Origin of the sequence: Streptomyces maremycinicus (assembly GCF_001184025.1) — a bacterium.
Taxonomy (GTDB): domain Bacteria; phylum Actinomycetota; class Actinomycetes; order Streptomycetales; family Streptomycetaceae; genus Streptomyces; species Streptomyces maremycinicus.
This window is the reverse complement of sequence record NZ_BBYG01000017.1, coordinates 114,334-229,276: the sequence shown is the minus strand read 5'-3', so window position 1 is coordinate 229,276 and position 114,943 is coordinate 114,334. Positions and strand designations below refer to the sequence as shown.

Genomic DNA, 114,943 nt, shown 5'->3' with positions numbered 1-114,943 from the left:
CCCTGGTCGGTGAGTACGTGCGGGAAGGGGCCAGTGATCAGCTACCCATCGATCACGCGCGGGTGAACGTGCGAACCAGCCACGCGCGCGTGTACCCCGGAAAACGTCGTGGACCGGGAGATTGGTTCCACCAGGTGGCACAGCACACATCGCGGACGGACCGGAACAGGCCGACAGTGGGTTCATGTGTGCCCTTCGACCGGCTCCCCGCGGCGCGCGCGGAACGCGAGGACGCCGCCCGGCGCGGATACCGGGCCCGGTCCTCGTGCTCCTGGGCTGCCTGCCCGGGTTCGCCGCCGTGGCCGCCCTGGGGCTGTGCGCGGGCGGCGTCGACCACGCCGCCTCGGCCGGCTCGGGCGCCCGCCCGCCCGCCGCCCGGCCCGCCGCCGTCCACCCGGCGGTCCGGCCGCCCGTCGTGCCCCGTGCCGTCTGGCTGGACGACCTGGCCCGGCACGCGCAGCCGCCCCCGCGCTACGACGACAAGGTCGTCGCCGTCTTCGTGCACCACACCGACTCGCCCAACGGCTACGCCTGCGCCGACGCGCCCCGCATCATCCGCTACCTGTACGCGGGGCAGACCGGCGCCCGGGACTGGGACGACATCGGCTACAACTTCCTCGTCGACCGCTGCGGCACGATCTACGAGGGCCGCGCGGGCGGCGTCGACCGGCCCGTCACCGGCGCCCACACCCAGGGCTTCAACCACCGCACGGCCGGTATCGCCGCCCTGGGCACCTTCACCGCCGGGGTACCGGTGCCCCAGGCGATGGTCGACGCGATCGCCGCCCTGACCGCCTGGAAGCTCGGGCTGTCCGACATCGACCCGCGCACGGAGGTCCGGCTCACCTCCAGCAACAGCCGAAGCCGGTACGCCGCCGGCGCCACCGCCACCCTTCCCGCGCTGGCCGGCCACAAGGACGGCTACATGACCAGCTGCCCCGGCGCCGCCCTCGCCGCGCGGCTGCCGGAGATCCGGGAGCGGGCGGCCCGGCTCCAGGGCAGAACGGCGTCCCGGGCCGCCGGAAGTCTCACAGGAACGCCTTAGCCGGCGTTCAGGGTTCTCCCATTACCGCGTCCTACGGTCATGCACAACACAAGCCGACGGGAGGCGGGGATCATGAACAGCAGTCGCTACCGGTCCACGGGGAGCACGGGGAGCACGGGGAGCACGGGAGCCGCGGGCAACGCCGGGAACACCGGAGGCGCGGGCGCCACGGGCTCGGTGGGCGGCGCCGAGCGGAACCCGGCCTGGACGAAGGCGCTCCGCAGCCCCTGGACCGTGCTCTGCGCCGTCGCCGCGGTCGTCCTGGGCCCGGCCGCGGCCACCGCCTCCGCGCTGGAGCGGGCCAACGAGGCGCCGATGCACCACGCGGCGCGGGTCGACCGGTCGCAGGCCTACATCCCGGCGGACAGCACCCGCCGCAGGCTTACGGTCTGACCACCGGCCGGGTCACTCCACCGGCCGGTGTCACTCCTTGAAGCGCTGCCACAGCCGGGGATACCGCTCGGCCAGCGCCCCCTCGTTCTCGAAAGCGACCGGCGTGCCCTCCGGTTCGGCGGGCGCGGGCGGAATGCCCAGGTCCGGGGCGACGGTCCCGGTGAGCTGCTCGTAGGCCTCGTCGGCCGCGTAGCCGAGTTCCTCGCCGTCCCCGTCGATCTCCTCGTCGAAGTCGTCCAGCAGATCGGCGAGCGAGTCCGGGTCGTTGTGCAGGGCGCCCTCGAAGACCTCGCGGCCCTGTCCGATCAGCCAGCACCGGAAGAAGTCGAAGGCGTCGTCGCTGGCCCCGTCCAGCAGCAGCCAGGCCGCGCCCCACAGGTCCCAGCGGTAGGCGCGGTTGTAGCGGGACTCGAAGTGCCGGGCGAAGTCGAGCACCGAGTCCGGGTCCAGCCGGACCAGCCGCTCCACGAGCAGGTCGGCCTGCTCCTCGGGATCGCCATCGGCGGCCTCGCGGGAGGCGTCCACCAGCTCCCAGAACTCCGTCTCGTCCATCACGCGTCCAGCATCGTGCCTCGCAGGGCCCCACGCACCCGGAGTGCCGGGGATTCCGGCGGGATCCTCACCCTTCCCGACGCCCGTAGAGCTCCGTCAGCCGTACCGCCGCCGCGGCGAACCGCTCCCGCAGCGTGACGGGGGAGAGCACCTCGGCCTCCGGTCCCAGCGCCGCGAGCTGCGTGTGCGCCACGTCCTCCGACTCGACCCGCAGGGTGACGGTCACCCAGCCCGCCCCGTCCGGCTCCGGGACATCCGCCAGCGCGTCCCGGGCGGCCACCGGGTCCACGGCGTACGGCAGGTCGCGCACCCCCGCCTCCGAGAGCCGCAGTACCACCTCGGCGCGCAGGATCGACCGCGCGAACCGCTCGGCCTGCGCGCCCCAGAAGGCGGGCAGATCGAAGTCCTCGTCCCTGACGAAACGATCCTTCATCGCCTCGGCCCCGACGAACCGGTCGATCCGGTAGGTCCGGAACGCCCCCGCTCCGGCCCCAGGCTCCGCTCCAGCCCCCGGTCCGGCCCCGGCCCCCGCCTCCGTCCCGGCCCCCGCCTCCGTCCCGCCGACCCGGGCGCACAGATACCAGACCCCCGCCTTGAGCACGAGCCCGTACGGCTCCAGCTCCCGTGTCACCTCGCGCTCCCCGCGCCGGTAGCGCGCGCTCAGGCGCCGGTCGTCCCACACCGCGTCCGCGATCACCGGCAGCAGGGCCGGCGCCGCGGGCTCGCGGAACCAGGCGGGCGCGTCCAGATGGAACCGCTGCGCCGCCGTACGCGGGGCGTCCCGCAGGGAGGGCAGCAGGGCCGCCGACACCTTCAGCCGCGCGGCCGAGGCGATGTCCTCGAGGCCCATCTCCCGCAGCGCCCCCGGCACCCCGCTCAGGAACAGCGCCTCGGCCTCACCGCGTCCCAGCCCCGTCAGCCGCGTCCGGTAGCCGCCGACGAGCCGGTAGCCCCCCGCCCGTCCCCGTTCCGCGTACACCGGCACGCCTGCCTCGGACAGCGCCTGCGCGTCCCGCGTGACGGTCCGCTCAGACACCTCCAGTTCCCGTGCCAGCTCGGACGCGGTCATGGTGGGCCGGGACTGGAGAAGGAGCACCATCTTGATGAGCCGGGCAGCGCGCATGCGCACATCTTGCCGGTCCTCGGCCGCGCTCCGGCGCCCGGTCGTCCAGCCGTGCGACGGTGAAGGGGTGCGACGGTGAAGGGGTGCGACGGTGAAGGGGTGCGACGGCGAAAGGGCGCGACGGTGAAGGGGCCCGGCGGCTTATGCCGCGCCGGGCCCCTTCACCGATCGAGAGCGCCGGGCCTACAGCCCGTACCGCTCGCGCGCTTCCTTCACCGCCGTCGCCTTGACCTCACCGCGGCGGGCGAGCTGGGCGAGGGCCGCGACGACGATGGACTGGGCGTCGACGCCGAAGTGGCGGCGGGCCGCCTCACGGGTGTCGGAGAGGCCGAAGCCGTCCGCGCCGAGCGAGGACCAGTCCTGCTCGACCCACTGCGCGATCTGGTCCGGGACCTGGCGCATGTAGTCGGTGACGGCGAGGACCGGGCCCTCGGCGCCCTGGAGGGCCTGACGGACGTACGGCAGGCGCTCCTCGCCGCGCAGCAGGGCCGCGTCGGCCTCCAGCGCGTCGCGGCGCAGCTCGGTCCAGGAGGTCGCGGACCACACGTCGGAGGCCACACCCCACTCCTCGGCGAGCATGCGCTGCGCCTTCAGGACCCAGTGGATCGCCGTGCCGGAGCCCAGCAGCTGGATGCGCGGGGCGTTGGCCGCCGCCACGTCCACGCCGGCCGACTCCGCCGTGTTGAAGCGGTACAGGCCCTTGAGGATGCCCTGGTCCACACCGGGCGCGGACGGCTTGGCCGGCTGCGGCATCGGCTCGTTGTAGACGGTCAGGTAGTAGAAGACGTTCGGGTCCTCGCCCGGGGCCGCCTCGCCGTACATCCGGCGCAGACCGTCCTTGACGATCGTCGCGATCTCGTAGGCGAACGCCGGGTCGTAGCTGAGGGCGGCAGGGTTGGTCGCGGCGATGACCGGGGAGTGGCCGTCGGCGTGCTGGAGGCCCTCGCCCGTCAGGGTCGTCCGGCCGGCCGTGGCGCCGACGAGGAAGCCGCGGCCGAGCTGGTCGCCGAGCTGCCACATCTGGTCGGCCGTGCGCTGCCAGCCGAACATCGAGTAGAAGATGTAGAACGGGATCATCGCCTCACCGTGCGTGGAGTACGCGGTGGACGCGGCGATGAAGTCGGCCATCGAACCGGCCTCGGTGATCCCCTCGTTGAGGATCTGGCCGTTCTTGGCCTCCTTGTAGTACATCAGCTGGTCGCGGTCGACCGGCTCGTACGTCTGGCCCTTGGGGGAGTAGATCCCGAGCGACGGGAACAGGCTCTCCATGCCGAAGGTGCGCGCCTCGTCGGGGACGATCGGCACCCAGCGCTTGCCCGTCTCCTTGTCGCGGACCAGGTCCTTGACCAGCCGGACGAACGCCATGGTGGTCGCGACGTTCTGCGTGCCGGAGCCCTTGTCGAAGGAGGCGAACGCCTTGTCGGCGGGGGCCGGCAGCGGCGCGAGCGCGTGCGTACGGCGGGCCGGGGCCGGGCCGCCGAGGGCCGCGCGGCGCTCCTGGAGGTAGCGGACCTCGGGGGAGTCGGCGCCGGGGTGGCCGTAGGGGACCACGCCGTCGACGAACTGCGCGTCCGAGATCGGCAGCTCCAGCAGGTCGCGCATCGTCTTGAACTCGTCCACCGAGAGCTTCTTCATCTGGTGGTTGGCGTTCTTCGACGCGAAGCCCTCGCCGAGGGTGTGGCCCTTGACCGTCTGGGCCAGGATGACCGTCGGGGCGCCCTTGAACTCCACGGCCGCCTTGTACGCCGCGAACACCTTGCGCGCCTCGTGGCCACCGCGGGAGAGGTGGAAACACTCGAGGATCTTGTCGTCGCTCAGCAGCTTCGCCAGCTCGGCGAGCGCCGGGTCCTTGCCGAAGAAGTCCTCGCGGATGTAGGCGGCGCCGCGCGTCTGGTACGTCTGCACCTGGGCGTCCGGTACCTCGCGCAGCCGGCGGACCAGCGCGCCCGTGGTGTCGAGCCGGAACAGCTCGTCCCAGGCGGAACCCCACAGCGACTTGATGACGTTCCAGCCCGCGCCGCGGAACTGGGCCTCCAGCTCCTGCACGATCTTGAAGTTCGCGCGGACCGGGCCGTCGAGGCGCTGGAGGTTGCAGTTGATGACGAAGGTCAGGTTGTCGAGACCCTCGCGGGAGGCGAGTGCGAGTGCCGCCGTCGACTCCGGCTCGTCCATCTCGCCGTCACCGAGGAACGCCCACACGTGGGACGCGGAGACGTCCTTGATGCCGCGGTTGGTGAGATAGCGGTTGAAGCGCGCCTGGTAGATGGCGGAGAGCGGGCCGAGGCCCATCGACACCGTCGGGAACTCCCACAGCCAGGGCAGGCGGCGCGGGTGCGGGTACGACGGGAGGCCGTTGCCGCCGGCCTCCTGACGGAAGTTGTCGAGGTGCTGCTCGGTCAGCCGCCCGTCGAGGAAGGCGCGGGCGTAGATGCCGGGGGAGGCGTGGCCCTGGATGTAGAGCTGGTCGCCCGAGCCGTCGGCCTCCTTGCCCTTGAAGAAGTGGTTGAAGCCGGTCTCGTAGAGCCAGGCCGCGGAGGCGAAGGTGGCGATGTGGCCGCCGACGCCGTGTTTGCTGCCCCGGGTCACCATCGCGGCCGCGTTCCAGCGGTTCCACGCGGTGATCTTCCGCTCCATCTCCTCGTCACCGGGCGCGGACGGCTCGGCGGCGGTGGGGATGGTGTTGACGTAGTCCGTCTCGAGCAGCTTGGGCAGCGCGATGCCGTTGCCCTCGGCACGCTCCAGCGTGCGGCGCATCAGGTATGCGGCACGGTGCGGCCCGGCCGCCTTGGCGACCGCGTCCAGGGAGGCCTGCCATTCGGCGGTCTCCTCCGGGTCACGGTCGGGGAGCTGGTCGAGCGCGCTCGGCTGGATGGCCTGGGGGTCGGTCATGTCGCCGCCTTCCTCAGTCGAAGGGGGTTCCCTGTGAGGGTGTTCCGGGGGTGCCCTTGGTCTTTGGCAGGACAGGGCGTGGGCTCGGTGCGGTGCCATGGGTGGCTCCGTCCGCGGCCCGTCGGTGACTGTAACCCCCTGATCGATGATCGATCAAAGGGTTGAAGGGCAAAACCTCTCGATTGCGAGAAAGTAGGCACGGGGTGCCTTTCGGGCGGGCACCCGGTGCCGCGTCGATTCAGGGTTTTCGCAGGTCGGAGCCCACGTATGAGCGGGTGTACGCTCCACTGAACCTGGACGGGTCCTATGCCCGGGGAGCGCACCCGAGGACATGCGCCTTCACCAGCTCGGCGATCCTCGGGTCCCGCCGCCGGAACGCCTGGACGAGCTCCTCGTGCTCCTCCGCGTACGACTGCTGCACGGTCCCCAGCCAGCGGATGGACAGCGCCGTGAACACCTCGATGCCGAGGCCCTCCCAGGTGTGCAGCAGCACGGAGTTCCCGGCCGCCCGGACCAGCTCCCGGTGGAAGCCGACGGTGTGCCGCACCTGGGCCGTGCCGTCCGCGTCGCGGTCCGCCTCGTACAGCGCGGCGACGTGCGGTTCGAGCGCCGAGCAGTCCTCCGCGAGCCGCTGTGCGGCCAGTTCCGCCGCGATCGCCTCCAGACCGGCCCGGACGGGGTAGCTCTCCTCCAGGTCCGCGGCCGTCAGGTTGCGCACCCGCACGCCCTTGTTCGGCGCGGACTCGATCAACCGCAGCGACTCCAGCTCGCGCAGCGCCTCCCGCACCGGCGTCTGGCTGACCTCCAGCTCGGTCGCGATCCGGCGCTCGACGATCCGCTCGCCCGGCTTCCAGCGCCCGCTGACGATCCCCTCCACGATGTGCTCGCGGATCTGTTCGCGCAGCGAGTGGACGACGGGCGCGGTCATGAGGGCTCCTTTGAGGAGGGGCCGCACAGGCCCCCGGGGGCGTTTGACGTTTAGACAATAAGGCCGGGGGCCTGCGGAGGAGAGGCGCACGGGGGCGCTTTCGAGCAGGTGAGACGAGACTTACACGCCCACAGCGGGGCGGCCATGTAAAGACCGGTACCGGACAGGTCCCGCCCGCGGCCGCGCCGGGGAGCCGACAGACGGAAGCCCCCGCCCGGAGAGTTCCGGACGGGGGCACGCGCTGTGGAGCCGGTGGATCAGAGGCCGAGCTCGACCTCGAACTCGCCGGCCTCCAGGATCGCCTTGACCGCGGTCAGGTAACGGGCCGCGTCGGCGCCGTCGACCAGACGGTGGTCGTAGGACAGGGTCAGGTACGTCATGTCACGGACGCCGATGACCGTGCCCTCCTCCGTCTCGATGACGGCCGGACGCTTGACCGTGGCACCGATGCCGAGGATCGCGACCTGGTTCGGCGGCACGATGATCGTGTCGAAGAGCGCGCCGCGCGAACCGGTGTTGCTGATGGTGAAGGTCGCGCCGGACAGCTCGTCCGGGGTGATCTTGTTCGCGCGGACCTTGCCCGCCAGGTCGGCCGTGGCCTTGGCGATGCCGGCGATGTTCAGGTCGCCCGCGTGCTTGATGACCGGGGTCATCAGGCCCTTCTCGGAGTCCACCGCGATACCGATGTTCTCGGTGTCGAAGTAGGTGATGGTGCCCTCGTCCACGTTGATCCGGGCGTTGACGGCCGGGTGGGCCTTCAGCGCCTGGGCCGCCGCCTTCACGAAGAACGGCATCGGGGAGAGCTTGACGCCCTCACGGGCGGCGAAGGAGTCCTTCGCCTGCGCGCGGAGCTTCATCAGCCGGGTGATGTCGACCTCGACGACCGAGGACAGCTGCGCCTGCTCGTGCAGCGCCTTGACCATGTTGTCGCCGATGACCTTGCGGATGCGGGGCATCTTCACGGTCTGGCCGCGCAGCGGAGAGGCTTCCAGCTTCGGGGCCTTCTTGGCGGTGCTCGGCGCGGCGGCGGCCGGAGCCGGAGCGGCGGCGGCCGCCTTCGCGGCCTCGGCGGCGGCGAGGACGTCCTGCTTGCGGACGCGGCCACCGACGCCGGTGCCCTTGACGGCGGCCAGGTCGACGCCGTTCTCGGCGGCGAGCTTGCGCACCAGCGGGGTCACGTAGGCGCCGTCGTCACCCGCGGGAGCGGCGGGCGCGGGGGCGGCCGGGGTGACCGGAGCCGGAGCGGCCGGCGCGGGGGCCGGGGCGGCCGGAGCCGGAGCTGCGGCGGCCGGGGCGGGCGCCGCAGCGGCGGGGGCAGGCGCGGGAGCGGCCGGAGCCGGAGCGGCCGGCGCGGGGGCCGGAGCGGCCGGAGCCGGGGCAGCGGCGGCGGGCGCCGGGGCCGGGGCGGCCGGAGCCGGGGCGGCGGCCGGAGCCGCGCCCGGGGCGCCGATGACGGCGAGCTTGGCGCCGACCTCGGCGGTCTCGTCCTCGGCCACGGTGATCTCGAGCAGCACGCCGGAGACGGGCGCCGGGATCTCGGTGTCGACCTTGTCGGTCGAGACCTCGAGCAGCGGCTCGTCCTCCGTGACCTCCTCGCCGACCTGCTTCAGCCAGCGGGTGACAGTGCCCTCGGTGACGGACTCGCCGAGCGCGGGCAGGACGACGTCCGTGCCCTCGGCGGAGCCGCCGCCGGTGGCGGCCTCGGCGGTGGGAGCGGGGGCCGGGGCCGCCTGCTCGGTGGACGGCGCGGCAGCGGCCGGCTCGGGCGCGGGCTCGGCGGCCGGAGCCGGAGCGGCGGCGCCGGTGCCGTCGTCGATGACGGCCAGCTCGGCGCCGACCTCGACCGTCTCGTCCTCGGCGACCTTGATGGAGGCCAGGATGCCGGCGGCGGGGGAGGGGATCTCGGTGTCGACCTTGTCGGTCGAGACCTCGAGCAGGGGCTCGTCGGCCTCGACGCGCTCACCCTCGGCCTTCAGCCAGCGGGTGACAGTGCCCTCGGTGACGCTCTCGCCGAGCGCCGGAAGGGTTACGGAAACCGCCATGGTTTCGGTTGCTCCTTACGAATTGCGGAAGTCTGTGTCGTCGCGGAGTCGCTTCTTCGACCGAGGGTCAGTCGTGCGAGTGCAGCGGCTTGCCCGCCAGGGCGAGGTGGGCCTCGCCGAGCGCCTCGTTCTGCGTCGGGTGAGCGTGGATGAGCTGCGCGACCTCGGCGGGCAGCGCCTCCCAGTTGTAGATCAGCTGGGCTTCGCCGACCTGCTCGCCCATGCGGTCGCCGACCATGTGGACGCCGACCACGGCACCGTCCTTCACCTGCACGAGCTTGATCTCGCCCGCGGTGTTGAGGATCTTGCTCTTGCCGTTGCCCGCGAGGTTGTACTTCAGAGCGACGACCTTGTCCGCGCCGTAGATCTCCTTGGCCTTGGCCTCGGTGATACCCACGGAGGCGACCTCGGGGTGGCAGTACGTCACCCGGGGGACGCCGTCGTAGTCGATCGGGACGACCTTCTGACCGGCCAGACGCTCCGCGACCAGCATGCCCTCGGCGAAGCCGACGTGCGCGAGCTGGAGGGTCGGGACCAGGTCACCGACGGCGGAGACGGTCGGGACGTTGGTGCGCATGTACTCGTCGACCAGGACGTAGCCGCGGTCCATGGCGATGCCCTGCTCCTCGTAGCCGAGGCCGGCGGAGACGGGCCCGCGGCCCACCGCCACCAGCAGGACCTCGGCCTCGAACTCCTTGCCGTCGGCCAGCGTGACCTTGACACCGTCGGCGGTGTACTCGGCCTTGGAGAAGAAGGTGCCCAGGTTGAACTTGATGCCGCGCTTGCGGAACGCGCGCTCGAGGAGCTTGGAGGAGTTCTCGTCCTCGACCGGGACGAGGTGCTTCAGGCCCTCGATCACCGTCACGTCGGAGCCGAAGGACTTCCACGCCGAGGCGAACTCCACGCCGATCACGCCGCCGCCGAGGATGATCGCGGACTTCGGCACGCGGTCCAGGACGAGGGCGTGGTCCGAGGAGATGATCCGGTCGCCGTCGATCTCCAGGCCCGGCAGCGACTTCGGCACGGAGCCGGTCGCGAGCAGCACGTGGCGGCCCTGGACGCGCTGTCCGTTGACGTCGACGGAGGTCGGGGACGACAGGCGGCCCTCACCCTCGATGTACGTCACCTTGCGGGAGGCGATCAGCCCCTGAAGGCCCTTGTGCAGACCCGAGATGACGCCGTCCTTGTACTTGTGGACGGCGGGGACGTCGATGCCCTCGAAGGTGGCCTTGACGCCGAACTGCTCGCTCTCGCGGGCCTGGTCGGCGATCTCGCCGGCGTGCAGCAGGGCCTTGGTGGGGATGCAACCCCGGTGCAGGCAGGTGCCGCCGACCTTGTCCTTCTCGATCAGGGCGACGTCCAGGCCCAGCTGCGCCCCGCGCAGGGCCGCGGCGTACCCGCCACTACCACCGCCGAGGATCACTAGGTCGAAAACGGTGCTGGCGTCGTTCGCCACGTCACGTCCTCCATGCATGTGCGCCGTGCGCCGGTCGTCGCTGACCGCCGGCGGCTGGTGTCCGGCCGCTCTTTCTTCGGCCCTGTGGTGGGGGCCCTGTCCTGCCGTGGCCCATCTTCGCACTTGCGGGAGGCGAACGAGACGCGGGGCCGGGGTGTGAGACACCCCACGCTCACTTGTGACATGGGGGACCGGCCCCACTCGGGGGCGGGGGAACCGCGCGACCGGCCGCGTTCGGCCCGCACCCGTCACATGACGGACGGATCCGAGTGACCAGGCGCACAGTCCCCCCTCTGCCGGAGGGACTAGCCGAGGTCGCCGGAGGCGGTCAGCTCGGCCAGCCGCACCAGCGTCCGCACCGCGGTACCGGTACCGCCCTTGGGCGTGTACCCGAAGGGGCCACCCTCGTTGAACGCCGGTCCGGCGATGTCCAGGTGCGCCCAGGTGATGCCCTCGCCCACGAACTCGCGCAGGAAGAGACCGGCCACCAGGCCGCCGCCCATCCGCTCGCCCATGTTGGCGATGTCCGCGACGCTGGAGTCCATGCCCTTGCGCAGGTGCTCCGGCAGCGGCATCGGCCACGCCGGTTCGCCGACCTCCTCGGCCGCCTCGTGCAGCGCGGAGCGGAAGGCGTCGTCGTTCGCCATGATCCCGAAGGTCCGGCTGCCCAGCGCCAGCATCATCGCGCCGGTCAGGGTCGCGACGTCGACGATCGCGTCCGGCTTCTCCGCGGAGGCCGCCCACAGGGCGTCCGCGAGGACCAGCCGGCCCTCGGCGTCCGTGTTCAGGACCTCGACGGTCTTGCCGCTGTACATGCGCAGCACGTCACCCGGGCGGGTGGCGGAGCCGGACGGCATGTTCTCGGCCAGCGCGAGCCACCCGGTGACGTTGACCTCGAGCCCGAGGCGCGCGGCGGCGACGACCGCGGCGAAGACCGCCGCCGCGCCGCTCATGTCGCACTTCATCGTCTCGTTGTGCCCGGCCGGCTTCAGCGAGATGCCGCCCGAGTCGTAGGTGATGCCCTTGCCGACGAAGGCGAGGTTCTTCTTGGCCTTGGAGGAGGTGTACGACAGCTTCACCAGGCGCGGGGCCGAGGCCGAGCCGGAGCCGACGCCCAGGATGCCGCCGTAACCGCCCTTGGCGAGCGCCTTCTCGTCGAGCACCTGCACCTTGATGCCGTGCTCCTTGGCCGCCGTCTGGGCGAGAGCGGCGAACGCCTCGGGGTCGAGGTCGTTCGGCGGCATGTTGATCAGGTCGCGGGCGCGGTTGAGCTCCTCGCCGACGGTGGCGGCACGCAGCAGCGCGGCCTTGTGGGCGGCGTCGCGCGGCTTCCCGCCGAGCAGGACGGCCTCGGCGAGCGGCGCCTTGGCGTTCTTCGCCTTGGCGTCGTCGCCCCGCTTGTACGCGTCGAAGGAGTACGCGCCGAGCACCACGCCCTCGCCGGTCGCGCCGATGTCGGCGGCGTCGGTCACCGGCAGGGCGAAGGCGGCCTTCTTGGCGCCGGTGAGGGTGCGGGCGGCCGCTCCGGCCGCCTTGCGCAGCGCCTCGGGGTCGAACCCGGCGTCCTTCTCGGGCTCCTGGCCGAGTCCCACCGCGAGCACGAGCGGCGCCTTGAAGCCGGCCGGGGCGGGCAGCTTGGTCACCTCGCCCTCGGCCCCGGAGGCACCGAGGGTGTCCAGGATGCCGGCGAGCCTGCCGTCGTAGGCCTTGTCGACGGCTTCGGCGCCTGGGGCAACGATCGGGCCTTTCGCGCCCTTGGCGACACCGATCACGATCGCGTCGGCCCGGAGGCCGGGCGCCGCGGCGGTGCTGAGAGTGAGAGCAGTCACGGTGGTGAAATCTCGCTTCCGATGTGGAGTTGCGTTGGCCGGAATGTGTGGGTCGACCGGGCCCGACAGCCGACCCTAGATCCGGGTCATGGGTGCGGTCGTATCCGGGGTGTGCCTCACCGGCGCGGCGGACCGGCGTGACGGATCCCGGAATGAGCGTACGCGTGCGTGCGCGGTCGCTCACGCACGCGCGTGTTCACCTGTCGGTGGCGTCGTAGCCACTTCCCGATCCTCGCATTCCATGAACCGGATCACACCCGTCGGGTCGGGGTGGGAGCCCGCGCGCGGGCGACATGGGCGATGATCGTCGGGTACGTGCCGCCCCGTCCAGGAGCCCATCCGGTGAGACGACCGACCCTGTTGCTGCCCCTGCTCGCCCTGTTGCTGGCGGGCTGCGCCTCCGCGCCGGACGGCGGACGGGACGAACGGCCGGACGACGGGGCGGCCACCGGGACGGCCAGCGGGACGGCGGACGCCGGGATCTGGCGGCCGGCCCCCGGCACCGGCTGGCAGTGGCAGCTGAGCGGCCGTCTGGACACCACCGTCGACGCACCGGTCTACGACATCGACGGCTTCGACCAGAGCGCGGCCACGGTCGCGCAACTGCACGAGGACGGCCGCAAGGTCATCTGCTACCTCTCCACCGGCGCCTGGGAGGACTGGCGCCCGGACGCGGCGAGTTTCCCGAAGTCGGTGATCGGCAAGGGCAACGGCTGGGAGGGCGAACGCTGGCTCGACATCCGCGCGTTGGACGTCCTGGAGCCCCTGATGGCGGCCCGCCTCGACATGTGCCGCGAGAAGGGCTTCGACGCGGTCGAGCCGGACAACATGGACGGCTACAAGAACACCACGGGCTTCCCGGTGAAGGCCGCCGACCAGCTCCGCTACAACCGCCTCATCGCCGAACTCGCCCACGACCGGGGCATGTCGGTCGGCCTGAAGAACGACCTCGACCAGATCCCCGAACTCGTCGGCGACTTCGACTTCGCGGTCAACGAACAGTGCGCCCAGTACGACGAGTGCGCGGACCTGACCCCCTTCATCGAGGCGGGCAAGGCCGTCTTCCACGTCGAGTACGAACTGCCCACGAGCGCGTTCTGCGCCGACTCCCGTCGGCTGCGCCTGAGTTCACTGCTGAAGAAGTACGAACTCGGGGTGTGGCGCGAGGCTTGCTAGGCCCGGCGACGACCTAACCGCCCAGGCAGAACACCACGAGCGCGGTGGTCGCCGCCGTCTCCGCCAGTCCGCCGAAGACATCCCCGGTGACCCCGCCGAAGCGCCGCGTGCAGTGCCGCAGCAGCAGTTCGGCGGCGCCGAGCGCGGCGAGGACGGCGAGCGCCGGCCGTACGGCGTCGTACGGCTCGAACGGGGCGCCCGGACCGGCGGACCCGATCAGGACGACGACACCGCCCTCGTACGGCCCGCACCACGCTCCCGCGACCGCCGCCGCCAGCGTGACGGCGACGGCGGTGAGCACCGCGCCGCGCACCGGCACCACCCCGGCGACCGCCGCCCCGAGCCCCTCCGGGCGCGCGGCCGGCACCCCGGCGCGTGCCGCCAGGGTCAGCGCGAGCCGTGCCGCGGCGGCCGAGACGACGGCGGCCACCGCGCCCAGCGCCCACGAGGTGTCGTAGAGCTGCGTCAGCGCGGCCACCTGGGCGAGCAGCACCAGGACGAGCGTGAGCACGCCGAACGGGCCGATGTCGGACTGCTTCATGATCCGCAGCGCGTCCTCGGCGGGCTTGCCGCTGCCGAGTCCGTCCGCGGTGTCGGCCAGCCCGTCCAGGTGCAGACCACGGGTGAGGACGGCGGGCACGGCGGCGGAGGCCACGGCGGCGAGCAGCGGGCTCGCGCCCAGGAACAGCAGCAGCAGACCGAGCCCGGCCGCGCAGCCGCCGACGGCCAGTCCGACCACGGGGGCGCCCAGCATGCCCCCGCGCGCGGCCCGCCGGTCCCAGCGGGTCACCCTGACCGGGAACACGGTGAGGGTGCCGAAGGCGAAGCGGAGGCCGTCTGCGGGCGAGGTCGTGGACACGGCGGCAGAGTAGCCCGGTCGCCCCTCCCACGAAGCGGGCGCCCCCGTGCCCCGGGACACTGGTGACATGGGTGAGTGGGTGCAGCGCAACATCGTCGAACCGGGCAAGGTGCCGCTGCTCCTCGCCCTGACCGCGTTCGTCCTCACCTTCCTGATCACCCGGGTCATCACCCGCCTGATCCGGGCGGGCAAGGGCCCCTTCGGCAACATCAGCTCCGGCGGGGTGCACATCCACCACGTGGTCCCCGGCGTCGTCCTGACCGTCGCGGGCGGCTTCGGCGCGGTGGCGAGCGGCCGGCAAGGCTTCGGGGCGGGTGCCTTCGCGGTGGTCTTCGGCATCGGTACCGGCCTGGTCCTCGACGAGTTCGCGCTGATCCTGCACCTGGACGACGTGTACTGGACGGAGGCGGGCCGCAAGAGCGTGGAGGCCGTGGTCCTGACGGCGGCGCTGGGGGGACTGCTGCTGGTGGGCTTCTCGCCGTTCGGCGTCGACGACCTGAGCCAGGACGAACTCCAGGACCGAGGGGGTGTCATCTCGACCGTGGTGTTCAACTTCGCCTGCTCGCTGGCCGTGCTGAGCAAGGGCAAGGCCAAGATGGCCGTGTTCAGCGTCTTCATCCCGCTCCTGGGCCTGGTGGGCCTGGTGCGGGCGGCCCGGCCCGGCTCGCCGTGGGCCCGCCGGTTCTACCGGCGGCGGCCCCGCGCCCGGGCGAAGGCGATCCTGCGGGCCTACCGCCACGACCGCCGCTGGGCGGGGCCGCGCCGGGTGGTGGGGGACTGGCTGGGCGGGAAGACGACCGCGGAACTCGCTCAGTCCGAGGAACGCAACTGAGGGATCCGGTCCGGGCCCGGTGCATGGGCCGTACGGCGGCTGCGGGGCTTCGTGGCGGGCCGCGTCCCGTGGCGCGTCCGCGCACCGCTGCCGCCGCCCCGTGCCCCCCGGCGCCCCCGCGTGCCCGTGCCGCCCCGCGGGCCCCTGGCGGGCCGCCCGGGCCCCCGGCGGCGCCCGCGGGCCTCCGCCACCGCGCACAGCACCAGCACCGCCGCGATGGCCGCCAGATGCTCCTTGCCCGCCAGGTTGTCCTTCAGCAGGACCTCCACCACCATCGCGACGATCACCGCCCCCGCCGTCACGTACGCCCGGTAGCGCCAGCCCAGGAACACCGCGAGCCCCACCACGGCCGCCGACGGGCCGGTGTCCACGATCCGGGCGTCGGCGGCGGGCAGCCCGAGCGGGCCGCCGGGGCCGAGGGCGACGCCCACGCGCGCGTAGAGCGTGCCCGCGAGCGTCGCCGCGTAGGCGATGACGAGGGTCCGCCACCAGCCCAGGCAGAGCTCCGCGACCCCGAACACCAGCAGGATCTGGGCGAGGGCTCCCCAGACCGGCAGGTCCAGCGCGGGCACGAACAGGGACAGCGGTGTGCGCAGCAGGGCGAGCCCGAGGGGATCGTCGGCGCGCACCGCGCCGAGGGTCTGGACCGGCCCGTACCCCCACGACCGGTTCTGCACGATCTGGGTCAGCGACGTCAGACACACCGCCCCGAGGGTCATCGGCAGCGCCCGCCACCGCCGTCCCGCCCAGCGGACGCGTACGGCCTCGTACAGCGGCCCCCATTCGGCGCGGGCCCGGCGGGCGACCGCGTTCACCGGCGGGTTTCCAGGTGCCCCCGGCGCAGCCACTTCGGCAGCCCCGGCGCCCCCAGGAACCCCTCCGCCCGCGCCGAGGCCACACCGATGCGGGGCAGGTCCGCGCTCTTCTCGAAGAGCAGGAAACGGGGTTCCCAGATGGGCCGGTACTTGGCGTTGGCGCGGTACAGCGACTCGATCTGCCACCAGCGGGAGAAGAAGCAGAGCAACGACCGCCACAGCCGCAGGACGGGGCCGGCCCCGAGGCGGGCGCCCCGCTCGAAGACCGAGCGGAACACGGCGAAGTTCAGCGAGACCTGCGTGATCCGGTCCGCCCGGTCCACCGGGTTCCTCGGGTCCGCCCGGTCCGCCGCGTTCCTCGGGTCCGTCCGGTCGTCCCGCTGTTCCCCGGCGTGCCGGAGCAGCTCGATGACCATGAACTCCATCAGGCCGTTGTCGCAGTCGCGGTCCCGCCGCATCAGGTCGAGGGACAGCCCGTGCGGTCCCCAGGGCACGAAGGACAGCAGGGCCCGCAGCTCCCCCCGTGAGTCGGTGCACTCCAGCATCACGCAGCGCCCGTCCTCCGGGTCGCCGAGCCGCCCCAGCGCCATGCTGAACCCGCGCTCGGTGGCGCCGTCGCGCCAGTCGTCGGCCCGCCGGAGCAGGACGGCCATCTCGTCGGCCGGGATGTCCTCGTGCCGCCGTACCCGCACCGTGTACCCGGCCCGCCGGATCCGGTTGCACGCCTGCCGTACGGTCCGCATGGCCCGCCCCTCCAGGGTGAACTCGGCGACCTCGACCAGGGCCTCGTCCCCGAGTTCCAGCGCGTCCAGCCCGTGCCGGGCGTACACGGTCCCGGCCTCCTCGCTCGCGCCCATCACCGCCGGGATCCACCCGTGCGCCCGCGCCTCGGCGAGCCACGGCCCGATCGCCCCCGGCCAGGCCTCCGGATCCCCGATCGGGTCCCCGGACGCCAGCGACACCCCGCCGATGACGCGGTAGGCGACGGCCGCCTTCCCGGTCGGCGACCAGCACACGCTCTTCTCCCGCCGCAGCGCGAAGTAGCCCAGCGAGTCCCGCTCACCGTGCCGGTCGAGGAGCTCCCGCAGCCGCTTCTCGTCGTCGGCGGTGAGCGGGTCGACGGCCCGCCGGGAACGGAACGCGGCATACAGGACGGCGAGGACGAGCGCCGTGCTCAGCACGTTGACGGCGACGTCGACCCAGGTGGGCGGGGCGATCCCGGGGACGCGGTACTCGTCGGCGGCCACCGAGACCAGGCGCAGCGCGCCGTAGCGCCAGCGTTCGAGGAAGGTGGACGGGGCGGCGGCCCGGTCGGTGACCGTGACCAGCAGCGCGGCCAGCAGCGAGGCGCCCAGGAGTCCGCCGGCGCCGACGGCCGCGGCGAGCCGCGGATTGGACCGGTCGCCCTTCGCGTAGAACTCCCGCCGACCGGCGAGCAACGCCGCCACGAAGGCGGCGGTCAGCGCGAGCGACACCCAGTTCTGCGGGTGGCGCCGGATCTCCGGGAACGCCATGGCCAGCGTGAACAGCCCCAGGAACGCCCCGCTCAGACCGAGGTTCAGGATCCACGCGGCCCGTTTGCGCCGCCGCATCGTGACGGCGAGGAACGCGGTGAAGACCCCCGAGGCGAAGCCGGCCGTCAGCAGATACGGCGTGAAGAGGTTCTCCTGGTTGTGCCGCCGGACGTCCTGCCCCAGGGAGACCCACACCGCACTGAGGAAGTTGACGGACGCGACGGCACGCAGGTACCAGACGGCGAAGGCGGCGGCGCCCCGGGTGTTGCCCATGAGCGGTGATCATATGGGTGCACTTCAGGGAATCCGCTCTTTTGGCGCCGCCTGTCCCTTTAAGCCGCTTCGTTACTCCGTCTCCGACTTCTCGGGCTCCGCCGACTTCTCAGGATCCCTCGGCTTCCCGGACACCTGGGCCTGCGCCGACGCGTCGGCCTCCTCGGCTTCCTCCGGCTCCCCGGCCTCCTCCGACTTCTCGGGCCTCTCGGGGAGTTCCGCCGCCAGTGCGGCGGCGGCCTGCACCAACGGGAGCGCGAGCAGGGCCCCGGCGCCCTCTCCGACCTTCACGCCCTGGTCGAGGAGCGGTTCCAGGGCCATCCGGTCGAGTGCCTTCGCCTGGCCCGGTTCGCCGCTCTTGTGCGCGGCCAGCCACCAGTCCGGCGCCCGGAACGCGACCCGCTGCCCGACGAGCGCGCAGGCGGCGGCCACCACACCGTCCAGCACCACGGGCAACTTCCGTACCGCGCACTGGAGCAGAAAACCCGTCATGGCGGCGAGGTCGGCCCCGCCCACCGTCGCGAGCAGCTGGAGCTGCTCGCCGAGCACCGGCCGTGCCCGCCTGAGCGCGTCCCGGACCGCCGCGCACTTGCGCATCCACGCCAGGTCGTCGATCGCCTCGCCGCCCCGCCCGGTCACCACGGATGCGTCGGTCCCGCACAGCGCGGCCACCAGCGCACCCGCGGCCGTCGTCCCGCCGACGCTGATGTCGCCGAGCACGACCAGGTCCGTGCCGGAGTCGGCCTCCTCGTCGGCGACGGCCACGCCCGCCCGGAAGGCGGCCTCGGCCTCCTCCGGCGTCAGCGCGTCCTCGATGTCGATCCGGCCGCTGCCGCGCCGCACCCGGTGCCGTACGACGTCCTCGGGGAACGTCTCCGGGTCGCAGTCCAGCGCCATGTCCACGACGCGCACGGGCACGCCGAGGCGGCGGGCGAGCACCGACACCGGACGGCCGCCCTCGATGACCTCGCGCACCAACTCCGAGGCGCTGCCCGCCGGTCGGGCGGAGACGCCGAGCTCGGCGATGCCGTGGTCGCCGGCGAACAGCACCACCCGCGGCCGCTCGACCGGCCGTACGGGGGACGAGCCCTGTGCCGCCGCCAGCCACTCACCCAGTTCGTCCAGGCGCCCCAGCGATCCGGGCGGCACGACCTGACGTTCCCGGCGCGCCTCCGCGTCGCGGCGCACCCCACCGTCGGGGCGCTCGATCAGATCGGTGAAGTCGTCGAGATTAAGCGAGCTCATTCGCCGAACAGTACCGGCACCGATCGAACGGTCCGGCGCCACATCGTCACCACACCCGCGTGACGTCATTGCGCCCAAGATCGGTATCCCATACGTTCCGTTTTGACGCTAATTGTCATTCGCTCTCGACGTCATCCCCGGAGCCGCTCATGCCCCCCAGGCCCGTCCACGAGCCGCGTCGAGACGACTGCCCCTGGTGCGGCTCGAAGCGCCTGCGCACCCGGCTGCGCGCACCGGACCTGCGCCACCGCAGGCCGGGCACCTTCGTCGTCGACGAGTGCCGGGACTGCGCGCACGCCTTCCAGAACCCCCGGCTGACCGCCGAGGGCCTGGCGCTGTACGGCGCCGAGGGCGCGGAACGGCCCGACCACGCGCACCTGAGGGCGACGGCCCGGGCGATGCTGCCCTTCCCCGAGCCGGAGAGCTGGCTGGACGTGGGCACCGGCGACGCGTCCTTCCCGGCGGCGGCCCGCGAACTGTTCACCTACACCGCGTTCGACGGGGTGGACCCGACCCCGAGGGTGGAGCGGGCGAGAGTGGCCGGCCTGCTCGACGAGGCCCACCTGGGCCGGCTGACCGCCCCGGAGGTGCTGTCCCGCCTGCGCGGCCGCTACGACGTGGTCAGCATGCTCCACCACCTGGAACACGCCCCGGACCCGAGGCGGGAACTCGCGGCGGCGCTGACGGCCCTGCGGCCGGGCGGCCACCTCCTCGTGCAGCTCCCGGACCCGGCCAGCGCCTCCGCGGCGGTCCTGGGCAAGTGGTGGCACTCCTACGACCAGCCCCGCCACCTGCACCTGATCCCGCTGGCCAACCTCCGGGCCGAACTCGAGGCCCAGGGCTGCGAGATCGTCGTGACGGACCGCCGGACCCCGCACACCCCGCACGACCTGGCGACGGCCGCCTCGCTCTACCTGAACAGGACCCGGCTGCGCCGGACGGCCGGGCCGCTGACCGCCCTGGCCGCCGTCTTCGACCACCTGCTGGCCCCGGCCCTGCGCCGCACCCGCTTCTCGAACGCCTACCAGATCATCGCCCGCCGGAGCAGGAACTGACCGCCGGCCACCGGCCACCGACCGCCGGCCACCGACCGCCGGCCACCGACCACCGACCGCCGGCCACCGACCACCGACCGCCGGCCACCGACCGCCGGCCACCGGCCACCGACCGCCGGCCACCGACCACCGACCGCCGGCCACCGACCGCCGGCCACCGACCACCGACCGCCGGCCACCGACCGCCGGCCACCGACCGCCGGCCACCGACCGCCCGCCACCGGGCGTCGGCCGTCAGCCGTCAGCCGTCGGTCCCCGCAGCACCAGTGCCTGACCGGCCACCACCAGGACGACCTCCTCGCACTCGGCGGCGACGGCCGCGTTCAGCCGCCCCAGCTCGTCCCGGTAACGCCGGCCCGACGCCGTGGCCGGCACGATCCCCGAGCCCACCTCGTTGGAGACCAGCACGACGGTCCGCCGAGCCGCACGCACGGCCTCCGCCAGCTCCACCACCCGTGCGCGCAGGGCCCGTTCACCGCCGTCCGCCCACTGCGCGTCGTCCCACGCCCCGACCGAGTCCATGACGTCCGTCAGCCACAGCGACAGACAGTCGATCAGCAGCGGGGCGCCGTCCCGCGTCAGCAGCGGCACGAGGTCGCAGGTCTCCACGGTCCGCCACGACCCCGGCCGCCGGTCGCGGTGCGCGGCGACCCGGGACGCCCACTCGGTGTCACCGCCCCGGGTCCCGCCGGTGGCGACGTACTGCACGTCCGGGAAGGACTCCAGCCGCCGCTCCGCCTCCACCGACTTCCCCGACCGGGCGCCGCCCAGCACCAGCGTCCGCCGTGACACGTCCGGCACGTCCTCGTACACCCCCACCACCAGCGTCGACCCGTCCGGCACCGCCCGCGCCCCGGCCGCCGCGAGCCGCCGCCGCAACTCCGCGCCCGGGGGGACGTTGTGGTCCAGGTGGACGGCGACCACGTCGGTCGTCGGCCCCACCGCGCCCACCGCCCGCAGCTTCGCCAGCGCGTCAGGGCGGCCCACCAGATCCGCCAGCACCATGTCGTACCGCTCGGCCGACCCCTCCTCCAGGCCGGCCGGCGCGCCCCCGGGCGGCAGGTACAGCAACCGCTGCCCGTCCGGACCGGCCACCGCGTACCCGGTGCCGGGCGCGTCCATCGCCACCGCCCGTACCCGATGCCCCGTCAGCAGCGTCGACTCCCGCCCGTCCGGCACCCGGCCGGGCTGCGGCAGCCCGGCCGGCACCTCCACCGGGGGGCCGTCGTGCGGATGCGTCAGCAGCACCTGCCGCACCCCGCCCAGCGATTGCCCGGCCCGCGCGGCCGCGAACGCCGCGCCCGGCGTCAGATCGAGCAGCAGGGCCCCGTCGACGAGCAGCGCGGTCGCCGCCCGGGCGTCAGCCCCGAGCGAGGTCGCGCACACGGCGCAGGAGCAGTCGGGGCGGGGCAGGCCCGCGGGGGCACCGGTACCGAGCAGAGTGACTTCCACGGAGCTGATTTTCGCGTGTCTGACCAGGTCTTGCGCATCCGACTAGGCTGCACAGCAGAAGCCGGACCAAGATCCGGCTTCTGCTCTGCACGTGGTCACAGCTGGGAGGCGTACATGGCGGCATGGACGTGGCGGTTCGAGAAGGCCGACGGGACGGAGGTCCAACCAGCGGTACAGCCCGAGGAGTTCACCACGCAGGGGGACGCCGAGTCCTGGATCGGGGAAGTGTGGAAGGACCTCCTCGAAGGCGGCGCGGACCAGGTGCGGCTCTTCGAGGACTCCGCCGAGATCTACGGCCCGATGAGCCTGCACGCGAACGAGGCGTAGCCCTTCGTCGGGGTGGTCGCCGCACGGCCACCCCGGCCACCGCTCACCCGGACGAGTGAAGAACGCCGGTCCGGCTCAGCCGCGTACCCCGCACAGATGCAGCAGTGCCGCCACCTGCCGGTAGGGGTCGGTGCGCCCGGCCCGCTCCTCGGCGGACAGCAGACTCTCGCGCTGCCGCGGGTCCTCGGGGATCTCCGTCCCGTCCGCCGCCGTGTCCGTGAAGACGCGCACGCCGTACCAGGCCTGGAGCGGCGCCCCGATCCCGGCCAGCGCGTCGGTCAGGGTCGCCAGCCGGTCCGCCCGGACGTCGAGCCCCAGCCGGTTGCGGTAGGACACGGTGTCGAAGGCGTCCAGCGCGCCCGCCCAGTCGCCGGACAGGCCCGGCCGCATGGCCAGCGCGTCCGCGTTGCGCACGAGCAGCGACAGCAGTCCGCCCGGGGCCAGCATCCGCGCGAGCCCCGCGAGCAGCGCGTCCGGCTCCTCCACGTACATGAGCACGCCGTGGCACAGGACCACGTCGAAACTGCCGGGCAGGAAGTGCACCCCGGTGTCCCGGCCGTCGCCCTCGATGATCCGCATCCGCTCCCGGATGCCCTCGGGCTCGCCGCACAGGGCGTCACGGGCCGCGGCGATCATCGTCGCGTCCCGCTCTAGCCCGGTCACCTGGTGCCCGAGCCGGGCCAGCCGCAGCGCCTGCGTGCCCTGGCCCATCCCCACGTCGAGCACGCGCAGCCGCTGCCCGACCGGGTAGCGGCCGGTTATCTGCTCGTCGAGCTGCCGGGCCACCAGCTCCTGTCGTACGACGTCGCGCAGCCCGCCCAGCCTGTTCAGCCAGGCCTCGGCCGCCCCCCCGGAGAAAGCCGCAGTGCTCAGGGCCGCGCTCCGCGCTTGATCTGCGGCTTGGGCAGCCGGAGCCGACGCATCTGGAGGGAGCGCATCAGCGCGTAGGCCACCGCGCCCCGCCGGTTCTGGTCGGGGAAGCGCTCGGCGAGCTGCTTGCGCAGCCGGAAGCTCGTGACGAACGAGTCGAGCACGATCAGCACGATCACGACCAGCCACAGCAGCAGCGCGATGGTCTGGAGCGAGCCCACCCGCACCATGCTCAGCACGAGGATGACCACGGCCATCGGCAGGAAGAACTCCGCCACGTTGAACCGGGAGTCGATGAACTCGCGCGCGAACTTGCGGACGGGGCCCTTGTCACGGACCGGCAGGTACCGCTCGTCCCCGCCGGCCAGCGCCTGGCGCTGCCTGTCCAGCTGGGCGCGGCGCTCGTCGCGCTGACGCTTGGAGGCCTCCTTGCGGGACATGGAGGTGTTGGCGACGCTGCGGCGCTGGGACTGGGCCTCACTGCGCTTGGGCGTGGGCCTGCCCTTCTTGGCCTGCGGGTCACGGGGCTGCATGGAGTCGGTCACCACGGCCTTGTCGGCGGGGGCCTTCTCTTCCTTGGCACGGCTACGGAACACAAAACCCAAGGGTAAGCGCTCGCGGGCATGGACCCCAGCCCGCAGGGGAACGATCCGGCAACACCAGTCGTCTTCAGAGGGGACAGACCGGGACAGGAACGGGGAAGAGGGGGCGCAGGGTGACCAATTGCTCACCCTGAAGGTCACCTACTCCCTACGCCGGAGCAAGGTCTTGGTCAGTCGTCCTTGGGGATGAGCGCATCCGTCCCCGAACAGTGCGTCAATGGATGCAGGGCCCGTACTGTGGGTTCTGTCGCAGAGCTGGAGCTGGACGTCAGAAGGGGGCGCGCGAAGCCCATGAGCGGTGTCATGAAGCGTATGGGGATGATCTTCCGCGCGAAGGCGAACAAGGCCCTTGACCGGGCCGAGGACCCGCGCGAAACCCTTGATTACTCGTATCAGAAGCAGCTGGAGCTCCTTCAGAAGGTCCGCCGCGGCGTCGCCGACGTGGCGACCTCGCGCAAGCGCCTGGAACTCCAGCTGAACCAGCTCCAGTCGCAGTCCTCCAAGCTGGAGGACCAGGGCCGCAAGGCGCTCGCGCTCGGCCGTGAGGACCTCGCCCGCGAGGCGCTCTCCCGCCGCGCCGCCCTCCAGCAGCAGGTCACCGACCTCGAGACGCAGCACTCCACGCTCCAGGGCGAGGAGGAGAAGCTCACCCTCGCGGCCCAGCGCCTCCAGGCCAAGGTGGACGCCTTCCGTACGAAGAAGGAGACCATCAAGGCCACCTACACCGCCGCCCAGGCCCAGACCCGCATCGGCGAGGCCTTCTCCGGCATCTCGGAGGAGATGGGCGACGTCGGCCTGGCCATCCAGCGCGCCGAGGACAAGACCGCCCAGCTCCAGGCCCGCGCGGGCGCCCTCGACGAGCTCATGGCGTCCGGTGCGCTGGACGACCCGACGGGCATCGCGAAGGACGACCTCCAGGCCGAGCTGGACCGGCTCTCCGGTGGTACGGATGTGGAGCTGGAACTTCAGCGCATGAAGGCGGAGCTCGCCGGGGGCGGCTCGGCCGGCCAGCAGGCCATCGAAGGTGGCAAGGGCCAGTCGCAGTCCCAGCAGCAGCCGCAGGACACCCCGCGCTTCGACAAGCAGTAGCCCGGCGCCGGGGACCGGAGCCGAGGAGGGCGACATGATCGTACGGATCATGGGGGAGGGCCAGTGGCACCTGGCCGACTCCCATCTCGTCGAACTGAACACGCTGGACGACGAGCTGCTCGCGGAGATGGAGAGCGGCGACGAGGACGGCTTCCACCGCACCCTCGGCGCCCTGTTGGACGCCGTCCGCCGCCTCGGCGAGCCGCTGCCGGACGACTCCCTCGAACCCTCGGAACTGATCCTGCCGGCCCCGGACGCGAGCCTGGAGCAGGTCCGCGAGATGCTCAGCGACGACGGCCTGATCCCGGGCTGAGAGCGGCGGCCTCCCGGCGCCGGTCACGGCTCGCGGTCCGTCCGGCGACGGCATCCGGCGATTCGGTGGGCGATGTGTCCGGCGATGGAGGACGAGGCCCGTGCAGGGCCGACAACGGGGTCTGGGGGCGGCAGCCCCCAGCTACGGCGAGGAAAGCGACGGCAACTAAAAAGTGACCCTCCTTTCCCGGGCCGAGTGCCGGCTCAAGGCGCACCCCCTCGCCCTGGACGCGGGCCTGGCCGCGGGCGTACTCCTCTGCATGCTGGCCGGCTCCTTCGTCGACCCGCACGGGGAGCACAGCGTCAGCTGGAGCATCCGCAGCCCGGACCCGCTGAGCCTGCTGCTGATGACCCTCTCCGCCCTCGCGCTCGTCTTCCGCCGCAGCGCCCCCATGACGGTCCTCGCCCTCACCGGCGCCGCCTCCGTGACCGAGTCCGTCACCGGCGATCCCCGGGCCCCCGTCGCCATGTCCGCCGTGATCGCCCTGTTCACCGTCGCCGCCTCCACCGACCGCGCCACCACCGTCCGCGCCGGTCTGCTCACCATGACGATCCTCACCGGCGCGGCCATGCTCGCCGGACCGCTGCCCTGGTACGCCCAGGAGAACCTCGGGATCCTCGCCTGGACCGGCATCGGCGCCACCGCCGGTGACGCGGTCCGCAGCCGCCGGGCCGTCGTCCAGGCCATCCGCGACCGTGCCGAGCGCGCGGAACGCACCCGGGAGGAGGAGGCCCGCCGCCGGGTCGCCGAGGAGCGCCTGCGCATCGCCCGTGACCTGCACGACGTCGTCGCCCACCACATCGCCCTCGTCAACGTCCAGGCCGGAGTCGCCGCGCATGTCATGGACAAGCGCCCCGACCAGGCCAAGGAGGCCCTCGCCCACGTCCGCGAGGCCAGCCGTTCCGCGCTCAACGAGCTGCGGGCCACCGTCGGCCTGTTGCGCCAGTCCGGCGACCCCGAGGCCCCCACCGAACCCGCGCCCGGCCTGGACCGGCTCGACGAGCTGGCCGGCACGTTCCGCAGCGCCGGCCTCCAGGTCGAGGTGGCCCGCACCGATCACGGGATCACGCTGCCGGCCGCCGTCGACCTGGCCGCCTACCGGGTCATCCAGGAAGCCCTCACCAACGTCCAGAAGCACGCCGGATCCGAGGCGAAGGCGGAGGTCAGCGTCGTGCGGGTCGGCCCGAACATCGAGGTCACGGTCCTCGACAACGGCCACCCGGCGGACGACGGGCCCCCGACGGCCGGTGGCGGTCACGGCCTGCTCGGCATGCGCGAGCGGGTCACCGCCCTGCGCGGCACCCTCACCACCGGTCCCCGCTACGGAGGCGGCTTCCGTGTCCATGCGATCCTGCCGGTCAAGACCCGCACGGCCACCACGGGGGAGAACGCATGACCATCCGTGTCCTGCTCGCCGACGACCAGGCGCTGCTGCGCAGCGCGTTCCGCGTGCTCGTCGACTCGGAGCCCGACATGGAGGTGGTCGGTGAGGCGTCCGACGGCGCCCAGGCGGTCCGGCTGGCCAAGGAGGAACGCGCCGACGTCGTCCTGATGGACATCCGCATGCCCGGCACGGACGGTCTCGCCGCGACCCGGCTGATCAGCGCCGACCCGTCCCTCGCCCACGTCAGGGTGGTCATCCTGACGACCTTCGAGGTCGACGACTACGTGGTGCAGTCGCTGCGGGCCGGCGCCTCCGGCTTCCTCGGCAAGGGCAGCGAGCCGGAGGAACTGCTCAGCGCCATACGGGTCGCCGCCGGCGGGGAGGCCCTGCTCTCGCCGACCGCCACCAAGGGCCTGATCGCCCGCTTCCTGGCCCAGGGCGGCGCGGTGGACGACGAGCACGACCCGGCCCGCTCCGCCCGGCTGGACGCGCTCACCGTGCGCGAGCGCGAGGTCCTGGTGCAGGTCGCCGGCGGCCACTCCAACGACGAGATCGCCGAGCGCCTCGAGGTCAGCCCGCTCACCGTGAAGACGCACGTCAACCGGGCCATGGCCAAGCTGGGCGCGCGCGACCGGGCCCAGCTCGTGGTGATCGCCTACGAGTCGGGCCTGGTACGTCCGAGGGTGGACTGAGCCCGGCCCCGCCGTACTGCGCCCGGAGTAGGCGCGGGATAAGTAAATGGACCTGGAGCGTACGGATCGCCGTACCGGCATGGCTCAGGGTGAAGAGGCCACACCCGGCACCCCTGGCACAGGCGGCACACACGTCACACGTGTCATGCCCGCCGCGCTTTCGCCACACCCCCGCCACGCCTGGCACCGCTTCTGCCGCTCACAGAGACGAGATCCGCACCCATGTCCTGGCTGTCCCGCTTCAGCCTCGCGCAACGGGCCCTGATAGGCCTGATGTCCATCGTCGCGATCGCCTTCGGCGCGATCGCGATACCGCAACTGAAACAGCAGCTCCTGCCCACCATCGAACTGCCGATGGTCTCCGTCCTCGCGCCCTACCAGGGCGCCTCCCCGGACGTCGTCGAGAAGCAGGTCATCGAGCCGATCGAGGACAACCTCGAAGGTGTCGACGGCATCACCGGCGTCACCTTCACGGCGAGCGAGGGCAACGCCGTGATCGTGGCGTCCTTCGACTACGGCAACGACACCAAGCAGCTCGTCGCCGACGTCCAGCAGGCCGTCAACCGGGCCCGCGTGCAGCTCCCCGACGCCGTGGACCCGCAGGTCGTCGCCGGTTCCACCGACGACATGCCGACCGTCGTCCTCGCGGTCGCCTCCGACCGGGACCAGCAGGCCCTCGCCGACCAGCTCGACCGGAGCGTCGTCCCGGCGCTGCGGGACATCGACGGGGTCGGCCAGGTCACCGTCACCGGCGTCCGGGACCTCCAGGTCTCCGTCACCCCGGACGACGCCGAGCTGGCGAAGGCCGGTCTGACCACGCAGTCCCTCGCCCAGGCACTCCAGGCGGGCGGCGCGACCGTCCCGGCCGGCTCCTTCGACGAGGCGGGCGGCAACCGCACGGTCCGGGTCGGCGGCGGCTACACCTCCGTCGCCCAGATCGCCGACCTGCGGATCCCGCGGCTCGCCGGTGGCAAGCCGGTCCGCCTCGGCGATGTGGCCGCTGTGCGCCAGACGGAGGCCCCGGCCGACTCCCTCACCCGCACCGACGGCAGGCCCAGCCTCGCCGTGATGGTCACCATGGACCACGACGGCAGCGCGGTCGCCATCTCCGACGCCGTCGACGCCAAGCTGGCCGATCTGCGCCAGGACCTCGGCGCGGGCGCGACGATCACCGTCGTCAGCGACAGCGGTCCGGCCGTCGCGAAGGCCATCGAGGGCCTGACCACGGAGGGCGCCCTCGGTCTGGTCTTCGCCGTGCTCGTCATCCTGGTCTTCCTGGCGTCGATCCGCTCGACGCTGGTGACCGCGGTCAGCATCCCGCTCTCCGTGGTGCTGGCGCTGATCGTCCTGTGGACGCGGGACCTCTCGCTGAACATGCTGACGCTGGGCGCGCTGACCATCGCGATCGGCCGGGTCGTCGACGACTCGATCGTCGTCCTGGAGAACATCAAGCGCCACCTCGGCTACGGCGAGGAGCGGCAGTCCGCGATCATCACGGCGGTGCGCGAGGTGGCCGGAGCGGTCACCTCCTCCACCCTCACCACGGTCGCCGTGTTCCTGCCGATCGGCCTGGTCGGCGGCATGGTGGGCGCCCTGTTCGGCGCGTTCTCGCTCACCGTGACGGCCGCCCTGCTGGCTTCCCTGCTGGTCTCGCTGACCGTCGTCCCGGTCCTGTCGTACTGGTTCCTGCGCGCTCCCAAGGGCACCCCCGAGGACGCCGAGGAAGCCCGCCGCGCGGCCGAGGAGAAGGAGGGGAAGAGCCGCCTCCAGCGCTTCTACGTCCCCGTGCTGCGCTTCGCCACCCGGCGCCGCCTCACCAGCGTGGCGATCGCGGCCGTCGTGCTGATCGCCACCTTCGCCATGGCGCCCCTGCTGAAGACCAACTTCTTCGACCAGGGCGAGCAGCAGGTCCTGACGGTCAAGCAGGAGCTGAAGCCGGGCACCAGCCTGGCCGCGACCGACGTCCAGGCGAAGAAGGTCGAACGACTGCTCGCCGGCACCGAGGGCGTGAAGGACTACCAGGTCACCGTCGGCTCCTCCGGCTTCATGGCGGCCTTCGGCGGCGGCACCGACACCAACCAGGCCTCCTACCAGGTGATGATCGAGGACTCCGCCTCGTACAAGGACGTCCAGAAGCGGGTCGAGGACGGGCTGCGCGAGCTAGACGGCATCGGTACGACCACCGTCGCCGCCGGTGACGGTTTCGGCAGCCAGGACCTGAGCGTCGTCGTGAAGGCGGCCGACGCGGGCGTGCTGCGCACGGCCACCGAGCAGGTCCGGCAGGCCGTGGCCGGCCTCGACGACGTCACCGACGTGACCAGCGACCTCTCGCAGAGCGTGCCCCGCATCTCGGTCAGGGCGAACGCCAAGGCCGCCGCGGCCGGCTTCGACGACCAGACGCTCGGCGCGGCGGTCGCCCAGGCGGTCCGCGGGACGACGGCCGCGAAGGCGGTCCTCGACGACACCGAGCGCGATGTCGTCATCACCTCGGCGAAGCCCACCACGACGCTCGCCCAGCTGAAGGCGCTGCCCCTGGGCGCGGTGAAGCTCGGTGACATCGCCACCGTGGAACTGGTCGACGGCCCGGTCTCGACGACCCGTATCGACGGCCGGCGGGCCGCCACCGTCACCGCGAAGCCGACCGGCGACAACACCGGCGCGGTGAGCGCCGACCTCACCTCGAAGCTCGACGCGCTGAAGCTCCCGGCGGGCGCCACGGCCCAGATCGGCGGGGTCTCGCAGGACCAGGACGACGCGTTCAAGAACCTCGCCCTGGCGATGCTCGCGGCGATCGCGATCGTCTTCATGCTGCTGGTGGCGACCTTCCGGTCACTGGCCCAGCCGCTGATCCTGCTGGTCTCCATCCCCTTCGCGGCGACCGGCGCGATCGGACTGCTGCTCGTCACCGGCACCCCGATGGGCGTTCCGGCGATGATCGGCATGCTGATGCTCATCGGCATCGTGGTGACCAACGCGATCGTCCTGATCGACCTCATCAACCAGTACCGCAAGCAGGGGTACGGCGTGGTCGAGGCCGTGGTCGAGGGCGGCCGGCACCGGCTGCGCCCCATCCTCATGACGGCGCTGGCGACCATCTTCGCCCTGCTCCCGATGGCCCTGGGCGTCACCGGCGAGGGCGGCTTCATCGCCCAGCCGCTGGCGGTGGTCGTGATCGGCGGTCTGATCACCTCGACCCTGCTCACCCTGCTGCTCGTCCCGACGCTGTACGCGATGCTCGAACTGCGCAAGGAGCGCCGGGCGGCGAAGCGCGCCGCGAAGCGGCAGCCGGCCCGAGCCGACAAGACCCCGGAACCGGCCGGAGTCTGACACCGCCGCGCCGAACTCCCTTCCCCCGTACGGGTTACCTATCCTGTGAGCACGCACGCACTGCACGCGCTGCTCGACGGGGGAAGGGGACCGGGGCGTTGCCACTGCACAAGGACGACCCGAAGGCGCTCGGCGGATACCGCATCGTCGACCGGATCGGTTCCGGCGGCATGGGCGTCGTCTATCTGGGCCGGTCCCGTTCGGGGCGTGAGGTCGCCGTCAAGGTGGTGCACGCCCAGTACGCGGAGAACAAGGTCTTCCGGGCCCGGTTCCGGCAGGAGATCGACGCCGTCCGCAAGGTGAGCGGTGCCTTCACCGCCCCGGTCGTGGACGCCGACGCGGAGGCCGTGCGGCCCTGGATGGCCACCCAGTACGTGCCCGGACCCGCGCTCTCCGCCCGGATCCGGGGCACCGGACCGCTGAGGGGGGCGGAGCTGCGCCGGCTGGCCCTCGGGCTGGTGGAGGCGCTGCGGGACATCCACCGGGCCGGGGTCGTGCACCGCGACCTCAAGCCCTCCAACGTGCTGATGGCCGGGGACGGTCCCCGGGTCATCGACTTCGGCATCTCCCGGGCCGCCGAGAACCAGACCCTCACCGAGACCGGCCACGCGATCGGCACCCCGCCCTTCATGTCCCCGGAGCAGTTCAAGGACGCCCGGTCGGTCGGCCCCGCCTCGGACGTCTTCTCCCTCGGTGCGCTGCTGGTGTTCGCCGCGACCGGCCGCGGCCCCTTCGACGCGGACAGCCCCTACCTGACGGCGTGGCGGGTGATGCACGAGGAACCGAAGGTGGACGCGGTCGCCGAACCGCTGCGCGCGGTACTGACCCGCTGCCTGGCCAAGGACGCCGACGACCGGCCCGGACTGGACGAGCTGGCCGGGGAGTTCGCCCGGGCGCTGCCCGAACCCGCGGCGGACGACATGGAGACGGTGACCCTGCGGCTGCCGCCGGCGCCCGCGGCGGACGAGGAAGCGGAACCCGTCGCCGCGCCCCGCACGGGCCGGCGCTCCCGGCTGCGCCGGTGGCCGGTCCTGGCCGGGGTGGCGGGCCTGCTGGCCGTGTCGCTCACCGGCTGGCTCCTGTTCGACCCGTTCGAGGGGAAGGACAAGGCGGCGGGCTCGGACGTCGCCGATTCCGGGGCGCCCGGCTGGGATCCACCGCCCGAGGGCTGGAGGCCCTGGCGGACCTCGGTGTTCGGGACCGCCGCGAGCGGTGTGAAGAACGCGCTGACCGGCGGGGACTCCAGCAGCGGCACCTCCCTGTCCTGTGCCATGGGCGACGGCGCCCTGTACTGCGGCGGCAACGGCACCCTCCCGGTCCGTGTCGACGGGGCGACGGGCCGGCTCGCCTGGCGGGCCGACTCCGTGCCCCCGGGCGTGGCGCAAAAGGCATACGACAGCGGGGTCCTGGGGGTGCGCGACGGCGTGCTGCTGGCCTCCCAGTCGGTCATGAACAGCGCGGGCGACGACCAGACCAGGACCGTCGTCGCCCTCGACTCCGCCACCGGCGAGCGGCTCTGGTCGCGCGCGCTGAACGAGACGGCCTTCGTCGACCCCGCGGTCGTGGGCGATCTGCTGATGACCGCGGACGGCTACCGCGTGACCGCCCGCGAACTGCGCGACGGAACCGCGCGCTGGACGGCCACCCTGCCCGCCGGGCCCACCTACGGCTGCCAGTTCTACGACGTCGACGGCGTCCCGTACGCCGGCTGCACCGACGCGGGTACACCGTCGCGCACGGTGTTCTACGCCGTCGACCCGGCCGACGGCTCGACCCGCAAGGTGAGCGTGCCGGACGGCGACGCCGTCCACGTCGGCGCTGTCGGCGGCGATCTGGCCTTCGTGATGTCCGTCCCGCGGGACGAACAGAATTCCGCGGAGTCGGCGTACCGCGAGGTCCTGCTGATCGACCCGGACACCGGCGCCGTACGCACCAGGAAGCTGGCGGGCGACCCGCGCGGCGAGGTGGCGCTGGTGGGCGGGGTGCTCTGCTTCGCCTCCTCCGCGGGGCAGCTGGTCGCCCACTCGCCCCAGACGGGCGAGCGGCTGTGGCAGACCTCGACGACCCTTCAGCAGCCCGGCACGCCCGTCGCCGACGGGAAGGGGCAGGCGGTGTTCGCGGCCAGCGCCTCCGGACGGGTCGCCGCCCTCGATCTCGGCACCGGCGACCTGTTGTGGGAGTCCCCCGCGCGGGCCGAGCAGGTCGTCGGGGCCGGCTATGCCGCGGCGCGGGTGTTCCGCGACGAGGGCGCCCTGGTGGTGCTCGCCCCCGACGGGACGGTCTTCACGCTGGACCCGGCCCACCCCGACCGGGAGCCGATGTCGGGGTGATCCGGGGCGGGTCCGCTACGGCAGCGCCAGCATGCGCTCCAGTGCCAGCTTCGCGAACTTCTCGGTCTCCCGGTCGACCTCGATCCGGTTGACCAGCTTGCCCTCGGCGAGGGACTCCAGGGTCCAGACCAGGTGGGGCAGGTCGATCCGGTTCATCGTCGAGCAGAAGCAGACCGTCTTGTCGAGGAAGACGATCTCCTTGCCCTCGGGCGCGAAACGGTTCGCCAGCCGGCGCACCAGGTTCAGCTCCGTGCCGATGGCCCACTTGGAGCCGGCCGGGGCCGCCTCCAGCGCCTTGATGATGTACTCGGTCGAGCCGACGTAGTCCGCAGCGGCCACGACCTCGTGCCGGCACTCGGGGTGCACGAGCACGTTCACCCCGGGGATCCGGGCGCGGACGTCCTCGACCGACTCCAGGCTGAAGCGGCCGTGCACCGAGCAGTGGCCCCGCCAGAGGATCATCTTCGCGTCGCGCAGCTGCTCGGCGGTCAGCCCGCCGTTCGGCTTGTGCGGGTTGTAGAGGACGCAGTCCTCCAGGGACAGGCCCATGTCCCGGACGGCGGTGTTGCGGCCGAGGTGCTGGTCGGGCAGGAACAGCACCTTCTCGCCCTGCGCGAAGGCCCACTCCAGGGCCCGCTGGGCGTTGGAGGAGGTGCAGATCGTGCCGCCGTGCCTGCCCGTGAACGCCTTGATGTCCGCGGACGAGTTCATGTACGAGACGGGCACGACCTGCTCGGCTATGCCGGCCTCGGTCAGCACGTCCCAGCACTCGGCGACCTGCTCGGCGGTGGCCATGTCGGCCATCGAGCAGCCGGCGGCGAGGTCGGGGAGGACGACCTTCTGGTCGTCGGACGTCAGGATGTCCGCGGACTCGGCCATGAAGTGCACACCGCAGAACACGATGTACTCGGCCTCCGGGCGGGCGGCCGCGTCCTTGGCCAGCTTGAAGGAGTCGCCCGTGACGTCGGCGAACTGGATGACCTCGTCGCGCTGGTAGTGGTGGCCGAGCACGAAGACCTTGTCACCGAGCTTCTCCTTGGCGGCCCGGGCACGTTCGACCAGGTCCGGGTCGGAGGGCGAGGGCAGGTCGCCGGGACACTCGACGCCCCGCTCGCTCTTCGGGTCGGCCTCACGGCCGAGCAGCAACAGGGCGAGCGGAGACGGCTGTACGTCGAGCTCCGTGGTCTGGGCGGTGGTCACGGCACGCACCCTTTCTACTTTTCGTCGATCTGACGTTATCTATCATAACCCGCTTCACGTCACTTTGACGATGGTCATCGCGTCGATGTGACGTGAATCCCCCGGCCCCGTCGGCGCCGGTCCGGTGGCCGCTGTTCGCCGGATCGCACGTGTGCGAGCATGAAAGGCAAGAAGAGGAAAGAAGTGGAAACACGACTCCTCGGCCCGGAATGAATCCGCGGCCCCGGCGGTTGAAGACGTCGGCAAGCAGTCTCCGTACAAACCGGGAGAGATGTAGATGTCCGTATCGGACGAGAAGACCACTGTCAGCGACGGCATCCTCCTGTCCGACGCCGCCGCGGCGAAGGTCAAGGCCCTGCTCGACCAGGAAGGCCGTGAGGACCTGGCCCTGCGCGTCGCCGTTCAGCCCGGCGGCTGCTCCGGCCTGCGCTACCAGCTCTTCTTCGACGAGCGTTCGCTCGACGGCGACGTGGTGAAGGACTTCGACGGCGTCAAGGTCGTCACCGACCGCATGAGCGCCCCGTACCTCGGCGGCGCCTCCATCGACTTCGTCGACACCATCGAGAAGCAGGGCTTCACGATCGACAACCCGAACGCGACGGGCTCCTGCGCCTGCGGTGACTCCTTCAGCTAGGTCGCCCGTTCGCCCCGCTGAACGCCACGAAGGCGGCGGTCCTCTCCGCGGGGGCCGCCGCCTTCGCGTTCGCGTCGTGTGGAGCGTCCGGCGCTACCGGGCCTGCGGGAGCCGGGCGCCCGCCTTCTCCAGCGGGATCGCGGCGCCGTCCGACCCGACGACCTTCCGGCTGCCGAGCGACGCGTCCAGGTGCACCTTCAGGTGGTACTCCTTGGCGATCAGGATGCAGACCTTGTCCTTCCAGGGCGTCTCGGTCACCGTGACCTTCACCTGGGCACCGCTCTCGGTCGCCGTGGCCGCGTAGTCGCCGCACACCCCGCCGGTGAAGCTCACGACCAGGTCGTCGCCCTCGGCGGTGTAGCCGTTCACCTGCACCTCCCGCGTCCCCGAGGACCCGGTCGGCGTCGGCGTGGGGGCGGGGGTGGGAGTGGTGGCGGACTTCAGATACGCCGGTTCGACGGCCGGCTGCGTCACCGTGTAGCCGCCCGCGACCCCGGAGGCGCGCACGTCGAACAGCCAGGACGGGACGAGCACCTGCCGCCCGCCCGAGGTGTGCGGGGCGAGCCCGAGCACCGCGTCCTCGACCGTCGCCGTCCGCGCCTGGGGCGTGGCCGTGCCCGTATCGCAGGGACTCTCCAGCCGGTCCTTCAGCGGCACCGGACCGGCGCAGCCGCCGATGCCCATCCGGTGGTCCGTGCCCGGCGCCGCGTTCAACGCGTCCAGCGCCTCCCGCGCGGTCAGCAGCGGGTACGTGTCGCCCTTGACCGGCGTCTCCAGCTGCCCGTTCCCCGCGACCACCTCGCCCCTGGCGTCGACGCTGATCCCGGTCGTCCAGCCGTAGGAGGGCAGTTCGCCGAAGACCGGCTCGGCGTTGACCACTCGCAGGCTCCCCATGACCTGGCTCGCGTCCACCTCGGCGCCGTCCTGTCCGACCGCTTCCAGGACCGGTGCCGCCGCCTTCTTCGCGGCCGCCTCGCTCACCGGGGTGCCGGTCCCGGCCGAGGGGGTCACGGCGCACTTGTCGGTGCCGGCCGTGCAGTTGTCGGTGCCCGGGGTGTACCGGGTGAACGTCCACATCCCCGGCGCCTGCCGGTTCACCCGCAGCACCGGGCCCGAGCCGTCGTTCCCCGAGCCGACCTTCCAGGCCTCCCCGTCGGCGACCGGCGTCCCCTCGGCCCCCAGCGCCTTCGCCAGCCTGGCCACCTCGTCCTTCGTGACCTCGCCCTTCGCCCAGTACACGGGCGCGGAGCCGGGACCGTCGGGAAGCGGGCCGCCGGCCTTGTAGGTCACCCCGTAGGGGTTGGGCTCGCCGGGCGCGATGCCGCTCGTACCGCCCTCGGGGGTGTCCGTGCCGGTACCCGTACCCCCGGAGTGGTCGTCCAGAAGGAGTGCCGCGGGCGTGCCGTCCCCGGACGGCGACCCGGCTCCGGCGTTCCCGCCCGAGCCGCCGGCCGCGCTGGAGGTCAGATAGGCCCCGCCTCCGCCCACCAGCAGCACGGCGGCCGCGACGGAGGCGATGAACACGGGGGAGCGGCGCCGCGGGGCGGCCGGGGGCACGTCGCCGCCCACCGACCCGACGACATGCTCGTCGCCGTCGCCGTCGCCGTCGCCGTCGGCATTCGCATCGGCCTCGGGAGCGGCGGAGCCGGGAGCGACGGGCGCCTCGCCCGGATCGATGCCCTCGGCACCGGAGACCCGTCCACCGGTCCGGTCGGGGGTACCGGCCTCGGATCCGGCGGAAGTCCCGGCCTCGGATCCGGCGGAAGTCCTGGCCTCGGATCCGGGGGAAGTCCCGGCCTCGGATCCGGGGGAAGTCCCGGCCTCGGATCCGGCGGAGGCCCCTGCCTCGGATCCGGCGGAGGCCCCCGCCCCAGATCCGGCCGAAGCCCCGGCCCCGGCGGAAGCCGCCCCGGCCCCGCCTCCGGCGGAGGTCCCGGTCTCGGATGCGGCGGAAGTTGCTGCCCCGGATCCGGCGGAAGCCCCCGCCCCGGAACCGGCGGGACCGCCGGGAAGCCCGGCCTTCGCCTCCGGGGCACCGGCCTCCGCCTCCGGGGCACCGGCCTCGGACTCCGGGGCACCGGCCTTCACGGTCGGCGCAGCCTCCGCGGCCTCAACGTCCTCCGCGGCCCGTGCGTCCTCCGCCGACACGTCCTCGGCCCGCGCCTCCCGGCCCCCGGCCCGCTCGGCCGAGGCCCTGGCCTCGGCCGTCTCCGCACCCGTCTTCTCCGGCTCGCGCGCGGCGTCGTCGTTCTCGGGTCGCTCGGTGTTCACCGCATCGCTCCTTCGGCTGCCCTGTTGGCGTACCTCACCTCCCCTTTACGGGGGACGGCGATGGGACGCGGCGGGGGAGCGCACGGTTCCCTCCCGAGCGCCGTACCGAAGAAATTTCGGGGGATCACCCCCGAGGAGCTCTCCTGGCTGCTCTAGTTGCCGTAGTCCGGCATCGCCTCCAGGAGTCGCGCCGACGTCGCCGGGACGGTCACGCCGAGGATGAGTGACGGGGAGACCGGACGGGAGGCGGTCTTCTCCGGAGCGGCCCAGTGCCGAGCCATCCGGGCGCCGTCACCCCGCAGCGACGCCAGGTCGCCGTCGAGGTCGGCCGGAGCGGGGGCATGGACCTTGAGGTTCGTCATAGCCGAACCGTATGCACGCCGGAGCCCGTGAAGAAAGATCTACTATCGGGTAGTTTCGGCTGCTTCAGTGGCGCCGGTCCACCGGGTAGCGTGAACTGTCAATCCCCCTCCCCTCAGGAGAGTCCACGCCGTGCGCATCGCAGTCACCGGCTCCATCGCCACCGACCACCTCATGACGTTCCCCGGCCGCTTCGCCGACCAGCTCGTCGCGGACCAGCTGCACACGGTCTCGCTCTCCTTCCTGGTGGACAACCTGGACGTACGCCGGGGAGGCGTGGGCGCGAACATCGCCTTCGGCATGGGACAGCTGGGAACCGCCCCGATCCTGGTCGGCGCCGCGGGCGCGGACTTCGACGAGTACCGGGCCTGGCTGGACCGGCACGGCGTCGACACCGGGTCGGTCCGCATCTCCGAGACCCTGCACACGGCCCGCTTCGTGTGCACCACCGACGCCGACCACAACCAGATCGGCTCCTTCTACACCGGTGCGATGAGCGAGGCCCGCCTCATCGAGCTGAAGACCGTCGCCGACCGCGTGGGCGGCCTGGACCTGGTCCTGATCGGCGCCGACGACCCGGAGGCGATGCTCCGCCACACGGAGGAGTGCCGCTCCCGGTCGATCCCCTTCGCGGCCGACTTCTCCCAGCAGATCGCCCGGATGAACGGCGACGAGATCCGGATACTGCTGGAGGGCGCCACGTACCTGTTCTCCAACGAGTACGAGAAGGGCCTCATCGAGTCCAAGACCGGCTGGACGGACGCCGAGATCCTCGCCAAGGTCGGCCACCGCGTCACCACCCTCGGCTCGCGCGGCGTCCGCATCGAGCGGGCCGGCGAGGACCCGATCGAGGTCGGCTGCCCGGAGGAGGAGGCCAAGGTCGAGCCGACGGGCGTCGGCGACGCCTTCCGGGCCGGCTTCCTCTCCGGCCTGGCCTGGGGCGTCTCCCACGAGCGGGCCGCGCAGATCGGCTGCATGCTGGCCACCCTCGTGATCGAGACGGTCGGCACCCAGGAGTACCGGCTGAGCCGCGTCCACTTCATGGACCGCTTCACCAAGGCCTACGGCGACGAGGCCGCCACCGAGGTCCGCAAGCACCTGGCCTGACTCAGGACAGCCGGCGGACCACGTAGGCCGAGCCACGGTCCGCCGGCTCCTCACCGACGTACTCCTGCTCCCGCATCTCGCACCACGCGGGAATGTCCAGGCGGGCCGCCTCGTCGTCGGACAGCACCCGCACCGTGCCCCCGACCGGCACCTCCCCGATGACCTTCGCCAGCTCGATGACGGGAATCGGGCACCGCTTGCCCAGCGCGTCCACCACGAGCGCGTCCCCGCGCACCTCGGCGGCGGCCGCCGGCCCGGGCGCCCCCAGCTTCTCGCGCACCCCGGCCACCGCCCCCGGCAGCACGGCGAGGAACCGTTCGACGTCCTCCTCGGCGACCCCCGGCGGCAGCGAAACCCGCACGTTTCCCTCACTCAGCACCCCCATCGCCCTCAGCACATGGCTGGGCGTCAGCGTGCTGCTGGTGCAGGACGACCCGGAGGACACGGAGAACCCCTCCCGGTCCAACTCGTGCAGCAGCGTCTCCCCGTCGACGTACAGACAGGAGAAGGTGACGATCCCCGGCAGCCGCCGCCGCGGATCACCGACGACCTCCACATCCGGCACGAGGGCCGCCACCCGCTCCCGGATCCGCGCCGTCAGCTCCCGCAGCCGTGCCGCCTCGGCCGCCGCCTCCGCCCGCACCGCCCGCAGCGAGGCCGCCGCGGCCACGATCGCCGGAAGGTTCTCGAACCCCGCCGCGCGCCCCGACTCCCGCTCGTCCACCGGCCCTCGGACGGCGAACCGCACGCCCTTGCGCACCGCGAGCACACCCACCCCGGACGGCCCGCCCCACTTGTGCGCGCTCGCCGCCAGCACCGACCAGGGTCCCGCGACCGGTCCCCAGCCGAGCGACTGCGCCGCGTCCACCAGCAGCGGCACCCCCGCCTCCCGGCACAGCTCGGCCACGGCGGCCACCGGCTGCTCGGTCCCCACCTCGTGGTTGGCCGACTGGAGACAGGCGAGCGCGGTGTCGGAGCGCAGGGCCCCGGCGTACGACTCCACGGCGACCGCGCCGGTCCGGTCCACCGGTACCCGGGTCACGGTCCCGCCCTCCGCCTCGAACGCCTCCGCCGAATGGAGTACCGAGGAGTGTTCGACCGCTGACACGATCAGGTGACGTCCGACCCGCCGGCGCCCGGCCGACACACCGGCGATCCCGGTGTGGACGGCCCGTGTGCCGGAGGAGGTGAACACCGTCTCGTCCGGCCGGCAGCCCATGGCCTCCGCCATGGCCTCGCGGGCCGCGTCGAGCAGGATCCGGGCCCGCCGACCCTCCCGGTAGAGGCGTGCGGGGTCGGCCCACCCGTCGTCGAGCGCGGCCAACAGGGCCTGCCGGGCGACGGGATGGAGGGGAGCGGCGGAAGCAGCGTCGAAGTAGCCCACACGGCAACGTTAGAACGTGGGCGGGGCGAACAGGGGCGCGGGGAACCGCGCGACCAGCCACGACGGGGCCCGCGCACGCCAAAGCACCTGAATCCCCGAGCTACTAGGCGCTTTCGGGTGACCCCTCGCGCGTATGCCACCCTCCCCGCGAACCCCCGGAGGGCGTCGGCTAGGGTTTGGTCCGCATAAACATCCAAACCCCTGCCCGACGCAGGGCGGCGACCGACCCGCGAGAAGGCAGGCCGCAGCCAACCGCGCGGGCGAGACTCTCGGGAAGGCGCTACGTGAGTCCCAACGGCTCCGACCGCTCGCCGCGGCGCCCGATGCGGCGGAAGCTGCTCCAGGCAATGACCGCGGGCCTGGTCCTGGCGACCGCCACCGGTTGCACATACAAGGACTTCCCCCGCCTTGGCATGCCCACCCCGGTCACAGAAGAGGCTCCGCGGATCCTCTCCCTGTGGCAGGGCTCCTGGGCAGCCGCGCTGGCCACCGGCGTGCTGGTGTGGGGCCTGATCCTGTGGAGTGCTTTCTTCCACCGGCGCAGCCGCACCAAGGTCGAAGTTCCTCCGCAGACCCGGTACAACATGCCCATCGAGGCGCTGTACACGGTCGTTCCGATCATCATCGTCTCGGTGCTGTTCTACTTCACGGCCCGTGACGAGTCGAAGCTGCTGAGCCTCGACAAGAAGCCCGACGTCACGGTCAACGTGGTCGGCTTCCAGTGGAGCTGGTGCTTCAACTACATCGAGAACGTCGACGGTTCCGACGGGAACGCGAAGACCGACGAGAACCTGGCCGCGATCCCGGACCGGTTCAAGGCGGACTTCCCCGACAACGCCGGCGGCGTCTACACCTGCGGTACTCCCGGTGAGCGGAACCCGCAGACCAACAACCCCGGCCCGACCCTCTGGCTCCCCGAGGGCAAGACGGTCCGCTTCGTCCTCACCTCGCGTGACGTCATCCACTCCTTCTGGGTGGTGCCGTTCCTCATGAAGCAGGACGTCATCCCGGGCCACACCAACTCCTTCCAGGTGACCCCCAACAAGGAGGGCACCTACCTGGGCAAGTGCGCCGAGCTCTGCGGCGTCGACCACTCCCGGATGCTCTTCAACGTGAAGGTCGTCTCCCAGGAGCGCTACGAGCAGCACCTCAAGGACCTCGTGAAGAAGGGGCAGACCGGTTACGTTCCCGCGGGCATCGAGCAGACGAGCCACGAGAAGAACCGGGAGACGAACAACCTGTGAGCATCCTCAACGAACCCCAGGGTGCCTCCGCAGCTGAGGACTCGTACGAGAACGAGCTGCCGGTCAGGCGCAAGCAGCCCGGCAACGTCGTGGTGAAGTGGCTGACGACCACCGACCACAAGACCATCGGTACGTTGTACCTGGTCACGTCGTTCGCGTTCTTCTGCATCGGTGGCGTCATGGCGCTCCTCATGCGCGCCGAGCTCGCCCGCCCGGGCTTGCAGATCATGTCGAACGAACAGTTCAACCAAGCGTTCACGATGCACGGCACGATCATGCTGCTGATGTTCGCGACGCCGCTGTTCGCCGGCTTCACGAACTGGATCATGCCGCTCCAGATCGGCGCGCCGGACGTCGCCTTCCCGCGGCTGAACATGTTCGCCTACTGGCTCTACCTGTTCGGCTCGCTCATCGCCGTGGCCGGCTTCCTCACCCCGCAGGGTGCGGCCGACTTCGGCTGGTTCGCCTACGCCCCGCTGTCGGACGCGGTCCGCAGCCCGGGCATCGGCGCCGACATGTGGATCATGGGTCTGGCCTTCTCCGGCTTCGGCACGATCCTCGGCTCGGTCAACTTCATCACCACGATCATCTGCATGCGCGCGCCCGGCATGACGATGTTCCGGATGCCGATCTTCACCTGGAACGTCCTGCTGACCGGTGTCCTGGTCCTGCTGGCCTTCCCGGTCCTCGCGGCCGCGCTGTTCGCCCTGGAGGCGGACCGCAAGTTCGGTGCCCATGTGTTCGACGCCGCCAACGGCGGTGCATTGCTGTGGCAGCACCTCTTCTGGTTCTTCGGCCATCCAGAGGTGTACATCATCGCCCTGCCGTTCTTCGGCATCATCTCCGAAGTGATCCCGGTGTTCTCCCGCAAGCCGATGTTCGGCTACATGGGCCTGATCGCCGCGACCATCTCGATCGCCGGTCTCTCCGTGACGGTGTGGGCGCACCACATGTACGTCACGGGTGGCGTGCTGCTGCCGTTCTTCTCCTTCATGACGTTCCTCATCGCCGTACCGACCGGCGTGAAGTTCTTCAACTGGATCGGAACGATGTGGAAGGGCTCGCTGTCCTTCGAGACACCGATGCTGTGGGCGACGGGCTTCCTCATCACCTTCACCTTCGGTGGTCTGACCGGCGTCATCCTGGCCTCGCCGCCGATGGACTTCCACGTGTCCGACTCGTACTTCGTGGTGGCGCACTTCCACTACGTCGTCTTCGGCACCGTCGTCTTCGCGATGTTCTCCGGCTTCCACTTCTGGTGGCCGAAGTTCACCGGCAAGATGCTCGACGAGCGCCTCGGCAAGATCACCTTCTGGACGCTGTTCGTCGGCTTCCACGGCACCTTCCTGGTCCAGCACTGGCTGGGTGCCGAGGGCATGCCGCGCCGGTACGCCGACTACCTGGCGGCCGACGGCTTCACCGCCCTGAACACGATCTCGACGATCAGCTCCTTCGTCCTCGGTCTGTCCGTCCTGCCGTTCTTCTACAACGTGTGGAAGACCGCCAAGTACGGCAAGCCGGTCGGCGTCGACGACCCGTGGGGCTACGGCCGCTCCCTGGAGTGGGCGACCTCCTGCCCGCCGCCGCGCCACAACTTCCTCACCCTGCCGCGGATCCGCAGTGAATCCCCGGCGTTCGACCTGCACCACCCCGAGATCGCCGCGCTCGAGCAGCTGGAGCACGCCGGCCACGGTGCCAGTGCCATCTCGGGCAGCAAGGAGGCCGGCAAGTGAAGATCCAGGGCAAGATGTTCGTCTGGCTGAGCGTCTTCGTCCTCGTCATGGCGATCGTCTATGGCGTGTGGTCGAAGGAGCCGGCCGGTACCACGGCCCTCTTCCTGGCCTTCGGCCTGTGCATCATGATCGGCTTCTACCTGGGCTTCACCGCCCGGCGGGTCGACGCGGGCGCGCAGGACAACAAGGAGGCGGATGTCGCGGACGACGCCGGCGAGCTGGGCTTCTTCAGTCCGCACAGCTGGCAGCCGCTGTCGCTGGGCATCGGCGGCGCCCTGGCCTTCCTGGGGGTCGCTGTCGGCTGGTGGCTGCTGTACTTCTCGCTGCCGCTGATCCTCATCGGTCTGTGGGGCTGGGTCTTCGAGTACTACCGCGGTGAGAACCGCACCCAGTAGCACGCGCGGGACACAGGCTGAGCCCGGACACTCCGTCAGGAGGGTCCGGGCTCACGCTTTTGCCGCAACGAAGCTCCTCCGTCCGAGTCACCCAGCGCGCCGCGGTTGACGCGGCTCCCTAGCGTGAAGCCATGAGCCACGAACCCCGCCCTCGCACCGTCGTCGGCTGCACCCTGCTGGTGATCGCCCTGGGCGCGGTCGCCAGCGCCTGCGGCTCGGACGGCAACCCGCTCTCCGCGCGCCCCTACGACGCGACGGACCAGATCTCCTTCCGCAACCTCGGTGGCGACGGGAAGAAGTCCGACCCGGCCAAGCCGCTGGAGGTCACCGCGGAGGACGACGACCGCATCACGGACGTCACCGCGGTGGACGGCACGGGCCGCTACGTGGCGGGTGAACTCGCCGCCGACGGCAGCCGCTGGCACAGCACCGAGCCGCTGGCCGCCAACGCCCACTACACGGTCCGCGTGAGCACCGAGGACGACGACGGCGCCCCCGGCCGCCGGGTGCTCACCTTCGACACCGGCAAGCCCACCTCGAAGAAGCGCCTGGGAGTCGAGTTCGGCCCCGACGCGGGCGAGTACGGCGTCGGCCAGCCCGTCACCGCCAAGCTGGACCAGCCGATCAAGGACCCCGCCCAGCGGGCCGTCGTCGAACGCGCCCTCAAGGTCGACTCCACGCCGTCCGTGCAGGGCGGCTGGCACTGGGTGGACGACAAGGAACTCCACTACCGGCCCCAGGAGTACTGGCCCGCCCACGCCACCCTCCGGGTGCGCAGCAACCTGGACGGCATCAAGATCAGCGACCGGCTGTGGGGCGGACCCGCCAAGGAGCTCAAGCTCACGATCGGCGACCGGGTCATCGCCGTCACGGACGCGTCGTCGCACTCCATGACGGTCTTCAAGAACAACGAGGAGATCAACCAGATCCCCGTCACCACCGGCAAGCCCGGCTTCGAGACCCGCAACGGCGTCAAGGTCGTCCTGGGCAAGGAGTACTTCGTACGGATGCGCGGCACCACCGTCGGCATCGCGGAGGGTTCCTCGGAGTCCTACGACCTGCCCGTGTACTACGCCACCCGCGTCACCTGGAGCGGCGAGTACGTCCACGCGGCTCCCTGGTCCGTGGGCTCCCAGGGGTACGCGAACGTCAGCCACGGCTGCACCGGCATGAGCACGTCCAACGCCGAGTGGTTCTTCGACAACATCCGCCAGGGCGACGTCGTCCAGGTCGTCAACAGCTACGGCGACACGATGGAGACCTTCGGCAACGGCTTCGGCGACTGGAACCTGGACTGGAAGAAGTGGACCGAGGGCAGCGCGCTGACGGGCGGCAAGCAGCAGACGGTGCGCGACACGTCGAGACTGCGGCCCGCGGCGGTGTAGGCACGGCCGGGGGCGCGGGGAACCCCACGCCCCTTCGGCGCCGTCAGGCGCTCTGCTGAAGGCTCTTGCGCCGCAGCAGGGACGCCAGGGCCGAGGCGAACTCCACGGGCTCCACAGGCAGCGTCACGGCCGCGTCGGCACGGCTCCAGGTGGCGAGCCAGGCGTCCTGGGGCCGCCCGATGAGCAGCAGCACCGGCGGGCACTGGAACACCTCGTCCTTGATCTGCCGGCACAGCCCCATGCCCCCCATGGGCGCGGCCTCGCCGTCCAGGACGACGACGTCGATGCCGCCCCGGTCCAGCTCCCGCAGCACCGCCGCAGGCGTCGCGCACTCCAGGAACTCCACCACGGGGGCGTCCGGCGCGGGCCTGCGCCCGGTCGCGAGCCGGACCTGCTCGCGGGTGTTGGAGTCGTCGCTGTAGACCAGCACCGTGGCGGTCGCCTGCATGCTTCCTCCGTGACATCAGCGTCGTACGGACAGAACCGATGCCGCGGATGCTACTCCCTTGAACACGTCGTCAACACCGCTTGGAACATCACTTCGATGGGCCATACGGGCAGTACACACGGTGCGAACACTCCGAACGGCACCCCCCGGAGTGAGGGCGGGATAAGGGACCGACATAATGTCGGTCGTGGCGACAGCAACGACAGTAGAAACCGGGCACGCGCACCCGTCGGTCAATCGGCCGAACCTCACCAGCGTCGGAACCATCATCTGGCTGAGCTCCGAGCTGATGTTCTTCGCGGCCCTCTTCGCGATGTACTTCACCCTGCGATCGGTGACGGGTCCTGATCACTGGAAGGAAATGGCCGAGGCCCTGAACTTCCCGTTCTCGGCCACCAACACCACGATCCTGGTGCTCTCCTCGCTCACCTGCCAGCTCGGCGTCTTCGCCGCCGAGCGCGGTGACGTGAAGAAGCTCAGAATGTGGTTCATCGTCACCTTCATCATGGGTGCGATCTTCATCGGCGGTCAGATCTTCGAGTACACGGAGCTGGTGAAGAAGGACGGGCTCTCGCTCTCCTCCGACCCGTACGGCTCGGTGTTCTACCTGACCACCGGCTTCCACGGCATGCACGTGACGGGCGGCCTCATCGCCTTCCTGTTCGTCCTCGGACGCACCTACGCGGCCAAGAGGTTCACCCACGAGCAGGCGACCGCGGCCATCGTCGTGTCCTATTACTGGCACTTCGTCGACGTCGTCTGGATCGGCCTCTTCGCCACGATCTACATGATCAAGTAGTCGGGCACGCTCGCTCCCGCACATCCCAAGCATCGACGCAGAAGATCCTGACACCGGGGTAATCCGTGAAAAAGCTCTCCGCACGACGACGCCATCCGCTGGCGGCGCTCGTCGTCCTACTCCTCGCGCTGGCGGCTACCGGGGGGCTGTACGCCGCGTTCGCGCCCGCGAGCAAGGCGCAGGCAGACGACACCGCCCAGTCCCTCGCCATCGACGAGGGCAAGAAGCTCTACGCCGTCGGCTGCGCAAGCTGCCACGGCACCGGCGGTCAGGGGACCTCCGACGGCCCGAGCCTGGTCGGCGTGGGTGCCGCGGCCGTCGACTTCCAGGTCGGCACCGGGCGCATGCCCGCGGCCACCTCCCAGGGCGCCCAGGTGCCCTCGAAGAAGGTCATCTACACGCAGGCCGAGATCGACCAGCTCGCCGCGTTCATCTCCTCCCTGGGCGCTGGCCCGTCCGTCCCGACCGAAGCCGACTACGGCCCGGAGGGCGCGGACATCGCCAAGGGTGGCGAGCTGTTCCGCACCAACTGCGCGCAGTGCCACAACTTCACCGGCAAGGGCGGTGCCCTCACCAAGGGCAAGTACGCCCCGACCCTCGAGGGCGTGGACCCGAAGCACATCTACGAGGCCATGCAGACCGGCCCGCAGAACATGCCTTCCTTCCCCGACACCACCCTGTCGGAGCAGAACAAGAAGGACATCATCGCGTACCTGCACGCGGTCAACAGCGACGAGACGAACAACCCCGGTGGTCTGGAGCTGGGCGGCCTCGGGCCGGTCAGTGAGGGCCTGTTCGCCTGGATCTTCGGTCTCGGTGCCCTGATCGCGGTCGCCGTCTGGGTCGCCGCTCGGACCGCAAAGGCCAAGAAGTCATGAGTAGCCAAGACATTCCAGAAGAGAACCTGCCCGCTGAGCAGGACCACGCGCACGGCAGCGCCGTGGGCGTCGCGGACGAGCAGAACCCGTTCGCGGACCCGGGGCTGCCGCCCCACGAGCACCGCGTCCAGGACATCGACGAGCGGGCCGCCAAGCGGTCCGAGCGTGCGGTCGCCTTCCTGTTCACGCTGTCGATGCTCGCGACGGTCGGCTTCATCGCCTCGTACGTGGCGATCCCCGCCGACAAGTCGGTCTTCGTGTTCCCGATCGGCCACCTCAGCGCGCTGAACTTCGCGCTGGGTCTGACGCTGGGCACGGCGCTGTTCACCATCGGCGCCGGCGCGGTCCACTGGGCCCGCACCCTGATGTCCGACGTGGAGGTCGCCGACGAGCGGCACGCGATCGCCGCGCCCCCCGAGGTCCGTGCGAAGGTCCACGCGGACTTCAAGCAGGGTGCCAAGGAGTCCGCGCTCGGCCGTCGCAAGCTGATCCGCAACACGATGTTCGGCGCGATCGCCCTGGTGCCGCTGTCCGGTGTCGTGCTGCTGCGCGACCTCGGTCCGCTGCCCGAGGACAAGCTGCGTCACACGCTGTGGTCCAAGGGCAAGCTGCTCGTCAACATGAACACGAACGAGCCGCTGCGTCCCTCGGACGTCGCCGTCGGTTCGCTCACCTTCGCCAAGCCCGAGGGCCTGGAGGAGCACGACGAGGAGTTCCAGAACGAGATCGCCAAGGCGGCCCTGATGATCGTCCGGCTCCAGCCGGACAACATCAAGGACAAGCAGGAACTCGACTGGTCCTACCAGGGCATCGTGGCGTACTCGAAGATCTGCACCCACGTCGGTTGCCCGATCTCGCTGTACGAGCAGCAGACGCACCACGTGCTGTGCCCCTGCCACCAGTCCACCTTCGACCTCTCCGACGGTGCCCGAGTGATCTTCGGTCCCGCCGGCCACGCCCTGCCGCAGCTGCGCATCGGTGTGAACGACGAGGGCTATCTCGAGGCGCTCGGCGACTTCGAAGAGCCCGTCGGTCCTGCTTTCTGGGAGCGCGGATGAGCACGAACGAGACCATCGAGAGCAACGAGTCCCGTGAACGCGGGAAGGCTCCGGCCGGCGAGCGGATCGCCGACTGGGCCGACGGCCGGCTGGGGATCTACTCCCTGGCCAAGGCCAACATGCGCAAGATCTTCCCCGACCACTGGTCGTTCATGCTGGGTGAGATCTGCCTCTACAGCTTCATCATCATCATCCTCACGGGTGTGTACCTGACGCTGTTCTTCCACCCGTCGATGAACGAGGTGGAGTACCACGGCAGCTACGTCCCGCTCCAGGGACAGCTGATGTCGGAGGCGTTCAGCTCGACCCTGCACATCTCCTTCGACGTGCGCGGCGGTCTGCTCATCCGGCAGATCCACCACTGGGCGGCGCTGATCTTCCTCGCCGGCATGTTCGTGCACATGATGCGGGTGTTCTTCACGGGCGCGTTCCGCAAGCCGCGTGAGGTCAACTGGCTGTTCGGCTTCCTGCTGTTCGTCCTGGGCATGTTCACCGGTTTCACCGGCTACTCGCTCCCGGACGACCTGCTCTCCGGCACCGGTGTCCGCTTCACCCAGGGCGCGATCCTGTCGATGCCGATCGTCGGCACGTACATCTCGATGTTCCTGTTCGGCGGGGAGTTCCCGGGCCACGACTTCGTGGCGCGGTTCTACTCCATCCACATCCTGCTGCTGCCGGGCATCATGCTCGGTCTCGTGGTCGGCCACCTGATCCTGGTCTTCTACCACAAGCACACGCAGTTCGCGGGCCCCGGCAAGAGCAACAAGAACGTCGTCGGCATGCCGCTGCTGCCGGTGTACATGGCCAAGGCCGGAGGCTTCTTCTTCCTGGTCTTCGGTGTCATCGCGGTCATCGCGGGCATCGCGCAGATCAACCCGATCTGGGCCATGGGCCCCTACCGTCCGGACCAGGTGTCCACCGGCGCCCAGCCCGACTGGTACATGGGCTTCGCCGAGGGTCTGATCCGCTTCATGCCGGGCTGGGAGATCAACCTCTGGGGTCACACGCTCGTCCTGGGCGTGTTCATCCCGCTGGTCCTCTTCGGTGTCGTCCTCGCGGCGCTGGCGATGTACCCGTTCATCGAGGCCTGGATCACCGGCGACAAGCGCGAGCACCACATCCTGGACCGTCCGCGCAACGCGCCCACCCGTACGGCCCTGGGCGTCGCCTGGGTCACGATGTACATGGTGACGCTGGTGGGCGGTGGCAACGACCTGTGGGCCACCCACTTCCACCTGTCGATCAACTCGATCACCTGGTTCGTCCGGATCTTCTTCTTCGTCGGACCGGTCATCGCGTACATCCTCACCAAGCGGATCTGCCTCGGCCTCCAGCGCCGGGACCACGACAAGGTGCTGCACGGTCGCGAGACCGGCACCATCAAGCGTCTGCCGCACGGTGAGTTCATCGAGATCCACGAGCCGCTCAGCCAGGAGCAGCTGCACACCCTCACGGCGCACGAGCAGTACCAGCCGGTCGCGATCGGCGCAGCCGTCGACGAGAACGGTGTCGAGCGCAAGGTGAAGGGCAAGGAGAAGCTCCGCGCCAAGATCAGCGGCGCGTACTTCGGTGAGGACCAGCAGATTCCGAAGCCCACCGTGGAGGAGTACAAGGAGATCACGAGCGGCCACGGCCACCACTGATCGCTGAGGCGTCGCCACGCCGCAGGAAAGGGCCCCGTCCGGTCTTCGGACGGGGCCCTTTGCCGTGCCCACGGGCTGGATAGGGTGGGGTGCACCTCGTGACGAGACGCACGACGGCTCACGAGAAGACACGACGCACACCACGACACACGCAGGAGCGGCTATGAGCGCTGTGACCCCCGCTGGAGGCGACACCGCGGCGGGCCGTTCCTGGCCCGAGGTACTGAACGGTCTGCTGTTCGGGCGCGACCAGGACGCCGACGCCACGTTCTGGGCGCTGGACCGGATCATGCGCGGCGAGGCGACCGACGCGCAGATCGCCGGGTTCGTGGTGGCACTGCGGGCCAAGGGCGAGACCGTCGCGGAGATCAACGGGCTCGTGCGGGCGATGTACGAGCACGCCAACCTGATCGAGGTGCCCGGCCCGACCGTCGACATCGTCGGCACGGGCGGCGACGGCGCGAAGACGGTCAACATCTCCACCATGTCGGCGATCGTCGTGTCCGGCGCGGGCGCCACGGTCGTCAAGCACGGCAACCGGGCCGCGTCCTCCGCGTCCGGCGCCTCGGACGTCCTGGGGAAGCTCGGCGTCAATCTGGAGCTGACCCCCCGGCGGGTCGCCGAGGTGGCCCAGGAGGCCGGCATCACCTTCTGCTTCGCGATCAAGTTCCATCCGGCGCTGCGTCATGTGGGCGCCGCGCGCGGCCAGCTGGGCATCCGCACGGTGTTCAACGTGCTCGGCCCGCTGACCAACCCCGCCCGGGTGCGGGCCCAGGCGGTCGGGGTCGCGGACCCGCGGATGGCGCCGGTCGTCGCGGGTGTCTTCGCCGAGCGCGGCAACTCGTCCCTGGTCTTCCGGGGCGACGACGGCCTCGACGAGCTGACCACGACGGCCACCTCCCATGTGTGGGTGGTCCGCGACGGCAAGGTCACCGAGGAGAGCTTCGACCCGCGGGACGTCGGCCTCGAGCTGGTCCCGGTGGAGGCCCTGCGGGGCGGCGACCCCTCGTACAACGCGGAGGTCGCCCGCCGCCTGCTGGAGGGCGAGACGGGCCCGGTGCGGGACGCCGTGCTCCTGAACTCGGCGGCGGCGCTGGTGGCCCTGGAGCCGGGCTCCGGGACCCTGGCCGAGCAGTTGCGGGCCGGCATGGACCGGGCGGCCGAGTCGATCGACTCGGGCGCGGCCAAGCGGGCGCTGGACCGCTGGGTCGCCGCCAGCAACGCGTGACACGTCGGCGCTGACGCCGTCCCGCGATCCGGACACGGGTTGCGGGGCGGCGATCACTTCGCGTACGTTCCTGTACCAGGTCATGAGTGACAGTCATGAGGCCCCGGCCGACTGTCCGGCAACCCTCCGTCCGTGGCGGGGTGCCCCGGGTGAGGACCAGGCCGTAGGCAGCGAGGTCTACGGCAAGCGCGGACCCCTCGCACTCTTTCGAGTGAGCACGCCAGGGGTCCTGGTCGTTCGAGGGAGCCTTCCGTGAGCAAGCGAATGCGATAGGGCGTCGAGCCCCGCCTCCGCGTACCCCCTTCCCCTTCCTCCGTGCTCGAGCCATGTCCGCTCGCACGGCGGTCCCCCCTTGCCTCTCACGGGAGTTCCCCATGTCTGTCTCCACCGCTGCCGCCGCCCGGACCGTTTGTGCCCCGCTGCCCGTTCTCGGCCGGGATGTCACCGTCCCGCTCGTGACGGGTGGCGAAGTCGCCTACGCGGCACTCGACTACGCGGCCAGCGCCCCCGCCCTCCAGCGTGTCTGGGACGACGTGGCGGCCTACGCCCCCTACTACGGCAGCGTCCACCGGGGCGCCGGCTACCTCTCGCAGCTGTCCACGGACCTCTTCGAGAACGCCCGCAGGACGGTCACCGAGTTCCTGGACTGCCGCCCCGACGACCAGCTGGTCTTCACCCGCTCGACGACGGACTCCCTCAACCTGCTGGCCCGGGCCCTCCCGGCCGGCTGCCAGGTCTTCGTCTTCGAGACCGAGCACCACGCCTCGCTGCTGCCCTGGCAGGACGCCCGGGTCACCTACCTCGACGCCCCGCGCACCCCGGCCCAGGCCGTCGAGACGCTGGAGCGGGCCCTCGCCGCCCGTGATCCTCACGGTCCGGCCCTGGTCTGCGTCACCGGCGCCTCGAACGTCACCGGTGAGCTGTGGCCGGTGCGCGAGTTGGCGGCCGCCGCGCACGCGCACGGTGCCCGGATCGTCCTGGACGCTGCCCAGCTGGCCCCGCACCACCCGGTCTCCGTGCGCGAACTCGACGTCGACTGGGTGGCCTTCTCCGGTCACAAGCTGTACGCGCCCTTCGGCTCCGGCGTGCTGGCCGGCCGCGCGGACTGGCTGGTGGCGGCCGACCCCTACCTCGCGGGCGGCGGCGCGAGCCGCAAGGTCACGCGGCGCGAGGACGGGGGAGTGGACGTGGAGTGGCACGAGAACGCCGCCCGCCACGAGGCCGGCTCCCCGAACGTGATCGGCGCCTACTCCATCGCCTCGGCGTGCCGGGCGCTCACCGAGGCCGGCTTCGACGCCCTGGTCGCCCGCGAGGAGCACCTGATCGCGAAGGTGCGGTCCGGTCTGGCCGAGGTGCCGCAGGTGAAGGTGCTGTCGCTGTTCGGCGACGACGCCCCGCGGGTCGGCGTGATCTCCTTCGTCGTCGAGGGCTGGAACAGCTCCCACTTCGCCGCCGCGCTCTCCGCCGAGTACGGCATCGGGGTCCGCGACGGCCTCTTCTGCGCCCACCCGCTGGTCCGCACCCTGCTGGGCGGCGACCCCCAGACCCAGGGCGAGTGCGGGGCCCCCGAGGCGGCCCCCGGCGAGAAGTCCCTCAACGCGATCCGGGTGAGCTTCGGCGCGGGGACCCCGGACGAGCACGTGGAGCGCTTCGTGAACGCGGTGCGTGAACTCGTGAGCGAGGGCGCGCGGTGGCAGTACCGCACGGAGGACGGCCGCTGCGTTCCCGCGGTCTGAGCGCGGTCCGCCGGAGGCGGGGTTCAGCCGGTCAGGAGTCCAGCCCGATCGCGAACGCCGCCTCCAGGTCGTGCTGCGAGTAGGTGCGGAACGCGACGTGCGTGTCCGTGCCCTCCACGCCGGGGATCTTGCTGATGCTGCCGGGGATGACCTCAGCCAGGTCCTCGTGCTCCTTGACCCGCACCATGGCGATCAGGTCGTACGTCCCGGTGACGGAGAAGACCTCGCTGACCGAGTCCAGCGAAGCGATCCGCTCCGCGATCTCGGGAATCCGGTCCACGCTGGTCTTGATGAGGACGATCGCGGTGATCACGGCTGGTTCTCTCCCTCGGGGGCCGGAGCTGGGGCGGCCTTCACTCTAGTCGCCCGCCGATCGCCCGCCGCCGCCCCTTCGGGCCCGCTCCGGGGGCCCCGGTTCCCGCCGAAACGGGCCCACGCGTAGACGAGCCCCAGGCCGAAGCCCACCAGGTGCGCTAGGTAGGCCACGCCCGGCCCCTGGGCGGCCCGCCCGGCCGCCACCCACTGGAGGGCCGCCCAGAAGGGCAGCACGACCCAGGCGGGGAAGCGCAGCGGCAGGAAGAACAGGAACGGCAGGAGACTGGTCACCCGCGCCCGGGGGAACAGGTACAGGAACGCGCCGAGGACCGCGGAGATCGCCCCGGAGGCGCCGACCAGGGACTGTGCCGACCCGGCGTTGGCGGCGGCGTAGCCCAGCAGGGCCAGGTAGCCGCAGCCGAGATAGAAGAGCGTGAACTCGACGCGGCCCATCCGGTCCTCGGTCATCGTCCCGAAGACGTAGAGGAAGAGCATGTTGCCCAGCAGGTGCACCCAGCTGCCGTGGACGAAGAGGGCCGTGGCCGGGGTCAGGGCGGCCCGTGGCGCGCCCTCGAAGAGCTCGCCGGGCACCACGCCCCAGCGGCGGAAGTAGGCCCGCTGCGCGGCGAGCAGCTCGTCGCCGGTGCCGTACACCGGATTGAAGCCCGAGGCGGGCCCGATCAGGAAGATCAGACAGCACACGGCGATCAGGGCGTAGGTCACCGGCGCCGGGCGGTTGCGGACCGCCCTGCCGACCGTCCCGTTCCAGTTGCCGATCATGGGAACAAAGCATGACGTAACCGGACGCACTCGTCCGGACCGCCTCGCCGCCGTGGACGGATGGGCGGCGAGTACCCGCCAGGCCGTAGGGTTACGAGCCATACACGCGGGGGAGCCTCCGGCCCGACCCCGGCAACGCGAGCACGACACCAGAAGGAAGTGGAAAGCCACGATGACGGTTCCTCTGCCGACCGCCGCGACGCGGTGGCGCTGCACGCTCTGCGGCAACCTCACGCGGTTCGACGTGACGCGCTCGTCGAAGGTCGTCGAGTACGTGCACCTCGACCTCGCCGGTGAGCCGAAGGTCGAGGAGCGCGAGGTGGTCAGTGAGACCATCGAGTCGGTGCGGTGCCGCTGGTGCAACGCCGTGGACCAGGTCGAACTCGTGGACAGGCCGGGCGCCGGTTCCTGACGATGGGAGCCCCCCGCTCGGGCGAAGCCGAGAGCGAGGGAGCCCCGCACAGTATTGGGGTGTGACGGATGGTGGAGAGCGCAGGCGGGGGGCCGGGCGACGGCGCCGCCGAGATGCTCGACCGTCCGCTGCCGGACGGCGTGCGACGCAGGGTCGTGCAGATCGTCTCCGACGGCTTCGGCGGGCTGACCGTCGGTGAACTGCCCGTCCAGTTGCGGCAGTACGCCCGGTTCGCGCCGAACCGGCGGGCGAAGTTCGCGGGCAACGCGATGGCGGCCGCGCTGGAGACCGATCCGCTCTTCCGGCAGCGCATCGCCGAGAAGTTCAGAGAGGCCCAGCCGGAACTCGCCGGCGCCCTCGACTCCGGCTCGCCGACCCCGGCCGCGGACCCCCACGAGGTGGCGGCCGCGGCCTACGTACTGCGGCCCGCCGGCTGGGTGAAGCTGGTCACCGCGGCCGGTGAGGAGGCCCAGCGGGCGGACGCCGAGCGGGCCGGCGAGGAGAGCCGGGCCGAGCTGGAGCGGCTGCGCGAGGAACTCGACCGGGCCCGTGAGCAGACCCGGGCGGGTACCGAGGGGCTGCGCGCCGAGCTGGACGCCGCGAAGAAGGAGACGGAGTCGCTCCATCGCAAGCTGAGGTCGGCCCTCAGCGACGTCAAGCGGGGCGAGGCCGCGCTGCGCAAGGTGCGCGCCGAGCTGGAGACCGTGCGCGCCGAGGGGCAGACCCAGGTGTCGGCCGCGGAGAGCGAGGCCCGGCGGCTCAAGGCGCGGCTGGGCGAGGTGGAGGCGGCGCTGGAGGCCACCCGGCGGGCGGCGCGCGAGGGCCGCAGCGTCGAGGACATGCGGGTGCGGCTGCTGCTGGACACGGTGCTCGACGCGACCCAGGGGCTGCGGCGGGAGCTGGCGTTGCCGCCGGTTTCGGTACGTCCGGCGGAGACCGTCGACGCGGTCGAACCGGGGCGTATGACCCCCAAGGACATCGCCGCCCGCGCGTTGTCGGAGAACGATCCGGCCATTCTCGACCAGTTGCTCGCGCTGCCCCAGGCGCATCTCGTCGTCGACGGCTACAACGTCACCAAGACCGGCTATCCGCAGATGCCGTTGGAGAAGCAGCGGCTCCGGCTCCTCGGGCAGCTCTCGCAGCTCGCCGCGCAGACCGGCGCCGAGGTCACCTGTGTCTTCGACGGGGCCGAACTGGCCGCTCCGGTGCTGCTCGCGCCGCCGCGCGGGGTGCGGGTGCTGTTCTCCAAGCCGGGTGTCACGGCCGACGAGCTGATCCGTCAGCTGGTGCGGGCCGAGCCGCCGGGCCGGCCGGTGATCGTCGCCTCGACCGACCGGGAGGTGGCCGACGGGATCGCCAAGGCGGGTGCCCGACCGGTGGCTTCCGCGGTACTTCTGAAGCGGCTGTCCTGAAGGTCGAAGTTGCAGGTTTAACGCCCGAATTGGCGGAATCGTCACGCAACGTAGTGTCAATCGAGCATGACTGCACGTGAGTTGATTGAAAAAACTGCGTTGCGTGATGGGTTTTTTTCTCCTGAGGATTTGAACTGATCACGGCGAGGTCACTAAGGTCAGGGCTCGCATCTCCAAACGGGTGATCACTCAAAAGAAGGAGCCCGTCTCCGTGGCGTCCCACCGTCGACCGAAGCAGCCGAGTCGCACGCGCGTGACCGTGCTGACCACCGCAGCCGCCGCTGCCGTCGTACTGAGCTCGCAGGCCGCCAACGCGGCGCCCGCCGAGAAGCTCACCAAGGACGAGGTCAAGACCAAGGTCGACAAGCTCTACGAAGAGGCGGAGCAGGCCACCGAGAAGTACAACGGGGCCCAGGAGAAGCAGGAGAAGCTCCAGAAGGAGATCTCCACCATCCAGGACAACGTGGCCCGGGGGCAGTCGGAGCTCAACGAGCTGCGCGACTCCATGGGTCTGGCGGCCGCCGCCCAGTACCGCACCGGTTCCATAGACTCCTCCGTGCAGCTGCTTCTGTCCTCGGACCCGGACGACTTCCTGGACAAGGCGTCCACCGCCGACCAGCTGAGCGCCCAGCAGGTCGAGGCGCTGAAGAAGATCCAGGAGAAGCAGCGCGAGCTCGCCCAGGAGCGCAGCGAGGCCTCCACCAAGCTCGAGGACCTCGCCTCCACCCGCACCGAACTGGGCAAGAAGAAGAAGGAAGTCCAGGCCAAGCTCGCCGAGGCGCGCAAGCTCCTCAACACGCTGACGGCCAAGGAGCAGGCGGCCCTCGCCGCCGCCGACGCCCGCGCCAGCCGCGACGCCGGCGACCGGGTGGACCTCGGCGACGCCCCGGCCGGCTCCGGCCGGGCCATGGCCGCCTTCCAGGCCGCCCAGAGCCAGCTCGGCAAGCCGTACGTCTACGGCGCCACCGGCACCGCCTCCTACGACTGCTCGGGCCTGACCTCCTGGGCCTACGCCCAGGCCGGCGTCTCCATCCCGCGCACCTCGCAGGCCCAGGCCAACGCCGGTACGCGCATCTACTCCCAGAGCGCCCTCAAGGTCGGCGACCTGGTCATCTTCTACGGCGACCAGCACCACGTCGGCTTCTACGCGGGCAACGGCCAGGTGCTGCACGCCCCGCGCTCCGGCACCGTCGTGCGCTACGAGTCGATCAACAACATGCCGTTCCAGTTCGGCGTCCGGATCTGATCCGACCCGATACCGGGACACCATGCCGCCCGAACGGGCGAATCATGGCAACGAGAAGTGACCCCACGCCCCGCCGGTGACCTGCGTCAGCGGCGGGGCGTCACTGTGCGTCGCCGCCGAGGTCTTTGGCCGACCCCCCACCACGGGGCTACTGTCTGCCGCGTTTCCCTGTCCACCGGTGGAAGGAGCGCGGCTTCCCGTGGGGTCCCATCGCCGCCTTGCACAGTCCGGGTTCGACCGGGGCGCCAACAGCGCCCTGAGCGTGCTGTCCGTCGCGGCCGCCGCGCTCGGCGCCGTGTCCGCCGTACCGGCCACGGCCGCTCCGCACGACGACACCCGCGCCGAGGTGGACCGTCTCTACGAGGAGGCCGAGAAGGCCACCGAGGCCTACAACACGGCCGACGAGCGCGCCGACACCCTGCGCGGGCAGGTCGGCACCGCGCGGGACCACATCGCCCGGCAGCAGGAGCGCATCAACGGCCTGCGCGAGCAACTCGGTGCACTGGCCGGGGCCCAGTACCGTTCCGGCGGCCTCGACCCCTCCCTGGCGCTGCTGTTCTCCGACGACCCGGAGGACTACCTCGCCAAGGCGTCCGTCCTCGACCGGATCACCGCCCACCAGGCCGGCGAGCTGAGGGAACTCCGGGGCGCCATGCGCGAACTCACCCAGGAGCGGGCCGAGGCCGCGGGCAGACTCGCCGAGCTGGAGAAGAGCCGCGCGGCCGTGGTGCGGCACAAGCGGACCGTGGAGCGCAAGCTCGCCGAGGCGCGGCGGCTGCTCAACGCGCTGCCGTCCGCCGAACGCGCGGCCTTCGACCGGGCCTCCCGCTCCGGCCGCGACACCGTGCCCGGCCTCTCGGGCGCCGTCCCCGCCTCCGGGCGCGCGGGCGCCGCCGTGGCCGCCGTGCGCTCCGCCCTCGGCAAGCCGTACGTCTGGGGCGCCAACGGACCCACCGGGTTCGACTGCTCGGGGCTCGTGCAGTGGTCGTACGCGCAGGCCGGCGTCTCGTTGCCGCGTACCTCGCAGGCCCAGGCGCACGCGGGACGGCGGGTGCCGCTCTCCCAGGCCCGGCCCGGCGACATCGTCACCTACCGCTCCGACGCCAGCCACGTCGGCATGTACGTCGGCAACGGGCAGGTCATCCACGCGCCCTATCCCGGGGCGCCGGTGCGGTACGACCCGGTCGGGATGATGCCCGTCTCCTCCGTCACCAGGCCCTGAGCGGAGCCCGCGCGGGCCGGCCGCCGTACGATCGGGAGGATGGCTGGTCGAGGGCGGGCGCGCGGACCCGGGGTCCTGTGGATCTGTCTGCTGCTCGCCTCGCTCCTCGGCGCTCTGGTCGGCTGCGGCGGACGGGCCGCGACCGACGACGCGAAGGCCGAGGTGCAGCGGGTCCTCGACCGGCGGGCCGCCGCGGTCCTCGGCCACGACCAGGGCGCCTACACGGCCACCGGCACCGCGTCCGGGTACGCGGCCGTACGGGCCGTTCCGCTGGCGGCCTGGTCGTACCGCGTGACGGCGCTGCGGCGCGGCGGGGACGGCGCCACCGCCGACGCCGAACTGAGCTACCGCGTCGAGGGTTACGACCGGGCCCCGGTGACCACGGCCCGCGTCCTGCGCCTGACCCGGGACGGGGCCGGCCGGTGGTCGGTGGCCTCGGACCGGCCCGCGACCGAGGCGGGCCAGCAGTTGTGGGACCAGGGCACGGTGCGGGTCGTCCGGGGCGCGCACAGTCTCGTGCTGGGGGTCGGGCAGTCCGACGCGCGGCTGCGGTCCTTCGCCGAGCTGGCCGACGACGCCGTCCCGGCGGTCTCGGCGGCCTGGGGCACCCAGTGGGCCGGTCACCTCGTCGTCCTGGTGCCGAAGTCGCTGGAGGGCATGGCGGGGCTGCTCGGCTCACCCGCCTCCTCCTACCGGGGGATCGCCGCGGTCACCACGGGCGAGACGGGCGGCGGGGCCCGGACGCCCGCGGACCGGATCATCGTCAACCCGGACGCGTACGGCATGCTCGGCCGGGTCGGCCGGCAGGTGGTCCTCACCCACGAGGCCACCCATGTCGCCACCCGTGCCCACACCAACGGGGCCACCCCGCTGTGGTTGTCCGAGGGGTACGCCGACTGGGTGGGCTACCGCGGCACCGGGCGGACCCCCGCCGAGGTCGCCCCGGAGCTCCAGCACGCCGTCCGGGAGGGCGCCGTCCCGGAGGCGCTGCCCACCGACGGCGACTTCGGCTTCTCCGGCGACGCCGACCGGCTGGCCCAGGCGTACGAGGGCGGCTGGCTGGCCTGCCGGATGATCGCCGAGCGGTGGGGCGAGGTGAAGCTGGACGCGTTCTACCGGGCCGTGGGGGAGCACCGGAAGCGGCCGGGGGCGGTGGAAGGCGCGCTGGAGAGCGTGCTGGGCATCTCCCTCGCGCGGTTCACGGCGGACTGGCAGGGATACCTGAAGGCCCAGCTCGGCTGAGGGCGGCCGCCCCCCCCCGCGTCAGTCACTCACCCGCGTCAGTCACTCACCCGCGTCAGCCGCCCGCCGGGGTCAGCCGCCCGCCGGGGTCAGCCGCTCGCCGGGGTCAGCTGTTCGATCGCCTCGCGCAGCCAGGTCCGTTCCGCCTCGCCCGTCGCCCGGGCGACCCGCAGCATGCCCTGCCGGAACAGATCCTCGGTCTCCTCCGCCCGCACCGGCTTGCCCTCGGCGTAGAAGAAGCTGGTGGGCGTCTCCAGGAAGTCCAGCCGGCGGCGCAGGACGGCGGCCTGCTCCCCGCGGTCGGGCAGGTGTCGCAGGAACGCCAGGACCGTGTTGAAGCGGACGTGGTCGGTGATTTCCGGCTGCCGTGGACGGCGGAGCCGTTCCAGCAGGTCCGCGCGGCCCTCGTCGGTGAGCGAGAGCACCCGGCGGGGGGCCGCGCCCACGCCCTCCTCCTGGTGCTGGTCGAGCTTGCCGGCGGTGACGAGACGGGTGATCGCCGGATAGAGCGCGCCGTCGCTGACCGGGCGGACATGGCCGGTCAGCGCCTTGATCCGCTCCTTCAGCTGATAGCCGTGCAGCGGCTCCTCGGCCAGGAAACCGAGGATCGACAGCTCGAGCATGGCCCTCCCTTGCGGACACGAGGGCATCATGGTACCTCTTATCGAGCTATCTCGTTTCGAGGTACCTCGGTAAGAGGTAGTCGTAGGTACCTCGGCAAGAGGTAACCGCCGAGAGGTTGCCCGGTGAGAGGCAGCTCGACCAGGGGCAGTTCGTTTCGAGGGGGAACCGTCGTGGCCGGCCGTCGTCATCGCACTCAGCTCGTCTCGCTCGCCCGCCCCGTCTATTTCTCGCTGCTCGCCTCCGTGGCCGCCGGGGTCATCAACACCGTCTGGGTGTCCCGCCTGGGCGGGCCCGCGGTGGCCGCCGTGGCGGTCGCCACCAACGCCGAGAACGTGCTGCTCGGGGTCGCGCTGGTCTTCGCCTCCGGGACGACGGTGCTGGTCGCGCACGCCAGAGGGGCACGGGACCCGGGGGCCCTGCGGGCGGCCGTGCGGGGCGGCTGGGCGCTGTGCGCGGCGGTCACGCCGGTCGTCGCGGCCGGGGGCTTCCTGCTGCGCGAACCGCTGGCCCGGCTGGTCCTCGGCGGGCACGGCGGCCCCGCCCTGCCCCTCGCCGTCTCCTACTTCGCGGTCTCGATGCCGGGCATCGCCGTCTTCTTCGGCCAGCAGCTCGTCGACGGCATCCTCAAGGGGGCCGGCGACACCAGGACCCCGATGCGGCTGGCCCTTCTCGCCAACGGCCTGATCCTGGTCTGCGACCCGCTGTTCATCCACCGCTACGGCGTCCGGGGCGCCGCCCTCTCCACGGTGCTGTGCCGGTGCGTGGCGCTCGGGACCGGGCTGCTGGCCCTGCGGCGCGACGCCGTGCTGCGGACGGCCGCCCGGGTGGCGCCCACGCTGCCCACCGGAGCCTCGCTGCGGCGCACCCTGACGACCGGGCTGCCGATGTCCGCCGACTTCACCCTGCGCCAGGGCGGCGCGCTCGCCCTGGTCGCCGTGGTGGCACGGCTCGGGGTGACGGCGGTGGCCGCCTACGCGATCGCCTACAAGGTCATGTACGTGGCGACCATGGCCTTCTACGCCGTCCGCCAGGCCGCCTCCATCCACACCGCGCACACCCGGGGCGAGGGCCGGGAGGAGCGCCGGGCGATCGGACGGCAGGCCGTGCTCGTGTCCGGGACCGTCGGCCTCGTGGCCGCCGTACTGCTCTGCGCGGCCGCTCCCTGGATCATGGCCGCCTTCGGCGCCGGTCCCGCCGTGGCCCGCGAGGGCGTGCTGTTCCTGCGCTGCGTCGGGCCGTACCTGCTGCTGATGGCCGGGTTCATCGCGCTGGGCGGGGTCTTCGAGGGAAGCGGGGGCGCGCCCGTGCTGCTGCGGGTGACCGTGCTCGGCACGGCCGTCCAGCTGCCGCTGGCGTACGCGCTGTCGGGGCTCGGGCTGCCGGGGGTGTGCCTGGCGCTGGCGCTCGCCATGGGCGTGCAGTGCGCGGTGGTGGGGGCGGTGCTGCGGCGGGCGTGGCCCACGGCTCAGGGGGAGACCGCGGGCTCGCTGGCGCGGGCGGCCTGACCGGCCGGGGGCGCGGGCGCGGCGGCCCCCGGCGCCGTCGAGCGCCACAGCCGTACGGCCGCGACGATCGCGGCGGCCACCAGCAGGCCGTTGCGCAGGAACAGGAGGGCGATACCGAGCGGGCTGCTCGCGACGACGTCCGCGAAGAAGACCGGGAACTCCAGCACCGTCACGAAGGACGCGCCGAGCACCAGGACCGCGGGCAGGCCCATCCGGCCGGTGCGGAAACACAGGCAGACCGCCGCGAGGCCGATCAGCCACACCAGGTACTGCGGGCTGATCACCCGGCTGGTGACGGTGAACAGCAGGACCGCCGTGAACGCCGCCTCCGCGAGCGTCTGCGGCGCGAAGCGCCGCGCCGTCAGCCGCCACAGCAGCAGCCAGCCGAACGCCACCGCCGTCAGCCCCAGCGCCACGTCGCTCACCACGCCGACGTACGGGCCGAGGAACTCCAACGAGCCGTAGCGCAGCAGCACCTGGCCCCGCCAGCCGAACTGCCGGGCCACATGGAGGGCGAGGGCGCCCAGCGACTCCACCTCGGTGCCCCGGTCGCGCTGGAAGGCGAGGAAGGCGAAGGCGCCGGGCATGGCCAGCGCGAACAGCGCGGCCAGCGCGCCGACGGTGACCGCCGCCGCGCCCCACGCCCGCTTGCGCACGGCCCCCGCCAGCAGCAGCGCGGGCCACACCTTCAGCAGCACCGCGAGACCCGTCAGCGCGCCCATCACCCGGGGCCGCCGCACGCCCGCGACCAGCGCGCCGACCGCGACCGCCGTCACCATCACGTCGTAGCGGCAGTAGACCGTGGGGCCGAGCAGCGGCACACCCGCCACCCATGTCCAGGCGCCGCGCAGCGACCGGCCGGGGCGCAGTCCCGTGTTCAGCAGCAGCACGAGGACGGTCAGGTCGGCGAGGAAGGCCAGGACGAAGAAGGCCGAGGCGTAGTCGAGGAAGGGCAGCAGACCGGGGGAGAGGATCGCGAGGGCGGCGGCGGGCGGGTACTGCCAGGTGACGTCGGCGGCCGGGAACGTGCCGGTGCTCAGCACGTCGTACCAGCCCTGGTAGGTGACGAGGACGTCGCTGGTGACGTCCGGGCCGGGGAAGAGGAACACCTTGAAGACGAAGAGCAGCAGCGCGAGCCGGGTCACGCCCCAGGTCGTCAGCAGGCAGGTCAGGGGCCGCCTCGCAGCCGTCGCGTCCATGGCCCACATGATCTCCCCGCGGGCTGTGAAGCGCGGCCGGACGCGGCTGTGAAGAACGTTTGGATAAGGTCGGCTGCGATGCACAAGACCCTGATCGTGACGAACGACTTCCCGCCCCGCCCGGGCGGCATCCAGGCGTTCCTGCACAACATGGCACTCCGTCTCGACCCCGACCGGCTCGTCGTCTACGCGTCCACCTGGAAGCGTTCCCGCGAGGGTGCCGAGGCCACGGCCGCCTTCGACGCCGAGCAGCCCTTCACCGTCGTACGGGACTCCACGACGATGCTGCTGCCGACCCCCGGGGCGACCCGCCGGGCCGTCGGGCTGCTGCGGGAGCACGGGTGCACGTCGGTGTGGTTCGGGGCGGCCGCGCCGCTCGGGCTGATGGCGCCGGCGCTGCGCAGGGCGGGCGCGGAGCGGCTGGTGGCCACCACCCACGGGCACGAGGCCGGATGGGCGCAACTGCCCGCCGCCCGGCAGCTGCTCGGCCGGATCGGCGAGAGCACGGACACGATCACCTATCTGGGTGAGTACACCCGTTCGCGGATCGCGACCGCGCTGAGCGCCGGGGCCGCCGCACGGATGGTGCAGCTGCCGCCGGGCGTCGACGAGAAGACCTTCCACCCGGGATCGGGCGGCGAGGAGGTGCGGGCGCGGCTCGGGCTGACCGACCGCCCGGTGGTGGTGTGCGTCTCGCGGCTCGTGCCGCGCAAGGGGCAGGACACGCTGATCCTCGCCATGCCGCGGATCCTGGCCGCCGAGCCGGACGCGGTGCTGCTGATCGTCGGGGGCGGGCCCTACGAGAAGGACCTGCGCCGGCTCGCCCGGGAGCACGGGGTGGCGGACGCGGTGCGCTTCACCGGGTCGGTGCCCTGGTCGGAGCTGCCCGCCCACTACGGCGCCGGGGACGTCTTCGCGATGCCGTGCCGGACGCGCCGGGGCGGACTCGACGTCGAGGGGCTCGGGATCGTCTACCTGGAGGCGTCGGCGACCGGGCTGCCCGTCGTCGCCGGGGACTCGGGCGGGGCGCCCGACGCGGTGCTCGACGGGGAGACGGGCTGGGTCGTGCGGGGCGGTTCCCCGGCCGACACGGCCGAGCGCATCGTCGCGCTGCTCGGCGACGCGGAGCTGCGCCGCCGGATGGGGGAACGGGGGCGCGCCTGGGTGGAGGAGAAGTGGCGCTGGGACCTGCTGGCGGAGAAGTTGAAGACGCTGCTCTAGCCGCCTCCCTCCGCCTCCCTCCGCCTCCTCCCGCGCCGGGCGAAGGCGGAGGGCCCGCCGACGCCGCCCGCACGACGGCGAACTGATACGGCGTCAGCCGACGGGTGGCGGGGTGACGGGCGTCAGGCGGAGTGCGTCAGGCGACGGCCGGCCGTGGATCGTCAGCCGGTCCGCGCCGGTCCGCGCCGGTCCGCGCCGGTCCGTGCCGGGCGGAGCCTGGCGGGCGGTCGGACGGGCGTCGACGGTCCGCCGCCCCCCCCCCCGAACGCGCGACGGCGCGGGGCCCCGTCGGGGGACGCCGCGCCATGACGTGTCGTCAGGAGAGCTGGATGCGGGGCTACTTGGCGTAGATCGCCTCGATCTCGCCGGCGTAGTCCTTCGCCACGACATTGCGCTTGAGCTTCAGCGACGGCGTGAGGTGGCCCGAGTCCTCCGTGAACTGGGCGGAGAGAATGCGGAACCTGCGCACCGACTCCGCCTTCGAGACCGCGGCGTTGCCGTCGTCGATCGCCGACTGGATGGCGGCCTGGAGGTCGGCGTCCTCGCGCAGCGACGCCGCGGTCGAGCCCGCCGGCTTGCCGTGGTCGGAGGCCCAGCGGCCCAGGAACTCCTCGTCGATGGTGACCAGCGCGCCCACGAACGGCCGCCCGTCGCCCACCACCATGCACTCCGCGACCAGCGCGTGCGCCCGGATCCGGTCCTCGATCACGGCCGGTGCGACGTTCTTGCCGCCGGCGGTGACGATGATCTCCTTCTTGCGCCCCGTGATCCGGAGGTAGCCGTCCTCGTCGAGGGTGCCGATGTCACCGGTGTGGAACCAGCCGTCGGCCAGCGCCTCGGCGGTCGCGCCGGGGTTGTTCCAGTACTCCTTGAAGAGATGCTCGCCGTGCAGCAGCACCTCCCCGTCGTCCGCGATCCGTACGACGGAGCCGGGCAGCGGCTGACCGACCGTGCCGATCTTCTGCCGGTCCCAGGGGTTGAACGCGGTGGCGGCGCAGGACTCCGTCAGGCCGTATCCCTCGAGGACGGTGAAGCCGATGCCGCGGAAGAAGTGACCGAGGCGCTCGCCCAGCGGCGCACCGCCGGAGATCGCGTACTCGCCCTTGCCGCCGAGGACCGCGCGCAGCTTGCCGTAGACCAGTCTGTCGAAGACCTTGTGCTTGATCTTCAGGCCGAGCGGCGGGCCCGCGGGCAGCTCCAGCGCCTTGGAGTAGGCGATCGCCGTGTCGGCCGCCTTGTCGAAGATCGCGCCCTTGCCGTCCGCCTGCGCCTTGGCGCGCGCCGAGTTGTAGACCTTCTCGAAGACCCGCGGCACGCCCAGGATGAGCGTCGGCCGGAAGGCGGCCAGTTCGTCGGTGAGGTTCTTGATGTCCGGGACGGTGCCCAGCTTGATCGGCGCCATCATCGGCGCGATCTGCACCAGCCGCCCGAAGACGTGCGCGAGCGGGAGGAAGAGCAGGACGCTGCACTCGCCCGTGCGGAACAGCGGCCGCAGCCGCTCCACGACGTTGCCGCACTCGGCGAAGAAGCTGCGGTGGGTCAGCACACAGCCCTTGGGCCGGCCGGTCGTGCCGGAGGTGTACACGATGGTCGCCGGGTCGTCGGCCTTGGCCTGTGAGCTGCGCTCCTCGACGACCTCGTCGGAGACGTCCCTGCCGAGCTGCCCGAGCTCCTCGACACCGCCGGCCTCGATCTGCCACACGTGCTTCAGCGCCGGCAGCGACTCGCGCACCGACTCCACGGCCGCCGCGTGGCCGTCCAGCTCGACGACGACGGCGGTCGCGCCCGAGTCGGAGAGGATCCACCGCACCTGCTCCGGGGAGCTGGTCTCGTACACCGGCACGGTGACCGCGCCCGCGCACCAGATGGCGAAGTCGAGCAGCGTCCACTCGTAGCGGGTGCGCGACATCAGGCCGACCCGGTCGCCGGGCTGGACGCCGGAGGCGATGAGGCCCTTGGCGGCGGCGTGCACCTCGGCCAGGAAGGCGGTGGCCGTCACGTCCTGCCAGGCGCCGTCCACCTTGCGGGCGATGACGGCGACGTCGGGATGCTGCGCGGCGTTTCTGCGGACGATGTCGGTCAGATTGCCGTCCGCAGGGACCTCGTACAAAGCCGGAAGGCTGAACTCGCGCAAGACTGCTGCTCCTCATAGGGCGCCGGCGCCACGACGTTGTGTGCTGCGACGATGCGGTCCAAGGCTCGGGACTGTGCTCGGGACCTCGGTGGATCTCGATGGTTGAAATCCTGAGCACGACTGGACTGCCCGGACGTTACCCGCCGGTATGGCCTCTTCGACAGGGGGGTCCGACGAGATGTTCGCTGCGTCACACAGATTGGTGTTTCCCGGGCGACAGTAGTCCACCGCTTTACTGACTGGCCAGTAACCGGTATTCCGATCGCCACTGTTCACATATGCCGCACACGCCTACCCTTGATCGTCATGGCCTCCACACCGCCCGGAAACCGCAGGACACGCATCCACGTGGTCAGTGACGTGCACGGCAACGCGCGCGACCTGGCCCGGGCCGGAGAGGGCGCGGACGCGCTGATCTGTCTGGGCGACCTGGTCCTGTTCCTCGACTACGCCGACCACTCCCGCGGGATCTTCCCCGACCTCTTCGGGGAGGAGAACGCCCACCGTCTCGTCGAACTGCGCACCGCCCGCCGCTTCGAGGAGGCCCGCGAGCTCGGCCGCCGGCTCTGGGCCGGGGTCGACGGCGACCGGGCCACGCTGATCGAGCAGGGGGTGCGCAAGCAGTACGCCGAACTGTTCGCGGCGTTCCCCGCCCCCACGTACGCCACCTACGGCAACGTCGACATGCCGCGGCTGTGGCCGGAGTTCGCGAGCCCCGGCACCACCGTCCTGGACGGGGAGCGGGTGGAGATCGGCGGCCGGGTCTTCGGCTTCGTCGGCGGCGGCCTGAAGACCCCCATGCGCACGCCGTACGAGATCAGCGACGAGGAGTACGCGGCGAAGATCGAGGCCGTGGGGGAGGTGGACGTGCTGTGCACCCACATCCCGCCGGAGGTGCCGGAACTCGTCTACGACACCGTGGCCCGCCGCTTCGAGCGGGGCAGCCGGGCGCTGCTGGACGCCATCCGCCGCACCCGGCCCCGCTACGCGCTCTTCGGGCACGTCCACCAGCCGCTCGCCCGCCGGATGCGGGTGGGCGCGACCGAGTGCGTGAACGTGGGGCACTTCGCGGGAAGCGGGAAGCCGTGGGCGCTGGAGTGGTGACCCGGCCGTCGCGGCGTCGTCCAGACGGTGTCCCGAGTCCGGGTGAAGGCGGCAGGTCGGACGCGCGGTAGCCTTCACGCTGCACACACGTGCGCGGCGGCTGGCGCGCGGTGTCCTTCTCTACCTGTACCGGCCCGCATCTGGAGGAGCCACGGCGATGGCGGAACACACCAGCTCGAGCATCACGATCGAGGCGGCACCGGACGAGGTCATGGCGGTGATCGCCGACTTCGCCCGCTACCCGGACTGGACCGGAGAGGTGAAGCAGGCGGAGGTCCTCGAGACGGACGGGCAGGGCCGCGCCGAGCAGGTCCGCCTCGTCATGGACGCCGGCGCCATCAAGGACGACCAGGTCCTCGGGTACACCTGGAGCGGTGCGCACGAGGTGTCCTGGACGCTGGTGAAGTCCCAGATGCTGCGCCAGCTCGACGGTTCCTACCTCCTCAAGCCGGCCGGCGCGGGCGCGACCGAGGTCACCTACCAGCTGACCGTGGACGTCAAGATCCCCATGCTCGGCATGATCAAGCGCAAGGCCGAGAAGGTCATCATCGACCGCGCGCTGGCCGGCCTCAAGAAGCGCGTCGAGTCGGGAGAAGCCGGCCCCGGAACGCCCACGAAGTAGCGACCACCCCGGGACGCCCACGAAGCAGCGACCACCCGGGGGCGCCCACGAAGCGGCGGTGCCCCCGGAACCGGGAAACCGGAAGAGCGTCGTCCTCGCGACCTGGGCGTGGCGTCGGCCCCGGGACCGGGAGTCCGCCGGACCGGAACCGGGGAGTGCGCGGCGCCGGGTGGGGAGCTTGGAGGTCGGGGGGCGGCTCGACCTCCGTTACGGTTCACCCTCATGCGCACCATCCTGATCACCGGCCCTGGCGGCAGCGGACGCACGACCGTGGCGGCCGCCACCGCACAGCGCGCGGCGGCGGAAGGCACCCGCACCCTCGTCCTCAGCGCCGACCGCAGTGACACCCTCGGCGCGGCGCTCGGCGTACCGACCGGCGCGAGCCCCGTCCCGGTCGCTCCGCGCCTCACCGCCTGGCGTCCCGACGCCACCGCCGGCTTCCGGGACGACCTCGCCGGATTCCAGGACCGTGCCTCCACCGTCCTCGACCTGCTCGGCGCCTCCCGGCTCGATCCGGAGGAGGTCACCCCTCTCCCCGGCGCCGAGGAGCTGACCCTGCTGCGCGCACTGCGCGACGCCGCCCTCGCCGACGGCGGTGACCTGCACGAACTTCTCGTCGTCGACCTGCCGCCGGTCTCCCAGGCCCTCGCCCTGCTGGCCCTCCCGGAGGAACTGCGCCGCTATCTGCGCCGTCTGCTCCCCCCGGAGCGGCAGGCCGCCCGGGCCCTGCGCCCTGTGCTCGGCCGTCTCGCCGGGGTGCCGATGCCCGCCGAGTGGCTGTACGAGACGACCGCCCGCTGGGACATGGAGCTGGCCGCCGTCGAGGCCGTCCTCGCCGACCCCGGCACCGCCGTACGCCTGGTCGCCGAGCCGGGACCGGCCGGCGCCGACGCCGTCCGTGACGTCCGTCTCGGGCTCGCCCTGCGCGCCCTGCCCGTCGAGTCGCTCGTCGCCAACCGCGTCCTGCCGGAGACGGCCGGCGACGACGGCCCGCTCGGCCGGCTCGTCACCCAGCAGCGCAAGGCCCTGGGGGAGTGGGGCGAGGAGGCCCGGCCCGTCACCCATCTCGGGCACGACCCCCGCGGCGCCGACGATCTCGCCGCCCTCGCCGTCCCCGCCGTCAACCCGGCGACCTCCCCGGTCGAGTGGCCCGTGGCCGACCGGCTCGCCCAGGACGGCGTGCTCGTCTGGCACCTCCCGCTGCCCGGCGCCATACGCGACGAGCTCGACCTCGTCCGGCGCGGCGACGAACTGGTCGTCACCGCCGGACCGTTCCGCCGGATCGTCGCGCTGCCCTCGGTGCTCCGCCGCTGCACCGTCGACGGCGCCGCGCTGCGCGACGGCGAGCTGTGCGTACGGTTCGCGCCGGATCCCGGGCTCTGGCCCCGCACCCACTGAACGACGTTCCGCCGTTCGGGTACCGTCGTAGGGACGAGCCGTCATCAGGCGTCGTCGACCAGGAGTCATCAGGAGTCCGCCATGAGCGAAGAGCGCCCCACGCCCGACGCCGCCGGGGAGCCCGCCGCCGGGACATCCGGCTTCGACGAGCAGTCCCGCGCGACCGACGCCGACGCCTGGGCCACCGCCGCCGCCGAGGACCTGGCGGCGGAGAAGGCCCGCCGCCGCGCCCAGGACGGCCCGCCCCCGGGCTCGGCCGCCGAGGAACTCCGCAAGCTCGTCGACGCCGTCGGCGACAAGCTGGCCTCGCTCCAGTCCCCGCTGCTCGGGGCGGTCGCCGGACCCGCCGCCCAGCAGGTGGTCCGCCAGGTCGTCCAGCAGGCGAAGGCCGCCGTGGAGCCCGTCATCGAACGCAACCCGGACGTCTTCGACCACCTCGCGGCCGCCGGCACCGAACTCCTCGCCGCCTACCGCTCCGCGGTCCAGACCCAGGAACAACGCTGGACGACCGGCGCGAGTGACCCCGGGAACACCCCGCGCGATCCGGGCCGCGACGGTGACGACACCGGTCCCGGCCAGCGCATCGACTTGGACTGAAGCCCTCGGGGGGCAGGGCCTCGGGTACGGTTGGCCGTAGCGGGGCTCGACCGAAACTGAGGGATTCATGGGACTCACCATCGGCGTCGACATCGGCGGCACGAAGATCGCGGCCGGTGTGGTCGACGAGGAAGGCAACATCCTCTCGACCCACCAGGTGCCGACCCCGGGCACGCCCGAGGGCATCGTGGACGCCATCGCCGCCGCCGTCGAGGGCGCACGCGTCGGACACGAGATCGTCGGCGTGGGTATCGGTGCGGCCGGTTACGTGAACCGGCAGCGGTCCACGGTCTACTTCGCGCCCAACATCGACTGGCGCCAGGAGCCGCTCAAGGACGAGGTCCAGGACCGCGTGGGCCTGCCCGTCGTGGTGGAGAACGACGCCAACGCCGCGGCATGGGGCGAGTACAAGTTCGGCGCGGGCAAGGGCCACCGCAACGTCATCTGCATCACCCTGGGCACCGGCCTCGGCGGCGGCATCATCATCGGCAACAAGCTGCGCCGCGGCCACTTCGGGGTGGCCGCGGAGTTCGGCCACATCCGCATGGTGCCGGACGGTCTGCTGTGCGGCTGCGGCTCGCAGGGCTGCTGGGAGCAGTACGCCTCCGGCCGCGCCCTGGTCCGTTACGCCAAGCAGCGCGCCAACGCGACCCCCGAGAACGCCGAGATCCTGCTGTCGCTGGGCGACGGCCACCCCGACGGTATCGAGGGCAAGCACATCTCCATGGCCGCCCGCCAGGGCGACCCGGTCGCGGTCGACTCCTACCGTGAGCTCGCCCGCTGGGCCGGCGCCGGTCTCGCCGACCTCGCCTCGCTCTTCGACCCGTCCGCCTTCATCGTCGGCGGTGGCCTCTCCGACGAGGGCGAGCTGGTGCTCGACCCGATCCGGAAGTCCTACAAGCGCTGGCTGGTCGGCGGCAACTGGCGCCCGGTGGCCGATGTCATCGCGGCCCAGCTGGGCAACAAGGCGGGCCTGGTGGGTGCGGCGGACCTGGCGAGGGAACCCGACCCGATCATGTAGTCGTACCGAGTCGTACCGAGTCGCACCAGGGCGCGGAGCGTCCACACGGGGGCCGTTCGCGGCCCCCGTTCGCTTTTCCGGACGTAGGGGACGCGGCGGCGTATCTTGATCGCTATGCCGACGACCTCGCCGCTGCCCAACTCCCGCACCGAACCCGACGGTTCGGCCGTCATCCGGGTCCTCAGCTACAACATCCGTTCCCTGCGGGACGACACCGAGGCCCTGGCCCGGGTCATCACGGCCTGCGCCCCCGACCTGACCCTCGTCCAGGAGGCCCCCCGCTTCTTCCGCTGGCGCAAGAAGCTTGCCCGCCTCGCGGCCGCCTCCGGCCAGGTGATCCTCACCGGCGGCGGCACCGCGGCCGGCCCGGCCCTCCTGTGCTCGCTGCGGGCGACGGTCGAGCGGACCGAGGACGTCCTGCTGCCGCTCACCCCCGGCGAGCACCGCCGGGGCTTCGCGACCGCCGTGGTGCGCTTCGGGGGTGCCCGGCTCGGCGTGGTCGGCTGCCACTTCGGTCTGACCGCCGCCGAGCGCTACGAACAGGCGGGCCAGCTGCTCGACCGTCTGGCCGGGATGGGCGTGGAGCACGCGGTCGCGGGCGGTGACATCAACGAGAGCCCCGGCGGCCGCACCTTCGACCGCCTGGCCACCGCCCTCCAGGACTGCCGCACCGCCGCCCCCTGGGGAGCCGAGCACAGCTTCCCGTCCACCGCGCCGAACCGCCGTATCGACGGGATCTTCGTGACGAAGGGCGTGGAGGTGCTGGGCTGCGGGGTGCCGACCGGGCTTCCCGGCGTCACCGGGAACGATGTGCGGGCGGCCACGGACCACCTTCCGGTCCTGGCCGTCCTGAGGATCCCGCCGGACAAGTCCTAGACGACGGCGCCCCGGCCCGGGTCCCCGTCCTCCTCGTCGTCCGGGCGCATCCGCATCACCAGCGTGGCGAAGCCGCCGAGGAAGCCGCCGATGCCGACGGTCGACAGCCACCACGTCATCTCCCAGCCCAGCAGGACCGCGAGCAGGAGCAGCACCGGCCCGCCGATCACGCCGAGCCAGGCGAACTTGGCCGTGGTGTCGGCGGCGGGCAGCGGCGGTGGCTCCGGCGGGACGAAGTGACCCTCGTCGTCCCCGTCGAAGTCCTCCTCCGCGGGCTCGGGCGCCGCGTAGTCGCGCGGGCCGACACCGGGCGCGAAGGCGATCGAGCTGCCCAGCGGCTTGGCCGGTTCCCTGTCCTCGCCGGGCTGCCCGGCGGGGTCCTCGGCGGAATCCTCGGCGGAGCCCTTCGCGGGTTCCTGGCCGGATTCCGCCACGGTCTCCTCGTCGTTCGTCCCGACCTCGAGCAGCGCCAGGTCCTCGACCGACTTGAACGGCTTGGCGCCCGGCGGGTCCGCCGGCTCCTCGCCGTATCCCGCGACGATCGCCGCCCACGCGGCGGCCTCGTCGAAGGGCACGCTCTGCTCCTCCGACGCGCGGCCCTCCCGGCCCGCCGGGCCGTCCCGCTCGTCCCGGTTCTCCCGGTCCTCACGGTCGGAGTCGTGCTCAGCCACCTACGGCCGTCCCTTCCTTGCCGACACTGGGCGCGATCCGGGCGATGAACGCGTAGCTCTCCTCGAAGATCCGGTCCGCATCGTGGTCCAACGTTGCCACGTGGTAGCTCTGTTCCAGCAGGATCTCGGTCACGTCCGTCGACGACACCCGGCCGAGGACCCGGGCCGAGTCGGCGGCCGGCACGACATGGTCCTGGACGCTGTGCAGAAGCAGCAGCGGCTGGGTGACCTGCGGGAGTTCGCCGTCGATCATCCGCAGGAAGGCGCGCAGGGAGTGCGCCGAGTGCAGCGGCACCCGGTCGTACCCGCTCTCCAGCACCCCCTTCTTCGCGATGTCGCTGGTGATCCCCTTCGTCGTCCTGACGAGATGGCGGGCCACCGGAAGGGCGTACGCGGACAGGCCGTGCACACGGTTCGCCGGGTTGACGACGATGACGCCCTCCACCCCCTCCCCGTGCTTCGCGGCGAGCCGCAGGGCCAGCGCGCCGCCCATGGACAGGCCGGCCACGAACACCCGGGAGCACCGGCGGCGCAGGGCCCGCAGCTCGCGGTCCACCTCCGCGTACCAGTCCGGCCAGCCGGTCAGCGCCATGTCCTCCCAGCGCGTGCCGTGTCCCGGCAGCAGCGGCAGCGAGACGGTCAGACCCTGTCCGGCCAGGTACCGCGCCCAGGGGCGCAGCGACTGCGGGGATCCGGTGAAGCCGTGACAGAGGAGCACCCCGACCTCTCCGCCCTCATGGCGGTACGGCTCGGCTCCAGGAAGGACCGGCACCTTCGGTCTCCTGTCTTCGTCTGTTCTGCGTGGGAGGGACGTGTCCTTCACCGTACGCGACCGCACTGACACCGACCAGGGTCGTCGGAGCCTTTGCGGCCACTCCGGGTTAAGGTCTGTGCGACACAAACAGGAGGCACTCGCTTGTTGTACGGCGCGATGAAGGTCGCTATCGGGGGACCGCTGAAGGTCACCTTCAGGCCCTGGGTGGAAGGCCTCGAGAACATTCCCGCCGAGGGCCCCGCGATCCTGGCGAGCAACCACCTGTCCTTCTCGGACTCGTTCTTCCTGCCCGCGGTCCTCGACCGCAAGGTGACCTTCATCGCGAAGGCCGAGTACTTCACCACACCCGGGGTGAAGGGCCGGCTGACGGCGGCCTTCTTCAAGGGTGTCGGGCAGCTCCCGGTGGACCGCTCCGGCGCCCGCGGGGCGGGCGAGGCGGCGATCCGCAGCGGCATAGAGGTGCTCGAGCAGGGTGAGCTCTTCGGTATCTACCCGGAGGGCACCCGCTCGCCCGACGGCAGGCTCTACCGCGGCAAGCCGGGCGGTCTCGCGCGCGTGGCGCTCGCCACCGGTGCGCCCGTGATCCCGGTCGCGATGATCGACACGGAGAAGATCCAGCCGCCCGGGAAGGTCCTGCCGAAGATCATGCGGCCGGGCATCCGCATCGGCAGGCCGCTGGACTTCGCCCGGTACCAGGGCATGGACCACGACCGGTTCGTGTTGCGCGCCCTGACCGACGAGGTCATGTACGAGATCATGAAGCTCTCCGGCCAGGAGTACGTCGACATCTACGCGACCGCCGCCAAGCGGCAGATCACGGAGGCGGCGAAGGCGGAGAAGGAGGCGGAGAAGGCCGCGAAGGCGGCGCTCGCGCAGGCCGAGAAGGACCAGGCGAAGAAGGACCAGGAGCAGTCGGACGGCGAGCAGCAGAACGGCGAGCAGTAGGACGGCGAGCAGGACGACAGCGGGCGGCAGTCGGCAGTCGGTAGTTTCAGCAGTTCGGCAGTCAGCGGGCCGGCGGTTCGGTGAGCCGGCGGTTCAGCGGTCGGGGCCCGGGGGCGGGGGACGGATGGCCAGGCGCGAGAGAGTCATGAAGATGTCGGTCGAGCTGCCGCTGTGGCGTGCGCTCGCCGGCTACCGGGTGCTCACCATGCTGTACGCCGTGGGCTTCTTCGCCACCGCCTACGACGGGTTCGTCCGGCCCTGGGTCGCCGTCGGCTACTACTGCGTCCTGTTCGTCTGGACCGTGGCCACCCTGCCCAAGGTCGCGAGCGCGGCGAGCTGCACCAAGCGCTTCCTCGCCGCCGACCTCACCATCGCGCTCACCGGCATCCTGCTCACCACCGTGGCCGACGCCCACGAGCGCATCCAGTCGGGCGGCCCGACGCTGCCGTCGATATGGACCGCCGGCTCCGTCCTGGCGTTCGCCATCAAGGGCGGCTGGCGCTGGGCGGCGTTCGCGTCCACGGCCGTCGCGGTCGCCAACCTGGTCGAGCGCGGCACCCCGGCCCGCGACACCATCCACAACGTGATCCTCGTCTGGGTCGCCTCCATCGCCATCGGTTACGTCGTCGAGGTCGCCCGCGCCTCCGAGCGCACCCTCGCCCGCGCGCTCGAGATCGAGGCCGCGACCCGGGAGCGGGAGCGGCTCGCCCGGGACATCCACGACGGTGTGCTCCAGGTGCTGGCCATGGTGCAGCGGCGCGGCGCGGTCCTCGGCGGTGAGGCGGCCGAACTGGGCCGCTTGGCCGGGGAACAGGAGGTCGCCCTGCGCACCCTGGTGGCCGGCGGCCTCGTCCCCGTCTCCCGGGTGTCGCAGGACGCGGCCGACGGCGCCGTCGTACGGGTGGTCGAGGAGCCGGCGGAGCAGACCGGCCCGGTCGACCTGCGCGCGCTGCTCGCCCCCTTCGCCGCCGCCCGGGTCAACCTCGCCGAGCCGGGCGCCCCGGTGCTGCTGCCCGCGCCCGCCGCGAAGGAGCTGGCCGCGGCGGTCGGGGCCGCCCTGGACAACGTCCGCCGCCACGCGGGGGAGGACGCCCGGGCGTGGATCCTGGTGGAGGACGAGCCCGACGAGGTGATCATCACCGTGCGGGACGACGGGCCGGGTATCCCCGAGGGGCGGCTCGCCCAGGCCGAGGGCGAGGGGCGGCTCGGGGTCGCCCAGTCGATCCGGGGCCGGCTGCGGGATCTCGGCGGCAGCGCCGAGCTGATCTCCACGCCCGGGCAGGGCACGGAGGTCGAACTGAAGGTGCCCAAGGAGCAGAAGGAGAAGGACGTGCGGCGGGGGAAGGCGGAACAGCGATGAGCGGTGAACGGGATCCGATCAGGGTCATGGTGGTCGACGACCACCCGATGTGGCGCGACGCCGTCGCCCGGGACCTCGCCGAGGCCGGCCTCGACGTGGTCGCCACGGCGGGCGACGGCGAGCAGGCCGTGCGGCGGGCCAAGGCCACCACGCCCGATGTGCTGGTGCTGGACCTGAATCTGCCGGCCAAGCCCGGCGTCCAGGTCTGCAAGGAGGTCGTCGCCGCCGACCCCGCCCTGCGGGTCCTGGTGCTGTCGGCGAGCGGTGAGCACGCGGACGTGCTGGAGGCGGTGAAGTCCGGCGCGACCGGCTATCTGCTGAAGTCGGCGTCCACGGAGGAACTGCTGGACGCGGTGCGCCGCACGGCCGTCGGCGATCCGGTGTTCACCCCGGGCCTGGCCGGGCTGGTCCTCGGCGAGTACCGCCGGCTCGCCTCCGACCCCGGTCCGGCCACGGGCGGCGGCGGTGAGCCGGACGCACCCCGGCTGACCGACCGGGAGACCGAGGTGCTGCGGCTGGTCGCCAAGGGCCTGAGCTACAAGCAGATCGCCGAACGCCTCGTCATCTCCCACCGCACCGTGCAGAACCATGTCCAGAACACGCTCGGCAAGCTCCAGCTCCACAACCGGGTGGAACTGGTCCGGTACGCGATAGAGCGCGGCCTCGACGACGAGTGACGTCGGCCGCTCACGGTGAGCGGCCAATTCCCCGGCGATTCAACGGAATTGAACCCGCCGGGCCATATCTGTGTGACCTGGATCACCATTACCGTGACCTTCGTCGGCCAACCGCGGCGAAGGGACACTTCCATGCGCGTCGGAGTACTGACCGGAGGCGGGGACTGCCCCGGCCTCAACGCCGTCATCCGGGCGGTCGTCCGCAAGGGCGTCCAGGAGTACGGCCATGAGTTCGTCGGGTTCCGCGACGGCTGGCGGGGCCCCCTGGAAGGAAGGTCGATCCGTCTCGACATCCCCGCCGTGCGCGGCATCCTGCCCCGCGGCGGCACGATCCTCGGCTCCTCGCGGACCAACCCCCTCAAGGAGGAGGACGGTATCCGCCGCATCAAGGACACCCTCGCCCGGCAGCGGGTCGGGGCCCTCATCACCATCGGCGGCGAGGACACCCTCGGGGTCGCCGCCCGTCTCTCCGACGAGTACCAGGTGCCCTGCGTCGGCGTCCCGAAGACCATCGACAACGACCTGTCCGCCACCGACTACACCTTCGGCTTCGACACCGCCGTCGGCATCGCGACCGAGGCCATCGACCGGCTGCACACCACCGCCGAGTCCCATATGCGCGTCCTCGTCGTCGAGGTGATGGGCCGTCACGCCGGCTGGATCGCCCTGCACTCCGGCCTGGCCGGCGGCGCCAACGTCATCCTCATCCCCGAGCAGCGCTTCGACATCGAGCAGGTCTGCGCCTGGGTGACCTCCCGCTTCCGGGCGTCGTACGCCCCGATCGTGGTCGTCGCCGAGGGCGCCATGCCCCGCGACGGTGACGTGGTGCTGAAGGACGGGTCGCTGGACTCCTTCGGACACGTCCGGCTGTCCGGCGTCGGCGAGTGGCTCGCCAAGGAGATCGAGCGGCGGACGGGGAAGGAGGCCCGTACGACGGTCCTCGGCCACGTCCAGCGCGGCGGCACACCGAGCGCCTTCGACCGCTGGCTCGCCACCCGCTTCGGCCTGCACGCCATCGACGCCGTCCACGAGGGCGACTTCGGCATGATGGTCGCCCTGCGCGGCACGGACATCGTCCGGGTACCGATCGCCGAGGCCACCGCGAGACTCAAGACGGTGGACCCGGAGCTGTACACGGAGGTCGGCGTGTTCTTCGGCTGAGGCGCCGCCGGCCGGCCGCTACCGGGCCGGCCGCGGTTCGGCGCTCACCCGGGCCACCAACTCCCTTACCACGGAAACCCCGTTCAGCGTCAGCACCGACTCCGGATGGAACTGGACACCGGCGATCGCGTTCATGGCCGCGCCGTCGGCCCGCAGCGGCCCGCGCAGCGCGTGCACCTCGCCGTTCGCGGCCCGGCTCACCTCCACCCCGTGCGCCGATAGTTCCGCGAACGCCTCGTCGTCGCACAGCGCCACGAAACTGTTGTAGAACCCGACGGTCTCCGGCCGGCCGAACAGGTCCACGGTCGTCTGCGCCCCCTGGTACGGCACCTCCTTCCGTACGATGTCCAGTCCCAGCTCCGCCGCGATCAGCTCGTGCCCGAGGCAGACCCCGAGGACGCCGTGCCGGTGCTCCCGGATCACCCGCGCGGTCAGCTCCCGCAGCATTCGCATCTTCGGGTCGCCCGGGTCGGACGGGTCACCGGGGCCGGGGCCCAGCACGACCGGCCCCTCGTGCGCGAGCACCGCGGCGGTCAGCCCCGGCTCGTCGTGACGCCGGACGCTCACCTCGAGGCCGCTCGAACGCAGCACATGCGCGAGCATCGCGGTGAAGGTGTCCTCGGCGTCGACGACGAGCGCGTGCCCGGTCAGTTCCTGCGTGCGCTCCTGCATCCGCAGCCAGAACGGCGCCAGCGAGGCCCGCCGCCCGTCCAGCGCCGCCCGCACCCGGGCGTCGTCGGCCAGCCGGGGCCGCGTGCCGTCCGTCCGCGGCCTGCCCGGCCGGACACCGAGCGCGGCCAGTACACCCGCCGCCTTCGCGTGCGTCTCCGCGACCTCGCCCGCCGGATCCGACCCGCGCACGAGCGTGGCGCCCACCGGTACCCGCAGCCGGCCGGAGGCGTCGATGTCGGCGGTACGGATGAGGATGGGGGAGTCGAGGGTCTGCGCCCCGCCCGCGTCCCGGCCCAGCAGTGCCAGCGCCCCGGCGTAGTAACCGCGCCCGACCCCGTCCTGCCCGAGGGGCTCGTACCGCTCGATGACCCGGCAGGCGTTCTGCACGGGCGAGCCGGTGACGGTCGCCGCGAACATGGTCTCCCTCAGCACCTCACGGACGTCCAGGGAAGACCTGCCGCGCAGCTCGTACTCCGTGTGCGCGAGGTGCGCCATCTCCTTCAGCCGGGGGCCGATCACCACCCCGCCCATGTCACCGACGGTGCACATCATCTTGAGTTCCTCGTCGACGACCATCGACAGCTCCTCGATCTCCTTGCCGTCGGCGAGGAAGTCCAGCAGGTGGCCGGGCGTCGGACCCTCGGCGGGATACCGGTACGTCCCGCTGATCGGGTTCATCACGACCGTGCCGCCCGACATCCGCACGTGCACCTCGGGGCTGGCGCCCACCAGCGTCCGCTCCCCGGTGTGCACGACGAACGTCCAGTAGGCGCCCCGCTCACCCTCGAGGAGCCGCCGGAAGAGGGCCAGCGCGTCGGCCCGGCCGAACCCGGGGATCCGCCCCCGGTACGTCCGCCGGATCACGAAGTTGGCACCCTCGCCCCGGCCGATCTCGTCCCGCAGCACCCGCCCGACGATCTCCGCGTACTCCTCGTCGGCCACGTCGAAGCCGCCGTCCTCCACCCGTACGTCCCGGACCGGTAGCCGGTCGAGGGCCTCGGCCAGCGGCAGGACGTGACGCTCCTCGGGGACCAGCACCGCCAGCGGGGTGCCGTCGTCGCGGACGTCGAAGCCGCGCTCGCGGATCTGCCGGAAGGGGATGAGCGCCAGGCCCTCCTCGGGCAGGTCGGCGAGCCGGTCGCGGGTGCCGACCGGGCCGAGCAGCACCTCCACCGTGTCCGTGTCATGACCGGGGGTCCGGCGGCGGAGCAGGGCGAACGGGCGGTCGTCGTGGAGCAGCCGGGTCAGGTCCATGGGGTTCCTTTTCCGTCGATGTCGATGTCGATATCGGTGAGGAACGGCCCCGGACACGCCGAAGGCCGCCCCTCGGGGCGGCCTTCGCGAAGTCTTGCGTACGCGCAGTTCAGTGGGCCGCCGGAGGAGCGGTCCACCACCAGTTCTGGATCGAAAGCGCGAACATGCGACGCACCCTACCCCACGCGCACCTGAGCGGGAGGGCGTCTCACCTGTCGAGCCGGGCGAAAACGACTCGACACGACCCCGTAATGTTGAGGGCGTGACCGTGAACGCTAAGACCAGCGCGAGCGCTGGCAACACCTGGCGAGACCTGCCCGCGGCGCAGCAGCCCGAGTACCCCGACACCGAGGCTCTGCGCGCAGTGATCGCGGACCTCGAGTCGTATCCGCCACTCGTCTTCGCGGGCGAGTGCGACCAGCTGCGCGCCCGGATGGCGGCTGTCGCCAAGGGAGAGGCGTTCCTGCTCCAGGGCGGCGACTGCGCCGAGGCCTTCGACGCCGTGTCCGCCGATCAGATCCGCAACAAGCTGAAGACGCTGCTCCAGATGGGCGCCGTGCTGACGTACGCGGCCTCGGTGCCGGTGGTCAAGGTCGGCCGGATCGCCGGCCAGTACTCCAAGCCGCGCTCCAAGGGCACCGAGACCCGCGACGGCGTGACCCTGCCGACGTACCGGGGTGACTCGGTCAACGGCTTCGAGTTCAACGAGGCCGCCCGCATCCCGGACCCCGAGCGCCTGAAGCGGATGTACAACGCGTCCGCCTCCACGCTCAACCTGGTGCGCGCCTTCACCACCGGTGGCTACGCCGACCTGCGCCAGGTGCACGCCTGGAACCAGGACTTCGTGAAGCAGTCCCCGTCCGGCCAGCGCTACGAGCAGCTCGCTCGTGAGATCGACCAGGCGCTGAACTTCATGCACGCCTGCGGGGCCGACCCGGAGGAGTTCAAGACCGTCGAGTTCTTCTCCTCGCACGAGGCGCTGCTGCTCGACTACGAGTCGGCCCTGACCAGGGTCGACTCCCGCACCGGGCGGCTGTACGACGTCTCCGCGCACATGGTCTGGATCGGTGAGCGCACCCGCCAGCTCGACCACGCGCACATCGAGTTCGCCTCGAAGATCCGCAACCCGATCGGCATCAAGCTCGGCCCGACGACCACGGCCGAGGAGGCGCTGAAGTACATCGAGCGCCTCGACCCCGACCGCGAGCCGGGCCGGCTGACCTTCATCGTCCGCATGGGCGCCGACAAGGTCCGCGACAAGCTGCCCGAGCTGGTGGAGAAGGTCAGCGCCTCGGGTGCGACCGTCGCCTGGATCACCGACCCGATGCACGGCAACACCTACGAGGCGGCCTCGGGGCACAAGACCCGCCGGTTCGACGACGTGCTCGACGAGGTCAAGGGCTTCTTCGAGGTGCACAAGGGCCTCGGCACCCATCCGGGCGGCATCCACGTGGAGCTGACCGGTGACGATGTCACCGAGTGCGTGGGCGGCGGCGACGAGATCTTCGTCGACGACCTGCACCAGCGCTACGAGACGGCCTGTGACCCCCGCCTGAACCGCAGCCAGTCCCTGGACCTGGCGTTCCTCGTGGCGGAGATGTACCGGGACCAGTGACCCTCTGGTCATGGGAGTGGGGCGCGGATCACATACGATCCGCGCCCCACTCCACTTTTGTGGCCACGGGCTGCCGGGTAAGGTTAGGTTAGCCTTATTGATCTCGGCGGGAGGTGAATCCGCGTGTTCGTATGCAGCTGCTTCGGCGTGACCGAGGCGCAGGTCCGGCAGCACGCGGACGACGGAGCCTGCACCCCCCGCCAGATAGCCTCCGCCTGCAAGGCGGGCACGGACTGCGGGTCGTGCGTCCGTCGCATCCAGGCGATCCTCGGCCGGGGGGCCTGTCCGCCCCGGGATCTCGTCGCCCAGGGCGGGTCGGTCCTCGTCGGACGCGAGGACGTCGAGGAGCGCGAAGACCTCGGGGAAGCCGCCTAGGCAGGGCCTCAGCTCTCCGGCTGCTCGATCAGCTGCGCGAGGTACAGCGCCTCACCGAGCTTCTCCACCAGGTCGAGCTGCGTGTCGAGGTAGTCGATGTGGTGCTCCTCGTCCTCGAGGATCGACTCGAAGATGTTGGCGGACGTGATGTCGCCCTTCTCGCGCATCACCTTGATCCCGCGCTTCAGCCGGTCGATCGCCTCGACCTCGACCTGACGGTCTGCCTCGAACATCTCCTTGACCGTCTGACCGACCCGCACATGGAAGAGGCGCTGGTAGTTCGGCAGCCCGTCCAGGAACAGGATCCGGTCGGTGAGCACCTCGGCGTGCTTCATCTCGTCGAACGACTCGTGCCGGGTGTACTTGGCGAGCTTCGTCCAGCCGAAGTTCTCCTGCATCTTGGCGTGCAGGAAGTACTGGTTGATCGCGGTGAGCTCACCGGTGAGCTGCTCGTTGAGGAACTCGATGACCTCGGGGTCGCCCTGCATCGCAGAGGCTCCTTCCACATGGGGAATTCGGGATGGGGAATTCGGGGTGGGAATCGGGGAGGCTGCCGCCGAATGATTGCACCGGTGTCGAAGATCGTCCAGTAAGTGCGTACTTAGTAAGTTAGTGCATGCTTAGTAGGAGTTGCCCGATTCGGGATATGCCCGGTCATGGCTGGTCATGTGCACCGTCCAGGGTCTGTCAGGATGGAGTCATGGGTCAGCCGGTGGAGCGCGAATCTGGAGAAGAAGCAGTGTCCGAGCTTCCGCCGGGGCAGCGACTTCAGCGGGGCTGGCCCGTCACGCACTACGGTCCGGTGCCCAAGTTCCGGCCCGAGCGCTGGGAGTTCAGGGTCTTCGGCGCCACCGCCGACGGTGAGAAGCGCTGCTGGAACCACGAGGAGTTCACGGCCCTCCCGTACGCGTCCGTCGTGGCCGATCTGCACTGCGTGACGAAGTTCAGCATGCTCGGCGCCGAGTGGGGCGGCATCCCGGCCCGCACCGTCCTGGAGAGCGCTCCGCCCGCCCCGAACGTCACCCATGTGATGGTGTGGGCCGAGTACGGCTTCAGCTCGAACCTGCGCCTCGCCGACTTCGCCGCCGAGCGCACGATCTTCGCCACCCACAAGGACGGCGAGCTGCTCACCGCCGAGCACGGCTTCCCGCTGCGGCTGGTCGTCCCGCACCTCTACGCCTGGAAGGGCCCCAAGTGGGTCCGCGGCGTCGAGTACATGACCGCCGACCGCCGCGGCTTCTGGGAGGAGCGCGGTTACCACAACGTCGGCGACCCCTGGAAGGAACAGCGCTACTCGTACCAGGAGGGCCCCGGCGACGGCCCGGAGCTCTGACCTGCCGGAACCCGGTTGTCCCGGTTCGGCGTCAGCCGTCCCGGAGCTTCTTCAGCCGCTCCACGTCCGCCGCGTGCCCTTCCTTGCCGCCGGGCGTCTCGATGATCAGCGGTACGCCCGCGGTGGCCGGGTGGGTCATCAGGGCCCGGAAGGGGTCCTCGCCGATGTGACCCGCGCCGATGTTCTCGTGCCGGTCCTTGTGGGCGCCGACCACGTCCTTGGAGTCATTGGCGTGGATCAGCTTCAGTCGGCCCTCGCCGACCGTGTCGACCAGCAGATCGAGGGTCTGGTGCATACCGGACGGGCCGGTCAGATCATGGCCGGCCGCGAAGATGTGGCAGGTGTCGAGACAGACGCCCAGCCTGGGATGGGCGTCCAGCGCCTCGAAGTACGGCCCGAAGTCCCAGGTCCGGGAGCAGAGCGAGGCGCCCTGGCCGGCCGTGGACTCGAGCAGCAGGAACGGGTCGTCGTCGTGGGTCAGCTCGTCCAGCAGCGGCAGCAGGTACTCGCGCACCTGCTTCAGCGCCACCGAACGGTCCCGCCCGCCCGTCGCGCTCCCGGTGTGCACGACCACGCCCAGGGCGCCGATCTCCCGCCCGCGACGCAGTGAGTGCCGCATCGACTCCACCGACCGCTCGGCCGTCGCCTCGGTGTGCGAGCCGAAGTTGATCAGGTACGGCGCGTGGACGTACGCCGGTACCGCCTGTGCCGCGCACGCCTCCCGGAACGCTTCGTCCTGCCGCGGGTTGCCGACCGGAGTGGCCCAGCCGCGCGGGTTGGCGACGAAGACCTGGACCGTCTCGGCCCGGAGATCGCGCGCGTAGGACATGCCCACGTCGTGCAGACCGCCGGCCACGGGCACATGACCGCCGACGGGGTTGCGGGAGGGGAAGGGGGCTGGAGAACTCACCCGTTCAGGGTGTCATGCCCCGCACACCGCCCCGGCACCGCCCGGTCAGCGGATGGTGATCGTGATCGTCGATCCCTTGGGCGCCGTGTCGCCGGCGTCCACGGACTGGCTCTTCACCGTGTCGCCGAACAGTCCGAGCAGCCCCCGGTCCTCCTCGACCTCGAACCCGGACTGCTCCAGGAGCGACTTGGCGTCGTCGACGCTCGCGCCGACCACGTCCGGGACCTCGACCATCTCCGGTCCCTTGGACAGCGTCAGCGTCACCGTGTCGCCCTCGGCGGCCTCGGTGCCCTCCTCCGGGCTCTGGGTGGCGACCCGGCCCTTGTCGAACTCCGAGGTGACCTGCTCGGTGGCGATCTTCACCTTCAGGCCGGCCTCCTCCAACTCCGCCCTGGCGTCGTCCACGGAATCGCCGGTGACGTCCGGGATGTCGACCGGGGCGCCCTTGCTGACCACGATCGACACCGCCGTACCCGCGCGGCGCTCGGCGCCCGCCTCCGGGTCGGTGCTGATCACGAAGCCCTTGATGACGTCCTCGCTGAACTCCTGGGTGACCAGACCCGGCTCCAGGCCGTCCGTCTTCAGCAGCTTCTCGGCCTTGTCCAGCCGGGAGCCCGACACGTCCGGGACCTTCACGATCTCCGGGCCGTCGGAGACGGTGAGGGTCACGGAGTCGTGTTTGCGGATCCGGGCGCCCGGCCCGGGGTCGGTGGCCATGACGGTGCCGCGCTTCACGGTGTCGCTGTGCCGGTGCCGCACCGTGCCGACCTCGAGGCCGGCGGCCTCCAGCCGGGTCCTGGCCTCCGCCTCCTTCTGCGTCAGCACCGCGGGGACCTTGGTGAACTGGCCGGAGTTGATGTACCAGACACCGGCTCCCACACCTAGGACCAGCAGGACGGCGGCGACCAGCGCGAGCACCCCGCGCCGGGGCCGCGCGGAACGGCGCCTGGGCGGCAGGGGCGGCTCGCTCCGGAAGCGCGAGGTGCGGTTCAGCGGGTCCTCGCCGTCGGCCGGGTCGTCGTCGACCGGCAGCGGACGGGGCACGGTGAGCGAGCGCGGGATCACGCTCGTGCGGTCCTCGGCGTTGTCGTGCCGCGCGGAGACGGCCTGCGGCGGCATCGCGTCCAGCTGCTCCGCGCTGAGCGGGGCGCGCGCCTCCCGGACCTGCCCGAGCAGCGCGACGGCGTCGTACGGCCGCAGGTCGGTGGTGCGGGCGGTGGCGGACGCCACGAGCTCGTCCAGCTCGAACGGCAGCCCGGGGACGAGGGCGGACGGCGGCGGGACGTCCTCGTGGAGGTGCTTGTAGAGCACGATCGCGGGGGAGTCGCCGTCGTGGGGTTTCTCACCGGTGAGCATCTCGTAGAGCACCACCCCGCACGCGTACACGTCGACGCGGGGGTCGGCGGCGCCGGGCTGCTCGATCTGCTCGGGGGCGAGGTAGGCGACGGTGCCGAGCACGGCTCCGGTGGTGCTGGTCACGGTGTCGACCGACCGCACCAGGCCGAAGTCCGCGACCTTGACCCGCCCGTCGTCCCCTATCAGCACGTTCTCGGGCTTCATGTCCCGGTGCACGAAACCGGCCCGGTGCGCGGCGCCGAGCGCGGCCAGCACGGGCTCCAGGATGTCCAGCGCGGCCCGCGGCTGGAGCGCCCCGCGCTCCCGCAGCACGTCACGCAGCGTGCACCCGGCGATGTACTCCATGGCGAGGTAGACGTACGACCCGTCGGCACCCTGATCGAACACCTGGACGACATTCGGGTGGGCGAGCCGGGCGACGGACTTGGCCTCCCGGATGAACCGCTCGACGAACGCCCCGTCGGCGGCGAGCGCCGGATGCATCACCTTGAGCGCGAGCACGCGGTCCAGGCGGGTGTCCACGGCCCGGTAGACCGTGGCCATCCCGCCGACCGCGATCCGCGCCTCTACGCGATACCGGCCGTCGAGCAGCTGCCCGACCAGAGGGTCCTGAAGGGTCGTGTCCACGCAGGTGAGTCTACGAGCAGCCGCTGACACCTCTCCCGGTTCCACCGGGATCGCAGCGCGACTGGAGCCGACCTGTGACGCAACCCACGGGTCCCGTGACCCCCGTGTCCGAAGACCGGACGGTAGTGGGGCGGCGCTCAGAAAGCGGGCCGCTCGGGGTCCAGTACGGCCCGGCCCTCCACGGGCGAGGACGCCTCCGCGAAGTAGCGGGGCGGGATCCGGCCGGCCAGCCGGGCCAGCCTGCCCGCCTCGACCCCGGCCCGCATGGCCGACGCCATCCGCTCGGGGTCGCGCGCCCGGGTGACCGCCGACGCCAGCATCACCCCCGCGCACCCCAGCTCCATCGCCAGCGCCACGTCCGACGCGGTGCCCGCCCCCGCGTCCAGGATCACCGGCACGCGTGCGTGCTCGACGATCAGCCGGAAGTTGTGCGGGTTGCGGATGCCCAGGCCGGAGCCGATCGGCGAGCCCAGCGGCATCACCGCCGCGCAGCCCACCTCCTCCAGCTTCCTGGCCAGCACCGGATCGTCGTTGGTGTAGGGCAGCACCGTGAACCCGTCGTCCACGAGCGTCTCCGCCGCCTCCAGCAGCTCGATCGGGTCCGGCAGCAGCGTGCGCTCGTCGGCGATGACCTCCAGTTTGACCAGATCGGTGCCCAGCGCCTCCCGCGCCAGCCGGGCCGTCAGCACGGCCTCCCCGGCGGTGAAACACCCCGCGGTGTTCGGCAGCACCTCGATGCCGAGCCGCTCCAGCACCGACAGGACGGAGCCGTGCACCGAGGGGTCCACCCGGCGCATCGCGACCGTCGTCAGCTCGGTCCCGGACGCCACCAGCGCCCGCTCCAGCACCTCCAGGCCGGTCGCGCCCCCCGTACCCATGATCAGACGGGACGAGAAGGACCTGCCGCCGAGGACGAGAAGATCGTCGGCCATGGTTCAGCCCCCCTGGACCGCGGTGAGGACTTCGACCCGGTCACCGTCGCGCAGAGCGGTGGACGGCCACTGCGCGCGCGGGACGACGGTCTCGTTGAGCGCGGCGGCCACCCCGGAGGGTGCCGGCGTCAGGGACCGCACGACGCTGTCGAGGGCCGTACCGGGCGCGAACTCCCGCCGCTCCCCGTTCACCGAGACCCTGACGCGGGCGCTCTCCTGGCGGTTCTCGTGGGCGTTCATGCGGGCTGCTCCGAGAGTGCGGCGGCGCCGAAGCGCCGGGGCGTGAAGGGACGGGCCTCGTCCGGGAGCTCCCCGGTGGCCAGCGCGTGCGCCATCGCGTCACCCGTCACCGGCGTCAGCAGCACGCCGTTGCGGTAGTGCCCGGTGGCCAGCAGCAGCCCCGCAAGCTCGGTCGGCCCGAGCAGCGGCGCGTTGTCCGGGGACCCCGGCCGCAGCCCCGCCCGCGTCTCCGTGAGCGGCAGCTCGGTGATCCCGGGGACCAGCTCATGGGCGTCGCGCAGCAACTCGTACACGCCCCCCGCCGTCACCGTGGTGTCCCAGCCCAGCTCCTCGCTGGTCGCGCCCACGACCAGCTCGCCGTTCTCCCGGGGGACCAGGTAGACCTGGCTGCCGCGCACCACGGCCCGCACCGTCCGGTTCAGGAACGGCGCGTACCGCGGCGGCACGGTCAGCCGCAGCACCTGGCCCTTCACCGGCCGTACGGGAGGCAGCACGTCCTGCGGCACGCCCGCCAGCCGCCCGCTCAGGCTGCCGCCGGCCAGCACCACCTGCCCCGCCGCCAGGGCCGTACCGTCCGGCGTGACGACCCCCGTGGCGCGCCCGCCCGCGACGGACAGCCGCTCGGCCCGTACGCGGTGGAAGACCACCCCGGCCCGTTCGCAGGCGGCGACCAGGGCCGCGGTGAGCCGCCGCGGGTCGATCTGGTGGTCGCCGTCGACCCGCAGCCCGCCCCGCACCCCGGGGGCCAGCAGCGGCTCCAGGCGCCGGCACTCGCGCCCCGACAGCCACTCCGACTCCAGCCCCGACTGCTGCTGGAGGGCGTGCAGTTCGCGCAGATGGGCGCGGTCGTCGGAGTCCAGCGCGACCGCGAGGGTGCCGCAGCGCCGGTAGCCGAGGTCGTGCCCGGTCAGCTCCGTCAGCTCGGCCGCGAACTCCGGATAGCGGCGGGCGGAGGCCAGGTTGAGGCCGAGCAGGGTCTGCTCGCCGTGGTGCAGTTCCGTGACGGCGGCCAGCATCCCGGCCGCCACCTGGGCGGCCCCGCCGCCCGGCGCCGGGTCGACCACCGCCGTGCCGAAGCCGCGCTGCGCGGCCCGCCAGGCCGTGACCAGGCCGATGATCCCGCCCCCGATGACGAGGACGTCTGACGTACGTGGAGACGACATGGGCGTCCAGCCCCTCCCTTCGCCGGCATGACCCGGATCAGGTTCGACGGTCGGAGGCCGCCAGCCTCCCTCTCAGCCCGGTGCGTCCGGACTCCCGCGTGTGCTCTAGGTTGGCCACCCTAGCCCGTGGTCCGGCGCCTCTGTAAGGGAGCCCTTCGTCATGCCCCGCTCGTTGGACGGCCTCGTCCTCGCGCCCGTCGCCGACCAGGCCCCGGGCCAGGTCGGCACCCGCACCCGCTTCACCTACCACGAGCGCGGCGGCGAGATCTGGGCGGAGTACGCGGGCGGTGACGTCGTACGAGGGCATCTGGTGGGTACCCGCGAGGGGGACCGGCTCGACTTCCGGTACGTACAGCTCAAGCACGACGGGACGACGTCCTCCGGGCACTGCGTCTCGACGGTCGTGGAGCTCGCGGACGGACGGGTGCGGCTCGAGGAGAGCTGGGCGTGGGAGTCGCAGGAGGGCAGCGGCACCAGCGTTGTGGAGCAGGTCACGACGCACGACGGCTGACTGACGTTTCGTCAGCCGCCTAAGGTGATCAGGTGAACGAGCAGAGGCAGCAAGAAGGCGGCCCGGCCGGGCGGCGCGTGGTGGTCGTCGGCGCGGGCATGGCCGGGGTGCAGACCGCCGTGGCGCTGCGGGAACAGGGCTTCGACGGCACGGTGACGCTGATCGGCGCGGAGCCCCACCAGCCCTACGACCGCCCCCCGCTGTCCAAGGCCGTCCTGCTCGGCAACGCGGAGGGCTCCGCCTTCGACGTCGACTTCGAGGGTCTCGGCATCGAGCTGGTGCTCGGCCGTGAGGTTGACGGCCTGCGCCCGGCCGACCACGAGCTGGACACCGAGGCCGGGCCCGTCCCCTACGACGTCCTCGTCCTCGCCACCGGTGCCGAACCGATCCGGCTGCCGGGCGCCGAGGGCGTGCCCGGCGTGCACCTGCTGCGCACCCTGGACGACGCCGAACGGCTGCGGCCCGTCCTCGCCCGGCAGCACGACGTCGTGGTCGTCGGCGCCGGCTGGATCGGCGCCGAGTTCGCCACCGCCGCGCGGGAGGCCGGCTGCGTGGTCACCGTCGTCGAGGCCGCCGACCGGCCGCTGGCCGGGGCCCTGCCCGCCGAGGTCGCCGTCCCGATGGCCGCCTGGTACGCCGACAGCGGCGTCGATCTGCGCACCCACGCGCGCGTGGAGCGCGTCGAGCCCGGCGCGGTCGTCCTGGACGACGGCTCGCGGCTGCCCGCGGGCGCCGTCGTGGTGGGCATCGGCGCCCGCCCCGCCACCGCCTGGCTGGCCGGTTCCGGCGTCGCGCTCGGCGCCCACCGCGAGGTCGTGGCCGACGCCCATCTGCGCACCTCCGTGCCCGACGTCCACGCCGTCGGCGACTGCGCCTCGTTCCCCTCGGGACGCTACGGCGAGCGGCTGCTCGTCCATCACTGGGACAACGCCCTCCAGGGGCCGCGCACGGTGGCGGCGAACATCGTCGGCGCCGCCACCGACGAACCCCTGGCCGTCTACGACCCCGTGCCGTACTTCTGGTCCGAGCAGTTCGGCCGCTTCGTCCAGTACGCCGGGCACCACGTCGACGCCGACCGTGTCCTGTGGCGCGGCGATCCCTCCGGACCGGCCTGGTCGGTGTGCTGGCTGCGCGAGGACCGGCTGGTCGCCCTGCTGGCCGTGGGCCGGGCACGCGACCTCGCCCAGGGCAAGCGGCTCATCCAGGCGGGCACGGCCATGGACCCGCGGCTCCTCGTGGACCCGGCGAGGCCTTTGAAGGCGGCGACTGCCGCGGCCTGAACGCCTGGTCGGACCGGCCCGGCTTCCGACTGTCAGCGGCAGATGGCAGGCTTGTTCCCGTGACCGAGATTGACGCAAAGACCGATGCTCTCGTCCCCGCCTGGCTCACCGTGCCGGACATCGCGGAGATGCTCGATGTGGACGTGATCCGCGTCCGCCAGCTGATCAAGGACGGCCAGCTCATCGCCGTGCGCCGCGGCGAGAACCGCGCGCTGCACGTCCCCGCCGCCTTCATCGACGGGGACAAGGTGGTGAAGGGCCTGGTCGGGACCCTGACCCTGCTGCGGGACGACGGCTTCAAGGACGAAGAGATGCTCGAGTGGCTGTTCACTCCCGACCCCAGCCTGCCCGGCACGCCCGCGCAGGCCCTGAGTGAGAATCGCGGCACGGAGGTGAAGCGCCGCGCCCAGGCGCTCGCCGTCTGACCGGGTACGCCGCGTACGAACCGACACGCACGGTGTACGGGGGCCGCTCGCTCCCGTACGCCACCGCCCTGGGGGGAATGCCGTATGTCCGACACCGCCCGCGCCGGCCTGGCCGACGCCCTGCTGTACCTCTGCACGGACGCCCGCACCCGCCAGGGTGACCTCCCGGAGTTCCTGGACGCGGCCCTCGCGGGCGGTGTCGACATCGTCCAGTTGCGGGACAAGGGCATCGAGGCGGCCGAGGAGCTGTCGTACCTCGAGGTGTTCGCCGACGCCTGCGCCCGGCACGGCAGGCTGCTCGCGGTCAACGACCGCGCGGACGTCGCGCACGCGGCCGCCGCCGGCGTGCTCCACCTCGGACAGGGCGACCTGCCGGTCCCCGCGGCCCGCGCGATCCTCGGCGAGGACGTCCTCATCGGCCGCTCCACGCACACGGAGGCGGAGGCCGAGGCCGCCGCCGTCCAGGAGGGTGTCGACTACTTCTGCACCGGTCCGTGCTGGCCCACCCCCACCAAGCCCGGCCGGCCCGCCCCCGGCCTCGGCCTGGTCCGGCACACGGCGGCCCTCGGCACCGACCGCCCCTGGTTCGCCATCGGCGGCATCGACCTCGGCAACCTGGACGAGGTCCTGGCGGCGGGCGCCCGCCGGGTCGTGGTCGTCCGGGCCATCACGGAGGCGGACGACCCGGGGGCCGCGGCGGCGGAGTTCGCGAAGCGGCTGCGCGAGGTGTGAGCCGGCCGGCCCCCGCCGTGCCGGCGGCCCCGGACGGTGCCTCCGGTGCTTCCGGTGCGGCCGGTCCTTCTGGTACGGCTGTCCAAGGGATGGACAGCAGGTCGACAATTCGGGCAAATTTCCCGCATCCGGTTGGGGGACCGCCCACCCCTGGCTAACCTGCGGGTATGGCCCTAGGAACCGCATCCACCAGGACGGACCGCGCGCGCACCGTGCGCGACATCCTCGCGACCGGCAAGACGACGTACTCGTTCGAGTTCTACGCGCCGAAGACGCCCAAGGGTGAGCGGAGCCTGTGGAACGCGCTGCGCAGGGTCGAGGCGGTCGCCCCCGACTTCGTCTCGGTGACCTACGGCGCCGGCGGCTCCACCCGGGCGACCACCGTCAGGGAGACCCAGCAGATCGTCGTCGACACCACCCTCACGCCGGTCGCCCACCTCACCGCCGTGGACCACTCCATCGCCGAACTGCGCAACATCATCGGCCAGTACGCGGACGCCGGGATCCGCAACATGCTGGCCGTGCGCGGCGACCCGCCCGGCGACCCCATGGGCACCTGGGTGCCGCACCCCCGGGGCCTGACGTACGCCGCCGAACTCGTCCGGCTCATCAAGGAGTCGGGCGACTTCTGCGTGGGCGTCGCCGCCTTCCCCGAGATGCACCCGCGCTCCGACGACTGGGACACGGACGTCACGCACTTCGTCGACAAGTGCCGGGCCGGCGCCGACTACGCCATCACGCAGATGTTCTTCGAGCCCGAGTCCTATCTGCGGTTGCGCGACCGGGTCGAGGCGGCCGGCTGTGTGACTCCGGTCATCCCCGAGGTCCTGCCGGTGACGAGTGTGAAGATGCTGGAGAGCCTGCCCAAGCTGAGCAACGCCCACTTCCCGGCCGCCCTGAAAGAGCGGATCCTCACAGCCAAAGACGATCCGGCCGCTGTACGCTCCATTGGCATCGACTTCGCCACGGAGTTCTGCGCGCGGCTGCTGGCCGAGGGAGTGCCCGGACTGCACTTCATCACGCTCAACAACTCCACGGCGACGCTGGAAATCTACGAGAACCTGGGCCTGCACCATCCACCGCAGGCCTAGACCGGTCGCCTCCAGATACGACACACTGCGTAGCGGCCACTGGGAGAGGGGCGTACATGGGCTGGACGGTCCTCTACATCGCGTTCGGCATTGTCGCGCTGTGGCTGCTCGGCGAGGTGCTGCTGCAATACAAGGCGCGGCTGCGCTGGCGGCTGCTGGCCTTCGTCGGCTTCCTCGGCGTCGTCCTCGGTGTCCTGATCCCGTCGGTCGTCGTCATCGCGCTGGGCGCGGCCGCCTTCGCGGTCGGCCAGACCTACGTCACGCTGTCGTTCCGGCGCGGCTTCGCGGAGGGCTGGGCCTTCCGCCGCGGCGAAGCGGACGCGGACACCGACGGTGAGGGCGGGGCCGCCACCAAGCGCCGGCGCGGCAAGGCCGAGCGCAAGGACCCGACGCTCGAGGTCTCCGATCTGGAGGCGGGCGAGGCCGCGTTCGGCGCCGACCAGCAGTACGGCAGCGACGACGTCGCCTTCGGCCGGGACCGCGACGCCTACGGCGACACCAGCGCGTTCGGCGACGACGACTACGACCGTGACGACGTCTTCACGCCCGCGGCCCGCGGCGCCGACCCCTCGGCCGCCGAGACCACGTCTGTGTACGAGCCGCAGCCGCTGCCCGACGACACCGGCTCCTACGGCATATACAGCGACACCGCGTACGCGACGGCGACCGGCCAGGGCGGCGAGCCGCAGGAGCGGCCCCAGGACCAGTACGCGACGGCCGCCCAGAGCACGGACCAGAACTACGGGTACGACACATACTCCGGGTACCACCAGCAGCAGTACGGCTACGACGCCACCGGCGAGCAGCAGTACGCCGCCTACTCCGACCCGTACATCGGCACCCAGACCTACGGCGGCGGCACCTACGACGCCGGGTACGGGCAGCAGCAGTACGGCCAACAGGGCTACGGCCAGGAGCAGTACGGCACCGGCGGCTACGGGGAGACCCCGGCCGGCGGCGTCTGGGTCCCGCAGCAGCGCAGCACCGACGACCCGCTGGGCGGCGAACTCCCGCCCGAGCAGCAGTACCCGTACCAGGGCGACGGCCAGCAGCAGGGGCATCACCAGGGCAACGGCTACGACGAGCAGTATCGCTTCTGACGGCCGCGCCTCCCCGTGAGCGCCTCCTGCCGGGGGCGCCGGGAGCCCCGGACGCTCACTGCGATCCGCGGAACTGCGGGCCCTCCACGATCAGTCCGGACACCAGCGCGCCCGACATGCCCGCGTGCGGCAGTCCACCGCCCGGGTGCGACCAGCCGCCGACCGTGAACAGCCCCTGCACGCCGGTCGAGTTGGCGGGATGCAGCAACCGCCCCCCGGCCGCGGCCAGCGCCGGTGCCGGAACCGCGCCGCCCGCCGCGCCGGTCTCCCGCGCGATGTCGGCGGGGGTGCGCACCTCGCGCCACAGCAGCCGGTCGCGCAGACCGGGAACAGCGCGCTCCGCGACGGCGACCAGCGCGTCCACGTGCTCCTCGCCGATGTCCGCGCCCGCGGGGACCACCGCACCGAGCGTGACCGCCTCATGGTCGCCGTCCGGGACCAGAGCCGGGTCGTCGGGCCGCAGAACCGTCACCGTCGGCCGCGCGGGCACCGACGGCGCCGTACCGAAGAGGCTCTCCAACTCGCCGTCGCGGTCCGGCGAGTGCACCAGCGTCCGGTGCGCCGTCCCCCGCGGCCGGGCGCCGCGCAGCGCGAGCAGCACGGTCAGCCGGCTCGGCAGGCCCTGCCGGGGGCCGACCTCGCCGTCCGCGCGGGCGGGCAGAGCGCCGAAGTTGCCGGGAGCGACCACGAAGTCCGCCTCCCGCACCTCGCCTTCGGCGAGTTCCACGCCTACCGCCCGCCCGTCCTTCTCCAGGATCCGGGTGACCTCGGCACCGAAGACGAACTCCACCCGCCGGGCCAGACACCGCTCGTAGAGCGCGCGGGCCAATTCCCGCATCCCCCCGCGCACGTACCAGGTGCCGAAGGCGTGCTCCATGTACGGCAGCACGGCCGCGCTCGCCGGGGCGACCCGCGGGTCCAGGCCGTACGCGAGCGCGTGGCCCTCGAGCAGCGCCGTGAGCCGAGGGTCACGCAGCTCCCAGGCGCCGACCTCGGCGAGGGTGGCCGCCCGGCGGGTACGCAGCAGGCGCTTGTGCGGGACCGCCGGGTACGGCTCGCGGGCGGCCAGCACCGACCAGTCGTCCCACAGGGGCTCCTCCAGCAGCGGCCTGCGGGTGCGGTCCCAGGCCTCGCGGGCCCGGACCAGGAAGTCTCCCCAGCGCTGCCCGGCCGGTGCCCCGAGCGCCTCGTCCAGCGCCGTGACGACCCCCGCGCGCGAGGCGTTCGGCAGCGCCACCTCGGTGCCGTCCGCGAAGACGTGCCGGGCGGACGGATCGACCTGGACCAGCTCGACGCAGGCTTCCAGGGGCTCCTTGCCGGTCTTGACGAAGAGGTCGCGGTAGACGGCGGGCAGGGGCAGCAGACCGGGACCGGTGTCGAAACCGAAGCCGTCCCGCTCGAAGCGGCGCACCGCTCCGCCGTACGTCCCCGTACGTTCGTACACCGTCACCCGGTGGCCCGCCACGGCCAGCCGGGCGGCCGCCGCCAGCGCGCCCGTCCCGGCGCCGATCACCGCAATCCCTGCCATACCCGCGACTTTATCGGCCGCCGCCGACACTCACGCCGTCAGGCCGGTGGCGGTGGCCACGGGAGGCGGGCGAGCCGGCGTTCCTCCCGGCGCTGCGCCCTGCGCCGCAGGAACCGGCGGATCCGTGAGACGAGGAGGAACAGCACCGTCAGACCGGTCAGCAGCAGGAGGCCCGCGACGGCCGCGGCCGCCTCCGGATGGAAGATCGCGAACGTGACGATCCCGGCGACGCCGAGATCCTCGGCCAGACTCACGAGCACGTTGCTGAACGGCTCCGGCGAGGAGTTCACCGCCATCCGGGTGCCGGCCTTGACAGCGTGGCTGGCCAGCGCCGTCGAACCGCCGAGCAGGCCGGCCGCCGCGTCGGAGAGCGAACCGCTCTGTCCGGCGAGCACCGCCCCGATCCAGGCCCCCGCCGCCGGCCGCACGACCGTGTGCACGGTGTCCCACGCGGAGTCCACGTACGGGATCTTGTCGGCGACCGCCTCGCACAGGAAGAGGACGGCGGCGACGGCCAGCACCTCGGGACGCTGGAGGGTCTCGGGGACCTCGTCGCTCAGGCCGGTCGCGCCGAACACGCCGAGCAGCAGCACCACCGCGTAGGCGTTGATGCCGCTGGCCCAGCCGCTCGTGAACACCAGGGGGAGTACGGACACGGACGCGATCGTAACCAGTCGGCCGCGCGGCGTCCTGGGGATGAGCGCGCAGAGCTGAGTACACGTACCTAGGGGGTGAGTTGAGTACGCGCGCGGATGGGGGCGGACCTGCGCGGACGAGACAGTGGTGGCACGGAAAGAGGCGCGGCTCCGGCACCGGCGACACGGGGCGCCGGAACGGAGCGGCCCTCGATCCGCTCCTTCCGCCGGCCCGTTCGGCGGGAGTGAGGCGCGGGGGGCACCCCGGGGGAACGACCGGACGGGGGAACGACGGGGGAGGGAACGGGGGACAGGGGGAACGGGGGAGCACGAGGAAGCGCCGGTTCGGGCGGCCCACGGGGGACGTGGCCACTCGGACCGGCGCTTTCGTGTGCCCGCACGCGCGCGTGGAGCGATTGCTTTCGTGTGCCGGCACGCGCGCGTGGAGCGGTCGGGGCGCACCACGCGCGCGTGCGGGCTACCGGTGACCGCTCACCCGGCCCTGGAGCAGCCGGGACAGTGCCGCGTGGACGTCGTCCAGGGACCGCTCCGGCTGGAAGGCCTGCCAGTCCAGCGCGGCCACCAGCACCATGCCCACCAGGGCGGCCGCCGTCAGCGGGACATCGATCTCGTCGCTGAACTCGCCGTTCTCCACGCCCTCGCGCAGCACCCCCTCGACGACGGCGACCGCCTCCTGCCGGACCACCATGAGGGTGGACTGCCAGGCCCGGTTGGTGCGCCACAGCTCGGCCACGTAGAGCTGGGTGAAGGACGGGTAGCGGTCGATGAAGACGAGGCCCGCGCGGACCATCGCGTCCAGGGCGTCGACCTTGCTGCCGCCCTCCCGCGCGGTGCGCTCCGCCGCCTCCCGCAGCGAGGCGGTGAGGAGGCCCACGCCGTGCCGCAGCAGCTCCTCGAAGAGGACCGACTTGCTCGCGAAGTTGTAGTAGACGGTGCCCTTGGCGACGCCGGCCCGTTCGGCGATCTCGTCCACGGTCGTCGCGGAGAAGCCCTGCTCGGCGATGAGCGTGACGGCGGCCTCGTAGAGCTTCTGCCGGGTGGCCTCGCGGCGGGTGCGGCCGCCCGGGGTGGTGCTGCTTTCCATGGTCCTGATTGTCACAGGAAGCCGACCCGCCGGGCGCCGGATCCTCACAGGCTCAGCTCCGGGTGCAGCCGGTCCAGCGTCCACACCTGGCGGCGGCGCGCCGACAGGGCGGTCAGCGCGAGGGCGCCCGCGGTGAAGGCGACGAGCACCACGCACGCGTGCCACACCGGGGTGAGGCCGCCGCCCGTGATCAGCCTTCTGAGCGCGTCGACGACGTGACTCATCGGCAGGTAGGGGTGGATCGCGTTGAAGAAGCCAGGACTGGTCTGCACGGGATAGGTGCCGCCCGCCGACGTCAGCTGGAGCATGAGCAGCGCGAGCACGAGGATCCGGCCCGCCGCCCCGAAGCGGGCGTTGAGCCACTGCACGAGGGCCGCGAAGCACGCCGCCACCAGGAACAGGAAGCCCACCGTGCCGGCCGCCCGAGCCATCTCCAGGCCGATCGCCCAGTGCAGCACGGCCATCAGGGCCATGGTCTGGAGCACGCCGATCGCGACCACCGGCAGCCAGCCCGCCAGCGCGATCCGCCACGCCGGGGCGCCCGCCGCGAGCGCGCGCCGGTTCATCGGCGCGATCAGCATGTACGCCACCATCGCGCCCACCCACAACGACAGCGGGATGAAGTACGGGGCGAAGCCGGTGCCGTAGTTGGGCGCCTTGTGCAGGTCCTGGGAGGCGAGTTGCACGGGGTCGGCCATGACGGCGGTGCGCGCGTCGCGCTGGCGCTCGTCGTAGTCGGGGATCCGCTCGGCGCCGTCGTGCAGACCGTCGGCGAGCTTTCCGGAGCCGTCGGAGAGCTTGAAGATGCCGCCGTTGAGGTCCTGGGCGCCCGTCTCGAGCTTGGTGACGCCCTCGTCGAGATCGGCCGACCCCGTCCTGGCCGTGCCGAGGCCGGTGTGCAGCGCCTTGGCGCCCTTGGCGACCTTCGCGGCGCCCGTGTTGAGCGCGTTGACCTTGGTCACGGCGTCGTCGAGGTCCTCGGAGAGGTGCGGGGCGCTGTCGGCGAGCGACTGCGCCTGCTTCTGGAGGGTGGCGAGGTTCGTGCGGAGCGTCTTCAGGTCGCCGTCCTGGTCGGCGATCAGCGTGTTGAGGTCGTCGGCGACCGTCGCCACGTCGGCGGCGGCGTCCTTGGCCTTCTTCAGGTCGGCGCAGGCCGGGTCGGGCAGCACCGCCGTCTCGCAGCGCGCCTTGTGCACGGCGGCCAGGGTGTCCGAGGCCGTGTGCGCGCCCTCGGCCGCGGTGGGCGCCAGCTTCACCAGCGTCGCGAGGTTGTCGCGGATCACCTTGGCCGAGTCGGCGACCAGCTGCGCGGTGTCCCCGATGGTCTTCTCGTTCTTCTCCACGAAGGGACCGAGGGTGTCGGCGACCCCGTTGACCTTGTCGGCGAGCGTCTGGGTGCCGTCCGCGACCTTCTGCGAACCGTCCTCCAGGTCGTCGGCGCCCTTGTCGAGCTTCTTCAGGCCCTTCGCCAGCTTGCCGCTGCCGTCCTTGGCGTCGCTCAGCCCGTCGGCGAGGTCCTTGGAGCCCTTCTCGGCCTTCCCGATGCCGCCGGTGAGGTCGTCGGCCCCGTCGGCCGCCTTCGCGGTCGCTCCGTGGATGTCGGAGAACGAGACGAAGATCTTGTCCAGGAAGGACCGCGAGGTCTTCGTGGACGCGGCCGTGCGCACCTCGCTGAAGACCGTGCGCGAGATCTGCCCGACGATGTAGTTGTTGGCGTCGTTGGTGCGCACCTGGAGGGCGCTCGTCTCGGGCGAGTCGCCCGAGCTGGAGGCGATCCGCCCGCTGAAGTCGGCCGGCATGGTCAGCGACAGGTAGTACCTGCCGTCCTCCACGCCCGCGCGTGCCTCGGCGGCACTCACCTCGTGCCAGTCGAAGACCTCGCTGTCGCGCAGGCCCTTGGTGATGTCGTCCCCGGCGCTGATCCGCTTGCCGTCGGCGGTGGCGCCCTTGTCGTCGTTCACCAGCGCCACGGGGATGCGGTCGAGGCGGCCGTACGGGTCCCAGAAGGACCACAGGTACAGCGCGCCGTACAGCAGGGGCAGCAGCAGGAGCGCGACGAGGGCGGCCCGTGGCAGCTTGCCCCGGCCGAAGCGCCGCAGCTCAAGCGCGGCCAGACTCGGCGATCGCATCCGCCTTCTCCTCTTCTCGTTCCTGCTCGTCCCCGACGGCCTCGGGCCCCTGCTGCTCCCCGGCCTCGGTCTCCCGCTGGGCTCCGGCCTCGGGCCCCTGCTGCTCCCCGGCCTGGGTCTCCCGCTGGGCTCCGGCCTCGGGCCCCTGCTGCTCCCCGGCCTCGGGCCCCCGCTCGGCTCCGGTCTCGGTCCCCTGCTCGGTCCCGTCCCCATGCTCGGCCTCGGTCGCGGCCTCGGTCCCCTGCTCGGAGCCGGCGGCCTCGGCCGCGTCGTCGGGGGAGTCGGTCGCGGTCTTCCGGTCGCGGGCCTCGGTCGGCGTCTCCCGGTCGGGCGGGGTGGTCCGCCGGCCCGTGGAGACCGCGATCGTCCCCTCGGGCGCCTCGCCGCACACCGCGAGGACGGTCGTCCCCGCCGCGGCGAGGGACCTGAGCAGCGCCCAGACCTCCTCGCGTTCGGCCTCCGTCAGCTTCAGGTCGATGTCGTCGACAGCGAGCAGCCGGGGACGTCCGATGAGCGCCAGCGCCACGGACAGCCGCAGCGCTTCCAGGCGTTCCAGATCGCGGACGGCGGTCCGTGAGCCCTTGGGCAGCGCCTCCCGGTCGAGTCCGGCGGCGGCGAGCGCGGTGTCGATCCGCAGCCCCACCTCGGCCGCCCGCGATGCGCGGGACCGCAGCAACTCCCGTACGGGGCCGCCGAACCGCCGCTCCAGCAGCGCCCGTTCGCGCAGGTGCTCCCCGACGGTCAGGGCCGGTTCGAGGTCGGTGACGCCCGCGACGTGCGCGAGCGCGGCGACCCGCCGTACGGCCGACAGGTGCTTCGGCAGCCGTGCCCCGCCGACGGTCGCCGTCCCCTCGGTGGCCTTCATCCGGCCGGTGAGGGCGAGCAGCAGGCTGGTCCGGCCCGAACCGGACGGCCCCTCGACGGCGATCAGCGAACCCGGTTCCGCGTCGACGCCGACGCCCCGGAACGCCCATCCGCGAGGGCCCCGGAGCCCGAAGCCGTCGGCGGTGACACCGACTCCGTCCACAGGTCCCCCTGATGCGGTTACTTGAACTGACTGGTCAGTGCAAAAACTAACCCGAACCTTCGATCGAAGCAAAAGCCCAGGTCAGAACGGATTGTCAGTGCCATACCCCACGATGGGCACATACGGCAACCCGTATCGGGCGTGCCGTCACACAGACGACAGGAGGTTCGTCATGGCCACCTACCACGCAGCCGCCGCAAACCGGCGCCGCGCCACCGGCCCTGCCCCCTCACTGAACGGCCCGGCGAGCGACGTACACCCCGTGCTGCGGCGCACCACGGCCCCGCCCGCCGCCCTCGACCTGCTCGCCCAGGCACGCGCCGGGCTGGACGAGGCGGCCGTCCTCGAAACCGCGAACGAGCGCTACGCCCTTGCCCATCTGGCGGCCCTGCGCACCGCGGCGGCCGTGCTCGCCGCCCGGGGCCGCCCGGAACCCTCCCCGCGGCGGCGGGCCCGCATCCGGAGCGCCTGGGAAGTGCTCCCCGAGATAGCGCCCGAACTCACCGAGTGGAGCGCGCTGTTCGCCTCCGGGGCCCGCCGCCGCGCCCGGGCCGAGGCGGGCATCCAGGGCGCGGCCACCCGCCGGGACGCCGACGACCTGATCCGCGACGTGGCGATGTTCCTGCGCCTCGTCGAGCGGATGCTGGTGCTCCAGCCGGTGCTTCCGCAGCCGCGCCAGGAGGAGGACGACCGGGGCGGCTCCGGTACCGGGCGCGAACTGCCGGACGCGGGCTGACGTGCGCCGCCGTCGGGGCCCGTCACCGTGACCGGGCGAAGGCGCCGGAGGCGATCCGGAGGCAATAGGGTGGAAGACGCCTGAAGCCTTCCCTCCGTCCACCCGGCCCCGCTCGTTCCCGGGCCGGGTCGGACCGGGCCGGGAGGGCAGCCCGTTCGCTCCGCCGCGCAAGAGGCGGTGCCGCGCCGAGGAGTCAACTGCCGTGTCGGACCCGATGCGCCCGCCCGCCTCCCACCCCAGCCCGCACCCGACGCCGCTACGCTCCGACCCCCCTCGGCCCCGCGCCGCCCTGCGCACGGCCGTGGTCTGGGAGGTCCTCCAGGACGCCCTGGAGCGCCGGGTCAAGGCGACCGGGCGTGAGTCGCTCGACGTCCTCGACACCGGTGGCGGCAGCGGCAACTTCGCGGTGCCCGTCGCCCTCCTCGGACACCGGGTCACCGTCGTCGACCCCAGCCCCAACGCCCTGTTCGCCCTGGAGCGCCGGACCGCCGAGGCCGGCGTCGCCGATCGCGTGAAGGGCGTCCAGGGCGACGCCCACGGACTCTTCGACGTGGTCGAGCGCGGCGGCTACGACGCGGTCCTGTGCCACGGAGTCCTGGAGTACGTGGACGACCCGGCCGAGGGTGTCCGCAACGCGGTGGCCGCGCTGCGCTCCGAGGGCGTCCTCAGCCTGCTCGCCGCCGGTCTCGGCGGGGCCGTGCTGGCGCGCGCCCTGGCCGGCCGCTTCAAGGAGGCCCGGCAGGCGCTCACCGGCCCGGACGGCCGCTGGGGCGAGGGCGACCCCGTGCCGCGCCGTTTCACCGCCGAGCAGCTCACCACGCTGGTCGAGGGCGCGGGGCTGCGCGTCGGGTCGGTGCACGGCGTACGGGTCTTCGCCGACCTCGTCCCCGGTGTGCTCGTGGACACCGAGCCCGGCGCGATGGAGGCCCTGCTCAAGCTCGAGGAGGCCGCCGCCGAACTCGCCGCCTTCCACTCCGTGGCGACCCAGCTTCACGTGCTGGGGGAGACGCGAGGGGCCGACGGGGCCTGAGCGGCACCTGAGACGCACCGCTGATCAGGGCCTTGGCCGCGCATGGAGTACGCCACAGGCCCCCCGTTCGGGCGCGGTGCGCCGTATGATCGAGGGAGACCGCCCGGCATGACGGGTCGGCTCCTGGGGAATGGACACCTCAGCGGGCCGAGACGTCCATGGCGGGCTCCGGTTGGCCAATTGGCGTAGAGGGGCGGGTTTCACGGGGGCGATTCCCTGCCTATCCTGAAGGGACCCCCCGGGTCGCCCCGGCGACTGCACGATGAGGAGGACTCCGTGCCGCTCTCGGAGCACGAGCAGCGCATGCTCGAGCAGATGGAGCGAGCGCTGTACGCCGAAGATCCCAAGTTCGCGTCGGCGCTCGAGGGAAGCGGGCTGCGTACGTACACCCGGCGGCGGGTCTACCAGGCGGTCGTGGGCTTCCTCGTGGGTATCGCGCTCCTCATGGCCGGTATGGTCGCCAAGCAGGTCTGGCTGAGCGTGGTGGGCTTCCTCGTCATGCTGGGCTGCGCGGTTCTCGCCGTGACCGGCTGGCGCAAGGCTCCCAAGCCGGGTGAGCAACCCGCGGCCGGAGCCGCGGGAGCCCCGGGCACCGCGCGCGGTCGTGGTCAGGGTCGGCAGAAGCGCTCCATGATGGACCGGATCGAGCAGCGCTGGCAGCGCCGCCGTGACGAGCAGGGCGGTCACTGACACCGCGGTTCCCCCCGCATGCACCCCATGCTGAAGAAACGTTGAGGGGCGACCACCCGGCCGGGTGGTCGCCCCTCGAGTCATGCCGTCACCGCCGCACCGCCGCACCTTCCCCGCCTGCGCGGGGCACCTGCGGCCCCCTCGCACGGCGGCCCCCCTCACGCGGCCGCACGACGGCTGCCCGACCCACCGGCTCGCCCCGCGCCCGCCCTGCGCCCGGGCCGCGCGCTCGCCCTGCGCCTGCGCTCGCCCTGCGTCCACCCCGCGCCCGGGCCCGGGCCCGCCAAGCGCCCGGGCCGCGCGCTCGCCCTGCGTCCGGGACCGCCCCGCGCCCGGGCGCCGCGCTCGCTCTGCGGCCCGGGCCCGTGCTCGCCCCGCGTCCGTGCTCGCCCCGCGCCCGGGCCCGCCCTGGGCCCGGCCTGTGCTCGGTCTCCGCTCAGGATCGGCTCGGGCCGGGCTCGGCTCCGCCTGGAACCCGGCCCGGCCCCGGCCCTTCGTCAGCCGCCCTGCTGCTGACCCTGTTGCCCGGACGGGCGCCGCACGAGGCTGGCCAGACGGGCCGCCCAGGACGCCTTGAGGGCCGTCCAGCGGTCGTTGAGGTCCCAGATCGCGCGGATGGCCGAACGCGGCGCCACGACCGCCCGTACACGCGTGGTCCAGCTGACGCGCTCGCGCAGCGCTCCCCGTACCTTGCGCACATCGTCGGCCAGGCCGGTCTCCGCCCTCGGCTCCGGGGCGAACAGCACCTGCTCCACGGCGCCGGCGACCCGGTGCACCGAACGGCCCACCGTCTCGTCCAGCTCGCCGATCCGGATGATCCGGGCCGCGGCCCGCCGCGGGGTCAGCGCGTCGTCCGGCTCGATGCCGTAGTCCCAGGCCGTGTCGGTGAGCTCACGCCACACCGCCAGCACATGCCCGACGGCCGCCGCACCCGCCTCCTGCGGCGGTACGTCCAGCAGGACGGCGGGGACGGGATCGCCCGGCCGCCGGCCGCCTCCGCCCGCCTTGCCCGGCCCCGGGGGCGTCCCGGCGGGCGCGGACGCGGAGTGCTGGGCGGACGCCAGCCGCACCGAACGCCGTCTGAGCCGCCACAGCATCGGCAGCAGCGGCAGGGCCAGGCCCGCCGCCCCCAGCAGCGTCCACCCGGCGATCGTGTACCAGGGGGTGCCGGCGCCGTCCTGCTCCGTCGGGTCCAGCGGCAGCGCGGCCGCGCAGCCCTCGATCTTCTTGTCCTGGGCCGAGCAGCTGGTGCTCGCCGAGGGCTCGGTCGAAGGCGCGGCGTCCGCCGAGCGCGAGGCCTGCGGCAGGTCGGGCACGGTTTCGCCAGAACTGTCCGGCAGCGTGTACGTGGGCGTCGTGCCACGGGTCGGGGTCGGCTCGAAACGGGTCCAGCCGACGCCCTCGAAGTAGAGCTCCGGCCAGGCGTGCGCGTCCTTCAGGCCGATCGCCACCGAACCGTCCGCCTGCGGGGAACCCGGCGCGAAGCCCACCGCGACCCGTGCCGGTATGCCCAGCGTGCGGGCCATCGCGGCCATCGCGAACGAGAAGTGGACGCAGAAGCCCTGCTTGTCCTTCAGGAAGCGGGCGATCGCGTTGGGGCCGCTGCCGACCTCGACCTCGGTGTCGTACTCGAAGCCGCCCGTCACCGCGAAGTAGTCCTGGAGCGCGACGGCCTTCTCGTAGTCGCCGGCGGCGCCCTTGGTGACCTCCCTGGCCTGCTGTGCCACCACCGCCGGGAGGGAGTCCGGGACCTTGGTGTAGGTGCTCCGTACGGAGCCGGGCGCCTCGGTCGCCGAAGCGAGCTGCTCCGCCGTCGGCTGTACGTCGAGGCTCGTCACCTGGTACGTCTTGCCGTTGGTCTTCTGGCCGTGGTCGCCGACCAGGGTCATGCCGACCGGCTCGTACCGCCAGTTGCCCTTGATCTGGACACTGCTGGGCGGGTACGGCATCGGCAGCCAGTCCTGGCCGTAACCGGCGGCGGCCGCGATCCGGGTGGTGACCTCCGTGCGCTTGACGTCCTGGCCCAGACCGGTGGGCGAGGGGAACTCGTCCGGCACGGCGATGATGTGACGCTTCGCCGGCTTCCAGGTGGTGCCGTCGAAGTCGTCCAGCGACACGATCCGCAGGTACAGGTCCGAGATGTTGCTGGTGGTGGTGCGCAGGGTCAGGACCGTGCGGTCCTCGTCGACGTTCAGGCTGTCGCGCAGCGACACCAGCGGGTTGACCGCGGAGATCGTGCCCCCGCTGCCGTTGCCCGCGCCGACGCCGGTGCCCGCCCCGTCCAGCAGCCCACCCTGTATCGCGGGCAGCGGCAGGAGCGGCACCACGAGGGCGACACCCAGCGCCGCCATGCCGATGCGGCGGCCGGTGCGCACCGGGGCCACCGGGCCGGGCTGCCCGCCCGGACCGCGTGGCGCCCCGCCGAAGACCCGGCCCCACTGCGAGAGCCGCTCCCGGCCCTCTGCCAGAAGCAGCATCAGATAGCCGGCCGCGGCGACCAGGAACCACAGCCAGTCGGTGACCCCTTCGGACAGACCCGCGGCGACCGAGTACAGCGCCAGCAGCGGCAGGCCGGCCGGGGCCGCGTTGCGGTAGGTCACCGCCAGGGTGTCCACCGCCAGCCCGATCACCAGCACGCCGCCGATCACCATCAGCCGGATGCCGGCGGACAGCGGGGCCGGGATCGCGTAGCGCCCCACGTCGTCGGTGCCCGCCTGGAGCAGATCACCGAAGTGGCGGAAGGCCTCCGGGCCGGGGACCAGGCCGGCGAGTGCGTACTCCCGGGCGAAGATCAGGGTCAGCAGGACCAGCGTGACCAGGGCCTGGGCGACCACGGTCAGTGGCCGGGCCAGCGGCACCCGCCGGGTCGCCGCGCCCACCCCGGACTGGACGGCCAGCAGGAACACCGCTTGGAGGAGCCAGGTGGCCGGGGTGACGAGGGGCAGCAGGGCGCACGCGGCCATCAGTGTCGCCGCCGCCGAGCACAGCGTCAGTCGAGCCCTCCCGCTCATGACCGTCCCTCCCCGCCGTTCGTCCCGCTCGCCGTCATCACGCCCGCCCGCTCGCGGTCCGCCTGACGCCACAGCTCGTTCAGCGAAGCGCCCCGCGGCACGCTCAAAGCCGTCCAGCCCGCCTCGCGCAGCATCCGCAGCCGCTCCTCCTGCCCGTTCATCGGATCGGGGGCGCCGTTCGGTTCACGGCCCCGGCCGTCGCCGTCCAGCAGGAAGGCGACCGCGCCTCCGCTGCGCTGGCGCATCTTCGCGGCCACCGCCGCCTGCTCCTCGTCGAGATCGCCGAGGAAGGCCACCAGCAGTCCCTCGTTGCCGCCGCGCAGCACGTCGTACGCCCGGGACAGGCCGGTGCCGTCGGAGTGGTCGACGACCGCGAGGGTGTCCATCATCAGCCCGGCCGCGTCGGCCGACTCCTGGCTCGCGCCGGCGAACCCGTCGGAGCCCTCACCGGGCACCGAGTTGCCGGTGTCCGTCAGCAACCGCACCGAGAAGCCCCGCTCCAGCATGTGCACCAGCACGGACGCGGCGCCCGAGACGGCCCATTCGAAGGCGGAGTCGGGCCCCGCGCCCTGGTAGGCGAGGCCCCGGGTGTCCAGCAGGACCGTGCAGCGGGAACGCTGCGGCTGCTCCTCGCGGCGCACCATCAGCTCGCCGTAGCGGGCCGTCAGGCGCCAGTGCACCCGGCGCAGGTCGTCGCCGTAGCGGTAGCCGCGCGGGATCACGTCGTCCTCGCCGGCCAGCGCCAGCGCGCGCAGCCGCCCGTCGCCGTACCCCTTGGCCTCGCCGCTCAGGCGCACCGGGGACAGCGGCTCCACGCGCGGGATGACCGTCAGCGTGTCGTAGGTGGAGAAGGCCCTGGTGAGTTCGCACATGCCGAAGGGATCGCTCAGGCGCAGCTGGAGCGGGCCCAGCGGGTAGCGGCCGCGCAGGTCGGAGCGGACCCGGTAGGACACCTCGCGGCGGCCGCCGGCCTCGACCCGGTCCAGGACGAAGCGGGGACGCGGCCCGAGCACGTACGGCACCCGGTCCTGGAGCATCAGCAGACCGGTGGGCAGCCGCGAGACGTTGTCCATCCGCAAGTGGACCCGGGCCTCGCTGCCGGCGGGCACCCGCGCGGGAGCGAGCCGGCGGCTGCCGGCCACCCGGTAGCGGGTGCGGTAGACGACGGCCGCGCAGATCAGCGGCAGCGCGGCCAGCAGCAGCCCGACCCGCAGCAGGTCGGGCTGTCCGAGCACGTAGGCGCAGATGGCCGCGGCGACACCGGCGGCCAGGAAGGAGCGGCCGCGGGTGGTCAGACCGGCCAGGGCCGTGCGGGCGCCGCCCTTCTCGCTCTTCTCCCCGTGGGCCGTGGACGGCTGCCCGGGCCCCCCGGTGGTCATCACAGCCTCCGCGGCTGCTGCTGGCCGTACGCCTGTGTGCCGTGGCCCAGTCCGTACCCGTGCTGCTGGGGGGTCGCGGGCACCGAGGTGCGCTGGATGATCTCCTCGACGACCTGCTCCGCGGTGCGGCGGTTGAGCTGCGCCTGCGCGGTGGGCAGCAGACGGTGGGCCAGGACGGCCACGGCGAGGTTCTGCACGTCGTCAGGGAGGGCGTAGTCCCGGCCGCTGAGGGCGGCGGTCGCCTTGGCCGCGCGCACCAGGTGCAGCGTGGCGCGCGGGGAGGCGCCGAGTCTGAGGTCCGGGTGGGTGCGGGTGGCGGAGACCAGGTCGACCGCGTAGCGGCGGACCGAGTCGGCCACGTGGACCCCGCGGACGGCGTCGATCAGCTTCACGATCTCGTGGGCGTGCGCGACCGGCTGGAGGTCGTCCAGCGGGCTGACCCCGCCGTGCACGTCGAGCATCTGGAGTTCGGCCTCGGGGCTCGGGTAGCCGATGGAGACACGGGCCATGAAACGGTCGCGCTGGGCCTCGGGCAGCGGGTAGGTGCCCTCCATCTCGACCGGGTTCTGGGTGGCCACCACCATGAACGGACTGGGCAGCTCGTAGGTCGTGCCGTCGATGGTGACCTGGCGCTCCTCCAGTGACTCCAGGAGCGCCGACTGCGTCTTCGGAGAGGCGCGGTTGATCTCGTCGCCGATCACGATCTGCGAGAAGATCGCGCCCGGCTTGAACTCGAATTCCCGGCGCTGCTGGTCCCAGATGGACACCCCGGTGATGTCCGAGGGCAGCAGGTCGGGCGTGAACTGGATACGGCGCACGGAGCAGTCGATGGACTTCGCCAGCGCCTTGGCGAGCATGGTCTTGCCGACGCCCGGCACGTCCTCGATCAGCAGATGCCCCTCGGCGAGGAGCACGGTCAGCGAAAGCCGTACGACCTCGGGCTTGCCCTCGATCACTCCCTCCACCGAACTGCGGACACGCTCCACAGTGGCGGTCAGATCTGTGAGGCTCGCTCGCTCGTCATAGGTCGTCACCCGGCCCTCCTCGGCCCAAAACTTTCTCCGGGCCGACGCTCTGTGCGGCAAACCGGCCCACCCCGAATCACGGACGCCGTGCACGAACTGCTCAGCGTGACGTCACACCCGCATTCTTGCTGCCGTTACCGATTCGTGTCACTCGCCTGTGGACAACTGTCCGCGTTATGTCGGTGTTATGACTATTTGGGCATCCGGGGTGGGGAAATCAACAGCGAAACGACAGCGAGGGACGGCGTCCGTGAACGGTCGCACTGGGCCGATGGGCGGCTATGCGGGGTCGATCTCGCGCAGCAGGCCGGTCTTCACGTCGAACACGAAGCCCCGCACGTCGTCGGTGTGCACCAGGAACGGAGAGGTGCGCACCCGCTGCATCGACTGCCGTACGTCCTGGTCGACGTCCCGGAAGGCCTCCACCGCCCAGGCCGGACGCTGGCCGACGGCCATCTCCAGCTCGTTGCGGAAGTCCTCGGTGATCGCCTCGAGGCCACAGCCGGTGTGGTGGATGAGGACGACACTGCGCGTCCCCAGCTTGCGCTGGCTGATGGTGAGCGAGCGGATCACGTCGTCGGTGACCACGCCGCCTGCGTTGCGGATCGTGTGGCAGTCGCCGAGCTCCAGGCCCAGCGCCGCGTGCAGGTCGAGGCGGGCGTCCATGCAGGCCACGACCGCGACGTGCAGGACGGGGCGGGCGTCCATGCCGGGGTCGGAGAAGGCGGCCGCGTACCGCTTGTTCGCCTCCACGAGGCGGTCGGTGACAGTGCCCTGCGTTATGGCGGCTTCGGGCCGCGCGGGAACCGATGCAGAAGTCGTCATACCTATGACGGTACTGGTCACGAGCGTTCCGGGCCTGCTGTGAGAACGGAAAAAGAGCGTCATCACGTGCTCTTTGTGAGGTAAGCCACAGAGGAGGCGGGCAGGAGCGTCCCACCGGGCCGCGCCGCGCAGGCCGGTTGATTGACCGCGAGACGGCGTGGACTAAAGTGACGCGAAGCGGGAGGCGACGATCTCCCTGCTGGACTGAACCCGTGAGACCCCGGCCGGCCGCCGGAGATCTCCCCGCGGCGCCGGCAGGCCTTCCCTTCCTCAGGGGCGGGGACCCGGCGGTGCGTACCCCCGCCGGATCTGAGAGGGCCCCTTGAGCCAGAGTCGACACGTCCCGGTGATGCTCCAGCGGTGCCTGGACCTGTTGGCCCCCGCTCTCCAGCAGCCGGGCTCGGTGGTGGTCGACTGCACGCTCGGCCTCGGCGGCCACAGCGAGGCGCTGCTGACCCGCTTTCCCGAGGCCCGGCTCGTCGCCCTCGACCGTGACAAGGAGGCGCTGCGCCTCTCCGGCGAGCGCCTCGCCCCGTTCGGCGACCGCGCCACCCTCGTGCACGCCGTCTACGACGAGCTGCCCGAGGTACTGGACCGGCTCGGCATCGCGCGCGTGCAGGGCGTCCTGTTCGACCTCGGCGTCTCCTCCATGCAGCTCGACGAGGCCGACCGCGGCTTCGCCTACGCCCAGGACGCCCCGCTCGACATGCGGATGGACCAGACAACCGGGGTCAGCGCCGCCGAGGTCCTCAACACCTACCCGCCCGGTGAACTCGTGCGGATCCTGCGGGCGTACGGCGAGGAGAAGCAGGCCAAGCGGATCGTCTCCGCGGTGGTGCGCGAGCGCGACAAGGAGCCGTTCACCAACAGCGCGCGGCTCGTCGAGCTGATCCGCAACGCCCTTCCCCAGGCGGCCAAGCGCACCGGCGGCAACCCGGCCAAGCGCACCTTCCAGGCGCTGCGCATCGAGGTCAACGGCGAACTCTCCGTCCTGGAGCGGGCGATCCCGGCCGCGGTGGAGGCGATCGACGTGGGAGGGCGGATCGCCGTCCTGTCGTACCACTCGCTCGAGGACCGGCTCGTGAAGCAGGTGTTCGCGGCCGGCGCCGCCACCACCGCGCCGCCCGGACTGCCCGTCGTCCCCGAGCGTTACCAGCCCCGGCTCAAGCTGCTGACCCGTGGTGCCGAACTTCCCACCGAGGAAGAGGTCGCCGAGAACCGGCGCGCCGCCCCGGCGCGCCTGCGCGGGGCCGAGCGGATCAGGGAGTCCATCGAATGACGGGCGACGACGGGCGTGAGCCGAGGGTCCGGAACTCCGACCCGAAGGAGGCCGAGTGAGCAGGAAACCCGAACTGAAGGGGAGGGCGGCCCGGCTCGCTCGGCTCTTCCCGACCGGCCCGCGGCAGGCGGCCCGTACCCCGTTCGTCCTCCTCGTCGTCCTCCTCCTGGGCGGCGGCCTCATCGGACTGCTGGTGCTGAACTCCGCGCTCAGCGAGGGCTCGTTCAAGATGGACGACCTCCAGAAGGACACCAAGAGCCTCACCGACGAGGAGCAGGCGCTCCAGCGGGACATCGACTCCTACTCCGCCCCCGACGCCCTCCAGCGCCGCGCGCGTGAACTCGGCATGGTGCCGGGCGGGGACCCGGCCTTCCTGAACCCGGACGGCACCGTGAAGGGCGTCCCCTCGCCCGCCGCCGAGCAGTCGCTCCAGGACGCGCCCGCCGCCGTCCGGCCGCCGGAGGCCCTCCTGCTCTCCCAGACGCTCCAGGGGGCGCCGTCCCCCTCGGCGTCCACGCCGGGCACCCTCTCCGGCCCCGCCGACCCGACCGAGCCCCCGGCTGCGGGCGCCGCCCCGACCGAAGCCATCCCCGAGACCCCCGGCAGGTGACGGAAGTGTCCGACAGGGAACCGCCGCGCCGGCGCGTGCCCGGCCCCGCCCGGCCCTCCCGCCCCGGGTCCGCCCAGCGGCGGCCGGGCCCCGGCGCCCGTCCCGCCCGCCGCCCGGGCGCACCCGCGCCCCGCCCCGCGGCCCCGCGGGCCATCCGGCTCGGCAGCCCCCGGCCCCGCCTGCGGATGGTCGGCCTCGCGCTGACCCTGGTGCTGATCGCCTTCGTCGTCCGTCTCCTCCAGGTGCAGGCCGTGGACGCGAGCACCTACGCCGCCAAGGCCGAGCAGAACCGGTACGTCGGCCAGGTGCTGCCCGCCGTGCGCGGCGAGATCACCGACCGCACCGGCGTGGCCTTCGCGAGCAGTGTGGACGCCTACGACATCACGGCCGACCCCACGATGTTCACGCGCCGCCAGCTGAAGATCGGTGACGGCCCCGAGCAGGCGGCCGCCCTCCTCGCGCCGATCCTCGGCCAGGAGCAGTCCGCGCTCGTCAGGAAACTGCGGCCGAAGGACGCGAGCCTGCGGTACGTCAAACTGGCCGGCCGGCAGACCCCGCAGGTCTGGAAGCAGATCAAGGACCTGAGGACCGCGCTGTCCGCCAAGGCGGAGACGGACAGCTCCACCGTCAACGTCCTCGCCGGCGTCTTCTCCGTCCCCAGCAGCAAGCGCGTGTACCCCAACGGGAACCTCGCCGCCGGGATACTGGGCTGGGTCAACGCCGACGGCAAGGGCGGCGGCGGTGTCGAGCAGCAGTTGGACGCGACCCTGTCCGGCACGGACGGCAAGATCCGCTACGCCCAGTCCGGCGGCCGTCAGGTGCCCACCGTGGGCTCCACCGAGACCCCCGCGGTGCCCGGCTCCGACGTCGAGCTGACGATCGACCGGGACATCCAGTGGGCCGCGCAGAACGCCATCACCGAGCAGGTGGAGAAGTCCCGGGCGGACCGCGGCTACGTCATCGTCCAGGACAACCGCACCGGCGAGATCCTCGCCATGGCCAACTCGCCCGGCTTCGACCCCAACGACCTCTCGCGGGCCGACTCCGCGGACATGGGCAACGCCTCCGTCCAGGACGCCTACGAACCCGGCTCCACGGCCAAGGTCATGTCGATGGCCGCCGTGCTGGAGGAGAACGCCGCCACACCGCTGACGCACGTCACCGTGCCCAACCGGCTGCACCGCGGCGACCGGCTCTTCCAGGACGACATCGACCACCCCACCTGGTACCTCACGCTCAACGGGGTGCTCGCCAAGTCCAGCAACATCGGCACCATCCTGGCCACCGGCCAGCTCGGCAAGACGCAGGCCCAGGCCAACCAGGTGCTCTACTCCTACCTGCGCAAGTTCGGCATCGGCAGCCACACCGGACTCGGCTTCCCCGGCGAGACGAAGGGCATCCTGGCCCAGCCCGGCGCGTGGTCGACCTCGCAGCAGTACACGATCCCCTTCGGCCAGGGCATGTCGCTGAACGCGCTCCAGGCGGCCTCCGTGTACTCGACGATCGCCAACGGCGGCGTGCGGGTCGAGCCCACCCTGGTGCGCGGCACGAAGGGCCCGGACGGACGCTTCACCCCCGCCGAGGCACCCGCCAGGAGCCGTGTCGTCAGCCAGAAGACGGCGAAGACCCTCGCCCAGATGCTGGAGTCCGTCGTGGACGACCAGGAGGGCACCGGCGCCAAGGCGCGCATCCCCGGCTACCGCGTCGCGGGCAAGACGGGTACCGCCAACCGGGTGGATCCGGCCACCGGCACCTACAAGGGATACACCTCCTCGTTCGCCGGGTTCGCGCCCGCCGACAATCCCCGGGTCACCGTGTACTGCGCCATCCAGAACGCCACCGAGGGCAGTTACTTCGGCGGCCAGATCTGCGGGCCCGTCTTCAAGCAGGTCATGGAGTTCTCCCTGAAGACCCTCCAGATCCCGCCGACCGGCGCCAAGGCCGCGAGCCTCCCGGTCAGCTTCACCCCCTGACCCCCTGACCCCCTGACCCCCTGACCCTCCGCCCCCCTGCCCCCCTGCCCCCTGACCGTCCCGCATCCCTGCCCCGCCCGACCGTCCCCCACCCCCCCGCCTCCGACCTCCCCGCCCCGTCACTGTTCAGCGCCGAACAAGCCAGGAACCAGCCCGTGACCATGATCACTCCCGACCCCGGGACCCCCGCACAGCCCGCATCGCCGTCCGCGGTCCCGCCCTCGCTTCGCCCGCAGGCGGGTACGCCCGGTACGCTCACCGCCGTGCCACACGCTGATCAGTCCCGAACCACTCAGAAGGGCGCTTCCGTGACATATCCGGGACCGCCGCGACCGGCCCAGGTCTCCGCCACACCCCTCGCGGAGCTCGCCGATCAGCTGGGTGCCGAGCAGCCGGGAAGCGCCGCCGTCGAGGTCACGGGCATCACCCATGACTCGCGCGCGGTCCGCCCCGGCGACCTGTACGCCGCCCTGCCGGGCGCCCGCCTGCACGGCGCCGACTTCGTCACCCAGGCCGCGGGCCTGGGCGCGGTCGCCGTCCTGACCGACCCGACCGGCGCGGACCGCGCCGCCGCGACCGGCCTGCCGGTCCTGGTGGCCGCCGACCCGCGCGGACGGATGGGCGCACTGGCGGCCACGATCTACGGCGAACCGGGCCGCGATCTGCTCCAGATCGGCATCACCGGTACCTCCGGCAAGACCACCACCGCGTATCTCATCGAGGGCGGCCTCAAGCCGGTCAGGTCCACCGGACTGATCGGCACCGTCGAGATGCGCATCGGCGACGAGCGGATCAGGTCCGAGCGCACCACCCCCGAAGCCACCGACCTCCAGGCGCTGTTCGCGGTCATGCGCGAGCGCGGTGTCGAGGCGGTCGCCATGGAGGTCTCCAGCCACGCCCTGGTCCTCGGCCGGGTCGACGGCTGTGTCTTCGACATCGCCGTCTTCAACAACCTCAGCCCGGAGCACATGGAGTTCCACTCCGGCATGGAGGACTACTTCCAGGCCAAGGCGCAGCTGTTCACCCGGAAACGCAGCAAACTCGGCGTGGTCAACTTCGACGACGAGTACGGCCGCCGGCTGATCCGCGAGGCGGAGGTCCCGGTCGTCAGCTTCTCCGCCGAGGGCCACCCGGACGCCGACTGGCGCGCGGTCGACGTCGAGATCGGCCCGCTGGACTCGACGTTCACCGTGCTGGGCCCGGACGGCGTGCGGGTGGCCGCCAGGTCTCCGCTGCCGGGCTCCTTCAACGTGGCGAACACCCTGGCCGCGATCGTCTCCCTCGCCGCCGCCGGCATCGACCCGCGGACCGCCGCCGACGGTGTCGCCGCGGTGCCGGGCGTGCCGGGCCGGCTGGAGCGGGTGGACGCCGGGCAGCCCTACCTCGCCGTCGTCGACTACGCGCACAAGACGGACGCCGTCGAATCGGTCCTGAAGGCGCTGCGCAGGGTCACCAAGGGACGGCTGCACGTCGTCCTCGGCTGCGGCGGCGACCGCGACCGCACCAAGCGCGTCCCGATGGGCGCCGCAGTGGCCCGGCTCGCCGACACCGCCGTACTGACCTCCGACAACCCCCGCTCCGAGGACCCCCTCGCGATCCTCGCGACCATGCTCGAGGGCGCGGCGTCGGTGCCCGCCCACGAGCGCGGCGACGTCCTGCTGTTCGAGGACCGGGCCGCCGCGATCGCCGCGGTCGTCGCCCGCGCGCACGCGGGGGACACCGTGCTGGTCGCGGGCAAGGGCCATGAGCAGGGCCAGGACATCGCCGGGGTGGTCCGTCCGTTCGACGACCGCCAGGTGCTTCGCGAAGCTATCCAGCAGACCCAGGGATGAACTTGTGATCGCCCTCTCCCTCGCCGAGATCGCAGCAGTCGTCGGCGGGCAGACGCACGACATACCGGATCCGTCCGCGGAAGTCACCGGACCGGTCGTCCGGGACTCCCGTGACGTGGTGCCCGGCAGCCTCTTCGTCGCCTTCGTCGGCGAACGCGTGGACGGCCACGACTACGCGGCCGCGGTCGTCGAGGCGGGTGCGGCGGCCGTACTGGCCTCCCGCCCCGTCGGCGTCCCCGCGATCGTCGTGGACGACGTCCAGACGGCGCTGGGCGCCCTCGCCCGGCACGTCGTGCACAGGCTGGGCGCGACCCTCGTCGCGCTCACCGGCTCGGCCGGCAAGACCAGCACCAAGGACCTCATCGCGCAGGTCCTGCGGCGCAAGGCGCCCACCGTCTTCACACCGGGCTCCCTCAACAACGAGATCGGGCTGCCGCTGACCGCCCTGTCGGCGACCGAGGAGACGAAGTTCCTCGTGCTCGAGATGGGTGCCCGCGGGATCGGTCACATCCGCTACCTCGCCGATCTGACGCCCCCGAGGATCGGCCTCGTGCTCAACGTCGGCACCGCCCACATCGGTGAGTTCGGCGGCCGCGAACAGATCGCACAGGCAAAGGGCGAGCTCGTCGAGAGCCTGCCGCCGGCCGCCGAGGGCGGCACCGCGATCCTCAACGCCGACGACCCGTTGGTACGGGCCATGGCCTCCCGTACGAAGGCGAAGGTGGTCTTTTTCGGAGAGTCCGGCGAAGCGGACGTTCGGGCCGAGAACGTGCGACTCACGGACAGCGGACAGCCCGCCTTCAGCCTTCACACACCCTCCGGGTGCAGCGACGTGACCATGCGCCTGTACGGTGAGCACCACGTGTCGAACGCGCTCGCAGCGGCCGCCGTCGCCCATGAGCTGGGCATGTCCGCGGAAGAGATCGCCACCGCGCTCTCCGAGGCGGGCTCCCTCTCCCGCTGGCGGATGGAGGTCACCGAGCGCCCGGACGGTGTGACGATCGTCAACGACGCCTACAACGCGAACCCCGAGTCCATGCGAGCCGCTCTGCGCGCGCTCGCGGCCATGGGCAAGGGGGGCCGGACGTGGGCGGTGCTCGGCAAGATGGCCGAGCTCGGGGACGAGGCGCTCGCCGAGCACGACGCGGTCGGACGGCTCGCCGTCCGGCTCAATGTCGGCAAGCTCGTCGCGGTCGGGGGCAGGGAAGCCGCCTGGCTGCAACTGGGCGCATATAACGAGGGTTCGTGGGGTGAGGAGTCGGTGCACGTGTCCGACGCACAGGCGGCGGTCGACCTGTTGCGCAGCGAGTTGCGCCCGGGGGACGTCGTACTCGTGAAGGCGTCCCGTTCGGTCGGCCTCGAGAGCGTCGCGCAGGCGTTGCTCGCGACCGGCACCGAGGGTGAGGTCGCCGCCCGATGATGAATCAGATCCTGTTCGCGGGTGTGATCGGCCTCTTCCTGACGCTGGTCGGAACGCCGCTGCTGATCAAGCTGCTGGCGCGCAAGGGCTACGGCCAGTACATCCGCGACGACGGCCCGCGCGAGCACGCCAGCAAGCGCGGTACGCCGACGATGGGCGGCATCGCCTTCATCTTCGCGACGATCGCCGCGTACTTCCTGTCCAAGGTGATCACCGGCAAGCCCCCGACCTACTCGGGTCTGCTGGTGCTCGGCCTGATGACGGGCATGGGTCTGGTCGGCTTCCTCGACGACTACATCAAGATCGTCAAGCGGCGTTCGCTGGGTCTGCGGGCCAAGGCGAAGATGGCCGGACAGCTGATCGTCGGTATCGCCTTCGCGGTGCTCTCGCTCCAGTTCTCCGACTCGCGCGGCAACACCCCGGCCTCCACGAAGCTGTCGTTCATCACGGACTTCGGCTGGACGATCGGCCCGGTGCTGTTCGTCGTCTGGGCGCTGTTCATGATCCTCGCGATGTCCAACGGCGTGAACCTGACGGACGGTCTGGACGGCCTCGCCACCGGCGCCTCCGTCCTCGTCTTCGGCGCCTACACCTTCATCGGCGTCTGGCAGTTCCAGGAGTCCTGCGCCAACGGCGAGACCCTGACCAACCCCAGCGCC

The 114,943-nt window shown here is 72.1% G+C and carries 102 protein-coding genes and 1 riboswitch (1 of these 103 cut by a window edge); of the genes, 59 read left to right on the top strand and 43 right to left on the bottom strand.

From position 1 onward, the window contains the following. Positions 1-265 precede the first annotated feature (265 nt). Complete coding sequence (locus tag AOQ37_RS26510) at positions 266-1,045, top strand: peptidoglycan recognition protein family protein (protein WP_199825090.1); 780 nt, start codon at positions 266-268, stop codon at positions 1,043-1,045. A gap of 177 nt (positions 1,046-1,222) precedes the next feature. Further along, on the top strand, positions 1,223-1,438 hold the full coding sequence (locus AOQ37_RS26505; protein WP_062647878.1) for a hypothetical protein: 216 nt from the start codon (positions 1,223-1,225) through the stop codon (positions 1,436-1,438). Between the two features lie 30 nt (positions 1,439-1,468). On the opposite strand, the gene AOQ37_RS26500 is transcribed toward AOQ37_RS26505, so the two are convergent. From AOQ37_RS26500 to AOQ37_RS26470, 7 genes are all read right to left on the bottom strand, one after another. Next, positions 1,469-1,990: a DUF4240 domain-containing protein gene (locus AOQ37_RS26500; protein ID WP_062647587.1), complete on the bottom strand. Its 522-nt coding sequence runs from the start codon at positions 1,988-1,990 to the stop codon at positions 1,469-1,471. Between the two features lie 67 nt (positions 1,991-2,057). Continuing rightward, positions 2,058-3,113: a helix-turn-helix transcriptional regulator gene (locus AOQ37_RS26495; RefSeq protein ID WP_062647876.1), complete on the bottom strand. Its 1,056-nt coding sequence runs from the start codon at positions 3,111-3,113 to the stop codon at positions 2,058-2,060. 183 nt (positions 3,114-3,296) lie between these two features. Then, entirely contained in the window at positions 3,297-6,002 is a 2,706-nt protein-coding gene (gene aceE, locus AOQ37_RS26490) for a pyruvate dehydrogenase (acetyl-transferring), homodimeric type (RefSeq protein WP_062647585.1), read from the bottom strand. A gap of 304 nt (positions 6,003-6,306) precedes the next feature. Further along, a complete protein-coding gene (locus AOQ37_RS26485) occupies positions 6,307-6,930 on the bottom strand; it encodes a GntR family transcriptional regulator (RefSeq protein WP_062647583.1) in 624 nt (207 codons plus the stop codon). A 257-nt stretch (positions 6,931-7,187) separates the two neighbouring features. Further along, entirely contained in the window at positions 7,188-8,972 is a 1,785-nt protein-coding gene (gene sucB, locus AOQ37_RS26480; RefSeq protein WP_062647581.1) for a 2-oxoglutarate dehydrogenase, E2 component, dihydrolipoamide succinyltransferase, read from the bottom strand. A 67-nt stretch (positions 8,973-9,039) separates the two neighbouring features. After that, positions 9,040-10,428, bottom strand: a complete 1,389-nt coding sequence (gene lpdA, locus AOQ37_RS26475) for a dihydrolipoyl dehydrogenase (protein ID WP_062647579.1) — start codon at positions 10,426-10,428, stop codon at positions 9,040-9,042. A gap of 305 nt (positions 10,429-10,733) precedes the next feature. Next, positions 10,734-12,257, bottom strand: coding sequence for a leucyl aminopeptidase (locus tag AOQ37_RS26470; protein WP_062647577.1), 1,524 nt, complete (start codon positions 12,255-12,257; stop codon positions 10,734-10,736). A gap of 342 nt (positions 12,258-12,599) precedes the next feature. Between AOQ37_RS26470 and AOQ37_RS26465 the strand changes: the two genes are divergently transcribed. Then, positions 12,600-13,433, top strand: a complete 834-nt coding sequence (locus AOQ37_RS26465; protein WP_062647576.1) for an endo alpha-1,4 polygalactosaminidase — start codon at positions 12,600-12,602, stop codon at positions 13,431-13,433. 13 nt (positions 13,434-13,446) lie between these two features. Here the strand turns inward: AOQ37_RS26465 and AOQ37_RS26460 are convergent, their stop codons facing one another. Next, the gene (locus AOQ37_RS26460) at positions 13,447-14,292 is read right to left on the bottom strand and encodes an adenosylcobinamide-GDP ribazoletransferase (RefSeq protein WP_062647574.1); all 846 of its coding nucleotides are present in this window, start codon (positions 14,290-14,292) and stop codon (positions 13,447-13,449) included. Between the two features lie 67 nt (positions 14,293-14,359). On the opposite strand from AOQ37_RS26460, the gene AOQ37_RS26455 reads away from it, so the two are divergent. After that, a complete protein-coding gene (locus AOQ37_RS26455; protein WP_062647573.1) occupies positions 14,360-15,124 on the top strand; it encodes a hypothetical protein in 765 nt (254 codons plus the stop codon). Here AOQ37_RS26455 and AOQ37_RS26450 read toward each other — a convergent pair. The 3 genes from AOQ37_RS26450 to cobT form a co-directional block, all read right to left on the bottom strand. Continuing rightward, positions 15,103-15,939 carry a hypothetical protein gene (locus AOQ37_RS26450; RefSeq protein WP_062647571.1) on the bottom strand — a complete coding sequence of 279 codons (837 nt, stop codon included), beginning with the start codon at positions 15,937-15,939 and terminating at the stop codon, positions 15,103-15,105. The two genes, AOQ37_RS26455 and AOQ37_RS26450, sit on opposite strands and share 22 nt — an antisense overlap. Next, a complete protein-coding gene (locus AOQ37_RS26445) occupies positions 15,936-17,726 on the bottom strand; it encodes a phosphatidylglycerol lysyltransferase domain-containing protein (protein WP_062647569.1) in 1,791 nt (596 codons plus the stop codon). The genes AOQ37_RS26450 and AOQ37_RS26445 overlap by 4 nt, the downstream gene beginning before the upstream one ends. A 72-nt stretch (positions 17,727-17,798) precedes the next feature. Continuing rightward, positions 17,799-18,971, bottom strand: a complete 1,173-nt coding sequence (gene cobT, locus AOQ37_RS26440) for a nicotinate-nucleotide--dimethylbenzimidazole phosphoribosyltransferase (RefSeq protein ID WP_062647568.1) — start codon at positions 18,969-18,971, stop codon at positions 17,799-17,801. A 149-nt stretch (positions 18,972-19,120) separates the two neighbouring features. Between cobT and AOQ37_RS26435 the strand changes: the two genes are divergently transcribed. Next, positions 19,121-20,026, top strand: a complete 906-nt coding sequence (locus AOQ37_RS26435) for a class I SAM-dependent methyltransferase (RefSeq protein WP_062647566.1) — start codon at positions 19,121-19,123, stop codon at positions 20,024-20,026. Between the two features lie 234 nt (positions 20,027-20,260). On the opposite strand, the gene AOQ37_RS26430 is transcribed toward AOQ37_RS26435, so the two are convergent. Beyond that, positions 20,261-21,478, bottom strand: coding sequence for a bifunctional adenosylcobinamide kinase/adenosylcobinamide-phosphate guanylyltransferase (locus AOQ37_RS26430; RefSeq protein ID WP_062647564.1), 1,218 nt, complete (start codon positions 21,476-21,478; stop codon positions 20,261-20,263). Positions 21,479-21,592: 114 nt separating this feature from the next. On the opposite strand from AOQ37_RS26430, the gene AOQ37_RS26425 reads away from it, so the two are divergent. Next, positions 21,593-21,805, top strand: coding sequence for a hypothetical protein (locus tag AOQ37_RS26425; protein WP_020130018.1), 213 nt, complete (start codon positions 21,593-21,595; stop codon positions 21,803-21,805). Positions 21,806-21,880: 75 nt separating this feature from the next. Here the strand turns inward: AOQ37_RS26425 and AOQ37_RS26420 are convergent, their stop codons facing one another. Together AOQ37_RS26420 and AOQ37_RS26415 are read right to left on the bottom strand one after the other, a co-directional pair. Beyond that, positions 21,881-22,591 (bottom strand): class I SAM-dependent methyltransferase, encoded by a 711-nt coding sequence (locus tag AOQ37_RS26420; RefSeq protein ID WP_062647562.1) that lies wholly within the window; start codon positions 22,589-22,591, stop codon positions 21,881-21,883. 83 nt (positions 22,592-22,674) lie between these two features. Further along, positions 22,675-23,271, bottom strand: a complete 597-nt coding sequence (locus tag AOQ37_RS26415; RefSeq protein ID WP_062647560.1) for a DUF3043 domain-containing protein — start codon at positions 23,269-23,271, stop codon at positions 22,675-22,677. A 297-nt stretch (positions 23,272-23,568) separates the two neighbouring features. Between AOQ37_RS26415 and AOQ37_RS26410 the strand changes: the two genes are divergently transcribed. From AOQ37_RS26410 to AOQ37_RS26385, 6 genes are all read left to right on the top strand, one after another. Beyond that, the gene (locus tag AOQ37_RS26410; protein WP_078890363.1) at positions 23,569-24,366 is read left to right on the top strand and encodes a PspA/IM30 family protein; all 798 of its coding nucleotides are present in this window, start codon (positions 23,569-23,571) and stop codon (positions 24,364-24,366) included. Between the two features lie 34 nt (positions 24,367-24,400). Further along, entirely contained in the window at positions 24,401-24,679 is a 279-nt protein-coding gene (gene pspAA, locus AOQ37_RS26405; protein ID WP_062647558.1) for a PspA-associated protein PspAA, read from the top strand. 172 nt (positions 24,680-24,851) lie between these two features. Then, on the top strand, positions 24,852-26,075 hold the full coding sequence (locus tag AOQ37_RS26400; RefSeq protein WP_062647556.1) for a sensor histidine kinase: 1,224 nt from the start codon (positions 24,852-24,854) through the stop codon (positions 26,073-26,075). Next, positions 26,072-26,755 (top strand): response regulator, encoded by a 684-nt coding sequence (locus AOQ37_RS26395; protein WP_062647554.1) that lies wholly within the window; start codon positions 26,072-26,074, stop codon positions 26,753-26,755. The genes AOQ37_RS26400 and AOQ37_RS26395 overlap by 4 nt, the downstream gene beginning before the upstream one ends. A gap of 222 nt (positions 26,756-26,977) precedes the next feature. After that, the gene (locus AOQ37_RS26390; RefSeq protein ID WP_062647552.1) at positions 26,978-30,082 is read left to right on the top strand and encodes an efflux RND transporter permease subunit; all 3,105 of its coding nucleotides are present in this window, start codon (positions 26,978-26,980) and stop codon (positions 30,080-30,082) included. A gap of 98 nt (positions 30,083-30,180) precedes the next feature. After that, complete coding sequence (locus tag AOQ37_RS26385) at positions 30,181-32,412, top strand: serine/threonine-protein kinase (RefSeq protein ID WP_062647550.1); 2,232 nt, start codon at positions 30,181-30,183, stop codon at positions 32,410-32,412. 15 nt (positions 32,413-32,427) lie between these two features. Here AOQ37_RS26385 and nadA read toward each other — a convergent pair whose 3' ends face one another. Further along, positions 32,428-33,612 carry a quinolinate synthase NadA gene (gene nadA, locus AOQ37_RS26380; RefSeq protein WP_062647548.1) on the bottom strand — a complete coding sequence of 395 codons (1,185 nt, stop codon included), beginning with the start codon at positions 33,610-33,612 and terminating at the stop codon, positions 32,428-32,430. A gap of 277 nt (positions 33,613-33,889) precedes the next feature. Here nadA and AOQ37_RS26375 point away from each other — a divergent pair, with 277 nt between their 5' ends. Then, positions 33,890-34,246: a HesB/IscA family protein gene (locus tag AOQ37_RS26375; protein WP_015033024.1), complete on the top strand. Its 357-nt coding sequence runs from the start codon at positions 33,890-33,892 to the stop codon at positions 34,244-34,246. Between the two features lie 93 nt (positions 34,247-34,339). Here the strand turns inward: AOQ37_RS26375 and AOQ37_RS26370 are convergent, their stop codons facing one another. Together AOQ37_RS26370 and AOQ37_RS26365 are read right to left on the bottom strand one after the other, a co-directional pair. Continuing rightward, complete coding sequence (locus tag AOQ37_RS26370; RefSeq protein WP_306305217.1) at positions 34,340-36,517, bottom strand: hypothetical protein; 2,178 nt, start codon at positions 36,515-36,517, stop codon at positions 34,340-34,342. Positions 36,518-36,669: 152 nt separating this feature from the next. After that, a complete protein-coding gene (locus tag AOQ37_RS26365; RefSeq protein WP_062647539.1) occupies positions 36,670-36,879 on the bottom strand; it encodes a hypothetical protein in 210 nt (69 codons plus the stop codon). Between the two features lie 130 nt (positions 36,880-37,009). Between AOQ37_RS26365 and AOQ37_RS26360 the strand changes: the two genes are divergently transcribed. Further along, positions 37,010-37,984, top strand: coding sequence for a carbohydrate kinase family protein (locus AOQ37_RS26360; RefSeq protein WP_062647537.1), 975 nt, complete (start codon positions 37,010-37,012; stop codon positions 37,982-37,984). A gap of 1 nt (position 37,985) precedes the next feature. On the opposite strand, the gene AOQ37_RS26355 is transcribed toward AOQ37_RS26360, so the two are convergent. Next, positions 37,986-39,368 carry a cysteine desulfurase/sulfurtransferase TusA family protein gene (locus tag AOQ37_RS26355; RefSeq protein WP_062647535.1) on the bottom strand — a complete coding sequence of 461 codons (1,383 nt, stop codon included), beginning with the start codon at positions 39,366-39,368 and terminating at the stop codon, positions 37,986-37,988. A 284-nt stretch (positions 39,369-39,652) separates the two neighbouring features. Here AOQ37_RS26355 and ctaC point away from each other — a divergent pair, with 284 nt between their 5' ends. The 4 genes from ctaC (at position 39,653) to AOQ37_RS26335 (ending at position 44,125) form a co-directional block, all read left to right on the top strand. After that, positions 39,653-40,612, top strand: coding sequence for an aa3-type cytochrome oxidase subunit II (gene ctaC / locus AOQ37_RS26350; protein WP_062647533.1), 960 nt, complete (start codon positions 39,653-39,655; stop codon positions 40,610-40,612). After that, positions 40,609-42,345 carry an aa3-type cytochrome oxidase subunit I gene (gene ctaD, locus AOQ37_RS26345; RefSeq protein ID WP_054242816.1) on the top strand — a complete coding sequence of 579 codons (1,737 nt, stop codon included), beginning with the start codon at positions 40,609-40,611 and terminating at the stop codon, positions 42,343-42,345. The genes ctaC and ctaD overlap by 4 nt, the downstream gene beginning before the upstream one ends. Beyond that, complete coding sequence (locus AOQ37_RS26340) at positions 42,342-42,740, top strand: cytochrome c oxidase subunit 4 (protein ID WP_062647531.1); 399 nt, start codon at positions 42,342-42,344, stop codon at positions 42,738-42,740. The genes ctaD and AOQ37_RS26340 overlap by 4 nt, the downstream gene beginning before the upstream one ends. 131 nt (positions 42,741-42,871) lie before the next feature. Beyond that, positions 42,872-44,125: a L,D-transpeptidase gene (locus AOQ37_RS26335; RefSeq protein WP_062647530.1), complete on the top strand. Its 1,254-nt coding sequence runs from the start codon at positions 42,872-42,874 to the stop codon at positions 44,123-44,125. Positions 44,126-44,168: 43 nt separating this feature from the next. Here AOQ37_RS26335 and AOQ37_RS26330 read toward each other — a convergent pair whose 3' ends face one another. Beyond that, a complete protein-coding gene (locus AOQ37_RS26330) occupies positions 44,169-44,573 on the bottom strand; it encodes a response regulator (protein WP_062647529.1) in 405 nt (134 codons plus the stop codon). A gap of 178 nt (positions 44,574-44,751) precedes the next feature. On the opposite strand from AOQ37_RS26330, the gene ctaE reads away from it, so the two are divergent. The 6 genes from ctaE (at position 44,752) to AOQ37_RS26300 (ending at position 51,915) form a co-directional block, all read left to right on the top strand. Further along, complete coding sequence (ctaE, locus tag AOQ37_RS26325; RefSeq protein WP_020129998.1) at positions 44,752-45,372, top strand: aa3-type cytochrome oxidase subunit III; 621 nt, start codon at positions 44,752-44,754, stop codon at positions 45,370-45,372. Positions 45,373-45,437: 65 nt separating this feature from the next. After that, on the top strand, positions 45,438-46,250 hold the full coding sequence (gene qcrC, locus AOQ37_RS26320) for a cytochrome bc1 complex diheme cytochrome c subunit (RefSeq protein WP_062647528.1): 813 nt from the start codon (positions 45,438-45,440) through the stop codon (positions 46,248-46,250). Further along, positions 46,247-47,308 carry a cytochrome bc1 complex Rieske iron-sulfur subunit gene (qcrA, locus tag AOQ37_RS26315; RefSeq protein ID WP_062647527.1) on the top strand — a complete coding sequence of 354 codons (1,062 nt, stop codon included), beginning with the start codon at positions 46,247-46,249 and terminating at the stop codon, positions 47,306-47,308. Before qcrC ends, qcrA begins: the two co-directional genes overlap by 4 nt. Further along, positions 47,305-48,951 (top strand): cytochrome bc1 complex cytochrome b subunit, encoded by a 1,647-nt coding sequence (qcrB, locus tag AOQ37_RS26310; protein ID WP_062647526.1) that lies wholly within the window; start codon positions 47,305-47,307, stop codon positions 48,949-48,951. The genes qcrA and qcrB overlap by 4 nt, the downstream gene beginning before the upstream one ends. A 163-nt stretch (positions 48,952-49,114) precedes the next feature. Continuing rightward, positions 49,115-50,179 carry an anthranilate phosphoribosyltransferase gene (gene trpD / locus AOQ37_RS26305; protein WP_062647525.1) on the top strand — a complete coding sequence of 355 codons (1,065 nt, stop codon included), beginning with the start codon at positions 49,115-49,117 and terminating at the stop codon, positions 50,177-50,179. 78 nt (positions 50,180-50,257) lie between these two features. Next, positions 50,258-50,374, top strand: a riboswitch (SAM riboswitch). A 179-nt stretch (positions 50,375-50,553) separates the two neighbouring features. Further along, positions 50,554-51,915 (top strand): aminotransferase class V-fold PLP-dependent enzyme, encoded by a 1,362-nt coding sequence (locus AOQ37_RS26300; protein ID WP_062647523.1) that lies wholly within the window; start codon positions 50,554-50,556, stop codon positions 51,913-51,915. Between the two features lie 31 nt (positions 51,916-51,946). Here the strand turns inward: AOQ37_RS26300 and AOQ37_RS26295 are convergent, their stop codons facing one another. Together AOQ37_RS26295 and AOQ37_RS26290 are read right to left on the bottom strand one after the other, a co-directional pair. Then, positions 51,947-52,228: an Lrp/AsnC family transcriptional regulator gene (locus AOQ37_RS26295; protein ID WP_020129992.1), complete on the bottom strand. Its 282-nt coding sequence runs from the start codon at positions 52,226-52,228 to the stop codon at positions 51,947-51,949. Next, a complete protein-coding gene (locus tag AOQ37_RS26290; RefSeq protein ID WP_062647521.1) occupies positions 52,225-53,010 on the bottom strand; it encodes a rhomboid family intramembrane serine protease in 786 nt (261 codons plus the stop codon). The genes AOQ37_RS26295 and AOQ37_RS26290 overlap by 4 nt, the downstream gene beginning before the upstream one ends. Positions 53,011-53,182: 172 nt before the next feature. Here AOQ37_RS26290 and AOQ37_RS26285 point away from each other — a divergent pair, with 172 nt between their 5' ends. The 5 genes from AOQ37_RS26285 (at position 53,183) to AOQ37_RS26265 (ending at position 58,544) form a co-directional block, all read left to right on the top strand. Further along, positions 53,183-53,422 carry a hypothetical protein gene (locus AOQ37_RS26285; RefSeq protein ID WP_020129990.1) on the top strand — a complete coding sequence of 80 codons (240 nt, stop codon included), beginning with the start codon at positions 53,183-53,185 and terminating at the stop codon, positions 53,420-53,422. Between the two features lie 68 nt (positions 53,423-53,490). Then, positions 53,491-54,834, top strand: a complete 1,344-nt coding sequence (locus AOQ37_RS26280; protein WP_062647519.1) for an NYN domain-containing protein — start codon at positions 53,491-53,493, stop codon at positions 54,832-54,834. Positions 54,835-55,045: 211 nt separating this feature from the next. Further along, complete coding sequence (locus AOQ37_RS26275) at positions 55,046-56,080, top strand: C40 family peptidase (RefSeq protein ID WP_062647518.1); 1,035 nt, start codon at positions 55,046-55,048, stop codon at positions 56,078-56,080. A gap of 199 nt (positions 56,081-56,279) precedes the next feature. After that, a complete protein-coding gene (locus AOQ37_RS26270; RefSeq protein ID WP_062647516.1) occupies positions 56,280-57,302 on the top strand; it encodes a C40 family peptidase in 1,023 nt (340 codons plus the stop codon). 39 nt (positions 57,303-57,341) lie between these two features. Further along, complete coding sequence (locus AOQ37_RS26265) at positions 57,342-58,544, top strand: hypothetical protein (protein WP_062647514.1); 1,203 nt, start codon at positions 57,342-57,344, stop codon at positions 58,542-58,544. A gap of 89 nt (positions 58,545-58,633) precedes the next feature. Here AOQ37_RS26265 and AOQ37_RS26260 read toward each other — a convergent pair whose 3' ends face one another. After that, positions 58,634-59,167: a PadR family transcriptional regulator gene (locus AOQ37_RS26260; protein ID WP_062647512.1), complete on the bottom strand. Its 534-nt coding sequence runs from the start codon at positions 59,165-59,167 to the stop codon at positions 58,634-58,636. A gap of 171 nt (positions 59,168-59,338) precedes the next feature. Between AOQ37_RS26260 and AOQ37_RS26255 the strand changes: the two genes are divergently transcribed. Continuing rightward, a complete protein-coding gene (locus AOQ37_RS26255) occupies positions 59,339-60,673 on the top strand; it encodes an MATE family efflux transporter (protein WP_062647510.1) in 1,335 nt (444 codons plus the stop codon). Here AOQ37_RS26255 and AOQ37_RS26250 read toward each other — a convergent pair. Continuing rightward, positions 60,634-61,872 (bottom strand): glycosyltransferase 87 family protein, encoded by a 1,239-nt coding sequence (locus AOQ37_RS26250; RefSeq protein WP_062647509.1) that lies wholly within the window; start codon positions 61,870-61,872, stop codon positions 60,634-60,636. The genes AOQ37_RS26255 and AOQ37_RS26250 overlap by 40 nt on opposite strands. A gap of 78 nt (positions 61,873-61,950) precedes the next feature. On the opposite strand from AOQ37_RS26250, the gene AOQ37_RS26245 reads away from it, so the two are divergent. Beyond that, a complete protein-coding gene (locus AOQ37_RS26245) occupies positions 61,951-63,093 on the top strand; it encodes a glycosyltransferase family 4 protein (protein WP_062647507.1) in 1,143 nt (380 codons plus the stop codon). A 337-nt stretch (positions 63,094-63,430) separates the two neighbouring features. On the opposite strand, the gene AOQ37_RS26240 is transcribed toward AOQ37_RS26245, so the two are convergent. Then, on the bottom strand, positions 63,431-65,227 hold the full coding sequence (locus tag AOQ37_RS26240; protein ID WP_062647505.1) for an AMP-dependent synthetase/ligase: 1,797 nt from the start codon (positions 65,225-65,227) through the stop codon (positions 63,431-63,433). A gap of 348 nt (positions 65,228-65,575) precedes the next feature. On the opposite strand from AOQ37_RS26240, the gene AOQ37_RS26235 reads away from it, so the two are divergent. The 6 genes from AOQ37_RS26235 (at position 65,576) to AOQ37_RS26210 (ending at position 70,845) form a co-directional block, all read left to right on the top strand. Continuing rightward, positions 65,576-66,331 (top strand): metallophosphoesterase family protein, encoded by a 756-nt coding sequence (locus AOQ37_RS26235; protein WP_062647503.1) that lies wholly within the window; start codon positions 65,576-65,578, stop codon positions 66,329-66,331. A 157-nt stretch (positions 66,332-66,488) separates the two neighbouring features. After that, complete coding sequence (locus tag AOQ37_RS26230) at positions 66,489-66,953, top strand: SRPBCC family protein (RefSeq protein WP_062647501.1); 465 nt, start codon at positions 66,489-66,491, stop codon at positions 66,951-66,953. A gap of 222 nt (positions 66,954-67,175) precedes the next feature. Continuing rightward, complete coding sequence (locus AOQ37_RS26225) at positions 67,176-68,351, top strand: ArsA family ATPase (RefSeq protein ID WP_062647500.1); 1,176 nt, start codon at positions 67,176-67,178, stop codon at positions 68,349-68,351. Between the two features lie 81 nt (positions 68,352-68,432). Further along, on the top strand, positions 68,433-68,948 hold the full coding sequence (locus AOQ37_RS26220) for a DUF5304 domain-containing protein (RefSeq protein WP_062647498.1): 516 nt from the start codon (positions 68,433-68,435) through the stop codon (positions 68,946-68,948). 67 nt (positions 68,949-69,015) lie between these two features. Next, positions 69,016-69,969: an ROK family glucokinase gene (locus AOQ37_RS26215; RefSeq protein WP_062647495.1), complete on the top strand. Its 954-nt coding sequence runs from the start codon at positions 69,016-69,018 to the stop codon at positions 69,967-69,969. 114 nt (positions 69,970-70,083) lie between these two features. Next, positions 70,084-70,845, top strand: coding sequence for an endonuclease/exonuclease/phosphatase family protein (locus AOQ37_RS26210; protein ID WP_062647493.1), 762 nt, complete (start codon positions 70,084-70,086; stop codon positions 70,843-70,845). Here the strand turns inward: AOQ37_RS26210 and AOQ37_RS26205 are convergent. After that, the gene (locus tag AOQ37_RS26205) at positions 70,842-71,516 is read right to left on the bottom strand and encodes a hypothetical protein (protein WP_062647491.1); all 675 of its coding nucleotides are present in this window, start codon (positions 71,514-71,516) and stop codon (positions 70,842-70,844) included. The genes AOQ37_RS26210 and AOQ37_RS26205 overlap by 4 nt on opposite strands. Continuing rightward, positions 71,509-72,288: an alpha/beta hydrolase gene (locus AOQ37_RS26200; protein ID WP_062647489.1), complete on the bottom strand. Its 780-nt coding sequence runs from the start codon at positions 72,286-72,288 to the stop codon at positions 71,509-71,511. Before AOQ37_RS26200 ends, AOQ37_RS26205 begins: the two co-directional genes overlap by 8 nt. Positions 72,289-72,447: 159 nt before the next feature. Here AOQ37_RS26200 and AOQ37_RS26195 point away from each other — a divergent pair, with 159 nt between their 5' ends. From AOQ37_RS26195 to AOQ37_RS26180, 4 genes are all read left to right on the top strand, one after another. Further along, on the top strand, positions 72,448-73,236 hold the full coding sequence (locus tag AOQ37_RS26195) for a lysophospholipid acyltransferase family protein (RefSeq protein ID WP_062647869.1): 789 nt from the start codon (positions 72,448-72,450) through the stop codon (positions 73,234-73,236). Positions 73,237-73,360: 124 nt separating this feature from the next. Next, positions 73,361-74,596: a MacS family sensor histidine kinase gene (gene macS / locus AOQ37_RS26190; protein WP_062647487.1), complete on the top strand. Its 1,236-nt coding sequence runs from the start codon at positions 73,361-73,363 to the stop codon at positions 74,594-74,596. Then, positions 74,593-75,273 (top strand): response regulator, encoded by a 681-nt coding sequence (locus AOQ37_RS26185; RefSeq protein ID WP_062647485.1) that lies wholly within the window; start codon positions 74,593-74,595, stop codon positions 75,271-75,273. Before macS ends, AOQ37_RS26185 begins: the two co-directional genes overlap by 4 nt. A gap of 132 nt (positions 75,274-75,405) precedes the next feature. Further along, a complete protein-coding gene (locus AOQ37_RS26180; RefSeq protein WP_062647482.1) occupies positions 75,406-76,434 on the top strand; it encodes a 6-phosphofructokinase in 1,029 nt (342 codons plus the stop codon). Between the two features lie 18 nt (positions 76,435-76,452). Here the strand turns inward: AOQ37_RS26180 and AOQ37_RS26175 are convergent, their stop codons facing one another. Next, positions 76,453-78,360 carry an anthranilate synthase family protein gene (locus AOQ37_RS26175; protein ID WP_062647480.1) on the bottom strand — a complete coding sequence of 636 codons (1,908 nt, stop codon included), beginning with the start codon at positions 78,358-78,360 and terminating at the stop codon, positions 76,453-76,455. 109 nt (positions 78,361-78,469) lie between these two features. Beyond that, positions 78,470-78,526 (bottom strand): trp operon leader peptide, encoded by a 57-nt coding sequence (locus tag AOQ37_RS42170; protein ID WP_078890374.1) that lies wholly within the window; start codon positions 78,524-78,526, stop codon positions 78,470-78,472. Positions 78,527-78,622: 96 nt separating this feature from the next. On the opposite strand from AOQ37_RS42170, the gene AOQ37_RS26170 reads away from it, so the two are divergent. Together AOQ37_RS26170 and AOQ37_RS26165 are read left to right on the top strand one after the other, a co-directional pair. Next, positions 78,623-79,975 (top strand): class II 3-deoxy-7-phosphoheptulonate synthase, encoded by a 1,353-nt coding sequence (locus tag AOQ37_RS26170; protein ID WP_062647479.1) that lies wholly within the window; start codon positions 78,623-78,625, stop codon positions 79,973-79,975. Positions 79,976-80,098: 123 nt separating this feature from the next. Further along, the gene (locus tag AOQ37_RS26165; protein ID WP_062647476.1) at positions 80,099-80,350 is read left to right on the top strand and encodes a (2Fe-2S)-binding protein; all 252 of its coding nucleotides are present in this window, start codon (positions 80,099-80,101) and stop codon (positions 80,348-80,350) included. Positions 80,351-80,358: 8 nt separating this feature from the next. On the opposite strand, the gene bfr is transcribed toward AOQ37_RS26165, so the two are convergent. Continuing rightward, entirely contained in the window at positions 80,359-80,838 is a 480-nt protein-coding gene (gene bfr, locus AOQ37_RS26160) for a bacterioferritin (protein ID WP_020129964.1), read from the bottom strand. Between the two features lie 212 nt (positions 80,839-81,050). Here bfr and AOQ37_RS26155 point away from each other — a divergent pair, with 212 nt between their 5' ends. Further along, positions 81,051-81,683, top strand: a complete 633-nt coding sequence (locus AOQ37_RS26155; protein WP_062647474.1) for a sulfite oxidase-like oxidoreductase — start codon at positions 81,051-81,053, stop codon at positions 81,681-81,683. A 31-nt stretch (positions 81,684-81,714) separates the two neighbouring features. Here the strand turns inward: AOQ37_RS26155 and AOQ37_RS26150 are convergent, their stop codons facing one another. From AOQ37_RS26150 to thiO, 5 genes are all read right to left on the bottom strand, one after another. Beyond that, positions 81,715-82,593 (bottom strand): deoxyribonuclease IV, encoded by an 879-nt coding sequence (locus AOQ37_RS26150; RefSeq protein ID WP_078890362.1) that lies wholly within the window; start codon positions 82,591-82,593, stop codon positions 81,715-81,717. Between the two features lie 45 nt (positions 82,594-82,638). Beyond that, a complete protein-coding gene (gene pknB / locus AOQ37_RS26145; protein WP_062647470.1) occupies positions 82,639-84,576 on the bottom strand; it encodes a Stk1 family PASTA domain-containing Ser/Thr kinase in 1,938 nt (645 codons plus the stop codon). Positions 84,577-84,713: 137 nt separating this feature from the next. Continuing rightward, positions 84,714-85,508, bottom strand: coding sequence for a thiazole synthase (locus AOQ37_RS26140; protein WP_062647469.1), 795 nt, complete (start codon positions 85,506-85,508; stop codon positions 84,714-84,716). A 3-nt stretch (positions 85,509-85,511) separates the two neighbouring features. Next, positions 85,512-85,748, bottom strand: coding sequence for a sulfur carrier protein ThiS (gene thiS, locus AOQ37_RS26135; RefSeq protein ID WP_062647467.1), 237 nt, complete (start codon positions 85,746-85,748; stop codon positions 85,512-85,514). Next, positions 85,745-86,911 carry a glycine oxidase ThiO gene (gene thiO, locus AOQ37_RS26130; protein ID WP_062647465.1) on the bottom strand — a complete coding sequence of 389 codons (1,167 nt, stop codon included), beginning with the start codon at positions 86,909-86,911 and terminating at the stop codon, positions 85,745-85,747. The genes thiS and thiO overlap by 4 nt, the downstream gene beginning before the upstream one ends. A 160-nt stretch (positions 86,912-87,071) precedes the next feature. On the opposite strand from thiO, the gene AOQ37_RS26125 reads away from it, so the two are divergent. The 6 genes from AOQ37_RS26125 to AOQ37_RS26100 all read left to right on the top strand — a co-directional run bounded on the left by AOQ37_RS26125 (position 87,072) and on the right by AOQ37_RS26100 (position 92,050). Then, a complete protein-coding gene (locus AOQ37_RS26125) occupies positions 87,072-87,422 on the top strand; it encodes an avidin-fold protein (RefSeq protein WP_062647463.1) in 351 nt (116 codons plus the stop codon). A 98-nt stretch (positions 87,423-87,520) separates the two neighbouring features. Then, positions 87,521-88,702, top strand: coding sequence for an NAD(P)/FAD-dependent oxidoreductase (locus AOQ37_RS26120; RefSeq protein ID WP_374701544.1), 1,182 nt, complete (start codon positions 87,521-87,523; stop codon positions 88,700-88,702). Positions 88,703-88,761: 59 nt separating this feature from the next. Beyond that, the gene (locus AOQ37_RS26115; protein WP_057580009.1) at positions 88,762-89,127 is read left to right on the top strand and encodes an Rv2175c family DNA-binding protein; all 366 of its coding nucleotides are present in this window, start codon (positions 88,762-88,764) and stop codon (positions 89,125-89,127) included. A gap of 84 nt (positions 89,128-89,211) precedes the next feature. Beyond that, on the top strand, positions 89,212-89,859 hold the full coding sequence (thiE, locus tag AOQ37_RS26110) for a thiamine phosphate synthase (protein WP_062647461.1): 648 nt from the start codon (positions 89,212-89,214) through the stop codon (positions 89,857-89,859). Between the two features lie 167 nt (positions 89,860-90,026). Further along, positions 90,027-90,950, top strand: a complete 924-nt coding sequence (gene metF, locus AOQ37_RS26105) for a methylenetetrahydrofolate reductase [NAD(P)H] (protein ID WP_062647459.1) — start codon at positions 90,027-90,029, stop codon at positions 90,948-90,950. A gap of 56 nt (positions 90,951-91,006) precedes the next feature. Then, the gene (locus AOQ37_RS26100) at positions 91,007-92,050 is read left to right on the top strand and encodes an SCO2102 family sporulation regulator (RefSeq protein WP_062647458.1); all 1,044 of its coding nucleotides are present in this window, start codon (positions 91,007-91,009) and stop codon (positions 92,048-92,050) included. A 55-nt stretch (positions 92,051-92,105) separates the two neighbouring features. On the opposite strand, the gene AOQ37_RS26095 is transcribed toward AOQ37_RS26100, so the two are convergent. From AOQ37_RS26095 to AOQ37_RS39010, 5 genes are all read right to left on the bottom strand, one after another. Continuing rightward, on the bottom strand, positions 92,106-93,578 hold the full coding sequence (locus AOQ37_RS26095) for a phytoene desaturase family protein (protein ID WP_062647457.1): 1,473 nt from the start codon (positions 93,576-93,578) through the stop codon (positions 92,106-92,108). Between the two features lie 38 nt (positions 93,579-93,616). Further along, positions 93,617-94,234 carry a DUF4126 domain-containing protein gene (locus AOQ37_RS26090; RefSeq protein WP_062647455.1) on the bottom strand — a complete coding sequence of 206 codons (618 nt, stop codon included), beginning with the start codon at positions 94,232-94,234 and terminating at the stop codon, positions 93,617-93,619. A gap of 457 nt (positions 94,235-94,691) precedes the next feature. Then, positions 94,692-95,318, bottom strand: a complete 627-nt coding sequence (locus AOQ37_RS26085) for a TetR/AcrR family transcriptional regulator (RefSeq protein WP_062647454.1) — start codon at positions 95,316-95,318, stop codon at positions 94,692-94,694. Positions 95,319-95,362: 44 nt separating this feature from the next. Continuing rightward, positions 95,363-97,447: a YhgE/Pip family protein gene (locus AOQ37_RS26080; RefSeq protein ID WP_062647452.1), complete on the bottom strand. Its 2,085-nt coding sequence runs from the start codon at positions 97,445-97,447 to the stop codon at positions 95,363-95,365. Beyond that, positions 97,419-98,474 (bottom strand): ABC transporter ATP-binding protein, encoded by a 1,056-nt coding sequence (locus tag AOQ37_RS39010; RefSeq protein ID WP_062647451.1) that lies wholly within the window; start codon positions 98,472-98,474, stop codon positions 97,419-97,421. The genes AOQ37_RS26080 and AOQ37_RS39010 overlap by 29 nt, the downstream gene beginning before the upstream one ends. 172 nt (positions 98,475-98,646) lie before the next feature. Here AOQ37_RS39010 and AOQ37_RS26070 point away from each other — a divergent pair, with 172 nt between their 5' ends. The 3 genes from AOQ37_RS26070 to AOQ37_RS26060 all read left to right on the top strand — a co-directional run bounded on the left by AOQ37_RS26070 (position 98,647) and on the right by AOQ37_RS26060 (position 100,930). Continuing rightward, on the top strand, positions 98,647-99,210 hold the full coding sequence (locus AOQ37_RS26070; RefSeq protein ID WP_062647449.1) for an SAV_6107 family HEPN domain-containing protein: 564 nt from the start codon (positions 98,647-98,649) through the stop codon (positions 99,208-99,210). Positions 99,211-99,412: 202 nt separating this feature from the next. Further along, on the top strand, positions 99,413-100,240 hold the full coding sequence (locus AOQ37_RS26065) for a methyltransferase (RefSeq protein ID WP_062647448.1): 828 nt from the start codon (positions 99,413-99,415) through the stop codon (positions 100,238-100,240). 276 nt (positions 100,241-100,516) lie between these two features. Next, entirely contained in the window at positions 100,517-100,930 is a 414-nt protein-coding gene (locus tag AOQ37_RS26060) for an SCO2097 family morphological protein (RefSeq protein WP_062647446.1), read from the top strand. Between the two features lie 497 nt (positions 100,931-101,427). Here the strand turns inward: AOQ37_RS26060 and AOQ37_RS26055 are convergent, their stop codons facing one another. The 4 genes from AOQ37_RS26055 to AOQ37_RS26040 form a co-directional block, all read right to left on the bottom strand. Next, positions 101,428-103,941: a transglutaminase TgpA family protein gene (locus AOQ37_RS26055; RefSeq protein ID WP_062647445.1), complete on the bottom strand. Its 2,514-nt coding sequence runs from the start codon at positions 103,939-103,941 to the stop codon at positions 101,428-101,430. Then, positions 103,938-105,320: a DUF58 domain-containing protein gene (locus AOQ37_RS26050; protein WP_062647443.1), complete on the bottom strand. Its 1,383-nt coding sequence runs from the start codon at positions 105,318-105,320 to the stop codon at positions 103,938-103,940. Before AOQ37_RS26050 ends, AOQ37_RS26055 begins: the two co-directional genes overlap by 4 nt. Then, on the bottom strand, positions 105,320-106,354 hold the full coding sequence (locus AOQ37_RS26045) for an AAA family ATPase (protein WP_062647442.1): 1,035 nt from the start codon (positions 106,352-106,354) through the stop codon (positions 105,320-105,322). Before AOQ37_RS26045 ends, AOQ37_RS26050 begins: the two co-directional genes overlap by 1 nt. A 270-nt stretch (positions 106,355-106,624) precedes the next feature. Then, positions 106,625-107,233, bottom strand: coding sequence for a beta-class carbonic anhydrase (locus AOQ37_RS26040; RefSeq protein WP_199825086.1), 609 nt, complete (start codon positions 107,231-107,233; stop codon positions 106,625-106,627). Positions 107,234-107,492: 259 nt separating this feature from the next. Between AOQ37_RS26040 and rsmH the strand changes: the two genes are divergently transcribed. The 6 genes from rsmH to mraY form a co-directional block, all read left to right on the top strand. Next, positions 107,493-108,449: a 16S rRNA (cytosine(1402)-N(4))-methyltransferase RsmH gene (gene rsmH / locus AOQ37_RS26035; RefSeq protein WP_078890361.1), complete on the top strand. Its 957-nt coding sequence runs from the start codon at positions 107,493-107,495 to the stop codon at positions 108,447-108,449. 55 nt (positions 108,450-108,504) lie between these two features. Then, on the top strand, positions 108,505-109,059 hold the full coding sequence (gene ftsL, locus AOQ37_RS26030; protein ID WP_062647436.1) for a cell division protein FtsL: 555 nt from the start codon (positions 108,505-108,507) through the stop codon (positions 109,057-109,059). Between the two features lie 5 nt (positions 109,060-109,064). Next, positions 109,065-111,032 carry a peptidoglycan D,D-transpeptidase FtsI family protein gene (locus tag AOQ37_RS26025; RefSeq protein WP_304956784.1) on the top strand — a complete coding sequence of 656 codons (1,968 nt, stop codon included), beginning with the start codon at positions 109,065-109,067 and terminating at the stop codon, positions 111,030-111,032. Positions 111,033-111,187: 155 nt separating this feature from the next. Then, positions 111,188-112,864: a UDP-N-acetylmuramoyl-L-alanyl-D-glutamate--2,6-diaminopimelate ligase gene (locus tag AOQ37_RS26020; protein WP_374701543.1), complete on the top strand. Its 1,677-nt coding sequence runs from the start codon at positions 111,188-111,190 to the stop codon at positions 112,862-112,864. Between the two features lie 4 nt (positions 112,865-112,868). Next, the gene (locus AOQ37_RS26015; protein ID WP_062647432.1) at positions 112,869-114,284 is read left to right on the top strand and encodes a UDP-N-acetylmuramoyl-tripeptide--D-alanyl-D-alanine ligase; all 1,416 of its coding nucleotides are present in this window, start codon (positions 112,869-112,871) and stop codon (positions 114,282-114,284) included. Further along, on the top strand, positions 114,281-114,943 hold the 5' portion of the coding sequence (gene mraY / locus AOQ37_RS26010; RefSeq protein ID WP_020129934.1) for a phospho-N-acetylmuramoyl-pentapeptide-transferase. The gene runs 411 nt beyond the window's last position; only the first 663 of its 1,074 coding nucleotides appear in the window; the start codon lies at positions 114,281-114,283; its stop codon lies beyond the right edge, outside the window. The genes AOQ37_RS26015 and mraY overlap by 4 nt, the downstream gene beginning before the upstream one ends.

Coding starts and splice junctions, on each gene's coding strand:
- AOQ37_RS26500 (WP_062647587.1), bottom strand. CDS start 1,990: ATGGACGAGACGGAGTTCTGGGAGCTGGTGGACGCCTCCCGCGAGGCC.
- AOQ37_RS26495 (WP_062647876.1), bottom strand. CDS start 3,113: ATGCGCGCTGCCCGGCTCATCAAGATGGTGCTCCTTCTCCAGTCCCGG.
- aceE (WP_062647585.1), bottom strand. CDS start 6,002: ATGACCGACCCCCAGGCCATCCAGCCGAGCGCGCTCGACCAGCTCCCC.
- AOQ37_RS26485 (WP_062647583.1), bottom strand. CDS start 6,930: ATGACCGCGCCCGTCGTCCACTCGCTGCGCGAACAGATCCGCGAGCAC.
- sucB (WP_062647581.1), bottom strand. CDS start 8,972: ATGGCGGTTTCCGTAACCCTTCCGGCGCTCGGCGAGAGCGTCACCGAG.
- AOQ37_RS26455 (WP_062647573.1), top strand. CDS start 14,360: ATGGGTGAGTGGGTGCAGCGCAACATCGTCGAACCGGGCAAGGTGCCG.
- AOQ37_RS26445 (WP_062647569.1), bottom strand. CDS start 17,726: ATGGGCAACACCCGGGGCGCCGCCGCCTTCGCCGTCTGGTACCTGCGT.
- cobT (WP_062647568.1), bottom strand. CDS start 18,971: ATGAGCTCGCTTAATCTCGACGACTTCACCGATCTGATCGAGCGCCCC.
- AOQ37_RS26435 (WP_062647566.1), top strand. CDS start 19,121: ATGCCCCCCAGGCCCGTCCACGAGCCGCGTCGAGACGACTGCCCCTGG.
- AOQ37_RS26425 (WP_020130018.1), top strand. CDS start 21,593: ATGGCGGCATGGACGTGGCGGTTCGAGAAGGCCGACGGGACGGAGGTC.
- AOQ37_RS26410 (WP_078890363.1), top strand. CDS start 23,569: ATGAGCGGTGTCATGAAGCGTATGGGGATGATCTTCCGCGCGAAGGCG.
- pspAA (WP_062647558.1), top strand. CDS start 24,401: ATGATCGTACGGATCATGGGGGAGGGCCAGTGGCACCTGGCCGACTCC.
- AOQ37_RS26395 (WP_062647554.1), top strand. CDS start 26,072: ATGACCATCCGTGTCCTGCTCGCCGACGACCAGGCGCTGCTGCGCAGC.
- AOQ37_RS26390 (WP_062647552.1), top strand. CDS start 26,978: ATGTCCTGGCTGTCCCGCTTCAGCCTCGCGCAACGGGCCCTGATAGGC.
- AOQ37_RS26375 (WP_015033024.1), top strand. CDS start 33,890: ATGTCCGTATCGGACGAGAAGACCACTGTCAGCGACGGCATCCTCCTG.
- AOQ37_RS26365 (WP_062647539.1), bottom strand. CDS start 36,879: ATGACGAACCTCAAGGTCCATGCCCCCGCTCCGGCCGACCTCGACGGC.
- AOQ37_RS26335 (WP_062647530.1), top strand. CDS start 42,872: ATGAGCCACGAACCCCGCCCTCGCACCGTCGTCGGCTGCACCCTGCTG.
- AOQ37_RS26330 (WP_062647529.1), bottom strand. CDS start 44,573: ATGCAGGCGACCGCCACGGTGCTGGTCTACAGCGACGACTCCAACACC.
- ctaE (WP_020129998.1), top strand. CDS start 44,752: ATGTCGGTCGTGGCGACAGCAACGACAGTAGAAACCGGGCACGCGCAC.
- qcrA (WP_062647527.1), top strand. CDS start 46,247: ATGAGTAGCCAAGACATTCCAGAAGAGAACCTGCCCGCTGAGCAGGAC.
- qcrB (WP_062647526.1), top strand. CDS start 47,305: ATGAGCACGAACGAGACCATCGAGAGCAACGAGTCCCGTGAACGCGGG.
- trpD (WP_062647525.1), top strand. CDS start 49,115: ATGAGCGCTGTGACCCCCGCTGGAGGCGACACCGCGGCGGGCCGTTCC.
- AOQ37_RS26300 (WP_062647523.1), top strand. CDS start 50,554: ATGTCTGTCTCCACCGCTGCCGCCGCCCGGACCGTTTGTGCCCCGCTG.
- AOQ37_RS26290 (WP_062647521.1), bottom strand. CDS start 53,010: ATGATCGGCAACTGGAACGGGACGGTCGGCAGGGCGGTCCGCAACCGC.
- AOQ37_RS26285 (WP_020129990.1), top strand. CDS start 53,183: ATGACGGTTCCTCTGCCGACCGCCGCGACGCGGTGGCGCTGCACGCTC.
- AOQ37_RS26280 (WP_062647519.1), top strand. CDS start 53,491: ATGGTGGAGAGCGCAGGCGGGGGGCCGGGCGACGGCGCCGCCGAGATG.
- AOQ37_RS26265 (WP_062647514.1), top strand. CDS start 57,342: ATGGCTGGTCGAGGGCGGGCGCGCGGACCCGGGGTCCTGTGGATCTGT.
- AOQ37_RS26260 (WP_062647512.1), bottom strand. CDS start 59,167: ATGCTCGAGCTGTCGATCCTCGGTTTCCTGGCCGAGGAGCCGCTGCAC.
- AOQ37_RS26250 (WP_062647509.1), bottom strand. CDS start 61,872: ATGGACGCGACGGCTGCGAGGCGGCCCCTGACCTGCCTGCTGACGACC.
- AOQ37_RS26245 (WP_062647507.1), top strand. CDS start 61,951: ATGCACAAGACCCTGATCGTGACGAACGACTTCCCGCCCCGCCCGGGC.
- AOQ37_RS26230 (WP_062647501.1), top strand. CDS start 66,489: ATGGCGGAACACACCAGCTCGAGCATCACGATCGAGGCGGCACCGGAC.
- AOQ37_RS26225 (WP_062647500.1), top strand. CDS start 67,176: ATGCGCACCATCCTGATCACCGGCCCTGGCGGCAGCGGACGCACGACC.
- AOQ37_RS26220 (WP_062647498.1), top strand. CDS start 68,433: ATGAGCGAAGAGCGCCCCACGCCCGACGCCGCCGGGGAGCCCGCCGCC.
- AOQ37_RS26215 (WP_062647495.1), top strand. CDS start 69,016: ATGGGACTCACCATCGGCGTCGACATCGGCGGCACGAAGATCGCGGCC.
- AOQ37_RS26210 (WP_062647493.1), top strand. CDS start 70,084: ATGCCGACGACCTCGCCGCTGCCCAACTCCCGCACCGAACCCGACGGT.
- AOQ37_RS26195 (WP_062647869.1), top strand. CDS start 72,448: ATGAAGGTCGCTATCGGGGGACCGCTGAAGGTCACCTTCAGGCCCTGG.
- macS (WP_062647487.1), top strand. CDS start 73,361: ATGGCCAGGCGCGAGAGAGTCATGAAGATGTCGGTCGAGCTGCCGCTG.
- AOQ37_RS26185 (WP_062647485.1), top strand. CDS start 74,593: ATGAGCGGTGAACGGGATCCGATCAGGGTCATGGTGGTCGACGACCAC.
- AOQ37_RS26180 (WP_062647482.1), top strand. CDS start 75,406: ATGCGCGTCGGAGTACTGACCGGAGGCGGGGACTGCCCCGGCCTCAAC.
- AOQ37_RS26175 (WP_062647480.1), bottom strand. CDS start 78,360: ATGGACCTGACCCGGCTGCTCCACGACGACCGCCCGTTCGCCCTGCTC.
- bfr (WP_020129964.1), bottom strand. CDS start 80,838: ATGCAGGGCGACCCCGAGGTCATCGAGTTCCTCAACGAGCAGCTCACC.
- AOQ37_RS26155 (WP_062647474.1), top strand. CDS start 81,051: ATGGGTCAGCCGGTGGAGCGCGAATCTGGAGAAGAAGCAGTGTCCGAG.
- AOQ37_RS26140 (WP_062647469.1), bottom strand. CDS start 85,508: ATGGCCGACGATCTTCTCGTCCTCGGCGGCAGGTCCTTCTCGTCCCGT.
- thiS (WP_062647467.1), bottom strand. CDS start 85,748: ATGAACGCCCACGAGAACCGCCAGGAGAGCGCCCGCGTCAGGGTCTCG.
- thiO (WP_062647465.1), bottom strand. CDS start 86,911: ATGTCGTCTCCACGTACGTCAGACGTCCTCGTCATCGGGGGCGGGATC.
- AOQ37_RS26125 (WP_062647463.1), top strand. CDS start 87,072: ATGCCCCGCTCGTTGGACGGCCTCGTCCTCGCGCCCGTCGCCGACCAG.
- AOQ37_RS26120 (WP_374701544.1), top strand. CDS start 87,521: ATGGCCGGGGTGCAGACCGCCGTGGCGCTGCGGGAACAGGGCTTCGAC.
- thiE (WP_062647461.1), top strand. CDS start 89,212: ATGTCCGACACCGCCCGCGCCGGCCTGGCCGACGCCCTGCTGTACCTC.
- metF (WP_062647459.1), top strand. CDS start 90,027: ATGGCCCTAGGAACCGCATCCACCAGGACGGACCGCGCGCGCACCGTG.
- AOQ37_RS26100 (WP_062647458.1), top strand. CDS start 91,007: ATGGGCTGGACGGTCCTCTACATCGCGTTCGGCATTGTCGCGCTGTGG.
- AOQ37_RS26095 (WP_062647457.1), bottom strand. CDS start 93,578: ATGGCAGGGATTGCGGTGATCGGCGCCGGGACGGGCGCGCTGGCGGCG.
- AOQ37_RS26085 (WP_062647454.1), bottom strand. CDS start 95,318: ATGGAAAGCAGCACCACCCCGGGCGGCCGCACCCGCCGCGAGGCCACC.
- AOQ37_RS26080 (WP_062647452.1), bottom strand. CDS start 97,447: ATGCGATCGCCGAGTCTGGCCGCGCTTGAGCTGCGGCGCTTCGGCCGG.
- AOQ37_RS26070 (WP_062647449.1), top strand. CDS start 98,647: ATGGCCACCTACCACGCAGCCGCCGCAAACCGGCGCCGCGCCACCGGC.
- AOQ37_RS26055 (WP_062647445.1), bottom strand. CDS start 103,941: ATGAGCGGGAGGGCTCGACTGACGCTGTGCTCGGCGGCGGCGACACTG.
- AOQ37_RS26050 (WP_062647443.1), bottom strand. CDS start 105,320: ATGACCACCGGGGGGCCCGGGCAGCCGTCCACGGCCCACGGGGAGAAG.
- AOQ37_RS26040 (WP_199825086.1), bottom strand. CDS start 107,233: ATGACGCTCTTTTTCCGTTCTCACAGCAGGCCCGGAACGCTCGTGACC.